The sequence below is a fragment of the Bulleidia extructa W1219 genome, assembly GCF_000177375.1.
Taxonomy (GTDB): Bacteria; Bacillota_I; Bacilli_A; order Erysipelotrichales; family Erysipelotrichaceae; genus Bulleidia; species Bulleidia extructa.
Map to the genome: position 1 here is coordinate 1 of NZ_ADFR01000014.1, position 83,755 is coordinate 83,755.

At 36.0% G+C, this 83,755-nt stretch carries 85 protein-coding genes and 2 tRNA genes; 84 read left to right on the top strand and 3 right to left on the bottom strand.

Going from position 1 to position 83,755, the window contains the following annotated elements; all coding sequences use genetic code 11:
* The 42 genes from HMPREF9013_RS05420 to HMPREF9013_RS05620 form a co-directional block, all read left to right on the top strand.
* Positions 1-2,429 (top strand): leucine-rich repeat protein (locus tag HMPREF9013_RS05420; protein WP_040333660.1); only part of this gene is annotated, 2,429 nt, incomplete at its 5' end.
* Positions 2,430-2,606: 177 nt separating this feature from the next.
* A complete protein-coding gene (locus tag HMPREF9013_RS05425) occupies positions 2,607-2,852 on the top strand; it encodes a hypothetical protein (RefSeq protein ID WP_006627375.1) in 246 nt (81 codons plus the stop codon).
* Complete coding sequence (locus HMPREF9013_RS05430) at positions 2,815-3,285, top strand: prepilin peptidase (RefSeq protein ID WP_006627376.1); 471 nt, start codon at positions 2,815-2,817, stop codon at positions 3,283-3,285. Before HMPREF9013_RS05425 ends, HMPREF9013_RS05430 begins: the two co-directional genes overlap by 38 nt.
* Positions 3,282-3,458, top strand: coding sequence for a Flp family type IVb pilin (locus HMPREF9013_RS07500; protein WP_006627377.1), 177 nt, complete (start codon positions 3,282-3,284; stop codon positions 3,456-3,458). The genes HMPREF9013_RS05430 and HMPREF9013_RS07500 overlap by 4 nt, the downstream gene beginning before the upstream one ends.
* 58 nt (positions 3,459-3,516) lie before the next feature.
* On the top strand, positions 3,517-3,687 hold the full coding sequence (locus tag HMPREF9013_RS05435; protein ID WP_006627378.1) for a Flp family type IVb pilin: 171 nt from the start codon (positions 3,517-3,519) through the stop codon (positions 3,685-3,687).
* A 77-nt stretch (positions 3,688-3,764) separates the two neighbouring features.
* Positions 3,765-4,292 carry a TadE/TadG family type IV pilus assembly protein gene (locus tag HMPREF9013_RS07245; RefSeq protein WP_050772090.1) on the top strand — a complete coding sequence of 176 codons (528 nt, stop codon included), beginning with the start codon at positions 3,765-3,767 and terminating at the stop codon, positions 4,290-4,292.
* Complete coding sequence (locus HMPREF9013_RS05445) at positions 4,289-4,822, top strand: TadE family protein (RefSeq protein ID WP_006627380.1); 534 nt, start codon at positions 4,289-4,291, stop codon at positions 4,820-4,822. Before HMPREF9013_RS07245 ends, HMPREF9013_RS05445 begins: the two co-directional genes overlap by 4 nt.
* A gap of 5 nt (positions 4,823-4,827) precedes the next feature.
* Positions 4,828-5,451, top strand: a complete 624-nt coding sequence (locus tag HMPREF9013_RS05450) for a TadE/TadG family type IV pilus assembly protein (protein ID WP_198002137.1) — start codon at positions 4,828-4,830, stop codon at positions 5,449-5,451.
* Positions 5,452-5,472: 21 nt separating this feature from the next.
* Entirely contained in the window at positions 5,473-6,159 is a 687-nt protein-coding gene (cpaB, locus tag HMPREF9013_RS05455; protein ID WP_006627382.1) for a Flp pilus assembly protein CpaB, read from the top strand.
* A gap of 21 nt (positions 6,160-6,180) precedes the next feature.
* The gene (locus HMPREF9013_RS05460) at positions 6,181-7,377 is read left to right on the top strand and encodes an AAA family ATPase (RefSeq protein ID WP_006627383.1); all 1,197 of its coding nucleotides are present in this window, start codon (positions 6,181-6,183) and stop codon (positions 7,375-7,377) included.
* Positions 7,377-8,741, top strand: coding sequence for a CpaF family protein (locus HMPREF9013_RS05465; RefSeq protein ID WP_006627384.1), 1,365 nt, complete (start codon positions 7,377-7,379; stop codon positions 8,739-8,741). The genes HMPREF9013_RS05460 and HMPREF9013_RS05465 overlap by 1 nt, the downstream gene beginning before the upstream one ends.
* Entirely contained in the window at positions 8,738-9,676 is a 939-nt protein-coding gene (locus tag HMPREF9013_RS05470) for a type II secretion system F family protein (protein WP_050772091.1), read from the top strand. The genes HMPREF9013_RS05465 and HMPREF9013_RS05470 overlap by 4 nt, the downstream gene beginning before the upstream one ends.
* Before the next feature lie 14 nt (positions 9,677-9,690).
* On the top strand, positions 9,691-10,632 hold the full coding sequence (locus tag HMPREF9013_RS05475; protein ID WP_006627387.1) for a type II secretion system F family protein: 942 nt from the start codon (positions 9,691-9,693) through the stop codon (positions 10,630-10,632).
* Positions 10,633-10,634: 2 nt separating this feature from the next.
* Entirely contained in the window at positions 10,635-10,973 is a 339-nt protein-coding gene (locus tag HMPREF9013_RS05480) for a DUF192 domain-containing protein (protein ID WP_006627388.1), read from the top strand.
* On the top strand, positions 10,963-11,943 hold the full coding sequence (locus HMPREF9013_RS07250; RefSeq protein WP_006627389.1) for a coiled-coil domain-containing protein: 981 nt from the start codon (positions 10,963-10,965) through the stop codon (positions 11,941-11,943). Before HMPREF9013_RS05480 ends, HMPREF9013_RS07250 begins: the two co-directional genes overlap by 11 nt.
* Before the next feature lie 156 nt (positions 11,944-12,099).
* Complete coding sequence (locus HMPREF9013_RS05490) at positions 12,100-12,972, top strand: hypothetical protein (RefSeq protein WP_006627390.1); 873 nt, start codon at positions 12,100-12,102, stop codon at positions 12,970-12,972.
* A gap of 91 nt (positions 12,973-13,063) precedes the next feature.
* A complete protein-coding gene (locus HMPREF9013_RS05495) occupies positions 13,064-13,516 on the top strand; it encodes a ribosome assembly cofactor RimP (protein WP_006627391.1) in 453 nt (150 codons plus the stop codon).
* An 11-nt stretch (positions 13,517-13,527) separates the two neighbouring features.
* Positions 13,528-15,237, top strand: coding sequence for a transcription termination factor NusA (nusA, locus tag HMPREF9013_RS05500; protein ID WP_006627392.1), 1,710 nt, complete (start codon positions 13,528-13,530; stop codon positions 15,235-15,237).
* 2 nt (positions 15,238-15,239) lie between these two features.
* Positions 15,240-15,497 (top strand): RNase P modulator RnpM, encoded by a 258-nt coding sequence (rnpM, locus tag HMPREF9013_RS05505; RefSeq protein ID WP_006627393.1) that lies wholly within the window; start codon positions 15,240-15,242, stop codon positions 15,495-15,497.
* A gap of 29 nt (positions 15,498-15,526) precedes the next feature.
* Positions 15,527-17,374 carry a translation initiation factor IF-2 gene (infB, locus tag HMPREF9013_RS05510; RefSeq protein ID WP_006627394.1) on the top strand — a complete coding sequence of 616 codons (1,848 nt, stop codon included), beginning with the start codon at positions 15,527-15,529 and terminating at the stop codon, positions 17,372-17,374.
* A 2-nt stretch (positions 17,375-17,376) separates the two neighbouring features.
* On the top strand, positions 17,377-17,730 hold the full coding sequence (gene rbfA, locus HMPREF9013_RS05515) for a 30S ribosome-binding factor RbfA (RefSeq protein WP_006627395.1): 354 nt from the start codon (positions 17,377-17,379) through the stop codon (positions 17,728-17,730).
* Between the two features lie 61 nt (positions 17,731-17,791).
* Entirely contained in the window at positions 17,792-18,085 is a 294-nt protein-coding gene (locus HMPREF9013_RS05520) for a WXG100 family type VII secretion target (RefSeq protein WP_006627396.1), read from the top strand.
* A gap of 9 nt (positions 18,086-18,094) precedes the next feature.
* Positions 18,095-18,391 (top strand): WXG100 family type VII secretion target, encoded by a 297-nt coding sequence (locus HMPREF9013_RS05525; protein WP_006627397.1) that lies wholly within the window; start codon positions 18,095-18,097, stop codon positions 18,389-18,391.
* Positions 18,375-20,348 carry a hypothetical protein gene (locus HMPREF9013_RS05530; protein WP_006627398.1) on the top strand — a complete coding sequence of 658 codons (1,974 nt, stop codon included), beginning with the start codon at positions 18,375-18,377 and terminating at the stop codon, positions 20,346-20,348. The genes HMPREF9013_RS05525 and HMPREF9013_RS05530 overlap by 17 nt, the downstream gene beginning before the upstream one ends.
* On the top strand, positions 20,345-22,969 hold the full coding sequence (locus HMPREF9013_RS05535; protein WP_040333664.1) for an FtsK/SpoIIIE domain-containing protein: 2,625 nt from the start codon (positions 20,345-20,347) through the stop codon (positions 22,967-22,969). Before HMPREF9013_RS05530 ends, HMPREF9013_RS05535 begins: the two co-directional genes overlap by 4 nt.
* A complete protein-coding gene (locus HMPREF9013_RS05540; RefSeq protein WP_006627400.1) occupies positions 22,927-23,169 on the top strand; it encodes a hypothetical protein in 243 nt (80 codons plus the stop codon). Before HMPREF9013_RS05535 ends, HMPREF9013_RS05540 begins: the two co-directional genes overlap by 43 nt.
* Before the next feature lie 16 nt (positions 23,170-23,185).
* Positions 23,186-24,028, top strand: a complete 843-nt coding sequence (truB, locus tag HMPREF9013_RS05545; protein ID WP_006627401.1) for a tRNA pseudouridine(55) synthase TruB — start codon at positions 23,186-23,188, stop codon at positions 24,026-24,028.
* Entirely contained in the window at positions 24,028-24,945 is a 918-nt protein-coding gene (ribF, locus tag HMPREF9013_RS05550) for a riboflavin biosynthesis protein RibF (protein ID WP_006627402.1), read from the top strand. The genes truB and ribF overlap by 1 nt, the downstream gene beginning before the upstream one ends.
* Positions 24,936-26,249 carry a methyltransferase RsmF C-terminal domain-like protein gene (locus tag HMPREF9013_RS05555; RefSeq protein ID WP_006627403.1) on the top strand — a complete coding sequence of 438 codons (1,314 nt, stop codon included), beginning with the start codon at positions 24,936-24,938 and terminating at the stop codon, positions 26,247-26,249. The genes ribF and HMPREF9013_RS05555 overlap by 10 nt, the downstream gene beginning before the upstream one ends.
* A gap of 8 nt (positions 26,250-26,257) precedes the next feature.
* Complete coding sequence (locus tag HMPREF9013_RS05560) at positions 26,258-27,595, top strand: nucleotidyltransferase family protein (protein ID WP_006627404.1); 1,338 nt, start codon at positions 26,258-26,260, stop codon at positions 27,593-27,595.
* A gap of 40 nt (positions 27,596-27,635) precedes the next feature.
* A complete protein-coding gene (locus HMPREF9013_RS05565; protein ID WP_006627405.1) occupies positions 27,636-27,959 on the top strand; it encodes an Asp23/Gls24 family envelope stress response protein in 324 nt (107 codons plus the stop codon).
* Between the two features lie 63 nt (positions 27,960-28,022).
* Complete coding sequence (locus HMPREF9013_RS05570; protein ID WP_006627406.1) at positions 28,023-28,883, top strand: decaprenyl-phosphate phosphoribosyltransferase; 861 nt, start codon at positions 28,023-28,025, stop codon at positions 28,881-28,883.
* Positions 28,880-29,950 carry an acyltransferase gene (locus HMPREF9013_RS05575; protein ID WP_006627407.1) on the top strand — a complete coding sequence of 357 codons (1,071 nt, stop codon included), beginning with the start codon at positions 28,880-28,882 and terminating at the stop codon, positions 29,948-29,950. The genes HMPREF9013_RS05570 and HMPREF9013_RS05575 overlap by 4 nt, the downstream gene beginning before the upstream one ends.
* Before the next feature lie 38 nt (positions 29,951-29,988).
* Positions 29,989-31,482 carry a hypothetical protein gene (locus HMPREF9013_RS05580; protein ID WP_040333668.1) on the top strand — a complete coding sequence of 498 codons (1,494 nt, stop codon included), beginning with the start codon at positions 29,989-29,991 and terminating at the stop codon, positions 31,480-31,482.
* A gap of 14 nt (positions 31,483-31,496) precedes the next feature.
* Positions 31,497-31,919: a GtrA family protein gene (locus tag HMPREF9013_RS05585; RefSeq protein WP_198002138.1), complete on the top strand. Its 423-nt coding sequence runs from the start codon at positions 31,497-31,499 to the stop codon at positions 31,917-31,919.
* Positions 31,920-32,146: 227 nt separating this feature from the next.
* A complete protein-coding gene (infC, locus tag HMPREF9013_RS05590; RefSeq protein ID WP_006627410.1) occupies positions 32,147-32,695 on the top strand; it encodes a translation initiation factor IF-3 in 549 nt (182 codons plus the stop codon).
* 12 nt (positions 32,696-32,707) lie between these two features.
* Complete coding sequence (gene rpmI / locus HMPREF9013_RS05595; protein WP_006627411.1) at positions 32,708-32,929, top strand: 50S ribosomal protein L35; 222 nt, start codon at positions 32,708-32,710, stop codon at positions 32,927-32,929.
* Positions 32,930-32,944: 15 nt separating this feature from the next.
* A complete protein-coding gene (gene rplT, locus HMPREF9013_RS05600; protein WP_006627412.1) occupies positions 32,945-33,295 on the top strand; it encodes a 50S ribosomal protein L20 in 351 nt (116 codons plus the stop codon).
* A gap of 27 nt (positions 33,296-33,322) precedes the next feature.
* A tRNA-Glu gene (locus tag HMPREF9013_RS05605) sits at positions 33,323-33,396 on the top strand.
* A gap of 89 nt (positions 33,397-33,485) precedes the next feature.
* Positions 33,486-34,718, top strand: a complete 1,233-nt coding sequence (locus HMPREF9013_RS05610; protein WP_006627413.1) for a peptidoglycan bridge formation glycyltransferase FemA/FemB family protein — start codon at positions 33,486-33,488, stop codon at positions 34,716-34,718.
* On the top strand, positions 34,715-35,983 hold the full coding sequence (locus HMPREF9013_RS05615) for a lipid II:glycine glycyltransferase FemX (RefSeq protein ID WP_006627414.1): 1,269 nt from the start codon (positions 34,715-34,717) through the stop codon (positions 35,981-35,983). The genes HMPREF9013_RS05610 and HMPREF9013_RS05615 overlap by 4 nt, the downstream gene beginning before the upstream one ends.
* 101 nt (positions 35,984-36,084) lie before the next feature.
* Entirely contained in the window at positions 36,085-38,322 is a 2,238-nt protein-coding gene (locus tag HMPREF9013_RS05620) for a C69 family dipeptidase (RefSeq protein WP_006627415.1), read from the top strand.
* A 267-nt stretch (positions 38,323-38,589) separates the two neighbouring features.
* On the opposite strand, the gene gltX is transcribed toward HMPREF9013_RS05620, so the two are convergent.
* On the bottom strand, positions 38,590-40,041 hold the full coding sequence (gene gltX, locus HMPREF9013_RS05625; RefSeq protein ID WP_006627416.1) for a glutamate--tRNA ligase: 1,452 nt from the start codon (positions 40,039-40,041) through the stop codon (positions 38,590-38,592).
* A gap of 84 nt (positions 40,042-40,125) precedes the next feature.
* Between gltX and HMPREF9013_RS05630 the strand changes: the two genes are divergently transcribed.
* The 14 genes from HMPREF9013_RS05630 to HMPREF9013_RS05695 all read left to right on the top strand — a co-directional run bounded on the left by HMPREF9013_RS05630 (position 40,126) and on the right by HMPREF9013_RS05695 (position 50,658).
* Positions 40,126-40,197, top strand: a tRNA-Gln gene (locus HMPREF9013_RS05630).
* Positions 40,198-40,309: 112 nt separating this feature from the next.
* Positions 40,310-40,903 (top strand): RdgB/HAM1 family non-canonical purine NTP pyrophosphatase, encoded by a 594-nt coding sequence (gene rdgB, locus HMPREF9013_RS05635; protein WP_006627417.1) that lies wholly within the window; start codon positions 40,310-40,312, stop codon positions 40,901-40,903.
* Entirely contained in the window at positions 40,890-41,573 is a 684-nt protein-coding gene (locus HMPREF9013_RS05640; RefSeq protein ID WP_006627418.1) for a TIGR01906 family membrane protein, read from the top strand. The genes rdgB and HMPREF9013_RS05640 overlap by 14 nt, the downstream gene beginning before the upstream one ends.
* On the top strand, positions 41,570-42,088 hold the full coding sequence (locus tag HMPREF9013_RS05645; RefSeq protein WP_006627419.1) for a tRNA (cytidine(34)-2'-O)-methyltransferase: 519 nt from the start codon (positions 41,570-41,572) through the stop codon (positions 42,086-42,088). The genes HMPREF9013_RS05640 and HMPREF9013_RS05645 overlap by 4 nt, the downstream gene beginning before the upstream one ends.
* Positions 42,089-42,150: 62 nt before the next feature.
* The gene (locus HMPREF9013_RS05650) at positions 42,151-42,609 is read left to right on the top strand and encodes a RidA family protein (RefSeq protein ID WP_006627420.1); all 459 of its coding nucleotides are present in this window, start codon (positions 42,151-42,153) and stop codon (positions 42,607-42,609) included.
* A gap of 55 nt (positions 42,610-42,664) precedes the next feature.
* Positions 42,665-43,603, top strand: coding sequence for a YitT family protein (locus HMPREF9013_RS05655; RefSeq protein WP_232209574.1), 939 nt, complete (start codon positions 42,665-42,667; stop codon positions 43,601-43,603).
* Positions 43,603-44,145 (top strand): NUDIX domain-containing protein, encoded by a 543-nt coding sequence (locus HMPREF9013_RS05660; protein ID WP_006627422.1) that lies wholly within the window; start codon positions 43,603-43,605, stop codon positions 44,143-44,145. Before HMPREF9013_RS05655 ends, HMPREF9013_RS05660 begins: the two co-directional genes overlap by 1 nt.
* A complete protein-coding gene (locus tag HMPREF9013_RS05665) occupies positions 44,138-44,794 on the top strand; it encodes a DUF421 domain-containing protein (protein WP_006627423.1) in 657 nt (218 codons plus the stop codon). Before HMPREF9013_RS05660 ends, HMPREF9013_RS05665 begins: the two co-directional genes overlap by 8 nt.
* Positions 44,795-44,858: 64 nt before the next feature.
* Complete coding sequence (locus HMPREF9013_RS05670; RefSeq protein WP_006627424.1) at positions 44,859-45,617, top strand: hypothetical protein; 759 nt, start codon at positions 44,859-44,861, stop codon at positions 45,615-45,617.
* A gap of 71 nt (positions 45,618-45,688) precedes the next feature.
* Positions 45,689-46,096, top strand: a complete 408-nt coding sequence (locus HMPREF9013_RS05675; protein ID WP_006627425.1) for an immunity 70 family protein — start codon at positions 45,689-45,691, stop codon at positions 46,094-46,096.
* Positions 46,097-46,378: 282 nt separating this feature from the next.
* On the top strand, positions 46,379-47,155 hold the full coding sequence (locus HMPREF9013_RS05680) for a dimethylarginine dimethylaminohydrolase family protein (protein ID WP_006627426.1): 777 nt from the start codon (positions 46,379-46,381) through the stop codon (positions 47,153-47,155).
* A gap of 87 nt (positions 47,156-47,242) precedes the next feature.
* Positions 47,243-48,679, top strand: a complete 1,437-nt coding sequence (locus HMPREF9013_RS05685) for an amino acid permease (RefSeq protein ID WP_006627427.1) — start codon at positions 47,243-47,245, stop codon at positions 48,677-48,679.
* A 92-nt stretch (positions 48,680-48,771) separates the two neighbouring features.
* Positions 48,772-49,851, top strand: a complete 1,080-nt coding sequence (locus HMPREF9013_RS05690) for an alanine racemase (protein ID WP_006627428.1) — start codon at positions 48,772-48,774, stop codon at positions 49,849-49,851.
* A gap of 27 nt (positions 49,852-49,878) precedes the next feature.
* Positions 49,879-50,658 carry a dimethylarginine dimethylaminohydrolase family protein gene (locus HMPREF9013_RS05695; RefSeq protein WP_006627429.1) on the top strand — a complete coding sequence of 260 codons (780 nt, stop codon included), beginning with the start codon at positions 49,879-49,881 and terminating at the stop codon, positions 50,656-50,658.
* 101 nt (positions 50,659-50,759) lie between these two features.
* Here the strand turns inward: HMPREF9013_RS05695 and trpS are convergent, their stop codons facing one another.
* A complete protein-coding gene (trpS, locus tag HMPREF9013_RS05700) occupies positions 50,760-51,758 on the bottom strand; it encodes a tryptophan--tRNA ligase (protein WP_006627430.1) in 999 nt (332 codons plus the stop codon).
* Between the two features lie 94 nt (positions 51,759-51,852).
* Between trpS and spx the strand changes: the two genes are divergently transcribed.
* The 18 genes from spx to mscL all read left to right on the top strand — a co-directional run bounded on the left by spx (position 51,853) and on the right by mscL (position 68,959).
* The gene (gene spx / locus HMPREF9013_RS05705) at positions 51,853-52,299 is read left to right on the top strand and encodes a transcriptional regulator Spx (protein WP_006627431.1); all 447 of its coding nucleotides are present in this window, start codon (positions 51,853-51,855) and stop codon (positions 52,297-52,299) included.
* 36 nt (positions 52,300-52,335) lie between these two features.
* Positions 52,336-53,472 (top strand): tRNA 2-thiouridine(34) synthase MnmA, encoded by a 1,137-nt coding sequence (mnmA, locus tag HMPREF9013_RS05710; protein ID WP_006627432.1) that lies wholly within the window; start codon positions 52,336-52,338, stop codon positions 53,470-53,472.
* A 5-nt stretch (positions 53,473-53,477) separates the two neighbouring features.
* Complete coding sequence (gene recD2, locus HMPREF9013_RS05715; protein ID WP_006627433.1) at positions 53,478-55,661, top strand: SF1B family DNA helicase RecD2; 2,184 nt, start codon at positions 53,478-53,480, stop codon at positions 55,659-55,661.
* A gap of 238 nt (positions 55,662-55,899) precedes the next feature.
* Complete coding sequence (gene alaS, locus HMPREF9013_RS05720) at positions 55,900-58,527, top strand: alanine--tRNA ligase (RefSeq protein ID WP_006627434.1); 2,628 nt, start codon at positions 55,900-55,902, stop codon at positions 58,525-58,527.
* A 57-nt stretch (positions 58,528-58,584) separates the two neighbouring features.
* A complete protein-coding gene (locus HMPREF9013_RS05725; RefSeq protein WP_006627435.1) occupies positions 58,585-58,857 on the top strand; it encodes an IreB family regulatory phosphoprotein in 273 nt (90 codons plus the stop codon).
* Complete coding sequence (ruvX, locus tag HMPREF9013_RS05730; RefSeq protein ID WP_006627436.1) at positions 58,854-59,276, top strand: Holliday junction resolvase RuvX; 423 nt, start codon at positions 58,854-58,856, stop codon at positions 59,274-59,276. Before HMPREF9013_RS05725 ends, ruvX begins: the two co-directional genes overlap by 4 nt.
* Before the next feature lie 2 nt (positions 59,277-59,278).
* Positions 59,279-59,521, top strand: a complete 243-nt coding sequence (locus HMPREF9013_RS05735; protein ID WP_006627437.1) for a DUF1292 domain-containing protein — start codon at positions 59,279-59,281, stop codon at positions 59,519-59,521.
* Positions 59,518-60,582 carry an endolytic transglycosylase MltG gene (mltG, locus tag HMPREF9013_RS05740; protein WP_006627438.1) on the top strand — a complete coding sequence of 355 codons (1,065 nt, stop codon included), beginning with the start codon at positions 59,518-59,520 and terminating at the stop codon, positions 60,580-60,582. The genes HMPREF9013_RS05735 and mltG overlap by 4 nt, the downstream gene beginning before the upstream one ends.
* Positions 60,582-61,043 carry an NUDIX hydrolase gene (locus tag HMPREF9013_RS05745; RefSeq protein WP_006627439.1) on the top strand — a complete coding sequence of 154 codons (462 nt, stop codon included), beginning with the start codon at positions 60,582-60,584 and terminating at the stop codon, positions 61,041-61,043. The genes mltG and HMPREF9013_RS05745 overlap by 1 nt, the downstream gene beginning before the upstream one ends.
* Positions 61,040-61,672, top strand: a complete 633-nt coding sequence (gene udk / locus HMPREF9013_RS05750; protein WP_006627440.1) for a uridine kinase — start codon at positions 61,040-61,042, stop codon at positions 61,670-61,672. Before HMPREF9013_RS05745 ends, udk begins: the two co-directional genes overlap by 4 nt.
* A gap of 23 nt (positions 61,673-61,695) precedes the next feature.
* Complete coding sequence (gene greA / locus HMPREF9013_RS05755; RefSeq protein WP_006627441.1) at positions 61,696-62,169, top strand: transcription elongation factor GreA; 474 nt, start codon at positions 61,696-61,698, stop codon at positions 62,167-62,169.
* A 44-nt stretch (positions 62,170-62,213) separates the two neighbouring features.
* Complete coding sequence (locus HMPREF9013_RS07255; RefSeq protein ID WP_006627442.1) at positions 62,214-62,669, top strand: ComEA family DNA-binding protein; 456 nt, start codon at positions 62,214-62,216, stop codon at positions 62,667-62,669.
* Between the two features lie 118 nt (positions 62,670-62,787).
* The gene (locus tag HMPREF9013_RS05765) at positions 62,788-64,311 is read left to right on the top strand and encodes a hypothetical protein (protein WP_156780647.1); all 1,524 of its coding nucleotides are present in this window, start codon (positions 62,788-62,790) and stop codon (positions 64,309-64,311) included.
* Complete coding sequence (holA, locus tag HMPREF9013_RS05770; protein ID WP_006627444.1) at positions 64,280-65,281, top strand: DNA polymerase III subunit delta; 1,002 nt, start codon at positions 64,280-64,282, stop codon at positions 65,279-65,281. The genes HMPREF9013_RS05765 and holA overlap by 32 nt, the downstream gene beginning before the upstream one ends.
* Positions 65,268-65,603, top strand: coding sequence for a serine dehydratase beta chain (locus HMPREF9013_RS07260; protein ID WP_006627445.1), 336 nt, complete (start codon positions 65,268-65,270; stop codon positions 65,601-65,603). The genes holA and HMPREF9013_RS07260 overlap by 14 nt, the downstream gene beginning before the upstream one ends.
* Entirely contained in the window at positions 65,549-66,457 is a 909-nt protein-coding gene (locus tag HMPREF9013_RS05775) for an L-serine ammonia-lyase, iron-sulfur-dependent, subunit beta (RefSeq protein WP_083793778.1), read from the top strand. The genes HMPREF9013_RS07260 and HMPREF9013_RS05775 overlap by 55 nt, the downstream gene beginning before the upstream one ends.
* Positions 66,451-68,607, top strand: a complete 2,157-nt coding sequence (locus HMPREF9013_RS05780; RefSeq protein ID WP_006627447.1) for a peptidase U32 family protein — start codon at positions 66,451-66,453, stop codon at positions 68,605-68,607. The genes HMPREF9013_RS05775 and HMPREF9013_RS05780 overlap by 7 nt, the downstream gene beginning before the upstream one ends.
* A complete protein-coding gene (gene mscL / locus HMPREF9013_RS05785; RefSeq protein ID WP_006627448.1) occupies positions 68,582-68,959 on the top strand; it encodes a large conductance mechanosensitive channel protein MscL in 378 nt (125 codons plus the stop codon). The genes HMPREF9013_RS05780 and mscL overlap by 26 nt, the downstream gene beginning before the upstream one ends.
* Before the next feature lie 110 nt (positions 68,960-69,069).
* On the opposite strand, the gene HMPREF9013_RS05790 is transcribed toward mscL, so the two are convergent.
* Positions 69,070-70,041, bottom strand: a complete 972-nt coding sequence (locus HMPREF9013_RS05790) for a hypothetical protein (RefSeq protein WP_006627449.1) — start codon at positions 70,039-70,041, stop codon at positions 69,070-69,072.
* A 241-nt stretch (positions 70,042-70,282) separates the two neighbouring features.
* Here HMPREF9013_RS05790 and HMPREF9013_RS05795 point away from each other — a divergent pair, with 241 nt between their 5' ends.
* From HMPREF9013_RS05795 to HMPREF9013_RS07265, 10 genes are all read left to right on the top strand, one after another.
* On the top strand, positions 70,283-73,216 hold the full coding sequence (locus HMPREF9013_RS05795) for an AAA family ATPase (RefSeq protein ID WP_006627451.1): 2,934 nt from the start codon (positions 70,283-70,285) through the stop codon (positions 73,214-73,216).
* Entirely contained in the window at positions 73,213-74,184 is a 972-nt protein-coding gene (gene ftsY, locus HMPREF9013_RS05800; RefSeq protein WP_006627452.1) for a signal recognition particle-docking protein FtsY, read from the top strand. Before HMPREF9013_RS05795 ends, ftsY begins: the two co-directional genes overlap by 4 nt.
* Positions 74,174-74,479: a sigma factor-like helix-turn-helix DNA-binding protein gene (locus HMPREF9013_RS05805; RefSeq protein WP_006627453.1), complete on the top strand. Its 306-nt coding sequence runs from the start codon at positions 74,174-74,176 to the stop codon at positions 74,477-74,479. Before ftsY ends, HMPREF9013_RS05805 begins: the two co-directional genes overlap by 11 nt.
* 13 nt (positions 74,480-74,492) lie before the next feature.
* Positions 74,493-75,689, top strand: coding sequence for an acetate/propionate family kinase (locus tag HMPREF9013_RS05810; RefSeq protein WP_006627454.1), 1,197 nt, complete (start codon positions 74,493-74,495; stop codon positions 75,687-75,689).
* 3 nt (positions 75,690-75,692) lie between these two features.
* Complete coding sequence (locus HMPREF9013_RS05815; protein WP_006627455.1) at positions 75,693-76,658, top strand: DHH family phosphoesterase; 966 nt, start codon at positions 75,693-75,695, stop codon at positions 76,656-76,658.
* Positions 76,659-76,718: 60 nt separating this feature from the next.
* Positions 76,719-77,996 carry a DEAD/DEAH box helicase gene (locus HMPREF9013_RS05820; protein ID WP_006627456.1) on the top strand — a complete coding sequence of 426 codons (1,278 nt, stop codon included), beginning with the start codon at positions 76,719-76,721 and terminating at the stop codon, positions 77,994-77,996.
* Between the two features lie 29 nt (positions 77,997-78,025).
* Positions 78,026-80,080, top strand: a complete 2,055-nt coding sequence (locus HMPREF9013_RS05825) for an elongation factor G (protein WP_006627457.1) — start codon at positions 78,026-78,028, stop codon at positions 80,078-80,080.
* A 41-nt stretch (positions 80,081-80,121) separates the two neighbouring features.
* Complete coding sequence (locus HMPREF9013_RS05830; protein WP_156780648.1) at positions 80,122-80,517, top strand: NYN domain-containing protein; 396 nt, start codon at positions 80,122-80,124, stop codon at positions 80,515-80,517.
* Positions 80,518-80,606: 89 nt separating this feature from the next.
* Entirely contained in the window at positions 80,607-81,194 is a 588-nt protein-coding gene (locus HMPREF9013_RS05835; RefSeq protein ID WP_006627459.1) for a hypothetical protein, read from the top strand.
* Positions 81,195-81,212: 18 nt separating this feature from the next.
* Positions 81,213-83,755, top strand: a 2,543-nt coding sequence (locus HMPREF9013_RS07265) for a glucosaminidase domain-containing protein (RefSeq protein ID WP_006627460.1), incomplete at its 3' end; no start/stop codon positions are given.

Consider the following 83,755-nt stretch of genomic DNA (forward strand, 5'->3'; position numbering starts at 1 on the left):
CAAGCAGTTATAAGATGGTGATACCGGAGAGTGTCAAAGAGATTGGTGAACGAGCGTTTGCGAATAGTGAAAATTTGAAGACCTTGACATTAAATAAAAATATTACATTAATTGCTGATAACTCTTTTGAAAATTGTTCTTCTTTAGAACTTGAATTCCCATTAAATTATGTTTGTTTGGAACATGTTTTTAAAAAGAATATTCCTTATAAATTGATTATTGGAGAACATAAAATGAATGCCGGTATTTTGAATGAAAAATCCAGCAGATTCAAGGTGGATGGAATAACGCCTGAAGGATATTATAACTGTAGTATTCAATATGAAGTGGATTCTAATAAGTTTGCCGCATTGAAAAATAAGATGATTCGAATGAGATTGGATAATAATACTAGAATGGTCTACTCTTCTATTAAGATGAATGGTCAGAAACTGACAAATATTTCTATGATAGATCACTTGTTATCCATTCCTGTTACAGAAAATCACGGCACAATTTCCTTTTTATTGAAACCATTTAATGGAATTCAAGCAAAAGCCTTTGCGTCATTTAGTTATAGTGATTCTGATAAAAAAATGGATGATTTAATTGGTTATATTTCTTCAAGCGAGGCTGGCATTACGTGTGAAACACCTTCTTTTACTTCTGAAAAAACATTTGAAATTCAGGGTTATTCTAAAGCTGATGCTGTTGTTAAAATCTTTATAGATGAGAAATTACAGGGAGAAGTCAAGACAGATCATAAAGGGTTTTATAAGTATTCTCTTCACCATAATTTCAATACTTTTGGTAGTCATACAATCAAAGTGAATCTAAATGAAACGAATAAATGGGTCTTGAAGAAGGTTGTGTTTGATCCAAATCATCCTGAATTAGAGAAATTTGAAATGATTTATTCTAACCATCATTTGGAAGCTGGAAATGACTATCATTCTGTTGATTTGTTGAAAAATGATATTTCTTATGTTACGGCTTGGTATAACAGACCATTGACATTTAAAATCAAGTATAAAAATGATAAAAATATCGGAGCTGTTTTCCTAAACGGTTACATCGAAGGTAAGAAGGCCATGATACAGATGTTTAAGGATAAAAAGACCGGAGAATGGGTTAATAAGTATCCATTTGTTCCATCTGATCCTTTAAAACTGCCTTCTTCTATTTGGCCAACCGTGATTAGAAAAGATCAACTAAAGACGGAGAATGATGATAAAATTGATCTTGATTTAAAGAAAAATGAAAAGTTAGACAAGTCGGTTGCAAGAATGTCTAAAAACTATTTCAGTGAGACTTTAAAAATTAAAAAAGATGACATCAAACCGGGGTTCAGTCGTAAAATTGATAAAAATAAAACCTCTTCGTCTTTGTTGGCTTTAGCACAAACATACGACAAACTGATTTCATCTTCAGAAGTGGAATATGACTCTATATTAGCTGAGTATAAACATTCGCTTGCTAGTTATATCAAATCCAGTGTTTCCAAATTTAAGAAGATGAATGGCATCACCATTGAAAAAAATCCAAATATTGAAGTAGTCAGCAACATTGCCATGAATATGCTTTCCATCGGATTAGGTGAATTAAACGCTGACTTAGGATTTGTATTTGATACGATCACAAATACCATAGATGTCTATACCTGTTATTACTATATGTTTAGAGTTTTAGCGGCTATTGAAAACAATAACAAAGCTGATTTGAAAAAGTATGGAAATCTGCTTATTAGAAAATCACTTGTTGCCAGTTTTAATATATATTCTCTTTTCAATCCCACACAAGGTTTAGCAAACGCCATCACCATGGGACTATTTAGTTTTGCATTAGAAAAAATTTTAGATGGAATAGATTTTGCAACTGGTATAGAATTTCTCGTGAATTTGCCAAAGATCATCAGAGATCCAAGTGGCTATGTGTATGAGGCGGTGACTTCTAATCGAATTGAAGGGGCGGTTGTTTCTATTTATCATCAAGATTTAGTCAATGGTACTCCGGTTTTTTGGGAGTCGGCTAAGTTTGGACAAGAGAATAACCAAATTACAAAAGCGGATGGTAAATATGGTTGGAATGTGCCGGAAGGAAATTGGCAAGTGCGTTGCCAAAAACCGGGGTATGAAAATTACACCAGCGGATGGATTAAAGTACCACCACAACATGATGACATTAATATCGGTTTGATTTCCAAAGAAACGCCGACATTATCAAATGGAATCAGAAAGGATGATGGTATCGAATTGAATTTCAGTAAGTACATGAAACCGGATTCGGTTAAGAATATGGTGATTAACGATGAAAAAGGTGAAGTGTTTGCGAAAAAATACATTCTTAAAATCAAAAATAAAGGAAAAGTAGCGTATTCTTTGAAGACTAACGGAAAAATAAAGAGCTATGCCGGTATTTCTATGGATGAAAAAACAATGGTCTTAAAGTGAAAATGGATCATTAATCCCTATTTTACTCGATTTTCAAAGGGTTTTCAAAGAAAAATGGGGAAAAAGGTTGACATAGAAATTATCTGTGAAATAGAATAGAGTCGGGAAGCAAGATGAGATTGGTAAGTCATTGCTAACTATAGGACATATATAAAAGTACAAGAGGGAGGGATATTCTTGAGAATATCGGTTTCACATGTGATTCTATCTGTTTTGGTTGCCGTGATTTATTTTTTCTTAGCTCCTAAAATAGCAGATTGGGTCTTACAAGAAAAAAAGAAAAGACGTAAAAAGTCACTAGAAATCAAAGAATTAAATCCATATTGCTGGTATGCTGTTGGCTTGGTATCGTTGGTGGCAACTTATTTTGCATTAGAAAAGTTTGATGTCGTTCATCTTTCTTTCTTTCTTTCTTGTGTTTGAATTATTTGCGGCTGTGATTTCGATGATTGATTTTAGAGCAAGAATTATTCCAAATGAATTGGTGATGATTCTTTCGGCGATTGGTTTTATTTATTCACTTGTCACGAAAGGACTTCAAGGACTTGGAGTAGCTCTCATCGCACCTGTTGTATTGTTTATCCTATTTATGATCATTATGGTCGGCTTTCAAAAATTAACGGGTAAACAATTTGTGATGGGGGCCGGTGATTTGAAATTGATGATGGCTGCTTCGTTGGTTGTCGGTAATTTAGCCGGTTTTCAGATTTTTCTATTGGGTATGGCTGGTTTTATGATGGCTTATATTTTAATTGGTCTTGGTTTGAAAAAAATCACATTATATTCTCTGTATCCTATGGCTGCTTTTATTATGCTGGGGATGTTGTTGGGTTTGTTTGAAAGGGTTTTGATATGAGTATTGAAGAATGGAAAAGTGAAGATGGACAAGCCATGACGGAATATGGCTTATTGATTGGGATTCTGGTTGTTGCTTTATTGTTAGTGATTGGGGCTACAGCCGGTTCTATTGTAAACCTCTATGAGGTACGGATTAGACCGATTTTACTGAATGCTTTAGTTGGTCGTTAAGATTGGTTATAAATCTGAAAAGATTTGTAATAAAAAAATAAAGAAAGGAGAAAAAGGCATGAAGAATTTTATGAATTGGTTCACAGAAGAAGAAAGTGGACAAGGAATGGTTGAATATGGTTTGATTATCGCTTTGATTGCAGTTGTATTGATTGTGGCTTTACAAGCTATGCAAGGCGGAATCGCAAATACATTCCAAGCAATTACTAATGCTTTACAACGACCATAAGGCATCGTTTTTTGGAGCTGGTAAAAGGGGGTATGGTGTCAAAGCTATACCCCACTATTTTAGAAAAGGAGGATAATGTGTTATTAAAGAAGATAACCCGATTTTTAAAAAGAGAAGATGGTCAGAGTTTTATTGAGTTTGCGTTGGTGTTGCCTATTTTAATAACAGTATTGTCCGTGGTATTTGATGTGGTTCGTATTGTTGATGCCAAGATGGTACTGAATAATGTGGCGGGAGAAATATCAAGAACGTTTGTCATGCAAATTGAAGGGGTAAGTCAGGACGAGAATTCTGTTATCGAGAGGGTCAAAGAAAATTTTAAGGATCGTTTAGATGTTAAACGATTGAATGTGACAATTTCAGGACAAACACCAATATCAGCTAAGTATACCTTGAGAGGATGTTGGCTGAAGGATGCGGACGAAACTGGTTATTGTAAACCGGGTCATATCCATGAAAAAGAAAAAAATTATCGGTATAAAGAGTTAGTGGTGAATGTACAGTACAATGTTGATGTTATTTTGCCATTATCAAGGGTGGTATTGGGAAGAGATTCAGTCAGTGCTTCTACCCGTTTTATTGCGAAAGTAGGTGTTAAGCCTTGAAAAAAATTTGGAAAAAAATAGGAAAAACTGAATGTGGACAAGCCATGGTTGAGTTTGCTTTAACGGCTGTGATGTTTTTTGCAGTGGTTTTTGCGGTAGTGGATATCGGATGGATAGGATATCAAATGGTTGCTTTTGATTATGGGTATCAACATGTCAGCTGGAATTTCTTTTTCGAATGGGACGGTTCGGTTAGACGAAAACAAGGAGAAGCCGGACTGAGTGATAATGAACTGATTAAAAGAAGGCTCGTTTCTTCCATTCGAATGGTAAATCCGAATGATTTAACGGTTAGTAATGGAAAATTCACTTTTTATAAAGAAAAATTCGGTAAAACTTTTTTGCGTGGGGATAAGGAATCAATAACGAAAGATACAAAAATGAGTATGAATATTCAAGCGACGATAGAGTATCGTGTTAGAGCCTTAACGCCACTTGGTCTATATTTCTTTAATCAAAATGGAGAAAGGGGCATTGTTCTTAGAAAACAACTCAATCGATATAGACTATTATCTGAGAGGACTGAATAATGAAGATGAACATCAGGAAATGGATCAAAGAGGAAAAAGGTTCCTATATTGTGATTTTTGCATTATTTCTAACTGTCTTATTGGGGATGATTTCCTTGGCTGTTGATGTCGGGATGATGTACCTCAAAAAGAATAGGATGTATGAAATAGTTCAAGTTATGAGAGATTTACGGTTTACGAAATATGCAGAGTCAACCTTAATTCATGTTTTGCATGGAAAGGACCCTGCTCGAGAAATATCCCAAGAAATGGTGAAATACGCTCGCTTGAATGGGTTTGAAGGTGAGATTAGAATTACTTATGTTGAAGAGCACCCGTACGATGACAACGGCAAACCGGCAGACCCTCGCTACTATAGGAGATATAGGATTTATATTCTTTTGATTGATACGTATCAAACGACAACATTAAGAGCTCTGAATTTTTTAGGAAGGAACTTTGATACGGTTTTAATTAGAAGTGGTATTGCAGGAAGTGGACATCGATGGAATGGTGGCGGTGATGCGGTTGTGTATCGCCCGTACGTTCCGGGGGCACAAAGTGCTACCTATGTCAGCAAAGGCAAAGGAAATTTGTCAGTAGAAAAATCAGCAACTTTGGATCGATATAATTATGGAAATCATTATTAATAAAAGAAGGAAGGAAATATAATGAAAAAAATCAAATTTATTGCGGCTATCTCAGGAGCCTTAACCATGGTGTTTCTCGCTTTGTTCCTGATTAGTTCATCGGCTGGAAGAGGAGCTCAAAGCACAGCAGTTTATGTGGCGAGTAAGAACATCAAAGCAAATCAACAGATCACAGAGGATATGTTGGAATATAAAAAAGTACCGGGGAACTTGGTGGTAGAAGGTGCGGCTAAAAATAAAGATGAACTTTTGGGAAAAATGGCCAAAGTAGATATCTTAAAGAATAGCGTTATTTCTAAAGAAAATGTGTATAAAGAAGGAGAACCGGAAAAAAACGGTGGTTTAACTTATGTCATTGCAAAGGGAAAAAGAGCGATCAGTTTCCCGGTTGAATATAGTACCGGTATTTCTTCACTGTTACGTGGTGGGGATCGCGTGGACATCATTTTGACGCGTGCAAAAGACAGTAATTTTGTTTCTAAAACGATTTTGTCGAATGTTAAGATTCTGGCGTTAGGAAATGACTATTCAGTTGGTGTCAATAAGTCTGGTTCGGAAGGAAAATCTTATTCAACTGTAACAGTTGAATTAAGTCCTGAAGATTGTGTGAAGTTAATGAATGGTTCTAAGGCTGGTACATTGTCTTTGAGTTTGAGAACGCCAGGAGACAATTCATCATCTAGTAAGAGTGAGTACGTTTCTGATTAAGATAGGGTATTGGAGGAAAAAATGTCATTAAGAACAATTGTATATGGAGCTTCCCAACAGGAAATTAAATTAATTGAAGATCACTTGGTGGAAGATCAGGAAATTGAAGTGGTATATCACTCCTTAAACTTACCGGTAGCGGGAGATGATGTAGCGAAGATTCAACCGGATTTGGTTTTGGTTTATGGAGCCGCTTCGGAATGGGCCTATAAAATAGCTGGTCAAATTTATACGATGTTTCCGAATATTGTCACGATTGTTATGTCGGATTTGACGGATGAATCAGTGGCTAGACAGGTATTAAATGCCGGAACTTCAGGTTTTATCTGTCCGATTCCGACCGATCATAATGAAACTTGTGATGCGATCAAGCGCATTTATTCAAATTCCAAATCAAGAATTGATTTGATTTTGGAAAAATCCGGTGCGCCAAGAAAAGCGGAAATGATAACGGTTTTCGGAACGAAAGGTGGCATTGGTAAAACGACGTTGGCAACAAATTTAGCAGTTTCTTTAGCCAAACAAAAGCTAAAGGTCTGCATTTTGGACTTTGATATGCGTTTTGGGGATGCTCATATGTTCTTGGGGGTTGAAGTGAAAGAAACGGTGACGGATATGCTTCAAGAACAACGAGTTCCAACGATTGATACCATTCGACGCTTTTTTGTAAGTCATCATTCAGGGGTGAAATTATTGGGTTCGCCATCCAGTCCTGAATACGCTAGTGATATTTCGGGAGAACAATTGGAGCCGGTGATCAACTTGTTAAGAGCTCATTACGATTATGTGATTGTGGATGTATCACCGGAATTTTCAGACATTAATTTATTGATGTTGGAAATGTCTAATACGGTTTTATTTATGACTTCTTTGGATATTGCGGCGTTGAAGAATGCCAAGAAGAGTTTATTGATTTTGGATTCCTTAAATTTAAAGGGAAAGGTAAAATTGATTGTTTCTCGTGAATTTAAGGGTGATATTAGCTTGAAAGATGTTGAAAAAGTAATGGGCTTGAAAGTGGAAGCTTCCATTCCAGATGGGTATCTAGATGCTACAAAAGCTTTAAATCAAGGAGAACCGATCGTTCTTTTCAATGAAAAATCAGCTATTTCAGAAGCGGTAGATCGTTTTTCATACCGTATTTCTAGAAAAGTTGAACTTAACCGTAATGATAAGACGAAGAAAAAGTCGGCCTTTAAATTTGGAGGCAGAAAATAATGTTATCGGTTCAAGAACGGTTAGAGCAGGCTAGTGCGACGAAGCTTTCTTCACGATTGAACTCCATGATGAATAATGAGGAAGCGATGATTCGCAATGGTGATGAATTTGATGCTTTCAAAGAAAAAGTTCATCTTGAGCTATTAGATCGAATCAACTATGGAGTTAGTATCAGTGCTTCGCAAAAAGATGAAGTGTATGATTTGGTAAAGTCGATTGTTGAAAGTTTAGGTAGTGATATCAGCCGTCCGATTCGAAATCGGTTGGTGGAAGAGATATTTGATGAGACGATTGGCTTAGGACCTTTAGAGCGACTGTTAAAGGATCCGGATGTAACGGAAATCATGGTCAACGGGCCTGAACAAGTGTATGTGGAACGTCAAGGTAAAATTAGCTTGAGTGATGTTAAGTTTAAAGATAGTGGAGCTGTTTTGACGGTCATTGATCGGATTATTTCTCCTTTGGGAAGACGTTGTGATGAAAGTACTCCGATGGTGGATGCTCGTTTGCCGGATGGTTCTCGTGTCAATGCGATTATTCCTCCGGTTTCATTAGTTGGTCCATCTATCACCATTCGTAAATTCTCTAAAAAAGGGTTTGAAGTGAGTGATTTGATTCGTTTTAATTCCTTATCGTATCAAATGGCAGCTTTCTTGGAAGCTTGTGTTAAGGGAAAAGCCAATATCATTGTTTTTGGTGGAACAGGTAGCGGTAAAACCACGTTGTTAAATACTCTATCGGGTTTTATTCCGGAAAACGAGCGCATTGTGACCATTGAAGATGCGGCGGAATTGCAATTGAAACAGCCTCATAAAGTTATTTTGGAAGCTAGACCGGCCAACGTGGAAGGAAGAGGCGAAATTGCGATTCGTGATTTGGTTAAGAATGCCTTGCGTATGAGACCGGATCGTATCGTGGTCGGGGAAGTGCGTTCTGGTGAAGCTTTAGATATGTTACAAGCGATGAATACCGGACACGATGGTTCTTTGACGACCGCCCATGCGAATACGTCACGGGATTTATTGTCTCGTTTGGAAACGATGGTGTTAATGGCGGGAATGGGATTACCTTCTCGGGCGATTCGGGAACAAATTGCCTCTGCTTTTAATATCTTAGTTCATCAAAGCCGTTTAAGAGATGGAACCAGAAAGATTATGGCGATATCGGAAGTAGTGGGAATGGAAGAGGATACCATTTTATTGCAAGATATTTTCACGTTCAAACAAGAAGGGTTTGATAGTAATGGTCATATTCATGGCTCTTACGTACCAACAGGTATTCGACCAAAGATTTTACAACGAATCATGGATGAAGGAGTGGCTATCAATGATCATTGGTTCAATACCACAGGAGGTAGGCCATGAGTTTGCAGTTCGTTTTTCTTATTTTATTGGTGTTGACTTTTGGTTTATTCATGTACGCCATGATTTATTTATTGCTGTTTGAATATCGTTATGGAACGAAAAATGTCAAATACCAGCTTCGAAAAATGTATGATGGAGAAGAGAAAGAAGAGGATGATGATTTCATTGTTCGCATATTGTCCTTCATCAACATTTCAGAAAACTTGCGTCGTTATTTATTGACAACCGGTTTACCGTTAAAACCGGAAGAATTTATTCTGCTTTGGGGTGCAACGGCCTTGATTTTGCCATTGATTACATTCATTTTAAATCTAGGTCTATCAACAATGGTTTTGTTTTTCATTGTTGGTCTTTTGCTTTTTCCGTTAATGGCGGAAATAGCAAAAAAGAAAAGATTGGCTTTGTTTAATAAACAATTACCGGAAGCGTTAGTTATTATCGGTAACTGTCTTCGTTCGGGATTTACATTCCGTCATGCTTTAGCACGGGTATCGGAAGATTTACCAAATCCTATTTCAGAAGAATTAAAACGGGTGATTCGTGAAGTGAATTATGGTCGAAAATTGGAAGAATCGCTTGGCGAATTAGCTTCAAGAACTAATTCAGCGGAATTGGAGATGATCAACTCGGCGGTGACCATTCAACAACGCTCGGGTGGTAATTTAGCAGAAATTGTAGAGAAAGTAACGGAAACCATTAATGATCGTATCAACATCCGAAATCAAATCCGTGTTTTGACAACACAGGGAAGATATTCGGGAATGTTAATTGGCTTATTACCGGTCTTTTTGCTTATAATTTTGACTTGGATCAGTCCTAATTATATGAATTCCTTTTTTAAAACTTCTATTGGTAAAGTGATGTTGGTGGTTTCTGTTATTCTAGAAACAACCGGATTCCTATTGATTCAAAAGATCGTGAATATCAAATATTAGAAAGTGGGGCGTGTATGAGTCAGAATTTATTAATCTTGTTGATTTCCGTCAGCACCGGCTTATTTGTGTATTCGATGATTTTGGTCAAATTTGTGAATGAAAGAACTCATTTAAGACTTCAGTTAAAGGACATTGCGGAAACGGAAAATAGCCTTAGACGCAATTCGGATGACATGGATTTTGAAAATAAATCTTTTTATAGTCGTGTTATTTTCCCAGGGATTGAGCGTTTATCACTTTTTATTGGTAGAGTTTTCCCGATTGCTCAAAAGGATCAAGATAAATTAAACCTTCAATTGCTCCAGGCGGGATTGCGGATTAAAGCACAAACGTATTTGACCATTCGTATTTTAGTGATTGCGGTCTGTATGATTTTCACCTATATTTACATTGGCCCTTATCATCTATATTTTGGCTTTTCTGTTATGATGAGTGCATTGGGAGGAATTCTTTCAGGCTATATCATCTCTCGCTTTGTTTTGGCAAGTCGGGTTACGAGAAGACAAAATTTATTGGAAAAACAATTACCCGGTTTCTTGGATTTGTTGTCGGTTTGTGTAGAAGCCGGTTTGGGTTTTGACCAAGCGATTCAATACGTTTGTCATGAATATAAAGGGGAATTGAGTGATGAATTTAAGGTCGTACAAAGAGATATTTCACTAGGAAGTACTCGTAAACAGGCTTTAATGAGCTTATGCCAAAGAGTGACTTCCTCACAAATGACTACATTTACGGCGGCTGTTTTACAAGCCGATGAAATGGGGATTTCTTTAAAAAATATTCTGAATGCACAATCGCGTAATGTTCGATTGGCCTACAAGAATAAAATTGAAGAAAAAGCACAAAAACTGTCCACCAAAATTTTAATCCCGATGTTGATATTTATCTTTCCGGTGATTTTTATCATCCTATTAGGACCGGCGGTTCCGGGGATTATGAAAGCCTTGGGTAGTTAGTGATGAATCAAAAAGTGTTGATTCTAAGTGATCGAACAGAAATACCGGTTCGAGTAGCGGATACATTTTGGTTGAGATTAAAAGGACTGATGTTTGATAAGAGCTTGGAAGGCGGATTATTCTTTCCTAATGTATCTAGGGTACACACCAATTTTATGCGCTTTACGATTGATGTGGTGTATCTGGATCAAACTATGAAAGTGTTGGATTGGGAAACCTTACCCGCTTGGCGTATTGGCAAAAAAGTGAAGCAGGCTAAACACGTGCTTGAACTGAATCAAGGAGTTGCTCAATCATTTAAAAAAGGTGAACAGATAAAGGAGAAGGAACATGAGTACTGATAATCAAAATAGAAGTTCAATAGCCTATTTGGACTCGCAATTAGAAAGTGTGTATTTTAACCAAGGTTATTCTAAGCAAACGGTTAAAAATTTTGTGGCGGAGTTATTAAAAGAATTAGAATTTCAAAAAGATAGCTTTGAACTTCAAACCAAAGATTTGTTTAATGATAAAAATCGTTTAGAAGAAGAAAATAAAGCATTGGAAGAAAAATTGAAGAAAGCATTGGAATCAGATCCGGATACGAATCAAAAAGAAGTAGAAGAGTTAACCGGTAAAGTAGATGAACTTCAAAAAAATTTGGAAGAAGCGAATAAGCGTTGTAAGAGCTATGAATCGTTATTGACAAAAGCGAAAGAAAAGATGAATCAAGATGGTCAAGGTGATGATCAACAAATAGAAAAATACCGCCTTGAAAATGAAGCTTTGCAGAAGGAATTGGAAGAATACAAGAAACAAATGGGCGGTTCTGAAAAGCTATTAGAAGATGTAGAGAAACTTCAAAAAGAAAATCATAAGTTGTCGAAAGATTTGAAAGAAGTGAATGAACTAAAAGAAAAAATGGTTCAGGAATTGGAAGAGGCTAAAAATGAAGCGAGTCATTCTCGTTCTGCTGAAGCGTATGAGCATCTTCAAAAGACCAATAAACTATTGGAAACGGAAATTTTCTCTTTGAGTAAGAGCATTGAAGAATTAACCGATAAGACGGTGAAACAAAATAAGCAATTAAATGATATGACCAGTGAAATGGATCAGATTCGTGAAGAAAATAATCAAGCGATCAACGCACGAACAGAAATGCACTTGCGTTTATCCTCTTACGCGGAATTATTTAATGAAATGAAGGATGAATTGGAATACAATAAATCGAATATTGATGTTCTAAAGAGACAACTGGAGGATCAAAGAGAAAAGAATCGTTTCTTATCCGGTTTAAAGGTAGAAAAAGTTAGTGAAGATTTGAAAGGTTAACCAGCTAAGAGAAGACTTGATTTCTGTTGAAAAAAGAAATTGAGTCTTTTATATCGGCTTTTACATAAAATTCATAAGATTTTCACTGAATTTTACGGTGATTCAATGGTAGAATAGTAGTAGTGAAGCGTATAGAAGAAAAAGGAGGCGGAAAAGATGGGTTTATTTGATGTGTTTAGTAAGAATAAATTCGGCCAAGAACAGCTGGACAAACGAGTCAATCAATTAAGCGATTTCTTAGGTCAAAAAAATATTCGATGGGATTCCATTCAACTCATCAATACCACTTCAGACTGGTCAGTACATATTCATTACGCCGGTTTGGAAATATCTTTCGTCCTTGATTTAGGAAGATATACTTCTACCTATACGGGAGGAAATGAGTTGGAAGTCAACCAATTTGTTTCTAATTGGCGCTCGGAAATGGAAAGTTACATTAGTTCCAGTACGTCGTGTCACGATTTTATGATTCTGAAAAAGGAAGAAAGAGATACTCGTTTATATGCTTTCATGGATGATCATTTTGAAAGTAATACCATTCTTGGTTATAATCGTAAGACACTCGCTCTTTCGAACTATCCTTCGTATCAAAATAAGGCCATCCCGTGGTTATACGAGACGGTTGGTTTATGGGAAGACATCAATGCTTTTACGACCCTTATGGAAGGAATCATGGAATCGTTAGGAACCTTCTTTGGTGGGTATTATGAAGTGAAAGTGGATCAAGAGGATTTCTTAATTTCTATTCGTGGTTCCATTAGTGATGAGATGACGATTCGATTGAATCTTGGTAAAGGAGCCAGTTTAAAAACCAGTGATGACCAATTCCATTTGTTGGATTTTAATGTATTTAAAAAAATGTGTCATTTCTTTTATCGCGTTTTAGATGGCTTAAATCTTGATATAGAAGATTTTGGTCCAAAATTCAAGATGGTCTATGATGGCGTCGGTCGTCAAAGTTTTGAATTTACATTTGTGAACTTATTTGGATTGACGGATTTGACGGTTTATGGAGAAACTAGTCATTAAAAAGCTTGCTATTTAGTCGGAAAATAGGTAAACTGAATCTGTTGAAGTAGAAGGAGTGCTTAGGCACTCCTTCTGTTATGTATGGAGGAGTATGAATCGAATAGATGAAATCAAAGCTTTAGTCGTTCCGGCTTTAAAAAAGCAGGGATTTGAAGTGGAAGAAGTAACATGGATTTCAAAGGAAAGGACGCTTCAAATCAGTGTCCACAATTTGCAAGGTGAAACGGACTTGGAGGCTTGTGCAAAAGCCAGCGAATGTATTTCCGATATGTTGGATGAAAATGATCTGATGTTAGAAGGATATACCTTAGAGGTATGCTCTCCTGGAGCAGAAAGAGAGATTCAAGATATTCATTCCATCCAAGATGAATCCTATGTCCATGTGGAATTTAAAGAAGCAATGAATCACCATCAAAGTTTAGAGGGTTATTTAGTCCCCACTCAAGAAGGATATGAACTTCATTATCGTGAAAAAGCCGTTTTAAAGAAAGTGAAGTTGAACGAAGAAAATATTGCGTTTTTACGCTATGCAGTAAAATTTTAGGAGAAAAGAAAATGAAATTAGATTACAAAAAATGGCTCGCTGCTTTAACCGATGTCGAGGAAGAAAGAAGCATTCCTCAAAGTGTGATCTTAGAAGCCTTAAAAGAAGCGATGGCAAAGGCATATAAGAAAAATGAGGAATTGCCAGATATTGATGTGGTGGCGGAAATCAATGAAAAGAAGAAATCAATTGATTTGTTTCAAAATTATGTTGTTGTCACCGAGGTGGAAGATGATGAGTTGGAAATGTCTTTAGAACAGGCTCGTCAATTGGATAAGAATGCTCAAGTGGGAGATACCGTTCGTCGTCCGGTTGAAATTGAATCCATGACTCGTGCCGCCGCTATGTTGGCGAAAAATGTTATGCGACAAAAAATTCGGGAGGCTGAAAAAGAAGCGGTGTATAACGAATACATTGGTCAATTGAATGAAATGGTCTTCGGTACGATTGAAAGCATTAAAGATAAATTTACTTTAGTCAATTTAGGAAAAACGACAGCACTGATGTTAAGTGGAGAACAGATTCCTAATGAAAGACTAAGGGAAAATCAACGAATCAAAGTGGTGATTACCGAAGTCAACAAAGAAGGTAAAGGAGCACAAGTCTTAGTGTCACGTGGCACTGCAATGTTGGTACGTCGTTTATTTGAAGCGGAAGTTCCCGAAATTTTCCAAGGGGTTGTTGAAATCAAAGCTATTGCTCGTGAAGCTGGTGAAAGAACGAAGATGGCTGTCTTGAGTCACCATCCGGAAGTGGATCCGATTGGAGCTTGCATCGGTCCTCGCGGTTCTCGGGTACAAGAAATCATTAAGGAATTGAAAGGCGAAAAAGTAGATATTTTTGAATGGAGTGAAGATATTACTTCATTGGTTCAAAATGCGTTATCACCGGCAGAAATTGAGACGGTCATTCCTAATGAAGATGGTTCTTTGATGGTGATTGTGGCAGAAGATCAATTGAGTTTAGCCATCGGTAAACGTGGTAAAAATGCTCGCTTAGCTGTGAAGTTAACCAATCGAAAAATTGATATCAAGACACGAGCGGAATTAGAAGAAGCCGGTGTGGATTATGAAGCCTTGATGGAAAAAGCAAAAGAACGCAAAGAAAAACTTCAAATAGAAGCTCAAGAAAGGGCTCGTAAGGCGGCTTTGGAAGCTGCTAAATTAGCGGAAAGCAAGCGTCTTGAAACTTTAGAGAAATTAAGAGCTGAAAATTCTGAAGAGTTGGAACAAGAGTTCTTCCCGGAAGAAATGCAAGAAGTCGTGGATGATGGCTTAGTGGAAGAAGTGGATCATATTGAAGAAACAAGTTCTGAAGTAAGGGAAGAAGAAAAGGTTGAAGAAGAAATCATGGTGGAAGAAAAGCCAATTGAGACAAAGAAGGAAGAAAAGAAATCCAGCAAGCATGCCAACTTGGAAGAATTAGCGAATAAGGCAACTTATGTATCGGTATTTGAAAAATTGGTAGACAATAAAACTCCGAAGCAGGAAGTCAAGAAGAAGTGGAAGAAAAAGAAGAACGAGGAAGAAGAAATCAAGGTCAATAATAAAGAACTGGAAGAACAGATCAAAAAGAAGTTGGCTTCCCAAAATAATCTTCCGATTTATACAGAAGAAGAGTTGGCTGAAATTGAAGCTCAACAACAAGCGGAAGAAGAAAAAGAATATGACTTCGATTACGATGAATATGAAGATTACTATAACGAGGAGGATGACAACTAGTCATGATGAAAAAAATTCCCTTACGCAAATGTGTGGTTACCGGGGAACAATTTCCAAAACAAGAGCTATTAAGGGTGGTAAAAACGCCAACGGGAGAAATCCATGTGGATCTAAGCGGTAGAGCCAATGGCCATGGGGCTTATTTAAAAAAAGAAACTTCGGTTGTGAAATTGGCTCAAAAGAATAAAGCACTGGAAAGAGCTTTTAAAATGAAAATAGAGGAAAGTGTCTATGAGGAGATCTTAAGAGCCGTTCAATAATCAAATAGTGAAATAGAAAGAGAGGGTTTATGCCAGTCAATAAGAAAAACAATACAAAAAAGAATCATCATGCCAATAAGAAAAATAAGAATTATCGAGCAGAAAAACCGATTGTCAAGAAGGAAATTCACGAAATCACTTATTCAGACGGTATGACGGTTGGTGAATTAGCTGATAAGATTGGCAAACAAGCTTCTGATATCATCAAAGCATTATTTTTAGAAGGCAAGATGGTCACGATCAACTCTGCCTTGGATGATGAAATGGTCCAATTGGTTTGTATCGGTTATGATATCGATGCCACTAAGGTGAAAGAAAAAGATGAATTTAGTTTAGAAGATGAAGAAGAGGATGACGCAGACAGTTTGAAATCTCGTCCACCGGTGATTACGATCATGGGGCATGTTGACCATGGTAAAACAACTTTATTGGATGCGATTCGCCGTACGAAAGTGGCGGCTGGTGAAGCGGGTGGTATCACTCAAGCTATTGGGGCGTATCAAGTCAAAGTTAATGAACGTCCGTTGACTTTCTTGGATACACCAGGTCATGAGGCTTTTACAGCGATGCGAGCTCGTGGAGCCGGTATTACCGATGTAGCAATCATTGTGGTGGCGGCAGATGATGGAGTGATGCCTCAAACAAGAGAAGCGATCGACCATGCCAAGGCGGCTAATGTACCAATGATCATTGCGGTCAATAAGATGGATAAGCCGGATGCTAATCCGGATCGGGTTAAAAACGAATTGTCTGAGTTGGGCATCATGCCGGAAGAATGGGGTGGTGATACCATCTTTGTGAATACTTCTGCCCGTAATGGAGAGGGGATTGAAACATTATTAGAGACGATTTTGACAGTTGCGGATGTTTTAGAATTAAAAGCCAATCCGAATCGCATTGCAACCGGGACGGTCGTGGAAGCTAAATTAGATAAGGGACGTGGATCGGTTGCCACTTTATTGGTTCAAAACGGAACATTACACCAAGGAGATCCGATTGTTGTGGGAACGGCTTTTGGTAAAGTGCGTCGAATGGTGGACGAAGATGGTCATGTCTTAAAGAAGGCCGGTCCATCTAGACCGGTGGAAATCATCGGTTTAAATGCCGTTCCTGAAGCAGGTGATATTTTCCGTAGCTATGAAAACGAGAAGGAAGCTCGTGCTATGGCGGAACGTCGGATGCGTCGTAAACAAGAAAGTGATCGTCGTAAGACATCGGCGATGAGCTTGGAAGAGCTTTCCGAACAAATTGAGTCGGGTGAAATCAAAGAAATTCCGGTGATTGTCAAGGCGGATGTGCAAGGATCAGCGGAAGCGGTAAAGTCTTCTTTAGAAAAATTAGAAGTTGAAGGAGTTAAGGTGAATGTCATTCGTGCAACAGCCGGATCAGTGACTGAGTCTGATGTGATGCTGGCGAGTGCCTCTCATGCTATGATCATTGGTTTTGCTGTTCGTCCGGATGCAAATGTTCGTAAGAAAGCGGAAGAATCCGGTGTTTCGATTCGCTTGTATGACATTATCTATAAAGCAACGGAAGAGATGACTTTAGCTATGAAGGGGATGCTGGAACCGGTTTATGAGGAAGTGGTCATTGGGCAAGCAGAAGTTCGTGAAACCTATAAAGCTTCAAAAGTTGGCACGATTGGTGGCTGTATGGTGACGGATGGTAAATTGGTATCCGGGTGCAAGGTACGTTTGATTCGAGATGGTATTGTGGTCTATACCGGTCAATTGGGTTCTTTAAAGAGATTCAAAGACGATGCTAAGGAAGTATCGACCGGTTTTGATTGTGGTATTACGATTGAAAACTACAATGATATCAAAGTGGGTGATACGATTGAAGCTTATCAGGATCAAGAAGTTGAGGTGGATGCTTAGCCATGGCAAACACCATCAAACAGAAACGATTGGAAGGCATTATCCGTAAGAATATCTCGGATATTATTCAATTTAATTTAAAAGATCCGGATGTCGGCTTTGTGACCATTACGGATGTGGCGGTTTCTAACGATCATAGTTATGCCCATGTGTATGTGGTTTTCTTAGGAAAAAAAGAAAGAGCACAGGCTGGCTTAAAGGCTTTAAATCGAGCAAAAGGATTCATTCGTCGGGAATTAAGTCAACGTTTGGATATTCGCCGCACGCCAGAGCTTATTTTTCAAATGGATCAAGCGGAAGAAAGAGGTCGTCATATTGATGACATCATTAGAAAAATTCATGAAGGAGAACAATAGTTTTCCTTTTTTTGATGGAGTTTTCATTCTTTTGGGAATAAAAAAATGAAAGGAGTTTTTTATGATTAAAGTTGAACCGGAAGAATTAGAACTGCAAGCCAATAGGCTTCAACAGGATTTAGAACAATATCAGAACCAAAGCAAACAAGTATTGAATACGGTATTGAATCTAAAGGATATTTGGCATGGTAAGGATAATGAAACCTTCACCAATCGTTTATTGGAGTATCACAAGGACATTCAACAGGTCGGATTGATTCTAAATGATTACATTCAATTTCTTAAGCAAAGTACTCAAAGTTATCGTCAAGTACAAGAGGATCTGGTATCCCAAGCACAGTCTTTGAAAGGATAGGAGGTTTTTATGGCCATACAAATATCAATTGTGAATGTTCGAGAATCTAGCCATCAATTGAAACAACAGTCTCAACAAATGATGGATACTTTAGAAGCTATCAAGCAAAAGATGTTATTGGTGCAACAGAGTTTTGAATCGGAAGCTTCAACCGAGTTTCAAAATCGTTTTTTGCAATTCTCAAAACGTTTTTTGGAAATGCAGGATACGATTCAGTCTTATATTCAATTTCTAGAGATTACAACCAGTTCTTATGAAAGTTTGGATGCAAGTCTAAAAGGAAATGCGAATGGTATGCAAGTCTAGCAAAATTATTTTAAGTTTGTTTCTGGGATTGACTTTATTGGCTTGTCAGAAAGAGGTAAAGGAAACCATCACTCTTGGTTCTTGGCTTCAAGCGATGGAGCAAGAATCTCATATTGAATTGACGAAAACAGCTTCTCCTTATTTTCTTCATATTCAGAAAGATCATCCTCAGTTTCAAGTGGTTCAAACGGCGGTGGATTGGAAAATAGTGGAAGAAGGCATCCGTTTGGATTTAGAAAAGCCGTTAAATAAAGAATGGTTAGCGTATACGTTGGTGAATCTATGGTCACCTCAAAAAGAAGTATCTGGTTCAAAGGTGAAAGATAAAAATAAATCACAGTTTCCTAAGCATATCGAAAAAGCCATTTCTTTAGGAATATTAGAGGTGGATCAACATCATCTTTTTCATCCGGAAGAGGTGGTTGAAAAAGATAAAGCGATGGCTATTTTAAAGAAGGTGGTCCGTTATTTAGACGATAGAAAAGTGGATTTAAACAAAGGAAAAGTGGAATGGAAAGAACAGATGGATGTGCAGGAAATAAAGCCATCTGATTGGAATGAAAATGAACAGTCGCTTCATTTAGCTAAAAATTCTCACCTAAAAGTAGGCTCTATTGTGAAATGTCGGGATCAGTATTATCGCATCTGGAAACAAAAGAAAAACAAGGCTTTTTTAGAGAAAATTAATCCATTAGAATTAACCAAAAAAATAGATTTTTCAGGGGAAACGAAGATTGATTGGTCACAAGCCAAGATTCAACCCATTTCTAATGGGGTTCAACCAACTGCACTAACGACTTCTTCTTATCGAAAACCCATTCAGATTTTAGGGTATCAAGGAGAATTGAAATTGGATTCTTCAGGAGTATATGCTCGTTTGGAAAAGCAACTTCCGAAGGAAGCTAAGGCTTTTGTTCAAATGGAGGTAAGTGGCTTATCGGTTAAATACGATTGGCATTCTAGGGGCTTAAAAATACCGGATGCGTATGTCCGTTTTCGCTTTCAATCTAATCAAAAAGTAGGGATTGAAAAAGGAAAAAAAGTCAGCTATCAAGCTCATTCAAAAATCAGTTTAGATGAAATCCGTTCGTATCTCATTCCTGAAAATCAATTTGTGCAAGCTAAGATTCCTTTGTGTTCCATCCAAGTTCCACTTCCTCAAATCCCCGGTTTGTATGTCCATTTGGCATTGATGGTTGAATTGGACATTCAGGGGTATCTTCATTTTTCCCTCCAACAAATGAATTTATTGGGGTTTCAAATTCGCAATTCCCATGTCCGTTGGATTCGTAATTCCAGTCAACAAAATTCTCTTCAATCCAATGCGTCCGCTTCTGTATTGGCTAATGTACATTTGGGATTGAGACTGGCTAAGTATGATTTAGGAAATATCGGTTTAAAAGCGGGAATACAAGGTCGCTTAAAAGATAAAGTGGTTTTTTATGATTCTCACCAGAAAGCTCAAGAAGTTTTTGGACCCTTTGATCAACAAATTCGACAAAAAGAAGGAATACGGTATTGTCAAGATCACTCTGCCAATTGGATTTTAGAAGTTTTTTTCAATCAGGAAAATAGTCTTTTAAATAAACTGGGTATCAAAGCAAATTTTTCATTATTAACTGAGAAACAAGCCACCATTTTTCAATCACAAGCTCATCATTTAGAATCCTGTCGCCTGAATCCACCTTATGATCAGGAAAATCTTCATCACCGAGATGGCTTTGGAATTCAAAAGCTCAGTTATATGGTTAAAAAAGGACAGTCCATTGATATTACATTAGAAGAGCTACCGGCTGGCTATTCCTTATCTGATATTGAAGTAAAAGTGGTGCATCCGGATATTATTGAAAATGACTTTCTACGCTTTAAAGGTTTACAAGAAGGAGCCAGCTCCATTCGTATCCAAACCAAAGATCAGGCACATATCCTTTATATTTCCATCATGGTTGTTTCATGAGATTATTGCTTTATCATCAAAAGCAGGTAAGGCAAATTGCGTTGAATGAGTGTTTTGCGGATAAATTAAAGGTGGAATTTCATGAGGGATTTTATTTAGGTAAGAAACGTTTGGAAAGTCATCAGTGGCTGTATTTTCGCTATCATCATGAACAGTATGGTCTTTGGATTGAAGATCATCCAAGCTATAGCTATATTTTTCCGTGCGACTTATGGCTGGAAAAAGACCTTCCGAAAGAAGTTCCAATCCTAAAATTAAAAGCCAATGGAGAAATAGAACCTTTGGGTCGACAATGGGCTAAAGGAGATGGTTTGGATTACTACCAATACCATTTAGAATGGCATGACTTTGGCTGGCTGGTGAATACAAATCTTTTGGAAAAGAAGGTGAAGATTGAAAAACATCATAGAAAAGAACTCTATTTTCCTAAAATAGAAGAACCGATCGTTCCAAAGATTTCCGATCCTGCCATATCTTCCATTCATCCAAAGCGTTCTCTTTTTCTTCAAATGGGGCCAGGTTTAACCATGGCTTTTGCGACTTTGATGAATGCGATGGTTCAATCAATCCGCTTATATGAACAAGGAAAGCCTTATGAAGAGCTTCTCTTTGTGTTTTTAATGCCGATGATGATGTTAATCAGCATCCTTCTTTGGCAACCTTTAAATCGTTTTGCGGAAAATAAACAAGAAAAGAAAATTCAAGAAGTGCAAAAAGAAGAATATCGGAAAAAAGCAGAGAAAAATTGGCATTCTTTTCTAACAATATTTCAATCGTATCAAGAAACCATCAAACAATCATTTTTTTCTTTAGATAGTTGCTTAAGGCATCCGTCCGGTATTTGGATGGGGTTGGGATTTTACCAAGAAACCATTCCATATCTCATACCAAAGACGATCAAAAAGCTAAAGATTGAAAATTTTACGAATCAACAATTATTATTTTCGAGTAGTGAAGAGGATTTTATTCAATGGATTAGAAGATGGGATGCTCTTTATCAGGCCGGTGATGTACCGGCTTATTTATTGGCTTCGAAAACTTGGTTTTCCAATTATCCTGAAGTGTTACAACTTCCGATTTTCTATCATCATGGGAAAAGACATCTTTATGAAGCTGGTCAAACATTTGAAATGGAGGAAGGAGGCATTCTTTTTTCATTAATTCCTTTAACCGATAAACACAAAGGAACTTGTTTCGTATGGAGTCATCAAGCCCTTCAGTATCCTTTTGAAAAAAGGCTGTTGTATTGTCAATCGAAAATGATCGTAGAAGATCAAATGGAAAAAAGAATTTATCAGCCTTTAGACATAGAACAAAAAGATTATCGGGCAGATCCATATCAAATTCAAAAAACGAAAAGTAATCCCCATCAAAAAGGCTTGGTTTGTGTGATGGAAGAGGGGAATTTATCATTAGATCTAAGTGAAAACAAAATGGGACCTCACGCTATCATTACAGGAACAACCGGAAGCGGGAAAAGTGAATTGGTGCTGTATTGGCTTTTAAGTATGGCCAAACAAAATTCTCCCGAACAACTTCAAATTTTATTATTTGATTTTAAAGGTGACAGTTTAAAACAATCTCTTCGTTTTAAGGGAAAGACCATTCCGCATATTAATGCCAGCATTAGTGATTTACAAGTCGATGAAGTAGATCGTGCTTTATGTGGCTTGGAACAGGAATGTCGATATCGAGAAGCACTTTTTCAAAAAGCAAGTACTTGTTTTCAAGAACCAATCACGAGTTTGGCACAATATCAAAAATACCAAAAAAAGGGATGGGAACGGTTACCTGAAATAGTGTTGGTTTTTGATGAATTTGCTCAATTTAAACAACGGTTTCCAGATAAACTAAATCCATTTGTGACATTAGCCAGAATTGGTCGAAGTTTAGGAATTCATTTTATTTTAATCACCCAAAAAGCCAGTGGTGTGATTTCCGAACAAATTTGGGCTAACATTCGTTTGAGAATTTGTATGAAAGTGACGGATCGGCAGGATTGTTTGGATACACTTCACCAAGATCGAAGAAAAGAATTAAAGTCAGCGGGAGATTTTATTGCTCATTATGATGAGACATACATTCAGGGACATTGTCCTTACTTGGAAGATTACATTTCTCCAAAAGAGAATAAGGTGGAATTAGACCATCAGTTACAACCTATACCGACCTATAAGAAAGGTCAAATACGATTGCGAGAATATCTGTTAGAAAAGATTATTGAAAAAAAAGAAGAAAACCATTTGCGTTCGATTTGGTTAAAAGCGCCAAGTTCCGATTTATTAAGAAATTCTCTTCTCGGTATTTTGGATGATTATGAAACAGCTCGCTATATCTCGATACCTTTAGAGGAAGTAAAAAGACCTATTTTATTCATATACGATGATCCAAAGGATTTATATTATCTTAAAAAACGACTCGGAAAAGATACTTTCCAAGCACGGTCCATTCATGAAAAGATCGGTTTGTCAGAAGAAAAGTATTTTATCTTGTATAAAGGTCCATTGACGTTAGATCGAATGAGTCAATACTTTCACCAAATGAAACGGATTCATTCTTTAAGAAAAGGAGAAGCTCTATGTTTGTATCAGGGAAAGATTCAAAAGATTCTGATATTTTAAGAAGAATGATTTTAAAAACGAATTTCTCAGAACATTGGTATGAACTGCCCAGTCATCAATCTTTAGCAGAAGCCTTCCCTGAGTATGAATTATTTTATGATTTAGTGCAAGGAGAATGGATTGATGCTGATGTAGCGATAGAGAGACTTTGCAAGGGGAACCGTCTTCCATATGTAGAAGCCTTTCAGCTCTTTGAATAAATGGTATAATATCCCCATGGATGCAATCTACTTAATCAATAAACCGCAAGGTATGACATCTTTTGATGTGATTGCGAAAATGCGCAAGGTGTTACAAATGAAAAAAATTGGCCATACCGGCACTTTAGATCCTGAAGCTGGTGGCCTTTTAATTGTTTTGACCGGCAAATTCACAAAGTGTATTCCGTATTGTGTGAAAGATCATAAACACTACATCGCTCAATTTGAATTAGGTAAAGCTAGCGATACGGAAGATGTGTTTGGACAGATTATTCAAGAAAGAAAAGCCCGTAAACATACCGCTTTAGAATTAAATGAAATCTGTTCTTCCATGAAAGGACGCTATCTTCAAATTCCTCCTATGTATTCCGCTAAAAAAATAAAAGGGAAAAAATTGTATGAATACGCTCGAGAAGGAAAGGAAATGGAAAGAAAAACGGTGGAAGTAGAAATCAGTGATCTTTCAGTTCGTCATCTTCATGATGATATATATGAGATGGAAGCGGTGGTTTCTTCGGGGACTTACATACGCACTTTGATCGTGGATTTTGCGAAAAAATTAGGTGAATTAGCGTTGATGACTTCTTTGAAGAGAGTGGGAATTGAACACTTGTCTTTAAATCAGAGTGTTCCTTTAGCCGATTTCGATAAGACAACAAAGGGAATTAGATTGTTTGATTGTGTGAATCCTGCTTATCCCTTAGTTGAAGTAAAAAATCCTGCGCCTATTTTGCAAGGTAAAAAAATAGCGTTAGATCGAAATGAAGAAATTGTCTTATTGTATCATCAACAAGACATACTAGCGGCCTATCAAAAAGAGAATTCAGGTTTATATCGTTGCTTAAGAGGCTTATTTTAATGGAAAAACATTTTTTACACATGACAAATGGGACAAAGATAGAAGAAAATTTAGTGGCTTGTATCGGTTATTTTGATGGTCTTCATAGGGGACATCAAGCTTTGGTGCAAAAAACGTTAGAAGTAGCCAAACAGATGAAGGCAGTTCCAACCATGATTTCTTTTGAACCGGATCCTAGGGTGGTGATTAAAGGAATTTCGAATTTTAAGCATATTATGACCATGAGTGATCGTTTTAGTTTGGCGGAAAAATTAGGTATTGAAAAATTTGTTTTATTGGATTTCACTAAAGAGATGGCGGCCTTAAAACCACAAGCTTTCATTGATCAAATTCTAGGTCAACTTCATTTAAAGGGATTAGTTTGTGGCTTTGATTTCCATTTTGGACAATATGGTCAAGGGGATTATCATTTTTTACAAAAACAATGTGACTATCCTGTTTTTCGAATTGACAAAGTAGAAGATCAACAGGGAAAAATCAGTTCGACTCGAATCGGAAAAGCGATCCAAAAAGGTCGTATGGAAGAAGTTAATCATCTTTTAGGAAGGGAATACAGCAGTGAGGGAAGGGTGATTCATGGTTTGCATAATGGGCATTCCCTACACTTTCCGACCGCCAATATTGATTATTCTGAAGAATTGATATTACCAAAAGTTGGCGTTTATGGGGGATATGTTTTATTGGACGGGATTAAAAAACTTTGTATGATCAATTTAGGACATAATCCAAGTGTTCAATATCAAAAAAGGTTATCGTTAGAAGTGCATATCTTAGACTATAAAGGCGATTTGTATGATCAAACAGTGCGTATCTATTGGCTTGGTTTCTTACGTGATGAAATACATTTTTCTTCCAAAGAAGAATTGATTCAACAGTTAAAGAAAGATCAAACTGAGGTAATTAAAAGATGGAAATAGAATTACCAAAAGATTTTTTGAAGCGGATGGAAGTTATGTTGGGAAAGGAATATGATGATTTTTTAAAGGTTTATAAAAAGCCATATCATCGCCATGGTCGTTTCAATTCTTTAAAAAAGAAGGATTTTCCTTTGGAGGTTCAAGATTGGATTCTAAAAAGAAGCCCATTTTGTCCGAATGGGGCTTATTTTAAAGAAGGAATTCAACCAATTCACTTTGCCAGCTATCGTAATGGTGGATTTTATATGCAGGAAGCTTCTGCTTCATCCGTGATTTCTTTATTAAAAATCCAACCGGGTGATTATGTGTTGGATATGTGTGCCGCTCCGGGTTCTAAAACCACGCAAATAGGAGAATATTTACAACAAGAAGGGCTGTTAGTCAGCAATGAATACGTATCTAAAAGAGCGATGATTTTATTGGAAAATATAATTCGCCACGGTCTTCAAAATGCCTTGGTTTTGAATTGTGATACCAGTTTATTAGCCAAAGAATTTCCATCTGGATTTGATAAAATAGTCGTAGATGCCCCTTGCTCTGGGGAGGGATTATTTTTGAAACAAGAAGACAGTGTTCAAGAATGGTCTTTGGATCATATCGCTGTTTGTGCAAAAAGACAAGCTTCTATTTTAGAAAATGCCTATACCTGTTTAAGAAAAGGAGGAGATTTGTTGTATAGTACCTGTACTTTTGCAAGGGAAGAAAATGAAGATTTAATAGAGGCTTTTTTAAAAAAACACGCAGATATGGAATTAGTCCCTATAACTGTTCCATTTGGTCGTCCCGGTTTTTTACCATTTGAAAAGACCAGGAGAATTTTTCCCATGGATGGTGGGACAGGACAGTTTATGGCGTTATTGCATAAAAAGGGAGAAGAAACAAGACACACATGGAAAACCATTTCCACTAAAAAAGAATCTTTTTTTCAAAAGGAAGTCAATGCTTTATTAAAAAAACCATATCGTTATTTTCACGAATTTCGCGGAAAATTATTTGCCGGAAATAACCCTTTTCTAGATAACCAATCCCTTAAAATCATTCGTCAAATGGTGTACGTAGGAGAAATTCGAACTGGGCGGCTTATATTGGATCATCACTTCTTTATGTCTTCTTCTTTAAAAGAAACATGTATGATAGAGATAAATGAAAATCAATATCGACAATATATTCATGGTGAAACCTTATCTATTTCGAAACCAAAAGGGTATTATGGTTTATCTTTTGATGGTTTGGTGGTGGGCGGTTGTCGTAGTGATGGTCAACAATTGAAAAATCTGTATCCGAAAGTATTAAGAACTCGCTAGGAGGAAAAATGAACTTAGCTTTATTTCAATATGTGGATGATGTTTTGTCTTTGTATAAACAAAGAAGAGCTCTTTATGTAGAGGTGAAAGATCAGTTAGAAAGTTTTTTTGAAAAGACCGATTTAGGAGATGGCATAGTGTCTTATCCTTCTCGTTTGAAATCAGAGAAAAGTTTAAAAGAGAAATTAATTCGACAAGAATTTTTCTCCAAGTTTTCTAATGCACAAGAAACTTTATCACAATTATCAGATTTGATCGGGTTAACCATTCAAGTTCAGTTTATCCGTCATGAAATTTCCATCTTTGAGAATTTGTTTCACTTGTTTTTGCCTTGTGATAACGGTCTTTATCAATCCAAAGATTGCGAGAATCTGTATTTGAATTTGCATGCTCCTCAACCACAATCCCAAAAAAATGGGTATCCTATTTATCGGATTGATGGTTATTACCGAATTCAAGATGAGATGGTTCGCTTCGAAGTTCAAATTAAAGCGATGGTTCATCAATTTTGGGCAGATATTGAACATGAAGTCATTTATAAAAATTCAGATTATATTATGTATGATCAGTTTAATCGAAATATGTTAGCAGCCATTCGGGATAATTTAGAAGTGATGGATCATCAACTAGAATTAATTTATTCCGAGATTTTTCAAGGGGAATCCGCTTCTCTTGGTCTGGATGAAATTCATTTCAAGGTATTTTTAGCAAAATCTTTAAATGAGCTGGTAAAGAAAAATATGGAGAAGGGGCTTGGTTTCAGTACGGATTTCCAGAAGCCTTCCAGTACCATTGCTCAAATGATCTTTATTCAGGAGTTTATTCAACGTGAACAAAAAGAATTTTTAATGTTGGATTATTTGGAAAGGTTGGATGAATTAAAGCAGGGAGAAATTGACTTTAAAAAGTCATTTTTATTGGAAGAGGCAACTAATTTAGAGGATGGCTTTTTAATGGAGATGGTGCCGTATTTATATCGAAAAGCGAATGTTAACTTTCATTGGCATGTGTTTTTTCGGATGATTTTTGCGGTTCAAAAAGAGGAAAACATCACTTGTTTTGTGCGAAGTATTCGTATGATTGAACGATTAATTGTACAAGATCAATGGTTAAAAGAAAAATTAGATAAAGCCTATGGACAAGATTCAAATCGTATGAATCAAGAGATGAGAAGAACCTTAGGAAGAGCTATGTGTGAGATAGATGATATACGTTGTTTCTATGAGGAAAATCTATTGAAGATCAGTCGTATTTTTCAAAACAAATTGGAAATCATGATTCAAGAAAAAAGAGATTTGGCTTGGTTTGATATAGAATTGAAAGAAGAAATTGCACAGCAGATTTAAAAAATGGTAGAATGAGAACAAGTAAAAAGAGGTAATGGATATGGCTGAATATATTGTAGTGGAAAAAAATAATGAATTAGGTCGAATTGCGGTGAATAAGTCGGTGATTACATCTATTGTGGAATTATCCATTCAAGAAGTTGAAAATGCGATTGTCATTCCTAGTACACGCTTGAAAAAAACAACCACTGCCAAAGTGGAAAAAGGGGAATTATCGGTTTATATTGAGATGAATTTGAAATTTGGAGCCAATGTGAATGCGACTTGCGAATTGGTTCAAAATAAGGTATATGAAAATCTTCAATTTATGACAGGACTAAAACCAAAGGAAATTATGATCACGGTGGTTAATTTTGAAAATTAGCCTCTTGTTAGATTCAGTTGGATCTGTACGGTAAATCAGTAAGATAAATAAAGGGAAGTTTGGATGGAACGAGTACGCAATTATATAAAGTTGATGCGCCTTAAACATTGTGTTAAGAATATTTTGATTTTACTCCCACTGGTTTTCAGCGGGGAGCTTTTTCAGTACGGAAAACTGTTGAGTTCTGCTTTGGGATTCTTAGCGTTTTCTTTTTTAGCATCCGCTGTTTATATTTTAAATGATATTCAAGATGTTGAAAAAGACAGGCTTCATCCTAAGAAGAAATTTAGACCGATCGCTAGTGGAAAGGTTTCAGAGAAACAAGGGAAAGTGTTGAGTGTAGTTGCGATGATAGGAGCTATTACATTGAATTTTCTAGCTACAACAAATTATGTATCGTTTATCTTTCTTGGGATTTATCTAGTAATGAATATTTTTTATAGCAAAGGATTAAAAAATGTTCCGCTATTAGATATTGTTGTTCTGGCTTCGGGTTTTTTGCTTCGATTGATATATGGAGGTATCGTTACAAATATTCATATTTCAAATTGGTTGTATTTGACGGTTATCACGGCTTCCTTTTATATGGGGCTTGGTAAAAGGCGCAATGAGCTTGGAAAAAGTGGAAATCAAATAAACACCCGAAAAGTTTTAAAGTATTATAATTACGCATTTTTAGATAAAAATATGTATATGTGTCTTGGCCTTACCAATGCGTTTTATGCTCTCTGGGTGATTGGAACGCAAAAAGAAGTTATGATTTGGACGGTACCGATGGTCATGGTGTTAGGGATGAAATACAGTTTGAATATTGAAAGAGATTCAGATGGTGATCCGGTGGAAGTCATATTACAGGATAAAATACTATGGCTTTTAGGAATTCTGTATTCAGCCCTTGTTATCGGAGCTATTTATTTGGTATGACTATGCAACAGGAAATACGTAAATCAAATATGGAAATTTTAAGAATACTGGCCATCTTATGGATTGTCGGTTTTCATTATTGTTTTAAGGGAGGATATCACTTTACAGGTCTTTCTCTGAATCACGTTATCGTTAAGACTTTTTGGATGTTCGGCGAATGGGGAGTCAATATGTTCATGTTACTGACGGGCTTCTTTATGTGTGAAAAAACATTCCGGATGAAAAAGTTGATGAACCTATTATTACAGGTACAATTTTATACCATTTTGACGGCTTATCTAGCGTATCGGCTTGGATTTTTTTCCATCGTGGGAAAGAAAAACTGGTTTTTATTTTTCTTTCCGGTGATCACCAATCGATATTGGTATGTCACAGCCTATGTATTGATTTATATCCTGATGCCTTTTATTAATCTGTTTTTACAAGGGATGGATCAGAAAACCTGGAAAAGATTTCTGGTGATAACACTGGGTTTATGGTGTGTGATTCCGACCATATTTGGAATTTTTTACAATGGAACGGAAGGCTTCTTATATTACAATCGCTTTTTATGGTATGTAGAAATGTATTGTCTGGGGGCGTATTATAAAAAATATGGTTCAGAACTGTTTCCAACAAAAAAGTTATGTACACTGGGCATTTTGATTTCTTTTGGTTTGTTGCTTTTATCCATCATTACCATTATATGGAAGAGGGCGTTCTTTGCTCGTATTGGCCTACTAGAACCGGCTTATTTTTGGCCACCAAATACGATCTTGATTTTGATACTGAGTATCACCACTTTCCTATGGTTTGAGAAAACGGATATTAAGAATCATCGGTTGATTAATCGACTGGCTTCGACAACGTTAGGAATTTATATGCTCCATGACGGTATCCTTGTATCTTGGCTGTGGAGGGTGGTCTTTAAAAACGCAACTCACCAAGAGTCGCCATTCTTGTTGGCTCATATCCTATTCGCAACTTTGAGTATTTTTATCGTGGGGGTTGGAATAGATTTCATACGTCAACAATTAGAAAACACGTTTTGGAATGCCATCAAATGTGTCAAACGCAAACGCATATGATGTTGATAGAACTATGAAACAAATGGAAGGGGAATCGCATGGATACACAACGTAAATTGGATTTTGTTCAATCCAGAAAAAATATTTTTCAATTGAGTTTTCGATTTTTGTTAAGTTTCTCAGGAATTTTTCTATGCCTTAGTTTGCTGAGCTTACGAAGTAGCGGAATGAAGACCTTGGTAGGAAGTGCTATCGTTTCTTTTATTTTTTGGATGTATGGCTCAAAAGGAATAGGGGAAAGAAAAATAGAAATAACACCTTTATTACTATCAATAGGAATGACTTTAGCTACATTAAAAAAAGCTTGGAGCACTTATTCCATTCCACATATTTATCTGATGATGGGTTCTTTGGCGATGCTTGTTGGAATCTATGTACTCATTGATTTTTTAAAATCTCTTTTTTTCGAATTAATCGACGAGGAAAATAGAAAATGTTATGTATGGGCATCCATAATCACGCTTGTTCTGATCGTTTTATTTTATAGTTGGAAAAATCAATTATTCCAACAGTATGATGTTGTTTATTCTATGGATGGTGGTTGGGTATTTAACAAGATGTATCCCAAGTTAACTTATTACGATATTCGACATCCGTTGATTTCAATCTTATATTTTCCTATTTATTCATTTTGTTCTTGCATTTTGAAGTTATTTCAGGCATTGAATGTAACCAATTTAGCGATTATGATTCAAGTCATTCAAGTACAGTGGATGATTATGACGGCTTTCATGTTGAGTAAAATCACGAATAATCGGTGGATTAAGTATCTTTATATGGTTTCCGGTCCTTTTGTGATTCATGTTTTCTTTTTTGAAAAATTTTCTTTATTGGTTTTTTTGTTGGTTTTGGCGGTTTATTTCTATCAAACACAAGATCATAAAGCCAAGATAGCCGTTGCCTTAGCAACGGGCTCCATATTGACATCTTGTGTCATTGCTATCGGCTGCTTGTTGGATAACAGAAAGAAATTTTTGGCTAGAATAGTGGAACTTGGTAAAACCATTCTTTTTTCTCTTAGCTTTTTTGTGGCTTTTGGAAAAGTACATTCCTTATTACATGGTTATTCAGAAATCAATTCGATGCGTGGTTATTTGGGAATCATATCTTTAAAAGAAAAAATATATTCCTACTTGAATATGATTGGCAGTTCCTTTATATCTATTTCTCCTGATATTCAAGCAAAACGGATTTGGTGGACGGGATTGACGACGGCTCTTAATTATTTGGCTTTCATCATAATCATCTTAGTCATTTTAGGATGGATTCGATCCAGAAATAAGTTAGAAGTGCGTATCAGTGCAGGGTGGATGTTATTTTCTGTGATTTTGATTGTCATAGCGGGTTGGAGTATCACAGAAAGCCCTTTGTTTGCGATTTACTTTTCATGGGCTTTGATGATTTTGGTTCAAAATGGTCTGTTTTGTTTCCGTAAGGTGTTTCCGGAAAAACCTATGTTTATAGCTTGCTGTGCCATTATGTTGGCATTCAATGCCAGTACCACTTTTCAGGTTGTTTTTTCTCTACTATAATGACTTCAATAATGATGATAAAAAAAATACATACGGAAATTATGGCGTACATACTAATCGGTTTATTAACAGAGGTAATCACGCTAGGAACTTATTATTTATGCACTTCTCTTTTCTTGGATATACAACGTGCTGTAGAACTTCAAATAGCCAACATCATTTCTTGGATGGTAGCGGTTGTTTTTGCGTATTTTGCCAATAAAATCATTGTTTTTAAAAGTCAAAATCCGCATTGGCTTCGAGAAAGTTTTTCCTTTATCACATCACGTATTTTCACTTTATTATTAAGCATGGGACTGATGTATATCTTTGTAACGATATTGCATTTGGATGATAAAATCATGAAATTGTTAGTCGAATTGGTGGTGGTTGTGCTTAATTATTTAACAAGTAAATTCATGGTATATCCTATGGGAAAAATGGATGATACCAAATAGAGGTTCAATGCATACGATTTTGGTGAATTATATTGAAAATTAAGTTGACAAATGATCTTAAATTTAGTTAAATAAATGGGTAATTGAAACGGAAAGAAGGAGCACCGCTTCTCACCTGATGTCCTTAGGGCTTGGGTAAGTATGCCGTCATGAGATAACTTGATTATTGAAATGAGAGCAGGTACTTCTTCGATACCTGCTTTTTAATTATCGAATAGGAGGTTTGCTTGGGAAAGATCAAAAATAACAAAAACAGAAGACCAGAAGCGAATGATATCGTTAATGAAGATATCAAAGATAAAGAACTTTTGGTCATTGGATTAGAAGGAGAACAGTTAGGAGTCTTGTCAAGACGAGATGCCCTTCAGGCAGCATACGATCAAGATTTAGATTTATTACTGGTATCTGCAAATGCTAATCCGCCTGTTGCTCGCATTCTTGACTATGGTCGTTACCATTTTGAGGATTTGAAGAAAAAGCGTGAGGCCAAACGAAATCAATCGGTGACCGAGGTGAAGCCATTACGCTTATCGCCGGTCATTGATCAACATGACTTTGAAACAAAATTAAAGAAGTCTCGTGAATGGTTGGAAGACGGATTGAAGGTTCGCATTGATATGCGTTTCCGTGGTCGAATGATTACTCGCCAAGAAATTGGCCGTGAAGTTATTGAGAGATTCACGCAGCAAATTTCTGACATTGCGGATGTGTCAAAGCCTGCTAAATTAGAAGGTAATACATTATCCGTGGTGTATTCGCCTAAAAAGGGCAAGTAAAGGAGAAAGAATATGAAAGCTAAAGCAAGAAAACCAAAGAAAATCAAAATGAAGACCAAAAAGACTTTCGCTAAGCGTTCGAAACTGACTGGTTCTGGTAAGATTTCTGTTCAACACAATTACGTTAGTCATTTTGCGGCTAATAAGACTCACAAACAAAAGAAACATCTGGCAAAGGATACTACCGCTTCTGCATCGGATGTCAAGCGTGTATCGCAATTGTTGCAAGGTTAATAGGGGGGCTAAACGATGAGAGTAAAAGGATCAACACCTACAAGAAATAGAAGAAAGAAAGTCTTAAAGTTAGCTAAAGGTTATTTTGGAAGTAAACATGCGATTTATCGGACAGCTCATGAACAAGTGATGCGTTCTTTGCGTTATTCCTATAACCACCGCAAACAGACCAAACGTGAAATGCGTAAATTATGGATTGCCCGTATTAATGCGGCAGTTCGTCCATTTGGCTTGTCTTATTCCAAATTCATGCATGGGCTAAAAGTTGCTCATATTTCGATTAACAGAAAAATGTTGTCGGAAATTGCGATTCATGATGAAGCCGGTTTCGTGAAGTTGGTAGACGCTGCCAAAAAAGCGTTATAATAAAAGAGGGAATTCCTTCTTTTTTCTGGTGAGTTGGTGAAATGGTTTAACACACCGCCCTCTCAAGGCGGGATGTGCGGGTTCGAATCCCGTACTCACTACTATAAGCTCCTAAGTAGGAGCTTTTTTTCTATATGACATATAGAGCTAGGGGGACTATAATAGGAAGGAATGATCAAAGGAGAGTTTCATGTCTTATCAATTTCGTAGTGATATCAGCCCAAAAGAATTTGATGCTTTTGTGCATCAATCTGCTCAGAATAATTTATTCCAAGAAAGCAGCTGGGCGGCGATTAAAAATAACTGGGTTTCTTTTTTGACCGGCATTTATGACGATCAACGATTGGTTGGTACGGGCTTGGTTTTGATGCGCCGTTTATTTGGTCCTTATCAATTGTTTTATTTGCCTAGAGGTCCGATTCTAGACGTTCAGAATGAAGCCCAAGTCACCTTTTATTTTCAAGAGTTGAAGAAATTCGCCAAATCGAAAAAGGCGATTGCCATTCGCTTTGATCCCTATTTAATTTCCAGATCGTATCCTTATGAACAAAGAAAACAGAAACCGGAAAGACAATTGGAAGACTATATAGCTTTATTAAAGAAACTGGGCATTCAACATAAGGGGTATACCGTCCTTATGGAAGAAAGCACACAACCTCGCTTTAATGCTTGTAAGCACGTTGAAGAAGATTTCTTTTCAAAGTTACCCAACCAAACAAGACGGTACGTTCGTTTTACGAAAGAGAAAGGCATTCGGGTTTTAGAAGGTTCCCAATATATTGATGAATTAGCGAAAAGTATGCACTATACTGAACTTAGGAAAAAAATTGCCTTGCGCAGTGAAGATTACTTTAAACATATGTTGGAAGTGTATAAGGATCGATCTATTTCTATGATTGCGGTCTTGAACTTTCCGAAACAAATTGCTCATTTAAAGCAAGAAATTTCAGAGATGGAAACTAAATTAGAGCAAGAAAACTTACCTCGAAGACAATTGGAAAAAGTCAATCAAACATTAACGAAAGATCGAAAAGAACTGGTCATTTGTGAATCGCTTTATCAAAAAGAAGGAAAAGATGAAGTGGTGACTTGTGGCTTATTAGGAGCCTATAACAATGGAGTGATGGAATTGTTTTATATGGGGAATCATCCGGACTATTTACATTTCTATTCTTCTTTTAGATTGTATTATGAAGCCATTCAACGTTGTGCAGAGTTGAAAATTCCATACTGTTCTTTTGGTGGAATTGAAGGTACTTTAGAGGATGGATTAACCATGTTTAAATCTAAATGGAATATGGAAGTGGAAGAGCTGTTAGGAGAATTTAATATGGTTTTGAATCCAGTTCTATATATTGGTTTTGATCGCTTATATCCAAAATTAAGAGCTTTAGTGGCTAAGAGAAGAGGAAAAAATAAATGAGGTTTATTGAAGGGGTAAAGGCGGAGCGATTTGACACATTTGCAGTAAACGACCCATTGAATCACTATTCAAAAACAAGCCCGTTTATTCAATTGGCTAAGTTGAACGGATATCAATCAGGGGATTTATTAGGAGTGGAAGATGAACAAGGTCACTTGATGGCGACGGCTGTCATGGTGCATAAAAAATATCGCTTAATTAATCTGCAATATTCTTATTGTCAATACGGGTTTAATGGGGATTTTGAGAATCGTAAACTGATGCACTTTTTGATCCACCATTTAAAGAATTTTGCTCAAAAAAAAGGATCCTGTTTTTTAAGGATGGATCCAAATATCACTCGTTTAGAACATGAAAAAGACGGTAAGATCAAAGAGGGCGGTTTTAATCACGAATGGTTTACGGAATTTTTAAAGGAACAGGGATTTAGGCATCTTGGCTATAACTATGGCTATAGCGGAAACTGGATGTCAAGATTCACTTATGTGAAGAATTTGGATCTGGATTGGAACGGTTGTTTGAAATCCATTAAACGCCAAGCAAATTATTCAACGAAGAACGAAGAACGTTTTGTAAAAGTACGCCAAGGATCAAAAGAAGATTTATGGATTCTGGTTAGGGCAGAAAAAGAGTTGGCTAAAAAACTTGGTTTTATTCCAAAGTCGGAAGAATACTTTGCGAAATTTTGGGATATTTATGAACCTTATGCTCATTTCTATGTTGTGAAAACCAATTACCATCAAGCCAAATTATCGCTACAAACTCAGCTGGAACAAGCTAAGAATCACTTGTTGGAAATCAAAGATGCCCATAAATTAGAGGTTGAAACCAAACATATAGAAGCTTTGGAAAAAGAAATTCAAGAAATCGAACAAGGCGGATATGATCAAGATGAAGAGGCCTATTTGGGAGCTAAATTTATTCTGCGACAAGGGACAAAAGTCTGGAATGTGAATATGTATACCAATAAGACGTTAATGAATTTCAGGTCGGCCTTTGCACTTCATATGCGAGCCATGAAAGATGTGTATGATCAAGGAGCCAAGAGCTACGATTTTGAAGGGGTGGTTGGTACGAATGATCCTAAAGATCCATTGTATGGCCAACAAAACTTTAAAAAGAGTTTTGGTGGTGATTTTTTGGAATTTATCGGTGAGTTTGATTGTGTCTTTAATGAGAAGAAGTATGGTTTCTGGAAAAAATATGATCATTTATGGCGAGGGCTACGGCGTCGTTATGCTAGATGGTTCATTCGTTTGAAATAGGAAGAATTTCTTCCTTTTTTAGTTAGGATTATACAATATATTTTCCCTTTTTGGATAGAGGGAATCAGTGAATTTCGATATATTGATAATAGGAGGAAAAGATGAAAAAGAAATTTCTTAAATTAGGATCTTTTGTGATAGCTGGCTTATTAGCCCTCCCTTCTATTTTACCAATACATGCTTGTACAGGTGTCATTGTCGGGGGAGATTTGACAAAAGACGGTACGACCATTTTTGGCCGCACAGAAGACTTAGAGGTGAATCATAATAAAGCCTATAAGGTGCATAAAGCCGGAAAGTATAAGGCCGGAAGCACTAAAGTTGATTGTGGAACAGATTGTGAAGCTGGTTATAAGCATACATTCTCACATGATTCATATCAGTATACATCTGTCAGTGATACGACCCCTGAATATGGTGAATTTGACGAAGCGGGTTATAACGAAAAGGGTGTTATTGCGGATATGACAGTATCTGCCAAAGCTAATTCAAAAGCTCAAGGTGTGGACCCTTACGTAGATAACGGTATTACAGAGGCTTTGATTACGACTGTTATTTTAAGTGAATCGGATAGTGCTGTTGATGGGGTACGCCGTATTGCGGATATCTTTGCGACAAAGGGTTCGGGAGAAGGTAATGCGTTTGTTATTGCGGATAAGAAAGAACTTTGGTATGTAGAAGTTTATACGGGACATCAATTCTTAGCTATGAAATATCCACGTAATAAATATTCGGTATTCCCTAATACATTCTGGATTAATGAAGTGAAACTTGAAAAGGGAACGGAAACAGCGAATTATATCACGGATAAGACAGGCAACTATATTTATTCCAAGGGATTGTTTGATGTAGCTCAAAAGGCCGGTACGTTTGTTGGAAATAAGGAAAAGAATATCATTGATGCCGCTAAATCTTATGGATCTAGTCAGTACGATGCTGGAAATCGTTCTCGTGTTTATTCCGGTATTAAGGCATTAAATCCAAAATCAACGGTAAAAGAAAATGATAAAGTTTATAATTTCTTACAAGATGCTGATAAGAACTCTATTTCTTTGAAGGATGTTTTCGCGTTTACCAGAAATCGTTTGGAAAATATTGGGAAAAAGGCGGATGATCAAAAAGGTAACACCTATCCGATTGGTAACCGAAATACCATGGAAAGTCATATTTTCCAAATAGACCATAACAAGAACGATAAGCTTCATTCGGTGATGTGGTTGGCGCTAGGTAGCCCTCGTTTTTCTCCATATATTCCTTATTACCAAAATCAAACAAAAGGAATTGAGGAAGCCAGTGCTGAAAAGAACGAATTTCATCAAAAATCGGTTTATTGGTTGGCAACCGATATGATGCATATGGCAGAAACCGATTTAGATCATTTCTCCAAGCTGGTTAAAGACGATATTGAAAAACTAGAGGATATATTAGTAAAGAAAACAAAATTGGATCCTAAGGATGCCAAGACAGCGACTGATACGAATGCAGAAGATGCTAAAAAAGGATATGAGCTTCTTCAAAAGATGCACGATAAGATGAAAGCTGAATATATCGACTACTTAAACAAACACGATACGGTAAATACTACTTATAATAGACGTAATGGAATAACGGTTCAAATCAAGGTTCCGGCCGGTACGGCGGATGCTCGTTTACAAACTCGTATTAGCCGTAAGGGTGATGAGATTGTAATTTCAGATGTTTATGGAAATCCGGTACAAAATTTAAAGAAACCGATAGAAATTAAAGTGACTTCCAAGCAATTTAAAGACGGTCAAGAGTACGATATCAGTGATGGCAAGACGACTCAAGTTGTGAAAGTGATTAAGAATACACTCACTTATACCACTAAGAGTACCAAGACCACGATTAAGGTTCACCAAAAAGAAGAACCAAAACCAAGTGAACCTGTGTATAAAGCTCAAATTAAGAAGATTGATTCGAAATTGGAAAATCGTAAACCTGAAGAATATGAAGCTTACGACATCAGTTTTGTGGATCAAAATGGTAAGGTGGCGAAAGACGGTAAGATGAGAGAAGTCCGTTTGAGTCTTGAAAAATTTGATGCGAAAGATGTGTATATTCTTCATCGTAAAAAGGATAACAGTTTAGAGGAAGTGAAGACCATCAAGTCAGCGAATGGAAAAGAACTTGTGTTTGAACACAATGATTTCTCACCATACTATTTTGTCAAGAAGAGTACGGTGGCTAATTCTAAGAAAGGTGGTTCTTCCGCTAAGACAAACGATTCAAGCAAGGTATTTGAGTTTGGTCTCGTTGGTTTATCGGCCATGGCTTTATTGGCTTATGCCTTAAAGAAACGTTATAGTACTTCTCATTGAGAGTAAGTAAGCCTCAATCTTGGGATTGAGGTTTTCTTTTGGTTAAAAAAGAGGTGCTAAAATCAAAATATAAAGATAAAAAATAGTTTTCATGTATAGATGATATTTATGAAAAAGGGGGCTATTGTATGAACGTTTACTTTTCCGGATGGCAGAATGTAAAAATAATGAAAAGAGTGTTTCAAGTGTTTCTGTTAAAATTGTGAATAGGGATAAGAAAAGCAGTGACGTTGAATCACTGCTTTCATGGTGTCGATCAAATCGGTTTTATGCTTCTAATTGAGTAATGGATAATCGCAACCTTCGAAGAGTTTCTTCTTTGCCCAAAATATCTGCAAGTTCGATAGCCCCTCCTGGAGTAAATTGTTTTCCCGAGATAGCTAACCGTAATGGGAAAAGAACTTGACCATTTTTCAGTTCCAGTTTAGCCGGTAATTCCATGAGCTTATCATGAATCACTTGCTCATTCCACTCTTCTTGTTCTTCTAACATCCGTAAAGCGGCTTTTAAAGAAATAAGAGCGATTTCAGGGTTGGTTTTCATTTTTTTGTTGTTATATAGGTCATTGTCATAAGCAGGGAAGTGATCAAAGAAATCAACCATTTCAGGAATTTGAAGTAGCGTCTCAGCCCGATTTTGTAAAATTTTTGCGATTTTAGTGATATCAAAATTTCCTTTGACACTTTGAACGATATATGGTTTTACAAGTTCTGTATATTGATCAAGGCTCATGGCTCTCAACCATTGAGCATTGACCCAAGTCAACTTATTCATATCAAAGATGGCTCCGGAGGTACCGATGTGTTGAACATTAAAGGCTTGAACCAATTCTTCCAGAGTATAAATCTCTTGATCAGTTTCAGGAGCCCAACCTAATAAAGCAATGTAGTTTAATATAGCTTCCGGTAAATAACCTTTTTGTATCAAGTCTTGGAATGAAGCATCTCCATTTCGTTTGGATAATTTGGTTTTTTCATCCTTCATGACCGGAGGACAATGCACATAAGTAGGGATAGCCCAATCAAATGCTTGGTAAATGAGGTTATATTTAGGAGTAGAGCTTAGGTATTCCATGCCACGGACAACATGAGTGATATTCATGGTGTGATCATCAATAATGTTGGCGAAGTTATAGGTTGGAAATCCATCAGACTTTAATAAAATGGATTCGTCCAGTGTATCGTTATCGACCGTGATATGACCGAAGACTTCATCATCAAAAGAGGTGGTACCACTTGTTGGAACGGTTTGACGAATGACATAAGATTCCCCGTTTTCAATTCTTTTTTCACATTCTTCTATACTTAATAATTTACAGGGATCGTCATATTTAAAGTTTTCTTTACGAGCGGTTTGTAATTCACGTTGAACATGGATCATTTCCTCATCACAGAAACAATAATGGGCTCCTCCACGTTGAATTAATTCTTTGGCGTATTTTTGATAGATACCCGAACGCATCCTCTCTGATTGAACATATGGACCATAATTTCCCTCTTTATCCGGTCCTTCATCGTATGTTAAATGACATTGTTTGAGAGTTTGATAAATAATATCCGTCGCTCCTTCGACAAAGCGTCCTTGATCGGTATCTTCAATGCGGAGAATGAAAACTCCTTCAGGGTCTTTTTTAGCAATTAAGTAAGTGTATAGCGCTGTTCTTAAGTTACCGATATGCATATAGCCGGTCGGACTAGGCGCAAATCTTGTTCTTCTCATGTGTTTCTCCTTGTTTCTATATCTTTATTATTATAGCCTTATAGTTGTATTTTTCTAGAAAAACTTTATAATTTAAAAGGTTATTGGGGTATAGCCAAGCGGTAAGGCAACTGGCTCTGAACCAGTCATGCGTGAGTTCGAATCTCTCTACCCCAGCTGCGCGATAGCGCTTTTTATTTTATCTGAAAGAGAATAAGTGAAATCGTTTGAATCACTTGTTAGTTTATATGTGTTTTCTTAACGCTTGAATTTATGGTAGGATTTCTGTATGAAAAATGAAATTATTATTGCCACAAAGAATCAAAATAAAGTGTATGAATTTAAACAAATGTTAGAACCTATGGGCTATCAAGTGAAAAGTTTACTAGATTATCAAGACTTTCCTAATATAGAAGAAGATGGATTTACATTTGAAGATAATGCCCGTATTAAGGCAGAAACGACTTCTAAGTTATTGGGATGTATGGTTATCAGTGATGATTCCGGATTGGAAATTGATGCCTTTGATGGACAACCGGGAGTTCATTCGGCTAGATGGTTAGGTGAGCTAACTCCTTACAGTTATAAAAATCAAGTCATCTTAGATCGAATGAGAGATGAACCAAATCGTTTAGCTCGCTATGTTTGTGTGTTGGCATTAGCCAGACCAAATAAAGAAACCATTTTCTTTCGTGGAGAGTGTGAAGTGGAAGTGGCTTTGGAAGCCAAAGGCAAACATGGTTTTGGCTATGATCCGATTATGTTGGATAAGAACAGCGGGAAAACATTAGCGGAAATGAGTGACACGGAAAAAGCAGCGATATCTCATCGAGGAATAGCGGTTCGCCAGTTGAAAGAATGGTTTACATATGAAATGGATTAAAACAAGTATCCTCGGTTTTTTACTCTTTTTATCATTATTATTAACCGTGGTGGATTTAGTAGCTTTTGACCCGAAATTATTTCAATCTTCTTACCAAAGAGAAAATACGATGGCCACCTTGAATATGAGTGAACAGGATCTCATGAGATCTTCAAATGTGCTATTGGATTATTTAAAAGGGAAGCGGAAAGATATCATGGTGGAAGCCGAAGTCAATGGTCACAAGAGAATGGTCTTTAATGAAAGAGAAACCAAGCATATGGTGGATGTGAAAAAATTATACGAAAAGGCGATGCTGATACGGAATGTGTGTGTGATTTTGATGATTGTAGGGATGCTTGTTGAATTTTCAAGGAATCGTGCAGGGATGAAAACTTTTCTGTGGGAAGTTTTTAGAAACGGTCTTCTGGTATTTGGTTTTCTGTTGTTGTTTCTATTGGTCTATGCGATAACGGATTTTTATGGGTTTTGGATGAATTTCCATTATTTATTTTTTGATAATGACTTATTTTTATTAGATCCTAATGTATCTTTGATGATCAATATGTTTCCAGAGAGTTTCTTTTTTAGAATGGTTATAAGGATCGTGATTATGTTTGCGGTTGTGAGTTTGACAATAGGGGGAGTGGTGTATGATTTATTTGGTCGTAGAAGGAGTGTGATTGCATGATTCATATTGTTTTATTTGAGCCGGAAATTCCCGGCAATACAGGAAATATTATGAGAACTTGTGCAGCTTTCCATATGAAGCTACATTTGATTGAACCATTAGGCTTTCATTTGGATGAGAAACATCTCAAAAGAGCGGGAATGGATTATCGTGAAAATGTAGATTATGTGAAACATATAAATTGGGATTCTTTTTTTCAAGAGCATGGAAATCAAGGATTATTTTATTATGTGACTCGGTATGGTAAGCACACTCCTGATTCTTTCATGTATCCAAAAGATCAAGAAATTTACTTGGTCTTTGGAAAAGAAAGTACGGGTATTCCAAAACCTATTTTGGCCAATCATGAAGATTTTTGTATGCGCATTCCCATGGTCGAAAAGGCTCGTTCTTTAAATTTGAGTAATTGCGTGGCTTTATGTGCGTATGAGGTGAATCGTCAATGGGGTTATTCGGGATTAAGTCATACTGAAGTCATTAAAGGAGCGAATTTTTTAGATCAATTCAAAGATTAAGCATATCTTTGGATTTTAAGGGAATAAGTGACTATTCTATTAATAGTTAATTAGGAGTATCTATGATTCAAGAAAGTATACAACCGAAAAATCTTTGTGCTTGTAAGCATTCATCTCCTGCCATTAAGAATGGAGATGCCATTTATATGGCGGCTCAATTACCTATTAATCAAGATGGGTGTTTGGTAGCGAGTGACATTCAATCTCAAGTGGATCAGTGTTTAAGAAACATGGAAATGATTTTAAAGGAAAGTGGATTGGATTTTTCGTATGTTTTGACAACCAAGGTATATTTGGTTCATATGGAAGATCTAGCACTGGTAGATGAAAAGATGGGAGAATATTTTCATCATCCATATCCAGCCAGAACGGTTATCGGGGTTTCTGAGTTGCCTTGTGGTGCTTTAATTCAGATTGAAGGTTTTGCGATGGATAACAGGGCGATTGAAATTATGATGAGTGAGGAAGACTGTTCAGATTGTTCAAAGTCTGTTTGTGAGATCGTGCAAAATATTCATTGATTGAAGATGATTGTTTTTTTATGAAGAAATGAGTTTTTAAAGAAACGCAGGATAGATGGTAAATCATGGATGTATTTATGCTAGAATTGATCTGGTACGAAACGGAAGAAATTACGGTATGTTGAAAACGTTAAATGTTCACTTTGTCAAAAAGGATATTCGAAATATATTGATGATTATTGTGTCCTCATTTTTATATGCTTATGGATTACAAACTTTTGTGAAATGGGGAAACTTATATCCAAGTGGGTTTGCAGGTATTTCACGATTGGTCATTCAAATTATTCATGATATGGCAGGGGTAGAAATTCCATTTGCGCTGGTTTATTTTGGTTTAAATATTTTTGTGACGATATTGGTCTGGAAGCGAATTGGACATAAATTCATCTTGTTTTCATTTTTATGGTATTCGTTAGCTTCTTTTTTTACAGCCTTTATGAATTTTAATGTCATTACCAATGATCAATTATTGATTGCGGTTTTTGGAGGTATCTTGAACGGTATTTCAATCGGGCTTGCTTTAAATGCGAATGCGTCTAGCGGGGGAACGGATTTTATTGCAATTGATTTAAGTGCTCGCTTGAATCGTCCAACTTGGAATTATATTTTATTCATCAATGCTTTAGTTTTGTCCATTGCCGGTATTCGTAGTGGCTGGAGTTTAGCTTTATATTCCATTATTTTTCAGTTTGCTTCAACTCAGGTGGTGAATGCGATGTATTCCCGTTATAAATTGTCACGTATGGAAATTATTACGGATTATCCCGAAGATGTGAGTCAGAGAATTTTTCGACTTTATCGCCATGGCATCACCCAAATTCAAGTGTTGGGGGTATATAAGCATCGTAGACATAGTTTATTGATGTTGACGGTGAATCAAAGTCAAGTTGCTAATATTGTTAAAGCAGTGAAAAAGGTCGATCCTATGGCATTTGTGACGGTGTATGAAGTGGAAAAGGTAATTGGTAATTTTTATCAACAACCGGTGGAATAATGATGGAATTAGAATTGAAAGATAACGAATGGGACTTTGATTATTGTGATCATGATCGACAAATTTGCCGAGCTATTGTGGTGGATGAAAAGAGAAATTTTTATTTTGTCCAAGTGCAGCGAAAAGATGATTTTGGTATTGGTACTTTCATTGAAACGGCAGGTGGAGGAAAGGAAGAAATCGAAACAGAAGAGGAAGCTATTCGTCGAGAATTGAACGAAGAATTGGGTGTTGAAGTGGATATTCTTTGTCGATTAGGGAAAGTATCGGATTATTATAATCTCATCCATCGCCATAACATTAATCATTATTTTTTATGTCAAGTTAAAAGCTTTGGTAAAAGTCATCAAACCGATGATGAGATTCAAAACTTTCATTTATCCACTCTGAAAATGAGTTATCAAGAAGCTTTAAAAGAGTATGAACAATGTCGAAATACAAAATTGGGCAGGTTGATTGCGCAAAGAGAAATACCTATTTTAAAAAAGGCATATTCTTTTCTAAAAAGACGGTCTATTGGTAAGGAGTTTGAGGATGAATGAATTTTTATTAGTGACAATAAAATTGTTAATTGGTTTTTTGGCTTTGATTATGGTCATCAATGTGACAGGCAAAGGAAATTTAGCTCCCTCTTCTGCCAGTGATCAGGTACAAAATTATGTGCTTGGTGGTATTATCGGTGGTGTTATCTATAATAAGAACGTTCAAATTTTAGAATATATTGGTATCTTATGTATCTGGTGTATTTTAGTTCTTCTTTTAAAGTTGATTAAGACCTATAGTGTGAAAGCTAAGCAAGTTTTGGATGGTAAGGCATTTATCATCATTGATCATGGTCAAATTAATATTGAAAATTGTAAGAAAGTGGGTTTATCTGCTCATGATGTGTCTTTTAAGCTTCGGACCAATCACATCTATTCAACCAGGAAAGTGAAAAGAGCCCTCATGGAGCAAAATGGTCAGTTAATTATTGTTCAAGACGGAGAAGAAAATCCAAAGTTTCCTTTGATAACGGATGGGCAATTACAAACAGATATTTTGGATGTGATTGGCAAGAATGAAACATGGTTATTGGAAGAAATGAAAAAGCAAGGGTTAAATTCATATGGCGATGTTTTTTTGGGAGAATATATAGATGGCTATTTAGCATTGACGCCATATCCTTCAAAAAAAGATGAAGTAAAGAATTGAAAAATCAATGGTATATAAAGAAATAATTGGTATACTTGTACGAAATAGGTAAGGGAAAATATCCATGTCATTATTACAAAAGTGCTGGCAATTCTTGGTGAATCATTTTGAAGATAATCATTCGTTGATTCATTTTGAACTTACAGCAACACAGTGGAAAGCACTTGTCAGAGAACATCTGACACCGATAATTGAAAAAGAATTACAAGTGAAACAAATTGCGGATTTTGTGTGGGCAAGTGAATATAATAGTTTGGGAATGAGAAAAGTGATTTCATTCTTTTATCTCAATAATGCGTACGCAACTTTTAAGTGGGGATGGAATTTTGAATTTATACCAAAGTGTTCTGGAAGTAAAGTTGTATGGGCGAGAACGGATAAAAGTATTCATACACATGTGTATGAACTATCGAAGGACTTTTATAATTCTGATGGTACGAATCGTAAAAAAAGAGAAGCTTATGATAGAACTATTGTATCAAGGTATTTTGTCATTGAAAAAAACGCTAAAAATGTTATTGAAAAGATCGTAAAAGATCATAAAAAAACGCTAAAATATCTATTGCCAACGATTCAAGAGTATTATCGTTCTACAGAAACGATGGAATTGATATTGCGTAGAATAGATCTCAATTTAGAAAATCCATATTATCGTTTTATTAATCCGGGACTTTTGATTTCAAAAGTTTTTATCTTATATTATTTGAAGTCAAAAGAAAAAGCGATTTCTGATTTTGAAAAAATTTCCTTCCAATGTGAGGATATAAAAAACCAGTATTACAAGAAATTGTTATCCATGGAGGAATATCGCCAGAAAAGATAAATGCCGTTTCATTAGATTTTGATGTCAAAAGTGAATAGAAGGGCATTATCATTTATAGGGAGTTAAAAAATATGGTTTGTTTTAGAGTTGGAAATATCTCGTATGAAATTGGTGCTGCCTCCTTTTTATATTCTTTTTTTTCAACGGTCGCCTATAGGCTTGAAAAAGGGCGATGGGGTAGTCGGTTTCCTATGATTATGAATGAATTATACCAAGGACAATTATCTTTGGAAAAAATACTTGTGGCTAAACAAGAACTTAAGCAAATTAAAAAGGAATTATCGCTTTTTTTGCCTGATCAGGTTGTATGGGATATTGATGACTTATCAAAGCAACCACCATGGAAAAATCATATCAGCCATACCATTACAAGTTTAGAAAATTATTTTATCACTTGTGATGGTCAGGATTTTATAGAGGTATTCCAGAACACATTAGATACCGCTATTGAAATAAAAGAAGATGTGCTGATTCAATAAAATCAAATATGGAGATAAAATTCATGTCATTAAAAAAAGGTTTATGAGTATTTTCGTGTAGTGACTTGTATGGGAAATGAACTGATTGAAATAGACTGTTAGAAAAAATAGGAAATGGAAATAAGGGTTGAGTGGTTCGAAATAAAGAATAACTCAACTTTTTGAGTAAAGAATAATAAATAAAATGTAAGGGCTTGCAAATACTTAATTTGGAAGTATACTAAAATTAAGGAGTACCTTTCTTGAATGAAAAGTACACCAATGTAAAGGAGGAAAGTTTATATGAAACATTTTAAAAATGTTATTGTTCGTATTCCTGGAAAGGGGATTAGCGAGGGAATTACATCTAATCCTCAGCTTGGAAAACCTGTTTACGAGAATGCCTTAGTTCAACATGAACATTATGTTGAAGCTTTGTCCAAGTGTGGTGTAAAAGTCAATGTATTACCACCAAATAATGACTTTCCTGATTCATGCTTTATGGAGGATACTGCACTTTGTACGGATAAATGTGCCATTATTTCTAGACCGGGAGCTGAAACTAGAAGAAATGAAACTCAATTAGAAGATTTCCGTAAGTTATTATCTAGTTTTTATACCAATGTTCATGAAATTAAGGCTCCTGGCATGGTAGAACCTGGTGATATTATGATGGTTGGTGATACTTTCTATGTGGGTAAATCAGCACGTACCAATGATGAAGGATTTGCACAGATGAAGGAAATACTGGAGAGTTATGGAAAAACTGTCATTCAAGTGCCATTAGAGGAAGTATTGCATCTTAAGACAGGTGTCAATTACTTGGAAGATAATAATTTATTGGTTGCTGGGGAGTTTGTAGATAATCCTTTATTCGCATCATTTAATAAGATCGTTGTTGATTCTGATGAGGCATATGCGGCCAATTGTATTTGGGTAAATGGAACTGTTATCGTGCCGTCCGGATATCCAAAAGTTCAATCTGCCATTGAACACCTTGGCTATAAGGTTCTTCTTGTTGATACTTCCGAATATCGCAAGATTGATGGTGGTTTAAGTTGTTTGTCATTACGTTTTTAGTTAAATAATATATTTGCACGATGGGAAAGGATGATTCTTTTCCCATCGTCTTTCTAATCTAAAATAATATATAGGGAGAATAATTATATGAGTGAAAAAAAATCTGCTCAGCAAAATGTTAGTTTATTAGGGCTGGTTGCTCTGACAGTTACGACAGTTATTGGGGCTGGTGTTTTTAATCTACCACGTGATTTGGCAAGCTCTGTGGCTCCCGGCCCTGCTTTGATTGCATTAGTTATTGCTAGTATTGCCTTTGCGGTATTTGTGTATTGTTTGAAGTATTTGCAAGATCATTATCCAAATTTAGATGCGGGAATTTTCAGTTTTCCGGAACAAGGGTTTGGAAAATTTATTGGTTTTTTATCTTGCGCAGGTTATTGGTTATCTATTGTAGTGGGGAATGTTTCGCTAGGCGTGTTATCGGTTAGTTCACTTGGTTATTTTATACCAATGTTCCGTGGAGGTAATAACATACCTTCTTTAATTCTATTGTCGATTATTTTATGGGTATTTTATTATATTTGTGCTTCGGGAGCAAAGAAAGCTTCACTAGTTAATACTTTTATTTGGATTGCCAAGATGATTCCAATTGTAGTCTTTATTGTGGCTCTAATATTTGCGTTTAAGGTAGATATATTTAACACGGGATTGTGGGAAAATGCGATGGCATCTAATGGTTTACCTACATCTATAGGTGGTCAAGTTGGAAAGGCGATGGCTTCTACAATTTGGGTATATGTTGGTATTGAAGGAGCGTTGATTTATTCAGCACGTGCGAAAACAAAATCAGATTCTTCAAAAGCGATTGTGATTTCTTATGTGATTATTGCAGTTACTTATATTTTGTTAACATTTTTGACCTTTGGTGCAGTTTCGCAAGTACAAGTGGCTGGTATGGAAGTTCCTGCATTAGGAGGTATTTTAGAAGCGGTAGTAGGAAAATGGGGTGCGGTTCTTATGAACTTCGGTATCGCTTTATCGGCTGCGGGATGTTGGTTTGGTTGCTGTTTATTTTCGGGAGAAATTTTAGATGTTGCGGCTAAACACGAAATAGTACCAAAGTTCTTTGGTGTGGAAAATTCAGTTGGTCAGCCAACGAACTCTTTATTAGTGTCCACCGTTATTCAACAAGCATTCTTCATTACCATTATAGTGAATGAATCTATTTATAATGTGATGGCTTTATTTGCGTCTAGTACCATGTTAGTACCATATTTTACTGTCAGTTTAACAATGGTAAAAGAATCAATTAAATTTGATAATGGATTTAAATGGAACACACTTTTGGGCTTTGTGTCAACTATTGCCATGGCGTATCTAATGTATTCTACAGGATGGAAATATATAATCATTACTGCTTTGCTTTTTGCACCATGTATGATTGCTTATTATTTTGCACGTAAAGAAAACCATCGAGAATTTCTTTCTGGTACAGAAAAAATGGTAGCCCTGATCATCGTAGCACTGGCATTAATCAGTTTGTTCTTGATTTTCAATGGAACGATAGATTTATCTGCTATGTGAATAATGGCTGATTGTATTTCAACAGTATCATAAAACCAATAATTAACATTATGGTAAATATTCAAAGAAGTCATAGATAGAAGGTGAATGAAATGACTTATCCGAAATTTATTATTGATAAGAAGAAATTAAAAAATAATGCCAAAAATGTTTTAGGTATGTGCAATAAATTGGGAATTGAAGTTGTTGGAGTAGTAAAAGGGATAAACGGTCTTGAAGGCGTGATTAAAATATTGATTGATGCCGGGTTTAAAACTCTGGCTTCTTCTAGATTATCTCAATTAAGAAAAATAAAAGAAATTTCTCCAGGTATTTTAACGTATGGATTGCGCATACCAATGCTAAGCGAGGTAGATGAACTTGTTTCGTGTGCGGATATCAGTTTAAATTCTTCTGTAGAAGTTTTAAGAGAATTAAATAGAGCCGCATTTCAGCAACATAAAAGACATAATGTCATTATAATGATTGAATGTGGTGATTTACGAGAAGGAATATTTGACGAAGAGGAGCTTTTGAATACAGCGATTGAAGTGGAAAAAGAACTAAGTAATTTACACTTATTAGGAATTGGAACAAATCTAGGATGTTATGGATCCATTATGCCTACTCCGGAAAAAATGTTAGAACTGATTTCAAAAGCCGATAAGGTCAGTGAAGCCATTGGTCGCAAGATTGAAGTTGTATCCGGAGGGGCCTCTACAAGTCTTCCTTTGGTGGGAAAACAGATAATGCCAAAAGGGATTAATCAGTTAAGGATCGGGGATGCTTTATATATAAGTGATTTAGATGATTGCTTTCAGTATAAGGTATTCTCTGATGAAGATGAGGCCTTTACTTTACAAGCAGAAATCGTTGAACTGAAAGATAAACCTAGCCATCCAATCGGGACAATTGCGGTGGACGCATTTGGTAATAAAAAAGAATACGTGGATAAAGGGATACGCCGTAGGGCATTAATTGCGGTCGGAAAGCAGGATCTAGGAGATTGTTTCCATTTGCGCCCTTTGGATAAACGTATTGAGATTATTGGTGGAAGCAGTGATCACACCATTTTGGATATTACGGAATGCAAAAATAGGTATTGTTTGGGAGATATAATCAGCTTTCATGTCATGTATGAAAATTTATTGATGCTGAGTCAGTCTGAGTATGTAGAAAAAGAATACATTTAATTTTTAAAAAATATTTAGGAGGTGAGTATGCTCAAATTCAAAAATGCGATTGTTAGAAAACCTTGTCAAGCAATGATTGAAGGAATTAGTACTGGGATGTTCAGCCATGATAGACCGGTTTATGAAAAAGCGATCAATCAACATGCGGAATACGTTAAAGCAATGGAAAGTTTAGGTGTGAAAGTATGCGTTCTTGAATCTTTAGAACAATATCCAGACTCTTGCTTTGTCGAGGATCCGGCTGTGGTTTTAAAAGAATGTGCGATTATTACTAATTCACCAAAGGAAACAAGAAATGGAGAAAAATTAGAAATTGAACCGGTTATCAGAAAATTTTATAACAATGATCAAATTTATCATATTGAATCTCCGGGAACTATGGAAGGTGGAGATGTTATGTTGGTAGATAAACATTTTTATATCGGATTATCTGATCGTACTAATATAGCAGGGGCAAAACAGTTTGATGAAATTGTTTCGAAATTTGGATATACTTCTTCAACAATACCTGTGACAGAAGGATTGCATTTGAAGGATTTTGTAATTTATCTTGAAAATAATAATATGTTGGTCAGTGCAAAAATGAACGAAGTTCCGGAGTTTCAAAAATTTAACAGATTTGTTGTACCAACAGAAGAGATGTATGCCATCAATAGTTTATATATAAATGGAACAATTTTGGTTCCTGATGGATATCCAAAGACATTAGAGCATATTCAAAACTTGGGATATCCAATTCGAGTAGTCAATACTGATGAATTCAAAAAAATTGATGGAAGTTTGACTTGCTTGTCATTGCGTTTTTAAGAAGTAGGTATAGAACAGGTTTCAGAATCATGCAGAAGTAAATGTAAAGAAGACCAGGATGGAAAACTGGTCTTTCTTCTTAATTATGAAAAGAAGTATGTCTACTTCTTAAATTGAATGGTCATGCCCATCTTTTTTTGGACTTTTTCAAGTTGCTTATTGGCAAGATGATTCGCTTTCTTCGCTCCTTCTTTTAGAATTTCCTCCACACAACCTTCTGCTTCAATGCGTTTGTAGTTGGCTTGGATCATTTCTAATTCACGAGAAACACGATCCGCAACGGCTTTCTTAAAATCGCCATATCCTTTTCCTTCAAATTCTTTTTCAATGTCTACCATTGGTTGATTCTGATTTAAGGAAGAGTAAATCTGCATCAAATTAGAAATTCCCGGTTGATTTTCAGGATCATAATGCACTTTGGCAACCATGTCAGTAACCGCTGACATAATTTTTTTACGAGCTACTGCTGGATCATCTAATAAATAAATAATGCCTTTTTCACCATCATCTGATTTTGACATTTTTTTCTTTGGATTTTGTAAAGACATGATACGAGCCCCTACTTTTGGTACCATCGGTTCAGGAATTTGAAAATCGCAACCATATTTATGATTCATGCGTTCTGCTAAATCACGTGTTAATTCCACATGTTGCTTTTGATCATCACCTACCGGTACATAATCGGCTCCATACAATAAAATATCAGCCGCCATCAAAGAAGGGTAAGTGTAAATACCACCGGTTAAAGAAGTTTCCCCCTTGGCTTGTTTATCTTTAAATTGGGTCATTCGATTTAGTTCTCCCAGATAAGTGTTACTTGCCATGATAAAGCCAAGCTGAGCATGAGCCGGTACGTCGGTTTGTAAGAAAATGGTTGATTTTTTTGGATCAAGACCACAAGCTAAATATAATAAAATACAATCTCTCAAGTTTTTTTTCAGGATTTTGGGATCTTGGGGTACAGTAATGCAATGTAAATTAGCAATGAAAACAAACATTTCATAGTCGTTTTGTAGCTGTACAAAATTCTTTAAAGCACCAATATAATTACCTAAATGGATTTGTCCTGTTGGCTTAATTCCACTCAACATTTTTTTCATAAAACACCTCAATTCTTTCTCTATTTTGCCACAAGGGAAGATATTTCTCAATGAGGTAAATAATGCTATAATGGTCTTCACAAGGAGGTGAATTATGATTGTTGTTTATACATCGCCAGGTTGTGCCAGTTGTCGAAAAGTAAAAGCTTGGCTCAATGAACGTCACTTACCTTTTATAGAAAAAAACATTTTCAAAACTTTATTAAATGATAATGAAATTAAACATTTACTCATGCGTTCCGAAAATGGTTCAGATGATATTATTTCAAAACGATCCAAGGTGATTCAAGAAACGAATTTGGATCTGGATTCTATGACAGTGGATGAATTGGTTCACTTTGTTAAAAAAAATCCTTCGGTTCTAAAACGTCCGATCATTATTTCGGAGAACAGTTTCCAAGTCGGTTATGATGAGGAAGAGATGGGGGTTTTTGTACCTAGAGAATTACGAAAATTTGCCCATGAGGCTTGTGGACCGGATTGTCCCAATTATAAGCTTTGTCAGAATGGGTTTGAAGATTTACGCAAACAAGCAAATTGAAGTTTTGCTTGTTTTTTAATGCTATAATAGGAGCGTATGAAAATATTAGTAGGACTATCAGGCGGGGTGGATTCGGCCATTGCGGCTTATTTATTGCGGCAACAAGGTCATGAAGTGACTTGTGCTTTTATGCGTAATTGGGATAGCGTAGCTAATGGTGATTTTTCCGGAAATCCAACATTGAATGATCCGGTTTGTTCACAAGAATCGGATTATGCGGATGCTCAAGCGGTGGCGGATAAATTGGGATTGCCTTTATTACGAGTTGATTTTATTAAGGAATATTGGGATGATGTTTTTCAAACTTTTTTAAATGACTATAAAAAAGGTAGAACACCCAATCCGGATATTCTTTGTAATCGGTATATTAAGTTTGCGGAATTTATGAATTTTGCTCAAAAAAAAGGTTTTGAAACGGTGGCTACAGGGCATTATGTGAAATTAGGGTATGAAAATGGGCATGGTGTTTTAATGAAGGCTGATGATCGAAATAAAGATCAATCGTATTTTTTAGCTGAAGTTCATCGAGAGGTGTTGGATCATGTGGTTTTTCCTTTGGCGGAAATTGAAAAGCCAAAAGTACGAGATATGGCCTTTGAATTGGGATTATCCATTGCCAAAAAGAAAGATAGCACGGGCATTTGTTTTATTGGAGAAAGGAATTTCCGAGCTTTTTTAAGCAATTATTTGCCAATGAAGCCGGGTAAGATTATGAATATCGTGGAACAGAAGATTGTTGGGGAACATAAGGGTGTCCTTTATTATACGATTGGGCAACGGAAGGGTTTGGATATTGGCGGTATTGGTCCTTTCTTTGTGGTAGGTAAAAATGTGGAAACCAATACTTTGTATGTTGTGGATCAAGAACATCGTTCTTGGCTGAGATCTGATTCTTGTTTGGTGACACATGTTAATTGGTTGGCAGATCGAATGTTTCCATTAAATGGAGGAGCTAAATTCCGTTATCGCCAACAAGATCAAGCTGTTACGATGGAAAAAGTGGATGAACAAACACTTTTATTGAAATATCCCCAAGGAGTAGAGGCTGTGACACCGGGACAAGAAGCGGTGCTTTATGATGGAAATGTGATGATTGCTGGTGGACAAATTGACGTTGTTTACCAAAACGGACAAGATTTAATGGCTTGGATTGATCGACAAGGAAAGTGTTAAGTTTCATGGATGATTTGGTGGTTTTAACAGGTAAATTTAAGTATGTTCTCTTCCGTAATGAAGAGAATTTTTATACGGTAGCTAAATTTCATGATGATACTGAAAACAATCTATTAACCATTACCGGCTATTTTTCTTCCATAGAAGAAGAGATTGTTTATGAACTAAAAGGAATGTATTTAGATCATCCGAAGTATGGTTTGCAGTTTTCTTGTATAGAATCCAAAAAAATACCTCCTCAAGATAAAGAAAGCTATATCACGTACTTTAGTAGTGGAACATTTCCTTCTATTGGTAAAAAAACCGCCAAAAGAATTGTGGAAACATTGGGACTGGATGGCTTAGCAAAAATCAAAGAGGATCCCAATTGCTTAGACCTAGTTCCTTCTTTGACTCTTAAGCAAAAGAATTCCATTTTAGAAAATTTAGAAAAAGAAGAAGATGGTTTGGAAAAATTAATTCCATTATTAAGCATTGCAGGAATTGGTCAGACAAATCTTTTGAGTATTCATCGTTTTTATGGTAAAGATGCCTTTGAAAAAGTATTGGAAAATCCCTATCGCTTAGTAGAAGATATTCAAGGAATTGGTTTTAAAATGGCAGATAAAATTGGTCAATATTTAGGCATTGATAAAAAAGACGAAAGAAGAATTTATGCTTATATCCTTTCCTTAGTGGATAAAATGACCATGAATGGTGGTAATAGTTTTGTTGGTTATCAAGAATTATTGGAACATTTTATACGATTGAGTCATTTAGAAGAAGCTATTTTTTCAAGTGTTTTCAATCAAATTTTATTTCATGGTTCTTTAGTTCAAGAAGACGATCGTATTTATTCTTTAGCGCAATATGAAGCCGAGGTTGGCATTGCGAATGTATTAAACCAATTTCCATTGGAAACATTAGAAGAGTATGAAACTAAGGAGTTACAGGAAGAAATTCTTTCTTTGCAAAGAGAATTGGCCATTGTCTATGATGAAACACAAATTCAAGCGATTCATTATTTCTTTCAAGAGGATTTTGTTATTTTGACCGGTGGTCCGGGAACTGGGAAAACAACGTTGATACGAGCTTTTGTACAGTTATTTCGGCGTCTTTATCCGACCAGAAATGTGGTTTGTTGTGCTCCGACAGGAAGAGCAGCAAGACGTCTTAGTGAGGTGTCGGATACCAAAGCCACAACCATTCATTCTTTATTGCAATGGAACCTGGAGGCGAATGTTTTTCAGAAAAATGAAGAGGATCCGATTCAAGCGGATCTATTGATTATTGATGAGTTTTCTATGGTCGATCAGTGGTTGTTTTATCATATTTTACGAGCTTGCGGGCTTGTGAAAAAAATTTGTGTGATTGGTGATGAAGAACAATTGCCAAGCGTGGCGCCAGGGGCTATATTGAGGGATTTAATCGAGTCAAAGCGATTTGGATATCGCCAATTAACGCATATCTATCGTCAAAAAGAAGGATCGGAGGTCATTCGCTTAGCTTTGGATATTCGTCAAGAAAATCTGGATTTAATGAATTTTCATGAAGATGTTCGATTTGAAGAGTGTGCGGTTAATGAAATCAGACCAAAGATTCAAAAGGAGATTCAAAAGGCACTTGATGAGGGATTAAGTTTTGAAGATATCCAAGTCATATCTCCAATGTACAATGGTACAGCTGGCATAGAAGCTTTAAATTCATCTTTGCAAGAGTTGTTGAATCCCCATAGTGACCATAAAAAAGAAATTCATCATGGTTCACGACTTTTTCGAGAAGGGGATAAGGTTCTTCAATTGAAAAATCAACCTGATGATGATGTGTATAACGGGGATATTGGTTTTATTGAAGAGATCCGCATGGAAAATCCTAAACAACATGAATCTTTATCGGTCATTGTTTTATTTGGTGATCATTGTGTTGAATATTCGTATCAAAATTTGGATAAACTGAATTTAGCGTATTGTATTTCAATTCATAAATCACAAGGTTCGGAATATCCAATGGTTATTGTGCCTATTTGTAGTCAACATCGCAGTATGTTACGAAAACGATTACTCTATACAGCCATGACTCGTAGTTCAAAAAGATTATGGATTTTCGGATCGAAAGAGGAGTTTGAAAGAGGGATTCATTTATCAGAAAAAAATGTTCGAAAAACAACTTTAGTGCAAAGATTGACGCAACAAAATTCGTTTTTATGGTAGAATATCCTTAAATCGAGGATAGAGGATAAGTATTGATCTAAGGATGGAAAGAGAGTGGGGGAAAGCTGAAAACCCATCATTCTTAAGTTAAGAAAGCTCCCTCTTAGAGTATGAAAACATACCGTTGATCGCGTTATTGATCGTTGAGTGTATTTATTCTTGTTAGAATAAGTGAATCAGGATGGTACCGCGCTAGACGTTCCTGTAAAAAGGAACTTTTTTTTATGGAGGAAAACATATGTCAATGAAAAAAATAACCGGTAATGAAACGCGTCAATTGTTTTTAGATTTCTTTGCGTCAAAAGGTTGTATGATCGAACCAGGGGCTTCTTTAGTGCCTCATGATGATCCGACTTTATTATGGATCAATGCCGGAGTGGCGGCTTTAAAGCCTTATTTTGATGGGCGTAAAAAACCGATTAGTCATCGAATCTGCAATGCTCAAAAATCCATTCGTACCAATGATATTGAAAATGTGGGGAAAACAGCTCGTCATCATACCTTTTTTGAAATGTTAGGAAATTTTTCTATTGGTGATTATTTTAAGGTGGAAGCCATTACTTGGGCTTGGGAATTTTTAACTTCCAAAAAATATATTGGTTTTGAACCAGAACGATTATATGTGACGGTTTATCCGGATGATCAAGAAGCCATTGATACTTGGATTAAAGTGGGAATGATACCGAGCCATATTCGTAAAACCGAAGATAACTTTTGGGAAATAGGGCGTGGACCTGGTGGACCTGATACAGAATTGTATTATGATCGTGGAGAAAAATATGATCCACAAGGAAAAGGGGAAGAATTGTTCTTTCAGGATCTGGAAAATGATCGCTATATTGAGGTTTGGAATATTGTCTTTTCTCAATATGATTGTCATCCGGGAGAAATGCCAAGAAGTGAATACCCTGAATTACCACAAAAAAATATTGATACAGGAATGGGCTTAGAACGCTTGGTGGCTCTGATTCAAGATGGGCAAACCAACTTTGATACGGATTTATTTTTGCCGATTATTCATGCTACGGAAAAATTAGCGAGTGTTTCTTACCAAGAGGAGAAAGCCAAGATGGCGTATCGTGTGATTGCGGATCATATTCGTACGGTTACGTTTGCGATTGCGGATGGAGCGATGTTTTCAAATGAAGGCCGTGGCTACATTTTAAGAAGAGTGTTAAGAAGAGCGGTTCGTTTTGGTTTGAAGATTGGTATTGAAAAGGCGTTTATGTACCAATTGGTGGAAGTGGTCGCTAGAAACATGGAAGCTTATTATCCTTATGTGGTGGAGAAGATAGATTTGATTGCAAGGCTGGTTAAGGTAGAAGAAGAATCATTCCATCGCACTTTATCCATGGGAGAAAATCTTTTGCAATCGGCTATGGAACAATATCAATCTGAAAAGAAGTTGCCGGGAGAAGTGGTTTTCCGATTATACGATACCTATGGTTTCCCTTTTGAATTAACTAAAGAGATTTCATTTGAGGCAGGATATGAAGTGGATGAAGAAGGTTTTAAAGCTCAGATGGAAGATCAAAAGAAACGAGCTCGTCAAGCCCGTGGTGAGATACAGTCCATGCGTGGACAGTCGGAAGATTTGTTAAACTTTCAAACGGAAAGTCATTTTGTGGGCTATGTTCAATCAGAAGTTACTTCTAAAATTACGGCGTTATTTAGGAATGGAGAGCGCATTTCATCTTTGCTAGGAGAAGGCGATGTAGTTCTTGCGGAAACAGTTTTCTATGCGGAAAGTGGAGGACAATGTGCGGATACCGGTATCTTATGGCTTGGGGATCATAAAATCTACGTGAGTGATGTTCAGAAATCTCCTAATGGTCAATTCTTACATCATGTGAATAGTGATGTGGAATTGAAAGAGGGAATGGAAGTAAAAGGATGCTTTGATGTTAAAAAACGTGAATTGACACGAGCCAATCATTCTTCTTTGCACTTATTACAAGCCGCTTTAAAGAAAGTGTTAGGAGATCATGTGGCACAAGCCGGTTCTTATAATTGTCCAGATTATGCCCGTTTTGATTTTAATCATTTTGAAAAAATGAGTGAGGAACAATTAAGAGAAGTAGAAAACTTGGTGAATGAAAAGATCATGGCGCATATTCCGGTTACAACTGAAATTTTACCGATTGAGGAAGCGAAGAAATCAGGGGCGACAGCCTTATTTGATGAAAAATATGGCGATTTTGTTCGTATCGTTACCATGGGAGACTTTTCAAAAGAATTTTGCGGTGGAACACATGTTAGTAATACCTCAGAACTAGGGCTATTCCATATTGAAAGTGAAGAAAGCGTCGGTTCCGGAATTCGTCGTATTACTTCTACCACAAAGAAAGTGGCTTTGCGGCATTTTAAAGAAATGGAAGACTACTTGAAAGAAAGCGCTTCTTTATTCAAGTTGAAGAAATGGAATGCTCTTCAAGATCGAATTCAAATGGTGTTGGAAGAAAACATGGCTTTACAGCATCAGATCAAAGAATTAAAAGATGAAAAAATGAAGATGGAAAGTGAAGCGGTTTTAGCTAAAAAAGAAGAAATTCATGGCTTAAATGTACTCATTTTAGAGCTTCATGATCAAGATAATGCCGGTTTGAAGGATTATGCTGTACTGCTAAGAAATAAATTGGAAAGAGGGTTTGTTCTATTAGCTAATGTTACGAAAGATAAAGTGGTCTATGTGGCAGCGGCCAGTCAAGAGGCGATTGCGGCTGGGGTGAATGCTGGTCATATAGTGAAAAAAGTAGCGCAATTAACTGGTGGTCATGGTGGTGGTAAACCGGATTTAGCTCAATCCGGCGGCAAAGAAGTCGATCAAGTGAAATTCGCGTTAGAAAGTGTTCGTAAATCGCTATAATCTATTTTTAAAACCAATGAAATTAGTATAGAATGAAAGAAAAAAGGAGGATGTCCTATGAATGAGAAAAATCGTGAATTAACGGAAACTGTTAGTTTTAATGCAGAAGAGTTGCGTCGTGAAAATATTAAAGAAGTTCTTCAACATGTTGAAAAGGCATTGACAGAAAGAGGTTATAACGCCATCAATCAAATGGCCGGTTTTTTGATTTCAAATGATCCTGCCTATATTTCTTCACACAATAACGCTCGCAATATCATTCAATCTATTGAACGTCATGAGATTATTGAAGAATTGGTTCGTTATTACTTAGAGGGACAAAATAAGTGAGTAAATACCTGGGGTTGGATCTAGGCAGTGTGACGTGTGGCGTTAGTGCTTCAGAAACGGGTCTTATTGCCCATACGGTAGAAACGATTCGCTTTAAAAATGAAGATTACAATGAAGCTATGGATAAGGTATTAGCCATCATTGAAAGGGAAAAGCCTGATGAAATTGTGTTAGGCTATCCCTTACTTTTAAATGGTGATGTAGGTCCTAGAGCTCAGTTATCGGAGGAATTCAAGGAAGTCTTGGAGGAAGAATGCGGGTTACCGGTTCACTTAATGGATGAGCGGTTTACTACGGTAGAGGCGGAAGAAATTCTATTACAAGCAGATATTTCTCGTAAAAAAAGAAAGAAAAAAATAGATCAATTGGCGGCGGTACAAATTCTCCAATATTATTTAGACCGCATTGGAAAGAGGTAATCATGCAAGAAGATCGTATGTGGATACAACTGGAAGATGGAAGTGAAAAAGAGGTTCATATTCTATTCACCTTTGAAAAGGATTTTAAAAACTACGTTGTTTTTGAAGATATTGAAAACAAGGATGGTACTGTCTATGCGTATCTTTATGATGAAGATCATCAATTAACCGCTATTCCAATGGAAGATATGGAAATGGTGGAAGAAATGATCGGAGCTTTTAGTGAGGAGGACGAAGAAGAATGAAGAAATTTCTCCGTTTTTTCGTCTTTTTAGGCGTTGTTTTATTGTTAGGGGCTTTTTCATATGGTGGTTATGGCTACGTAAAGGTTCAACGACCAGTAAGTTCTATTTCTCATAAACAAGTTTTTGTGATTGAGACTAATGAAACACCAAAAACAATTTATAAAAATTTAGAAAAACAAGGATTGATTTACAACGCGAATTTTGCTCAGTTATACGCTAAAATCCATAAAATAGGTCAATTTAAAGCCGGACACTTTGAAGTGGATCGATCTTGGGATCTAAAAACTTTAATTATGACTTTATCTGATTTGAAGAAAGCTCAATCCGGCTTAAATAAAGTGAGTATTATTGATGGATATTGGGCAAAGGATATCGCTAAGGCGATTGCGGCTAAAACTGATCTGCAAGAGAAAGAATTATTGCGACTTTGGAAAGATAAAAATTGGATTAAATCTATTCAACAAAAGTATCCTTTTTTAACAAAAGATATTTTTAAAGATTCTATCCGATATTCATTAGAAGGTTATTTGGCGCCAGCGACATATTCGTTTGATCGAAAAATGAGTGCTGAAGGGGTGACCAAAGTTATGCTGGATCGTAGTTTGAAAATTTATCGAGAGCATGAAAATGAATTTAAGAAATCTTCATTATCTTTGGCAGAGGTATATACGTTAGCTTCAATAGTACAATATGAATCTGGTTCTGATTTAAAAGAAGGAAAAGTGATTGCAGGTATTTTCTTGAATCGGTTGAAGGCGAATATGCCGCTAGGTTCTTCTTCTAGTGTATGTTATGCGATGGATGTGGAAAGAGCGAAAGGGGATTGGAAAGCTTGTGAAGTGAATTCCAAGGTGAAGTCGCCTTATAATACGTATCAAAATAAAGGATTACCTCCGGGACCAATCAATCAGCCTGGAGAAATCGCTTTGAAAGCGGTATTGAATCCTGAGAAAACGGATTATTTGTACTTTATGCACGATGTCAAAACAGGGAAGGTTTATTACGCTAAAACCTATGAAGAACATCAAAAGAATGTTAAAGAACATTTGGATTTGAAATAATGGTTGAAAGCAGCGTTGTGTATTTATTTCGTGATGATCAAGTTTTGATGTTGTTACGGAATAAAAAGAAGAAAGATGTTAACCAGGGAAAATGGATTGGCGTTGGCGGCAAAAAAGAGAGGAATGAAACCATAGAAGCGTGTGCTATTCGGGAAGTTTACGAAGAAACAGGTTATTGTGCATTAGATATACAAGAAATGGGCATGATCGATTTTGTATATCCAAAGTTTAATCTGGAAAGAATTCATGTGTTTCTTTGTAAAAATTTTGATGGTGAAAAAAGAGAATGTTTAGAAGGTGAATTGCACTGGATTGATCGTTCAAAAGTTTCTTCATTAAATCTTTGGCCAGGTGATCATTATTTTCTACCAAGGATTTTCATGAAGGATTGTCCCTATTTTCATTATGAAATGAGCTATGATGAACGAGGTTCATTGATAAAAGTGAAGGAGTTAATATGAGTAAGCCCATTATTATTGGTATTGCAGGTGGCAGTGCTTCAGGAAAAACCACCATATCGAGAACGATTCAAGAACGTTTTAAAGAAAGAACTTCTGTCGTGACGATTCGCCAAGATGATTATTATAAAGATCAATCACATTTAACGATGGAAGAAAGGATTAAGACCAATTATGATCATCCATTTGCGTTTGATAACGCATTGTTGATTCAACAATTAATGGAATTATTAAATCGTCGATCAATCGAAAAACCAACGTATGATTTTGTGAATCATACAAGAAGTTCCATGACAGAAGTCGTTCCAGCTTGTGATGTTATTGTGTTAGAGGGCTTATATGTGTTAGAAGAGGAAGAGATTCGTTCTCTTTGTGACATCAAGATATTTGTTGAAACCGATGCAGATGTTCGCTTCATTCGTCGCTTGGTTCGTGATGTGAAAGAAAGAGGACGTTCTTTAGATTCCATTGTCACTCAATATATGACCACCGTTCGTTCCATGCACAATTTATTTGTAGAACCAAGCAAACGTTATGCGGATGTCATCATTCCTGAAGGGGGTCGTAATACGGTTGCCATTGATTTGATTACGACAAAAATTGATAGTATCCTCAATATAATGATGGTATAATTTAACGGATTAAGGAGTAGTTTATGTCGGAAAATAAAATTTACGTTACCCAAGAAGGCCTTAAAAAATTACAAGATGAATATAATCATCTTGTTCATGTTGTTCGTGAACAAGTGAAAACGGAATTGGCAGAAGCTCGTGCGCAAGGCGACTTAAGTGAAAATGCGGATTATGACGCTGCTCGTGAAATGCAAGCACAAGTGGAAGCTCGGATTGCGGAGTTAGAAATCAATCTTCAAAATTACGTTTTAATTGATACGACGAAGACGAAAGATTCTACTACCGTTCGCATTGGTGCCACCGTTCAATTGGAATTTTTAGATACCAAAGAAGTGAACGAATATATGATTGTCGGTTCTACGGAGGCTGATCCTTTAAATGGTAAGTTATCAAACGAAACGCCTTTGGCTCAAGCTATTTTAGAGCATAAAGTGGGAGATACCGTTTTTGTTAACGTAGGGAAGCCATATCAAGTGATTATTATTTCGGTTAAATAAGGGTTTTAAAATTAGAAGGGAATACGATAAGAGGGGTGTTTCGAATGAAACGGTTGCTTATCGTTTTTTTATGTCTTCTTTCTTTTTGCCAATCGCAATCATATATTGATTTTCGTGAGATCAATCAAGACAAAATTCATATTGTGATTGTTACAGAACAACAGGAAAGAAAGGAAATGATGGTAAAAGTGAATAGTACCATCAAAGATATCGCCAAGATGATTCCGATTGACTTTCAGAAACGAAGATATAATCCAAATCAAGTTCTCCATGACGGAGATGTCTTGTTTTTAAATTCAAAAGTGCCTTCAAAGATCTCTTTAAATGAAGCCGACTTAAAAGAATTGATGAAGCTAAAAGGTGTTGGTAAAAAGATGGCACAAAGAATTTTAGAATATCGGAAAGAAAAAGGTCTTTTTCAAAAATTAGAAGATTTACAGAAGGTAAAAGGAATCGGAGACAAGAAATATGAAGAACTCAAAGATCAGATTACTTTATAAAATTATTCAGGAATCTTCTTTAGAAATAGCGATATTTTCTATTTGTATTTATATGTCACCTTATCGACTTTTTTCAGTATTGGCCTCGTGCCTTTATTTTTTACTAAAGTATCATCAAATGATGTATATGCTTGTGTTTCCTTTGTTGATATTCCCTTGTCTTATTCAAATACCCATTCAATTAAACCATTTGACTTTGATTGAGAAAAGAGAGGCTTCTTCTCTTATGTTAGATTCCTTTGGTCAAACCGTCCTGGTTCGAAAAACTGTTGAAGATCCTTTAGGAAGTAGCTATTCCATAAAAGGAAAGATAGAAAAAATAGATAGGAAAGATTTCTTTTCACTTCCTTTTCAAACTCAAAGACCCAGCCTCAAACCGAAAGTAATAAAGAGACTTCAAAAAGGACAGGGATACTTGGCTTATTTTGAAAAAAGAATAAAAGAAGTGCCGTTACCATATCAAAGATTTTTTCAATCAATTTTATTAGGTTATTACCAAAAAGGTTGTTTTCATGGTTTTGCTTGGATTGGATTTGTTAAATTGCTTTCTTCATTTTTTCGATATCGTTTGGATAATATCCAAAGAAAAGGAATGGAAATGGGATTGTATAGTTTGATTTTAGGTTTTTTAAAGTACCACCCTTTACTGGTTTTATATCTATTTCGCCATTTGATTTCTTTTTTAAAATGGGAAAGGTCGGATCAATATGGTTTACTACTGTATGGTAGCTTATTACTATTTCATCAAGAATTATTATCCTTGGGAATTTTAGTTTCTTTATTTTATCAAAGTGAATTTCTTTGGCGTTTGAAGAAAAAGGAGGCGTTTTGTTTACGGCTTTTATGGTCTATGTATGTCTTTGGTTCTTTTCGAATTGAATTATCCATCGGTTTTTCTTTTTTTCGTAAAGTACAAGCTTTTATGTATTTGAGTTGTTTGTTTTATTTATGGACAAAGCTGCCTATTTTTTTGGAACTGATTCAACTATACATCAAGCAATCGCTTTTTTTAGAAAGTTTTCGGATTGGGTATTCTTTTTCTTGGTTATGGTGGATTTTTATTTTTTTAGCTTTATCCATGAAAAGAAAAATAATTTATCTGGGAATATGTCTCTTTTTGATGATGATGAATACTTATCTTTATCGTCAAGTTTTAGTGTTGAGCTTGCAAGGATTACCATTAATGGTGTTACAGGAAGGTAGAAAAATAAGGGTTATTCATGCTGGTCAACAGCTAGATTCTTTTTTAGAAAATTACCAAAAGAAGTTTCCTTTTCAAGATTATGTATTGGTGGATGGAAGAAAAAAAGTTTTTGAAATAAGATGCCAAAAAGAAACTTTCTTATGGAATCTATCTGAGAATGTTTCAGGCTATCAAAGTCGATACTTGATTTTAAGTCAAACGAAAGATTTGATTAAAAAGATGGATCAAAGTGGTGCTAAAATGATTCTGTTTCCACGTTCTTTAACCATCAGTCAAGAAAGATTTTTAAAAGAAAATCATAAAGCGTATTTTTGTTTAGAAGAAGAGAAAGGCCTTCAGTTTCTTTTTTGGAAATTTGGCACACAAATTCGAACAGGGAAAGGGAATTTTGTTATAATGAGAGCTGATGAATCACGTGTTTTTGATCAGTGGAGATGATCGCTGTCGAAAGGAAGAATATCTTTCCTTTTTAAAACAAACTAAAGAAATTGCGGATGGCGAAGTAGAAATTTTTGATGCTTCAAAAGTGAAGTATTTTTCTTTTCCTCTGTTTTTCCGTTCTTTAGCCAGTCGAAGTTTATTGGTCAATGGAAAACGGATGGTTATTTTAAAGGATGCTTATTTTTTATCGACTTGTCATACCAAAGGGAATGATGGGGATCTGGAGTATTTTCAAAGAGAAATGAGTTTGTATCTAAAAGATCCAAATGACCAAATTGTTTTGGTCATTTACATGGATGAAGAAACGTTAGATGCTAGAAAAAAGTTAGTGAAATTTCTTAAAAAAGAAGCTATTGATCAACAAACATTCATGGCGTTAAAACCATGGGAATTTCCGGCTTATGCTAAAGAACAGTTGCATAATGAAAAGATTTTCTTGGATCAAGAGGCTTTTGAGGAACTTTTGCTTCGAGTTCAACATGATCGTTTTTTGCTGAAAAAAGCCATCGAAAAACTGCAATTAGTGCCAAAGAAACGATATGGTGTAAAAGAGATTGAAGAGATGATCAGTTATTCGGTTGAGGTGGATGTTTTCGCTTTGGGAAATGTGTTTTTAGAGGGAAACTTAAAAAAGACTTGGAAAATTTTAAGACGGTTTCAACAAGCGGGTTTGGATACGCAAGCACAAATGGCTTTATTGGCTTTTCGCATTCGAAATTTATATGATATAAAAGAATTATTTGAATTGGGTTATGATGAAGAAACCATAGCCATACGCTTAAGGATGAAACCTTATGCCATTCGAAAAGGATTGGAATCCTGTTCCTGTTGTTCCGCTTTATCTCTTCTTAAAATTCTTAAAGAATTAGGAGATTTAGATCAGGAAATCAAAACGGGTAAAAGGGATCCGAAGCAGGGATTTGAATATTTCGTGATTAGAAATGGAAGGACTTATGCAGGCGATTAGAGAGTTATATAAAATTGGTCGAGGACCCAGTTCGTCACATACCTTAGCTCCGGAAAGAGCATGTCGCTTATTTGTTCAAGAATTTGGAAACTATCCATATTATGTGGTGGAACTATATGGTTCTTTATCTTTGACTGGAAAAGGACATAACACGGATTTAATCATTCAAGAAACGCTGCCCGGTGAAGTGGAATTTAAGTGGAATTTGGAATGGAAAGAATCGTTTCCGAATGGTTTTTATGTAAAAGCATTGAATGAAAAAAAGAAGTGGAACATGTCTGGACGGTTTTTTCTTTGGGAGGAGGAAGTATTCAGGTTTTAGAGAAACACTTTGATTTTAATGATGAAGTTTATCCGGAAAAGAATTTTAATGAAATCAAAACTGTTTTAGAAAAAAAACAGTGGGATTTATTGGATTATGTTTTATTTTATGAACCGAATATCTTAAGTTATTTAAAGGAAGTCATTTTAGCAGAAGTGCATAGTGTTTCCAATGGTTTGCGTAGTGAAGGTCTTTTGCCCGGAAATTTGAAATTGGCTCGTTCGGCTAAGGATTTGTTTGAGCTGGCGAAGGGGGATGAACGACTCCAAATCATGTCGTATGCGTATGCGGCTAATGAAGAAAATGCGTCTATGAAAACGGTAGTAACCGCACCGACTTTAGGGGCTTGTGGCATTATAGCGGCGTTATCTTATTATTTAGTGGTGGATCAGGGATATCCTGTTTCAACAGTAGCGAAAGCATTAGCGGTAGGTGGTGTTTTTGGAAATGTCATTAAACAAAATGCGACTATATCGGGAGCTGTAGGAGGTTGCCAAGCGGAAGTGGGATCAGCTGTATCCATGGCTTGTGCTATGTTGGCATGGATTCGCAAGGAAAATTTAGAAGTTATTGAATCCGCAGCGGAAATTGGGATGGAACATCATCTGGGGTTGACTTGTGATCCGGTACAGGGCTATGTCATGATTCCTTGTATTGAAAGAAATAGCCAAGGGATAGTAAGAGTATTTGATTCAGTTCATTTAGCAACTACTTTAAGAAAAATCAAGAAAGGTCGTATTGATTTTGATACGATTGTGGAGACCATGAATGAAACAGGTCGTGTGATGGCGGTTCAGTTACGAGAAACATCAGAAGGTGGCTTAGCTAAATTTTATAAGGAGCCGGAATGTTAGATAAAAAAGTCGAGTTATTAGCTCCCGCCGGAAGTATGGATAGTTTGATGGCAGCCATTGAAGGTGGTTGTGATGCTGTTTATTTAGGCTTATCTTCTTATTCAGCAAGAGCTTTTGCAGAAAATTTTTCGTTGGATCATATTGCTGAAGTGATTGCCTATTGCCATATTCGAGAAGTACGGGTTTATGTGACGATGAATACCTTGATTTATGAATCAGAGTTTAAAGGGATTCAAAAAGCGGTAGATATTTTATATCAGGCGGATGTGGATGGTCTATTAATTCAAGATTTGGGCTTATATCATTATGTTCAAACCGTGTATCCTGATTTAGATTTACATTGTTCAACGCAAATGCACATTCATAACGTGGCTGGAGTTCGTTTTATGAAATCACAAGGGGCTAAGCGAGTTGTAGTGGCTCGGGAAAGTTCTTTAGAGACGATTCAAAAAATGTGCCAAGAAGGTATTGAAATAGAAGCTTTTGTGTATGGGGCTGTTTGCATTGCGTATAGTGGACAATGTTTAATGTCTTCTTCCCTAAAAAATCGTTCCGCAAATCGAGGAGCTTGTGCGCAAAATTGTCGTCTGAAGTATCACAAGGATGGTGTTTGTTCAAAAGATGGTTTCTATACTTTAAGTCCTAAAGATTTGAACGCTATAGAATTGGTGCCGAATTTAATTGAAGCAGGTGTAGCCAGTTTAAAAATTGAAGGAAGAATGAAAAATCCGGCATATGTTTATACCGTGACGAAGGCTTTTCGTGAAGCAATTGATGCTTATTATGAAGGTCGATCGTATCGTTTATCTAAAGAAAGAGAAACGGAGTTATTGAAATTATTTAACCGCGGTTTTTCTAAGGGGCATTTGACTCACTCTTCTGTTATGGAAAGAATGGCACATGATCGACCAAATCATCAAGGAATTCATTTAGGAAAGGTAAAAGCCGTTCATGGTCATTATATTGAAGTTGCTTTACAAGAAGAACTAAAACAGGGAGATGGTATTCGAATTTTATCGCAACCGAAAGATATTGGTTTTATTGTTAATAAAATGGAAAATAAAAGAGGACTATTGATCAATTTAGCTAAAAAGAAAGAAGTGGTTCAAATTTATTGCCCTGAAGGATGGCCTAAGGTAAAAGACGAAGTACGCTTGACCAGTGACATTCGCTTGTTGGAGAAAGTATCTTCTATGATTAAAAAACATCAACGTCGGATTCCTATTTCTATTCATTTGATAGGAAAAGTTGGTCATCCTTTGCGGGTATTGATTCAAGATCAAAAGCATGAATTTCAATTAGAAACAGACATGCGATGCCAACGAGCTTTGAAGCAACCTTTAGGGGAAGAAAGATTAAAAGAAGCTTTCTTGCAATTAACGGATTCGGCCTATCGTTTAGATCACTTTTCGTGTACCTTAGAGTCTATTTTTTTACCAATGAAAGAAATTCATCAATTAAGACGAACAATGCTAAAAAAATTAGATGAAATTCGTTCGATTTTTCATAAAAGAAAAGGAAAGCAAGCCTATCATATTGAATTAAAAGATCCAAAATACCAAGGAGAAAGAATATTGGTTCAAGGAACGATGGCCTCTATTCCGGGTCGTTATTTAACAGATAATGATTATACGGCTGTTGTAGATGAATCTTTAGAAGGACCCAGTTTTCATCAAAATCAAGTGTTGAATGAAATGGGGGATCTGTATGGAGAAAGAAAATGTTGTATAGCGGGGATGCCACTGAATATCAGCAATAGTTATGCGATCGCCTATTTTTTATCTCTTACAGGTATAAAGGCTGTTATTCTATCGAGTGAATTAAGTTCTATTCAAATTCGAGAGGCTATCCGGCATTTTGAAAGGCGCTATGGTTTTACGCCTTTTACGTATCAGTTTGTGTTTGGAAAAAGAGATTTGATGATCATCAAACAAGGTTTTTATGAAAAAAAGATTCGACAATTAAACGATTTGCAGGACAATAGATATGATTTATCCTATACTAATGAACAGGTGATTGTTCATGAACCGAAGAATTTCCATGCCCAAAATCAATATGCCCAAGGAAGTTATTTGATTGTGAATGAAAGCCTGGATAACGTAAATAAAATTTTGGAGGATGCGTATGAAGAACTTTATGAACGAATTTAAGGAATTTGCCTTAAAAGGAAATGTGATGGATTTGGCTGTTGGTGTCATTATTGGTGGTGCATTTCAAGCGATTATTAAATCGTTGATTGACAATATCATCAATCCAATCATCGGTATTTTATTTCAAGCTGATTTTAGTCAAGTGGTGATTCGCATGGGTTCTGTCAACTTGGGGGTTGGGGCTTTTGTTTCGACGATTATTAATTTTGTGTTATTAGCTTTTGTATTATTCTTGATGGTGAAAGCGATCAATCAATTAAAGAAGCTAAATCAGGAAGAAGAGAGCACTCCTGAAAAATCTGAAGAAGCTCAATTGTTAGAAAAGATTTTAGAACAGTTGAAGAAAAATTAAAATACGAATTAAACCTATGTCATCATAAGAGTACATAGGTTTTTAAGTGCTGAATAACTCACTTTTTATATATGAAGAGTTTAAGTCATAATCCATGATGATTCATTTCTTTATGATTCCATCTTTGTTCGGCTTAACTCTTCTACAAATTTTTCTACATCTATTACCAATTTTCCATCCACATGGATTAGATGAATCAAAGGCAAGGGACTTTGTAAAATCCGATTTGCGTCAGATAATGGTTCGGGATATTGATAAAATGGTGCTCCTTTTGGAAAATTATTTTTCTGTTGCCATTCTTCTAATTCTTTCAGAAAACATTTATGAGATGGTAATTTAATTTGCTCAAATAGATTTTTGTCCAGAAATCTCACTAAGTGATATAAACCATGTATCTCCGGAATAAAACATTTGTCAATTTTTTGAATAGGATAGCCTTGTTTTTGGTGGGATTCACACAGTTTTTGCAAGCACTCGCTAATTCCATCCACCTCTTTTTTAGCCAGAAAAATAAAAAATCGAACATAGTATTCTGCTAGTCCAGTCATTTTTTTCTTGGTTAAAAAAGATTCGGCTTTTCCCATCACTGCTTTCAATCTTTCATCCTCTTTATAATAGATTGAATGGAGTAGGTTGATGACATTTTCAGTATAATAAGTTCCTTTGAGTAATGGTAATGTATGTGGAATAACAGATTGAATCACTTCAAAATCATTGCAGGCAAAACAGGTAAAAATTCCTTTGATGATGTTTCCTGTATAAGAGGTTCCACTAGGTGTCATTCCTCCCCTGAGTAGATCATTCCTACCGTTTTGCCACAGTGCGTTATTTAATTTTTTAAAATCACCTTCGCAGAAAGCGGAGTAATAACCAAAATATTGGATTCTATTAAGAACTAAATCGATATATAATTTTGTTTTTAATATTTCATTAGAAGAATTATTATATTTTTTTAAATGCTCTTCAAAAATTTGTTGATTTAATTTTTCGAAGTCTACTAGATTCTCCGGATGGGAATGGTTTCCCCATTTTTGATAATAATCCTCTCTCATCTTTTGGTATAACTTGATGTATTCTTTCATAATAAACTCCTTTTTTAATTCCTAAGCTCTCTAGTGTTTGAGGCTACTTATGGTGATTGAAGAAGATTCTTTTGGTATGGCGTTTTGTTCTGAAAACATTCTAGCGGATTCAATCGCTTTTTTCTATACTTTGAAGTTTTATATCTATTGTTCAGGCAAGGAAAGAAGGTAGGAGATTTCTAGAAGTCTAACCATAGACATGGGAATTTTGGTATAATAGTCTAGATTGTAGGAGAATAACATGTTCTTAAAAAGAGTAGAAATGCAGGGTTTTAAATCTTTTGCGGATAAGACAGTGATTGAGTTCAACCATCCGATTACCGGTATTGTAGGACCTAATGGCTGTGGAAAATCGAATATCACCGATGCGATTCGTTGGGTTTTAGGTGAGCAAAGCGCGAAAAGTATGCGTGGTGATAAGATGAATGATGTTATTTTTGCGGGTTCGGCAAATCGTCGGAAAGTAAATCTTGCTGAAGTCACATTGGTTTTTGATAATAGTGATCATATTTTAAATCAACAGGAAGGAGAGGTGGAAGTCACCCGTCGTTTATATCGTGAAAGCGGTGAAGCGAATTATTTAATCAATCATCGTCCGGTTCGGTTGAAAGATATCGTTGATTTATTTTTAGATACAGGCTTAGGAAAAGATTCGTTATCCATTATTTCGCAAGGAAATGTCTTATCGTTTGCGGAAAGCAAACCCATTGAGAGAAGAAGTATTTTTGAAGAAGCGGCTGGTGTTGCTAAGTATAAAAAACGAAAACTGGAAACATTATCTCGTTTAGAACGTAGTGAGCAAAATTTAGAACAAAATCGACTTGTTTTATCCGAATTGGAGAAACAAGTTTCTCCATTAAAGCGTCAAGCTAAAAAAGCAGAACTTTATCGCGAAAAAAAACAACGTCTTCAAAAAATTGAAATTTCTGTTTTAGTCAATTCGATTCAATCTCTTTACGAAGACTTAGAGGCTTTAGATCAGCAACTTTTTGAAATCAATACTAAAAAAACGGTTTGTCAAACGGATATTGAAGTTGGGGAAAGTCAAATTCAAGTTTGGCGTAAAGAAATCCATGAAATGGATCATCGGGTTCAAAAATTGCAGGATGAATTGATGAATGCCAATAATTCCATCGTGGCTTTAGAAGCGAGAAAGAGCGAATGGGAAGAGAAGAGTAAATACATCCTGGAAGTAGGGGATGCGAAGCAACGTCAGCAGGAATTACAACATCTTTATCAAAATGCTAAATTAGAGTATGAAGATCGCTTAGCTCGTCAAAACAGCTATGAACAAGCCATTCAGTTGAGTCAAAATCAATTAGCTTCTATTTCAACAGAATTATTAGATTATAAAAATGAACTGGATATTTCCTCTTTTCGTTATCAAAAAATGGAAAATCAACTTCAAGTCTTGGAACAACTTCAGAAAAATCCGTTTAATCATCATGCGGGGTTAAAGGCAATTGTGGAACATCAAAGTTCTTTGAATGGCATCATCGGGGTCATTGGTCAATTGATTCAAGTGCAGCCTAACTATGAAGAAGCGATTTCTACGGCTTTAGGAGGAGCGATTCACCAGGTCTTAACGGAAAATGAAGTAGCGGCTCGTCATGCGATTGATTTTTTAAAACGTAACCAAGCAGGGCGTTGTACTTTTTTACCGTTGACGGTTTGTCAAGCTCGCTATATTTCAAAAGAAGTGTTAACGATTGCACAAAATCAAGACGGCTATTTGGGCTTAGCTAGTGATTATGTTCATATTGATGAAAAATATCAGGCTGTGGTGGCGGCGTTATTGCAAAATGTCTTGGTGGTTGAAAATTTAGAAAAAGGGAATATCCTTTCATCTTTGATACATCGTCAATATAAGATTGTGACTTTGGATGGTGAAGTGATTCATCGTGGCGGTTCTATGACGGGTGGTCGGTTTAAACAAGAAACAAATTTGATGACCATCAAGAAAGAATTTCATGCTGTTAGAGCTAATTTAGAAGCTTTATTGGCTAAACGAGAATTGGCACAAAAGAAATATGAAAAAGGTGAGGCCGATCGGAAAAAAGTCGCGTCTATCTTAGAAGAAAATCGGTTATCCCTTGCCTCATTATTGCCAGTCGTAGAAGCTAAAAAGGCAAGAATGGATAAATATCATGCGGATTTAGAACTTTTAGGTCAACATGATCAGAAAAAAGAAGAGGGTCCTTCTTTTATCTTTGATTTGAATGAAGCTTATCAAATGCGAGATGAGGTAACCAAAAAGATTCAATCCCTTCGTCAAGAACGTTATCAGCTGGGAAATCAATTAGAAAGAAAAGAAGCGCAACTTCGTCAAAAACGTTCAGAATTAAATGATGTTCAACAAGATAGTCATCATTTAGAAATTGAAAAATCAAAACAAGAAACAAAGTTGGAAACCAATTTACAACGCCTATCTTCCGAATATCAAATGACGTATCAATTTGCAAAAAAGAAGGTAGATGTTCACGATTTTAAGCAAGAAGAAATGGAAGTACAACAGCTTCGACAAGATATTGAAGCTTTGGGAAATATCAATATGGAAGCTCCAGAACAATATGCGGAAGTGAATGAACGTTATGAACTGTTGGAAAAACACATTCAAGAAATTGAAACATCTATTGAACAATTATTGAAGGCTGTGGATGAAATGGATGAGGTGATGAAAAAACAATTTGAAGAAACCTTTATTCAAGTCAATGAAGCTTTTGGAGAAACTTTCAGTGCGATTTATGGCGGTGGTAAAGCCTTTTTACGCTTACAAGATCCGGATGATTTATTGGGAACGGGAATTGAAATTTTTGCTCAACCGCCCGGAAAGACCGTCCATAACAATCTATTGTTTTCAGGAGGAGAAAAGAGCTTGATAGCTTTATCGGTTTTATTTGCGATCTTAAAAGTAAAACCAATTCCACTAGTTATTTTAGATGAAGTTGAAGCGGCTTTAGATCCGGCCAATGTTTCTCGTTTTGCACAATATTTGACGCACTATGTGGAAAAAAGTCAATTTTTGGTGGTAACTCATCGTCCGGGAACCATGGAAAAAGCAGATGTTTTATATGGCGTCACAATGCAACAACAAGGGGTTTCTTCTTTATTGAAAGTCAACTTGGTAGAAGCGATTCATTATGGAGCGGATGATAAGAAAGGGGATGGAGAATGAGTTTTTTAGATAGTTTAAAAGCGGCTTTTCATAAAAAAGAGGACCAGGCGACATACCTATCGGGATTTAAGAAATCCAACCAGAGCTTTGGTGATAAATTGGGCCAGATGAAATATCGTTTTAAAGGAGTGGATGATGCTTTTTTAGAACAACTGACGATTATTTTATTAGAAGCTGATGTAGGGATTCATACAGCGGATTACATTTGTGAACAGTTGAAAATGAAATGTAAAGAATATCCGTCCATTACATTTCAATGGGCTATGAATTTTTTGATAGAAACGATGCAGGAAGTGTATGAAAAGGTGGCGGATACACCGATTCAATTCAATTCGAATGGACCGACGGTCTTTTTGTTAGAAGGTGTGAATGGATCCGGCAAAACAACAACAACAGCGAAACTTGGATATTCTTTTCTAAAGCAAGGTAAAAAAGTGGCTTTTACAGCTGCGGATACCTTTCGAGCTGGGGCCATTGAACAATTAAAAGAATGGGGAAATCGATTAGGGATTCCGGTAATCGCCGGTAAAGAAAATGGTGACCCAAGTGCTGCTATTGTGGATGGTTGTCGGTATGCTAAGGAAAATCAAGTGGATATTCTTTTATGTGATACAGCCGGTCGGCTTCAAAATAAAGTGAATCTAATGGCTGAACTTAGTAAAATGAATAAAGTAGCCGGACGAGAAATTTCAGGAGCCCCTCATAATACTTGGTTGGTTTTAGATGCGACCACCGGACAAAACGGTTTATCTCAAGCTAAAATTTTTGCTGAAAGTACACAATTAAGCGGAATTATCTTAACAAAAATGGATGGGACAGCCAAGGGAGGAATCGTATTAGCGATTAAACACCAATTGCATATTCCTGTTCTATACTTGGGTTTAGGTGAAAAACAAGAAGATTTGCGACCATTTGATTTACAATCGTATTTATATAGTATTTCGAAAGGATTGGAAGATGTCCGATAAACTATACTATGATCAATTATTAGATTTTTACGAAGAACTATTAAGTCAAAGCCAACAAGAGATGGTGAAATATTATTATCGCCAAGATTTATCTTTACAAGAAATCAGTGAGCTAGAAGGTGTGTCTAGATCGGCTATTTATGATCGTTTGAAACGAATACGCTTAGAATTGGATCATTTAGAAAAAGTGTTGGGGTTATATCGAAAAAAAGAAAAAAGGAATCAAATATTGACACAAATCAAGGAACGAGTAGATTTCGAAGTTTGGGAAAAATTAACTCAATTAGAAGACTGAAGTAGGAGGGTATATGACAAAAGTAATTTCAGTAAATTCAGGTTCATCATCATTAAAGTTTCAATTATTTAACATGCCTAGTCATGTTGTCTTGGCTTCTGGACAAGCAGAAAGAATCGGTCAGGAAATGGGGATTTTCACCATTAAATTCGCGGATCAAAAAGACAGTTTAAAAGTGGCTTTGCCAAATCATAAGATAGCGGTGGATATTTTATTAAAGGCTTTGGTGGATAAGAAAATTGTTGAAAATTTAGATGAGATCAAGGGGGCTGGCCATCGTATTGTCCAAGGTGGTGCTTATTTTGATCAATCGGTTGTGGTGGATGAAGAAGTTGTTCGAAAAGTAGATGAGTTAGGGGTTTTAGCTCCTTTGCATAATCCGGCACATTTAGTTTGTTATCAAGCCTTTAAAGAAGCTTTACCTAAGATTGGTCATGTATTTGTCTTTGATACGGCTTTTCATCAAACCATGACACCCGAATCCTATTTGTTTGCGACTCCTTATGAATGGTATGAAAAGTATGCGATTCGTCGCTATGGGGCTCATGGCACTTCTCATCAGTATGTGAATTGCAGAACTGCCGAATTAATGAAAGAAGATGTGCACCAATTGAATATGATTACTTGTCATTTAGGAAACGGGGCTTCTATTACGGCCATTAAGAATGGTAAATGTGTCAATACTTCAATGGGATTAACTCCTTTAGGGGGGATTATGATGGGGACTCGTTCAGGGGATCTGGATCCTTCTGTGGTTTTCTATATGGCCAAGAAGTTAAACTGTACACCAGAAGAAATGGATGTGTATTTGAATAAAAAATCAGGCATGTTAGGTGTGTCCGGTATCAGTTCAGATGCTCGCGATATTCAAGCAGCATTGGAACAAGGAAATCCTCGCGCTCAATTGACAGTAGATATTTATACCAATCGGGCAATCAATGTGATTGGTGGCTATTATATGCAATTAGGACATGTAGATGCGATCGCTTTTACCGCAGGTCTGGGTGAAAACGATACCCAAACTCGGGAAAGAATTTTAAAAGGTCTTGAAGAAGGAATGGGCTTATCCATTGATTATGAATTGAATCATCAAATTCGAGGTAAAGAATGGTTGATTTCTAAACCGGATTCCAAAGTTAAGGTTTATGTGGTGCCTACTAATGAAGAATTGGTGATTGCAAAGGATACGGTTCGTTTGTTAGGCTTGTAAGATATGAAAAAGTTTTATCTTGAAAAAGCAAGAGAATTTCTGGAAAAAATAGAATCTTTTTCTTCTATTTGTGTCTTTCGGCATGAACATCCTGATTGTGATGCTTTGGGAGCACAGTTCGGTTTATGCACTTGGTTAAAAACCTATTTTCCTTCTAAGAAGGTTTATGCATTAGGATCGGAAACCAGTGATCAATTTGACTTTCCTAAACTGGATGTTGTTCAGGATTCCATTATTGAAAAATCTCTAGCGATTGTGGTCGATACAGCGAATCGAGAAAGGGTTGATGACCAACGATTTCAAAAAGCAAAAGAAATTCTAAAAATCGATCATCATTTAAAGGTGGATGATTTTGGAAATACTCAAATTGTTTTGGAAGGTTGTGCAGCGACTTGCCAAATTCTGACATTATTAATATATGGTTTGAAAGAGTATCCATTAACCAAAGAAATTGCTACTTATCTTTATACGGGAATAGTAACGGATAGTTTAAATTTTACGGCGAATTATACGGATTCTGATACTTTATTAGCAGCCAGCTATTTATTGGAACTTGGTTTAGATCCATCTAAACTTAGTCAGCGGTTGTTTGATCAAGACTTTGCGTCTTTGAAGTTTAAATCATTTTTATTCTCTAAGATTAAGCTTTATCAAGATCACATTGCGTATGTTATTTTGGAACAGCAAGATTTAGATCAATGGCATATTTCTGCTTCAGAAGCCCGATCTAAAGTGAATACGTTAGCCGGTATTAAGGAATTTTGGATATGGGTCTTATTTACGTATGATCAAGAAACAGGATATTATGCGGCTTCCTTGCGTTCAAAACAAATATCTATTCATGAGGTGGCGAATGCTTATCATGGTGGTGGTCACCAGAATGCTTGTGGGGTGAAGAACCTTTCAAAAAAGGATATTGAGTCTTTATTACAAGATTTAAAGCAATTAATAAAGAGCGTTCCAGAGTGAATGCTTTTTATTTTGTCCTAAATAGAGTATGCTTAACAAGTTAAGAAACTGAGGTAATCAATGACATTTAATGAATTCAATTTAAGAAAGCCTTTACTAGATTCTTTGGCAAAGGCAAGCTATAAAAAACCAAGTCCTATTCAAGAAAAAGGGATTCCAATTTTATTAGAAGGAAGTGATCTGATTGCATGCGCCCAAACGGGGACAGGAAAAACGGCGACTTTTGCATTGCCGATTTTAAATTCCTTATCAAAAGAAAAGAATCATTCTATCCGAGCATTGATTTTAACACCAACGAGGGAATTAGCGACACAAATTTTTGAGAATATTAAGATGTTTGGTCGCTATATGCATTTAAGAGCTTGTTGCGTTTATGGAGGATCTCCAGCAGCTCCTCAATTAAAAGCCATTCGAAGTGGTTGTGATATTTTAATCGCCACTCCCGGCCGTTTGCTAGATTATCTTGCTCATGGAAAAATTTCTTTGCGGCATATTGAGTTTTTGGTGTTAGATGAAGCTGATCGGATGTTGGATATGGGATTTATTGCAGATGTTCGTAAAATTGTTCAACAAATTCCAAATGATCGAATAACCGCATTATTTTCAGCCACTATGCCTAAAGAAATTCAAGAGTTGGCTAGGGATATTTTAAAAAATCCGAAGGAAGTTCGAATTGAAGCAGAAAAATTTACAGCTTCAACTATTGATCAATATTTGATTTATACAGAGAAATCTAGTAAGAAAAAAGTTTTAGTGAACTTATTAAACACGGAATCCATTAAAAAAACGATTGTTTTTACTCGAACAAAAATAGGAGCGGATCGATTGGAGAAATACTTAAAAGAGAAAGAAATAGCTTGTTTGGTCATTCATGGTGATAAAACACAAGGGCAACGTTTAAATGCGTTACAACGTTTTCGAACCAATCAAATTCGTATTTTAATTGCAACGGATGTAGCGGCAAGGGGAATTGATATTAAAGATATTTCTCATGTCATTAATTTTGACTTACCGGAAGATATAGAAAACTATGTCCATCGTATTGGTAGAACAGGAAGGGCTAAACAAGAAGGAGTATCTATTTCTTTAGTTTGCAAAGAAGAATTGAATTTATTAGCGAATATCGAAAGCTATATTCAATTCCAGATACCTCTGAAACAAAATTTGTATTCTTTACCATTAGAAAGAAAGAAAAAAAGGAAATCAAGTATTCATAAAACCACTAGGAAAAAAGAACGATTTTCTAATCAGAAAAAAAGATCTAAGAAAAAGAGTTTTCATGAAGGACTCATTCCTCAAAAAGGAATCTCACCAAAGAGCAAACAAAAAAGAAAGTAAGCTTACTTTTTTATCGTTATAATAAAAGCATGTTAAAAAGGATGGTTTTGGGAATATTGGCACATGTCGATGCCGGTAAAACTACATTGGTTGAGAATATTCTTTTTCAAACAAAGGTCACTAAAAAATTAGGAAGAGTGGATCATCACGATTCTTTTTTAGATGATGATCAACAAGAAAGAACGAGAGGCATTACGATTTATAGTAAAGAAACTTTTTTCTCCTATCAAAATAGTGAATTTTATTTATTAGATACACCAGGACATACGGATTTTGTTAGTGAAATGGAAAGAACGTTATCTGTTTTGGATATAGCCATCATCTTAATTAATGGTCAAGATGGCGTTCAATCCCATACCAGAACTATTTGGAAAATGGTTGAAAAGCATCATATTCCCACTATTCTTTTTGTGAATAAAATGGATATTTCTCACTTTCAAAAAGAGGAACTTCTTCAGTCTATCCATCAAAATTTAACGATTTCCTGCTTGGATTGGGATGGTGATCAACGAGAAGAAGAACTGATCCTTTCCAGTGATTTTCTGTTAGAGGTTTATGAAAAAAAAGGATCTTTAGATGAGGAAAGTATTCAAAAAGGATTTCAAAATCGTTCTTTTTTTCCTGTTTTATTTGGATCGGCTTTAAAAGGAAATGGAGTGGTCGAATTATTGGAATTACTCAATGATTTGACTCAGAATAAACAGTATCCTGAAACATTCGGTGGTATCGTATACAAAGTTACCAGTGACATGAATGGTGGCCTATTAACACATGTGAAGCTGACAGGTGGATCTCTTCGGGTAAAAGAGAGGATAGAACCATATGGTAAAATTGATCAAATTCGTCTTTATCAAGGTTCTTCTTATGAAGTCATAGAAGAAGCGAAAGCCGGGATGATCGTGACTTTAAAAGGATTAGAAAAGATAAAAGTAGGTATCGGCTTAGGTTATGAAATGAATCAGAGTTCGCCCAGTATTCAAGCTTGTATGATTTATCGATTGTTATATCCTAAAAATGCGAATTTATTAGTTTTAAAAACTTCGTTAAATCGTTTGTCTTTAGAAGATCCAAGTTTAAAAGTGGTGATAGAAGAACAGCAAGATATCCAAATCCATTTGATGGGTCAACTCCAAAAAGAAATATTGGCTAAACGGATTTATGAATTATGTCAAGTGGAGGTAACCTTCGATACAGGGCACATTGTTTATTTAGAAACAATTAAAGACACGGTAAATGGAGTTGGTCATTTTGAACCGCCACATCATTATGCTGAAGTTCATTTGAAATTAAGCCCTTTGAAAAGGGGCATGGGGATTCAAATTGAAAATCAAATTTCGGTGGATGTTTTGCCTAAGCCATTTCTGAAAGCCATAGTATCTATTTTAGAAGAAAAGAATTTTTATGGTGTGCTAACCAATGCTTGTTTAACTGACTTAAAAATTTCGTTAATAGGCGCTAAAGGATCATTGAAACTGACAACAAGTGGCGATTTTCGCCAAGCGGTGAGAAGGGCTATTCGGCAAGCTTTGATGAAAGCGGAGAATCTGTTATTAGAACCGTATCTTCAATTTGAAATTCGGATACCACAAACATTTTTATCCAAAGTTTTATTTGATTTAGAAAATCGTTTTGCACAGGTGGAAGTAGAAAACATGTATAACGAATGGATACGAATTCAAGGAAAAGCCCCAGTTTCTACAATGATGGATTATCAGATAGTTATGTTATCCAGCACAAAAGGATTAGGACGTTATGAATTTGAACTGATTGGATATGATGTTTGTCATCATACAAAAGAAGTCATTTGCGAAAAAAATTATGATCCTGAGTTAGATATCCAAAACCCAAGTTCTTCTATATTTTGTACTCACAAAACAAGCTATACAGTGAAATGGGATCAGGTAGAAGAGAAGATGAATCTTCACTTGGAAAAAGGAAATGCTTCTATCTCTTTTCATCATCCATCTATTAAAATTGAGGAAGAAGAATTAAAACGAATCTTTGAACGGGCAAATTCAAATAATCGAAATCAACATAAAATCATGACGAAAAAAATACAAGAAAAAAAGAAAAGGCAAGGGTGATTTCTCATCTTCCTAAGGTCTTAATTGTGGATGGTTACAATATGATTTTTTCTTGGCAAAGGTTTCAAATGGACGGTAGTTTAATGGTAAAAAGAGAAGAATTGGTGGAGGTTCTTTTTAACTACCAAGCGTATATAAAAGAATCAATTTTGTTAGTATTTGATGGTTATCGAGTCAAAGAGAGCCAAGGCAATCGATACCAAAAAGAGAATATGACCATTATTTATACAGCAGAATCACAAACGGCGGATGCGTATATTGAAAAATACGTCTATGAGCATCATCATGAATTTGATTTTGAAGTGGCTTCTTCTGATGCTTTAATTCAAAATGCGGTTTTTGCGAATGGAGCGAAACGTGTTTCGGCTAGAGAATTGGAAAATCGAATTGAGTTAGCGAATAATCGATTACAAGAGCTGTTGGAAAGGAAGCTATAAACCGGATTTTGTATCAAGGGTGAAGTAGAGAACTATTAGGTGTTTTATTCATACTGAGCTATAATAAATAAAATAGGAGGATTTTATTCATGAAGAAAATCCATATTTCTATTGTGATAGTGGTGATTGTTATCGCTTGTTGGATGGCATTTTTCTACTTAAAAAAACAGTCTGAACCCGGGGCTAAAAATTCATCATCTTCCGAAGTTCAGAAACAAGAATCGCTTAAAAAGAAAGAGGATCATTCTTCGAAAATTCAAGAAGAAAAAAAAGATATTGTTCAAGTTGTTCAGGATAAGAAGAAAAATAGGTTTCAAGTCTACGGCTTAAAAGAAATTGATAAAGCAAAGCTTTTAGCCAATGGAAAAGACGCAAATCTACCTTCAACAGCCAGGGTTTTTGTGGTGGCAGTAAAAGCTAAAGAAATAAAAACCATGAATTTAAAGATTGTAAAAGCTACTTTAACAGCGACGGATCATACAGTCTATCAGGCGGAAGGGACTTCTATTTCTACAAAAACAATGATGAATATTGTAGGACAAGATTTAAACAACTTTTCTCAAGGAATGTTATTTTTTATTGCATTAGATCCAGGGCATACGTTAAAAAAGGGGAAAGGAACTATGACCTTTACCTTAAGCAATCAGGAAGTTGTAACATTAGATGTGGAATTTTAAAAGAAAGGAAACCGATTAGTGAATTTAAAGAAAAAAATCGCTTGTATTTCATTGAGTTTTATTTGTGCTTTGATTTTATTGCCAAATCGTTTTACCAGTGTAAAAGCTGCAAATCCTTATCGTATGAATTGCTCGAATTTTGAAGTGGCTTTAGCGAAAGTGGATTCCAAGAAACAGGGCTATTTTGAAAAAGTGGGTTGTTATGCGTCTTTTGATGCAGCAAAATCTGTTATGAAGGAAAAGGGTCATGCAGCGGTGGTTCGTCATTCCAGCATGGATTCCAGCAATAAAATCATAGCTATGAATACAGGAGTCGTGTATACTGATGTGTCTTCTAGCCATTTGGCTCTTTTAAAAATGGTTGGTCATAGCGGTCATATTACTTATGCCCGAAGCAATCGAATGGCTTTTTATCATGACACATTCCATTATGATAACGGGCATGGTGATGTATGGTTGACTCTTAGTGGATTTAAAGGAACCACTGACATTCATAATTTGGAATTTGTGCCGATGGTTTGGATGAATAATGGTACCTATTCTTATGTGAATGGAGCATCAGTCACTAAAGAGGTTCCGTATTTTAGTGCTTATACAAGTCAGGGCCGCAAAGAAATCCTATTTACCGCCAAAGATCAGGTGGGTAATACTTATTTTAATGCAGCGTTTGGAATCGCTCCTTCTTGGATGAAAGAAAATAAACGCTATTATTCTTCCAATGATATAGATTTTTATGAAGATCCGCAATTAACGAAATATAGCGGTACTTACTATAACTACTATCAATTTTTACCATTGCGAACCAAATCAAAAATTCCGGCTTCAAAATATAATGAATTTTTAAAGAAGATGGGAAAAAATTCTTCTTCGAAGTTATGGAATACGGGTGATCTTTTTGTGAAGGCACAAGAACATTTTGGCTTAAATGCTTTAATGGTCTTTTCACAAGCTTGTGTAGAATCCGCTTATGGAAATAGCTACTTAGCTACCAATAGAAATAATCTCTTTGGTTGGAAAGCATATGATTCTAATCCTAATGGGGCTACCGGGTATGCCAGTGTGAAACAGTGTATTGATCAAGCCTTTCGCGATAATATACGAGATTATGTCAGTACAAATGAGCCGGTGTATTATGGTGAACATTTCGGGAATAAAGGATCTGGTATTACTATGAAGTACGCTTCCAGCACGACCTATGGTTTAACGGTTGCGGCAGTAGCCTATTCTTTCGATAAGTTTGCCGGTTTGGTGGATCATCAATCTGTTCATTTTGGAGTGTTAAAAGATAAGAATGTGAATGTGTATAATCAACCAAGCAACAAAGCAAATGTACTCTATAAAGCTGGTTATGGGATGGATAATGCCAGTCCTTATTATAACAATCATGTGGTGGCTGTATTAGGCACTTTTAAAGACTACTATAAAATTCAATCCACCGATTATCATGATGGTTCCAAGGTCATTACTTCTAGAAATAATCATAGTGATCGAGCTTATGATTGGAACCAAATGATTGGCTATGTTAAAAAGAGTGATTTACAGTTAGTCACCGATTCTGATAAAAAAACCGGTTGGGTTGATAGGAATGGGAAAAAGTATTGGTTTAATGAAAAAGGGAAACCCGAACCCGGTTGGAAAACGATTCAGGGAAATCGTTATTGGTTCCATCTGGATGGTCGAGCTGAAACGGGATGGTCTCCTATAGATGGCAAGATATACCATTTTGGTCCAGATGGGAAGATGGAAAGTGGGTGGTTTTCATACAAAGGTCATCTGTATTATTTAAACACCATAGAAGATGGTCATATGGAAACCGGATGGGCTCGCATAGCGGGGTATAAATATCACTTTGGATCCGATGGTAAATTAGACACCGGATGGTTTCATTATGGAGGAAATACTTATTATCTAGATCCAAAATCTAATGGACGAATGGTGACGGGTAAAGTGACTATCGATGGTAAAGATTATGTATTTGGCGAAGATGGTGTTTTAGTGCAAAAAAATGGTTGGAAACAAATCAACGGAAAGAAATATTGGTTTAATGAAAAGGGGGAACCCGAACCCGGTTGGAAAGATATAGATGGAAAACGGTATTGGTTTTATCCAGACGGTCAAGTAGAAACGGGGTGGCGAACGATTGAGGGTAAAAAATACCATTTCAATGATGCCGGAGAATTGGACTATGGTTGGTTTACTTATCAAGGAAATCAGTATTATCTAAATCCTGAATTAAACGGCGCTACTCAAACTGGTTGGAAGGAAATTAAGGGTGAACTATATTGGTTTTATCCGGATGGAAAAATGGAGACAGGATGGAGTTCTATTGCAGGAGAACAATATCACTTTAAACCGGATGGTCGATTAGATACCGGTTGGTTTGAATATAAAGGAAATCGGTATTATTTAGACCCTAAGTCTAAAGGCCGTATGGTAAAAGGATTGTTTCAAATTAACCAAAAAACATATTATTTCGATGAAAAAGGATGGATGAAAAACGACGGTTGGCATACTATAAACGGTCATCGATATTGGTTTACTGTAGAAGGCTATGCCGAAGT

Coding starts and splice junctions, on each gene's coding strand:
- HMPREF9013_RS05430 (WP_006627376.1), top strand. CDS start 2,815: ATGTCGTTCATCTTTCTTTCTTTCTTTCTTGTGTTTGAATTATTTGCG.
- HMPREF9013_RS07500 (WP_006627377.1), top strand. CDS start 3,282: ATGAGTATTGAAGAATGGAAAAGTGAAGATGGACAAGCCATGACGGAA.
- HMPREF9013_RS05435 (WP_006627378.1), top strand. CDS start 3,517: ATGAAGAATTTTATGAATTGGTTCACAGAAGAAGAAAGTGGACAAGGA.
- HMPREF9013_RS05450 (WP_198002137.1), top strand. CDS start 4,828: ATGAACATCAGGAAATGGATCAAAGAGGAAAAAGGTTCCTATATTGTG.
- cpaB (WP_006627382.1), top strand. CDS start 5,473: ATGAAAAAAATCAAATTTATTGCGGCTATCTCAGGAGCCTTAACCATG.
- HMPREF9013_RS05460 (WP_006627383.1), top strand. CDS start 6,181: ATGTCATTAAGAACAATTGTATATGGAGCTTCCCAACAGGAAATTAAA.
- HMPREF9013_RS05465 (WP_006627384.1), top strand. CDS start 7,377: ATGTTATCGGTTCAAGAACGGTTAGAGCAGGCTAGTGCGACGAAGCTT.
- HMPREF9013_RS05470 (WP_050772091.1), top strand. CDS start 8,738: ATGAGTTTGCAGTTCGTTTTTCTTATTTTATTGGTGTTGACTTTTGGT.
- HMPREF9013_RS05475 (WP_006627387.1), top strand. CDS start 9,691: ATGAGTCAGAATTTATTAATCTTGTTGATTTCCGTCAGCACCGGCTTA.
- HMPREF9013_RS05480 (WP_006627388.1), top strand. CDS start 10,635: ATGAATCAAAAAGTGTTGATTCTAAGTGATCGAACAGAAATACCGGTT.
- HMPREF9013_RS07250 (WP_006627389.1), top strand. CDS start 10,963: ATGAGTACTGATAATCAAAATAGAAGTTCAATAGCCTATTTGGACTCG.
- HMPREF9013_RS05490 (WP_006627390.1), top strand. CDS start 12,100: ATGGGTTTATTTGATGTGTTTAGTAAGAATAAATTCGGCCAAGAACAG.
- HMPREF9013_RS05495 (WP_006627391.1), top strand. CDS start 13,064: ATGAATCGAATAGATGAAATCAAAGCTTTAGTCGTTCCGGCTTTAAAA.
- nusA (WP_006627392.1), top strand. CDS start 13,528: ATGAAATTAGATTACAAAAAATGGCTCGCTGCTTTAACCGATGTCGAG.
- rnpM (WP_006627393.1), top strand. CDS start 15,240: ATGATGAAAAAAATTCCCTTACGCAAATGTGTGGTTACCGGGGAACAA.
- infB (WP_006627394.1), top strand. CDS start 15,527: ATGCCAGTCAATAAGAAAAACAATACAAAAAAGAATCATCATGCCAAT.
- rbfA (WP_006627395.1), top strand. CDS start 17,377: ATGGCAAACACCATCAAACAGAAACGATTGGAAGGCATTATCCGTAAG.
- HMPREF9013_RS05520 (WP_006627396.1), top strand. CDS start 17,792: ATGATTAAAGTTGAACCGGAAGAATTAGAACTGCAAGCCAATAGGCTT.
- HMPREF9013_RS05525 (WP_006627397.1), top strand. CDS start 18,095: ATGGCCATACAAATATCAATTGTGAATGTTCGAGAATCTAGCCATCAA.
- HMPREF9013_RS05530 (WP_006627398.1), top strand. CDS start 18,375: ATGGTATGCAAGTCTAGCAAAATTATTTTAAGTTTGTTTCTGGGATTG.
- HMPREF9013_RS05535 (WP_040333664.1), top strand. CDS start 20,345: ATGAGATTATTGCTTTATCATCAAAAGCAGGTAAGGCAAATTGCGTTG.
- HMPREF9013_RS05540 (WP_006627400.1), top strand. CDS start 22,927: ATGTTTGTATCAGGGAAAGATTCAAAAGATTCTGATATTTTAAGAAGA.
- truB (WP_006627401.1), top strand. CDS start 23,186: ATGGATGCAATCTACTTAATCAATAAACCGCAAGGTATGACATCTTTT.
- ribF (WP_006627402.1), top strand. CDS start 24,028: ATGGAAAAACATTTTTTACACATGACAAATGGGACAAAGATAGAAGAA.
- HMPREF9013_RS05555 (WP_006627403.1), top strand. CDS start 24,936: ATGGAAATAGAATTACCAAAAGATTTTTTGAAGCGGATGGAAGTTATG.
- HMPREF9013_RS05560 (WP_006627404.1), top strand. CDS start 26,258: ATGAACTTAGCTTTATTTCAATATGTGGATGATGTTTTGTCTTTGTAT.
- HMPREF9013_RS05565 (WP_006627405.1), top strand. CDS start 27,636: ATGGCTGAATATATTGTAGTGGAAAAAAATAATGAATTAGGTCGAATT.
- HMPREF9013_RS05570 (WP_006627406.1), top strand. CDS start 28,023: ATGGAACGAGTACGCAATTATATAAAGTTGATGCGCCTTAAACATTGT.
- HMPREF9013_RS05575 (WP_006627407.1), top strand. CDS start 28,880: ATGACTATGCAACAGGAAATACGTAAATCAAATATGGAAATTTTAAGA.
- HMPREF9013_RS05580 (WP_040333668.1), top strand. CDS start 29,989: ATGGATACACAACGTAAATTGGATTTTGTTCAATCCAGAAAAAATATT.
- HMPREF9013_RS05585 (WP_198002138.1), top strand. CDS start 31,497: ATGATAAAAAAAATACATACGGAAATTATGGCGTACATACTAATCGGT.
- rpmI (WP_006627411.1), top strand. CDS start 32,708: ATGAAAGCTAAAGCAAGAAAACCAAAGAAAATCAAAATGAAGACCAAA.
- rplT (WP_006627412.1), top strand. CDS start 32,945: ATGAGAGTAAAAGGATCAACACCTACAAGAAATAGAAGAAAGAAAGTC.
- HMPREF9013_RS05610 (WP_006627413.1), top strand. CDS start 33,486: ATGTCTTATCAATTTCGTAGTGATATCAGCCCAAAAGAATTTGATGCT.
- HMPREF9013_RS05615 (WP_006627414.1), top strand. CDS start 34,715: ATGAGGTTTATTGAAGGGGTAAAGGCGGAGCGATTTGACACATTTGCA.
- HMPREF9013_RS05620 (WP_006627415.1), top strand. CDS start 36,085: ATGAAAAAGAAATTTCTTAAATTAGGATCTTTTGTGATAGCTGGCTTA.
- gltX (WP_006627416.1), bottom strand. CDS start 40,041: ATGAGAAGAACAAGATTTGCGCCTAGTCCGACCGGCTATATGCATATC.
- rdgB (WP_006627417.1), top strand. CDS start 40,310: ATGAAAAATGAAATTATTATTGCCACAAAGAATCAAAATAAAGTGTAT.
- HMPREF9013_RS05640 (WP_006627418.1), top strand. CDS start 40,890: ATGAAATGGATTAAAACAAGTATCCTCGGTTTTTTACTCTTTTTATCA.
- HMPREF9013_RS05645 (WP_006627419.1), top strand. CDS start 41,570: ATGATTCATATTGTTTTATTTGAGCCGGAAATTCCCGGCAATACAGGA.
- HMPREF9013_RS05650 (WP_006627420.1), top strand. CDS start 42,151: ATGATTCAAGAAAGTATACAACCGAAAAATCTTTGTGCTTGTAAGCAT.
- HMPREF9013_RS05655 (WP_232209574.1), top strand. CDS start 42,665: ATGGTAAATCATGGATGTATTTATGCTAGAATTGATCTGGTACGAAAC.
- HMPREF9013_RS05660 (WP_006627422.1), top strand. CDS start 43,603: ATGATGGAATTAGAATTGAAAGATAACGAATGGGACTTTGATTATTGT.
- HMPREF9013_RS05665 (WP_006627423.1), top strand. CDS start 44,138: ATGAATGAATTTTTATTAGTGACAATAAAATTGTTAATTGGTTTTTTG.
- HMPREF9013_RS05670 (WP_006627424.1), top strand. CDS start 44,859: ATGTCATTATTACAAAAGTGCTGGCAATTCTTGGTGAATCATTTTGAA.
- HMPREF9013_RS05675 (WP_006627425.1), top strand. CDS start 45,689: ATGGTTTGTTTTAGAGTTGGAAATATCTCGTATGAAATTGGTGCTGCC.
- HMPREF9013_RS05680 (WP_006627426.1), top strand. CDS start 46,379: ATGAAACATTTTAAAAATGTTATTGTTCGTATTCCTGGAAAGGGGATT.
- HMPREF9013_RS05685 (WP_006627427.1), top strand. CDS start 47,243: ATGAGTGAAAAAAAATCTGCTCAGCAAAATGTTAGTTTATTAGGGCTG.
- HMPREF9013_RS05690 (WP_006627428.1), top strand. CDS start 48,772: ATGACTTATCCGAAATTTATTATTGATAAGAAGAAATTAAAAAATAAT.
- HMPREF9013_RS05695 (WP_006627429.1), top strand. CDS start 49,879: ATGCTCAAATTCAAAAATGCGATTGTTAGAAAACCTTGTCAAGCAATG.
- trpS (WP_006627430.1), bottom strand. CDS start 51,758: ATGAAAAAAATGTTGAGTGGAATTAAGCCAACAGGACAAATCCATTTA.
- spx (WP_006627431.1), top strand. CDS start 51,853: ATGATTGTTGTTTATACATCGCCAGGTTGTGCCAGTTGTCGAAAAGTA.
- mnmA (WP_006627432.1), top strand. CDS start 52,336: ATGAAAATATTAGTAGGACTATCAGGCGGGGTGGATTCGGCCATTGCG.
- recD2 (WP_006627433.1), top strand. CDS start 53,478: ATGGATGATTTGGTGGTTTTAACAGGTAAATTTAAGTATGTTCTCTTC.
- alaS (WP_006627434.1), top strand. CDS start 55,900: ATGTCAATGAAAAAAATAACCGGTAATGAAACGCGTCAATTGTTTTTA.
- HMPREF9013_RS05725 (WP_006627435.1), top strand. CDS start 58,585: ATGAATGAGAAAAATCGTGAATTAACGGAAACTGTTAGTTTTAATGCA.
- HMPREF9013_RS05735 (WP_006627437.1), top strand. CDS start 59,279: ATGCAAGAAGATCGTATGTGGATACAACTGGAAGATGGAAGTGAAAAA.
- mltG (WP_006627438.1), top strand. CDS start 59,518: ATGAAGAAATTTCTCCGTTTTTTCGTCTTTTTAGGCGTTGTTTTATTG.
- HMPREF9013_RS05745 (WP_006627439.1), top strand. CDS start 60,582: ATGGTTGAAAGCAGCGTTGTGTATTTATTTCGTGATGATCAAGTTTTG.
- udk (WP_006627440.1), top strand. CDS start 61,040: ATGAGTAAGCCCATTATTATTGGTATTGCAGGTGGCAGTGCTTCAGGA.
- greA (WP_006627441.1), top strand. CDS start 61,696: ATGTCGGAAAATAAAATTTACGTTACCCAAGAAGGCCTTAAAAAATTA.
- HMPREF9013_RS07255 (WP_006627442.1), top strand. CDS start 62,214: ATGAAACGGTTGCTTATCGTTTTTTTATGTCTTCTTTCTTTTTGCCAA.
- HMPREF9013_RS05765 (WP_156780647.1), top strand. CDS start 62,788: ATGATGTATATGCTTGTGTTTCCTTTGTTGATATTCCCTTGTCTTATT.
- holA (WP_006627444.1), top strand. CDS start 64,280: ATGAATCACGTGTTTTTGATCAGTGGAGATGATCGCTGTCGAAAGGAA.
- HMPREF9013_RS07260 (WP_006627445.1), top strand. CDS start 65,268: ATGCAGGCGATTAGAGAGTTATATAAAATTGGTCGAGGACCCAGTTCG.
- HMPREF9013_RS05780 (WP_006627447.1), top strand. CDS start 66,451: ATGTTAGATAAAAAAGTCGAGTTATTAGCTCCCGCCGGAAGTATGGAT.
- mscL (WP_006627448.1), top strand. CDS start 68,582: ATGAAGAACTTTATGAACGAATTTAAGGAATTTGCCTTAAAAGGAAAT.
- HMPREF9013_RS05790 (WP_006627449.1), bottom strand. CDS start 70,041: ATGAAAGAATACATCAAGTTATACCAAAAGATGAGAGAGGATTATTAT.
- HMPREF9013_RS05795 (WP_006627451.1), top strand. CDS start 70,283: ATGTTCTTAAAAAGAGTAGAAATGCAGGGTTTTAAATCTTTTGCGGAT.
- ftsY (WP_006627452.1), top strand. CDS start 73,213: ATGAGTTTTTTAGATAGTTTAAAAGCGGCTTTTCATAAAAAAGAGGAC.
- HMPREF9013_RS05805 (WP_006627453.1), top strand. CDS start 74,174: ATGTCCGATAAACTATACTATGATCAATTATTAGATTTTTACGAAGAA.
- HMPREF9013_RS05810 (WP_006627454.1), top strand. CDS start 74,493: ATGACAAAAGTAATTTCAGTAAATTCAGGTTCATCATCATTAAAGTTT.
- HMPREF9013_RS05815 (WP_006627455.1), top strand. CDS start 75,693: ATGAAAAAGTTTTATCTTGAAAAAGCAAGAGAATTTCTGGAAAAAATA.
- HMPREF9013_RS05820 (WP_006627456.1), top strand. CDS start 76,719: ATGACATTTAATGAATTCAATTTAAGAAAGCCTTTACTAGATTCTTTG.
- HMPREF9013_RS05825 (WP_006627457.1), top strand. CDS start 78,026: ATGTTAAAAAGGATGGTTTTGGGAATATTGGCACATGTCGATGCCGGT.
- HMPREF9013_RS05830 (WP_156780648.1), top strand. CDS start 80,122: ATGATTTTTTCTTGGCAAAGGTTTCAAATGGACGGTAGTTTAATGGTA.
- HMPREF9013_RS05835 (WP_006627459.1), top strand. CDS start 80,607: ATGAAGAAAATCCATATTTCTATTGTGATAGTGGTGATTGTTATCGCT.